Annotated in this window: 115 protein-coding genes (2 of these 115 cut by a window edge); 60 read left to right on the top strand and 55 right to left on the bottom strand. The window is 41.0% G+C overall.

Annotation, left to right across the window (positions count from 1 at the left end; genetic code table 11):
• Both AC6JA8_RS06845 and AC6JA8_RS06840 read right to left on the bottom strand, forming a co-directional pair.
• Positions 1–1250 carry the 5' portion of a HAMP domain-containing methyl-accepting chemotaxis protein gene (locus AC6JA8_RS06845; RefSeq protein ID WP_497976392.1) on the bottom strand. The gene continues 334 nt to the left of window position 1, outside the view, so the window shows 1250 of its 1584 coding nt (coding positions 1–1250); the start codon lies at positions 1248–1250; its stop codon lies beyond the left edge, outside the window.
• A 167-nt stretch (positions 1251–1417) separates the two neighbouring features.
• Entirely contained in the window at positions 1418–1750 is a 333-nt protein-coding gene (locus tag AC6JA8_RS06840; protein ID WP_497976391.1) for a thioredoxin family protein, read from the bottom strand.
• Between the two features lie 211 nt (positions 1751–1961).
• Here AC6JA8_RS06840 and AC6JA8_RS06835 point away from each other — a divergent pair, with 211 nt between their 5' ends.
• A complete protein-coding gene (locus AC6JA8_RS06835) occupies positions 1962–2450 on the top strand; it encodes a hypothetical protein (RefSeq protein WP_497976390.1) in 489 nt (162 codons plus the stop codon).
• Between the two features lie 32 nt (positions 2451–2482).
• On the opposite strand, the gene AC6JA8_RS06830 is transcribed toward AC6JA8_RS06835, so the two are convergent.
• Entirely contained in the window at positions 2483–4045 is a 1563-nt protein-coding gene (locus tag AC6JA8_RS06830) for a HAMP domain-containing methyl-accepting chemotaxis protein (RefSeq protein WP_497976389.1), read from the bottom strand.
• A gap of 203 nt (positions 4046–4248) precedes the next feature.
• Between AC6JA8_RS06830 and AC6JA8_RS06825 the strand changes: the two genes are divergently transcribed.
• On the top strand, positions 4249–5556 hold the full coding sequence (locus AC6JA8_RS06825) for a S8 family peptidase (RefSeq protein WP_497976388.1): 1308 nt from the start codon (positions 4249–4251) through the stop codon (positions 5554–5556).
• A 4-nt stretch (positions 5557–5560) separates the two neighbouring features.
• Here AC6JA8_RS06825 and mtgA read toward each other — a convergent pair whose 3' ends face one another.
• Together mtgA and AC6JA8_RS06815 are read right to left on the bottom strand one after the other, a co-directional pair.
• Positions 5561–6454, bottom strand: coding sequence for a monofunctional biosynthetic peptidoglycan transglycosylase (gene mtgA, locus AC6JA8_RS06820; RefSeq protein WP_497976387.1), 894 nt, complete (start codon positions 6452–6454; stop codon positions 5561–5563).
• A 41-nt stretch (positions 6455–6495) separates the two neighbouring features.
• Positions 6496–7005 (bottom strand): MarR family winged helix-turn-helix transcriptional regulator, encoded by a 510-nt coding sequence (locus tag AC6JA8_RS06815; protein WP_497976386.1) that lies wholly within the window; start codon positions 7003–7005, stop codon positions 6496–6498.
• 71 nt (positions 7006–7076) lie between these two features.
• On the opposite strand from AC6JA8_RS06815, the gene AC6JA8_RS06810 reads away from it, so the two are divergent.
• From AC6JA8_RS06810 to AC6JA8_RS06785, 6 genes are all read left to right on the top strand, one after another.
• Entirely contained in the window at positions 7077–8393 is a 1317-nt protein-coding gene (locus AC6JA8_RS06810; RefSeq protein ID WP_497976385.1) for a TolC family protein, read from the top strand.
• A gap of 20 nt (positions 8394–8413) precedes the next feature.
• The gene (locus AC6JA8_RS06805) at positions 8414–9265 is read left to right on the top strand and encodes an HlyD family secretion protein (RefSeq protein ID WP_497976384.1); all 852 of its coding nucleotides are present in this window, start codon (positions 8414–8416) and stop codon (positions 9263–9265) included.
• A gap of 10 nt (positions 9266–9275) precedes the next feature.
• The gene (locus tag AC6JA8_RS06800; protein WP_497976383.1) at positions 9276–10844 is read left to right on the top strand and encodes a DHA2 family efflux MFS transporter permease subunit; all 1569 of its coding nucleotides are present in this window, start codon (positions 9276–9278) and stop codon (positions 10842–10844) included.
• A gap of 90 nt (positions 10845–10934) precedes the next feature.
• Positions 10935–12194: a TolC family protein gene (locus AC6JA8_RS06795; RefSeq protein ID WP_497976382.1), complete on the top strand. Its 1260-nt coding sequence runs from the start codon at positions 10935–10937 to the stop codon at positions 12192–12194.
• The gene (locus AC6JA8_RS06790; protein WP_497976381.1) at positions 12191–13159 is read left to right on the top strand and encodes an efflux RND transporter periplasmic adaptor subunit; all 969 of its coding nucleotides are present in this window, start codon (positions 12191–12193) and stop codon (positions 13157–13159) included. Before AC6JA8_RS06795 ends, AC6JA8_RS06790 begins: the two co-directional genes overlap by 4 nt.
• A gap of 1 nt (position 13160) precedes the next feature.
• Entirely contained in the window at positions 13161–15107 is a 1947-nt protein-coding gene (locus tag AC6JA8_RS06785) for an ABC transporter permease (RefSeq protein ID WP_497976380.1), read from the top strand.
• Between the two features lie 3 nt (positions 15108–15110).
• Here the strand turns inward: AC6JA8_RS06785 and AC6JA8_RS06780 are convergent, their stop codons facing one another.
• Positions 15111–16256 carry a hypothetical protein gene (locus AC6JA8_RS06780; RefSeq protein WP_497976379.1) on the bottom strand — a complete coding sequence of 382 codons (1146 nt, stop codon included), beginning with the start codon at positions 16254–16256 and terminating at the stop codon, positions 15111–15113.
• Positions 16257–16270: 14 nt separating this feature from the next.
• Positions 16271–16810, bottom strand: a complete 540-nt coding sequence (ybiA, locus tag AC6JA8_RS06775) for a riboflavin biosynthesis intermediates N-glycosidase (RefSeq protein WP_497976378.1) — start codon at positions 16808–16810, stop codon at positions 16271–16273.
• A 137-nt stretch (positions 16811–16947) separates the two neighbouring features.
• Between ybiA and AC6JA8_RS06770 the strand changes: the two genes are divergently transcribed.
• From AC6JA8_RS06770 to AC6JA8_RS06750, 5 genes are all read left to right on the top strand, one after another.
• A complete protein-coding gene (locus AC6JA8_RS06770) occupies positions 16948–17676 on the top strand; it encodes an SDR family NAD(P)-dependent oxidoreductase (RefSeq protein WP_497976377.1) in 729 nt (242 codons plus the stop codon).
• 8 nt (positions 17677–17684) lie between these two features.
• Positions 17685–19313 carry a CRTAC1 family protein gene (locus AC6JA8_RS06765; RefSeq protein ID WP_497976376.1) on the top strand — a complete coding sequence of 543 codons (1629 nt, stop codon included), beginning with the start codon at positions 17685–17687 and terminating at the stop codon, positions 19311–19313.
• 45 nt (positions 19314–19358) lie between these two features.
• Positions 19359–19706, top strand: a complete 348-nt coding sequence (locus AC6JA8_RS06760; RefSeq protein ID WP_497976375.1) for a nuclear transport factor 2 family protein — start codon at positions 19359–19361, stop codon at positions 19704–19706.
• A gap of 126 nt (positions 19707–19832) precedes the next feature.
• Positions 19833–21764: a phospholipase D-like domain-containing protein gene (locus AC6JA8_RS06755; protein ID WP_497976374.1), complete on the top strand. Its 1932-nt coding sequence runs from the start codon at positions 19833–19835 to the stop codon at positions 21762–21764.
• Between the two features lie 30 nt (positions 21765–21794).
• A complete protein-coding gene (locus AC6JA8_RS06750; RefSeq protein WP_497976373.1) occupies positions 21795–22373 on the top strand; it encodes a hypothetical protein in 579 nt (192 codons plus the stop codon).
• Here the strand turns inward: AC6JA8_RS06750 and AC6JA8_RS06745 are convergent.
• Complete coding sequence (locus tag AC6JA8_RS06745; RefSeq protein WP_497976372.1) at positions 22362–22904, bottom strand: DUF1415 domain-containing protein; 543 nt, start codon at positions 22902–22904, stop codon at positions 22362–22364. The two genes, AC6JA8_RS06750 and AC6JA8_RS06745, sit on opposite strands and share 12 nt — an antisense overlap.
• Before the next feature lie 84 nt (positions 22905–22988).
• On the opposite strand from AC6JA8_RS06745, the gene AC6JA8_RS06740 reads away from it, so the two are divergent.
• The 5 genes from AC6JA8_RS06740 to AC6JA8_RS06720 all read left to right on the top strand — a co-directional run bounded on the left by AC6JA8_RS06740 (position 22989) and on the right by AC6JA8_RS06720 (position 26629).
• The gene (locus AC6JA8_RS06740) at positions 22989–23249 is read left to right on the top strand and encodes a hypothetical protein (RefSeq protein WP_497976371.1); all 261 of its coding nucleotides are present in this window, start codon (positions 22989–22991) and stop codon (positions 23247–23249) included.
• Positions 23250–23415: 166 nt separating this feature from the next.
• On the top strand, positions 23416–23919 hold the full coding sequence (locus tag AC6JA8_RS06735; RefSeq protein WP_497976370.1) for a hypothetical protein: 504 nt from the start codon (positions 23416–23418) through the stop codon (positions 23917–23919).
• 29 nt (positions 23920–23948) lie between these two features.
• Positions 23949–25082 (top strand): Gfo/Idh/MocA family protein, encoded by a 1134-nt coding sequence (locus AC6JA8_RS06730; RefSeq protein WP_497976369.1) that lies wholly within the window; start codon positions 23949–23951, stop codon positions 25080–25082.
• An 18-nt stretch (positions 25083–25100) separates the two neighbouring features.
• A complete protein-coding gene (locus AC6JA8_RS06725) occupies positions 25101–25769 on the top strand; it encodes a YceI family protein (RefSeq protein ID WP_497976368.1) in 669 nt (222 codons plus the stop codon).
• A gap of 26 nt (positions 25770–25795) precedes the next feature.
• Positions 25796–26629 (top strand): glycosyltransferase family 2 protein, encoded by an 834-nt coding sequence (locus AC6JA8_RS06720; protein WP_497976367.1) that lies wholly within the window; start codon positions 25796–25798, stop codon positions 26627–26629.
• On the opposite strand, the gene AC6JA8_RS06715 is transcribed toward AC6JA8_RS06720, so the two are convergent.
• The 3 genes from AC6JA8_RS06715 to AC6JA8_RS06705 form a co-directional block, all read right to left on the bottom strand.
• The gene (locus AC6JA8_RS06715; protein WP_497976366.1) at positions 26613–27569 is read right to left on the bottom strand and encodes a hypothetical protein; all 957 of its coding nucleotides are present in this window, start codon (positions 27567–27569) and stop codon (positions 26613–26615) included. The genes AC6JA8_RS06720 and AC6JA8_RS06715 overlap by 17 nt on opposite strands.
• Positions 27570–27643: 74 nt before the next feature.
• On the bottom strand, positions 27644–28375 hold the full coding sequence (locus tag AC6JA8_RS06710) for a TerC family protein (RefSeq protein WP_497976365.1): 732 nt from the start codon (positions 28373–28375) through the stop codon (positions 27644–27646).
• Positions 28376–28392: 17 nt separating this feature from the next.
• Positions 28393–28728 (bottom strand): hypothetical protein, encoded by a 336-nt coding sequence (locus tag AC6JA8_RS06705; protein ID WP_497976364.1) that lies wholly within the window; start codon positions 28726–28728, stop codon positions 28393–28395.
• Positions 28729–28837: 109 nt separating this feature from the next.
• Here AC6JA8_RS06705 and AC6JA8_RS06700 point away from each other — a divergent pair, with 109 nt between their 5' ends.
• From AC6JA8_RS06700 to AC6JA8_RS06690, 3 genes are all read left to right on the top strand, one after another.
• Complete coding sequence (locus tag AC6JA8_RS06700; RefSeq protein ID WP_497976363.1) at positions 28838–30232, top strand: OmpA family protein; 1395 nt, start codon at positions 28838–28840, stop codon at positions 30230–30232.
• 88 nt (positions 30233–30320) lie between these two features.
• Positions 30321–30611 (top strand): hypothetical protein, encoded by a 291-nt coding sequence (locus AC6JA8_RS06695; protein ID WP_133566753.1) that lies wholly within the window; start codon positions 30321–30323, stop codon positions 30609–30611.
• A gap of 71 nt (positions 30612–30682) precedes the next feature.
• A complete protein-coding gene (locus AC6JA8_RS06690; protein ID WP_497976362.1) occupies positions 30683–31078 on the top strand; it encodes an MAPEG family protein in 396 nt (131 codons plus the stop codon).
• A gap of 14 nt (positions 31079–31092) precedes the next feature.
• On the opposite strand, the gene AC6JA8_RS06685 is transcribed toward AC6JA8_RS06690, so the two are convergent.
• Positions 31093–32673, bottom strand: coding sequence for a HAMP domain-containing methyl-accepting chemotaxis protein (locus tag AC6JA8_RS06685; RefSeq protein WP_497976361.1), 1581 nt, complete (start codon positions 32671–32673; stop codon positions 31093–31095).
• A 219-nt stretch (positions 32674–32892) separates the two neighbouring features.
• On the opposite strand from AC6JA8_RS06685, the gene AC6JA8_RS06680 reads away from it, so the two are divergent.
• The 3 genes from AC6JA8_RS06680 to AC6JA8_RS06670 all read left to right on the top strand — a co-directional run bounded on the left by AC6JA8_RS06680 (position 32893) and on the right by AC6JA8_RS06670 (position 36030).
• Entirely contained in the window at positions 32893–34149 is a 1257-nt protein-coding gene (locus AC6JA8_RS06680) for a putative DNA modification/repair radical SAM protein (protein ID WP_497976360.1), read from the top strand.
• Positions 34150–35529 carry a UdgX family uracil-DNA binding protein gene (locus AC6JA8_RS06675; RefSeq protein ID WP_497976359.1) on the top strand — a complete coding sequence of 460 codons (1380 nt, stop codon included), beginning with the start codon at positions 34150–34152 and terminating at the stop codon, positions 35527–35529.
• A 114-nt stretch (positions 35530–35643) separates the two neighbouring features.
• A complete protein-coding gene (locus AC6JA8_RS06670) occupies positions 35644–36030 on the top strand; it encodes a hypothetical protein (RefSeq protein ID WP_497976358.1) in 387 nt (128 codons plus the stop codon).
• A gap of 24 nt (positions 36031–36054) precedes the next feature.
• Here AC6JA8_RS06670 and AC6JA8_RS06665 read toward each other — a convergent pair whose 3' ends face one another.
• Together AC6JA8_RS06665 and AC6JA8_RS06660 are read right to left on the bottom strand one after the other, a co-directional pair.
• Positions 36055–36579 carry a hypothetical protein gene (locus AC6JA8_RS06665; RefSeq protein WP_497976357.1) on the bottom strand — a complete coding sequence of 175 codons (525 nt, stop codon included), beginning with the start codon at positions 36577–36579 and terminating at the stop codon, positions 36055–36057.
• 72 nt (positions 36580–36651) lie between these two features.
• Positions 36652–37407: a TIGR02147 family protein gene (locus AC6JA8_RS06660; protein WP_497976356.1), complete on the bottom strand. Its 756-nt coding sequence runs from the start codon at positions 37405–37407 to the stop codon at positions 36652–36654.
• Positions 37408–37577: 170 nt separating this feature from the next.
• On the opposite strand from AC6JA8_RS06660, the gene AC6JA8_RS06655 reads away from it, so the two are divergent.
• The 4 genes from AC6JA8_RS06655 to AC6JA8_RS06640 all read left to right on the top strand — a co-directional run bounded on the left by AC6JA8_RS06655 (position 37578) and on the right by AC6JA8_RS06640 (position 42168).
• Positions 37578–38510 carry a hypothetical protein gene (locus tag AC6JA8_RS06655; RefSeq protein ID WP_497976355.1) on the top strand — a complete coding sequence of 311 codons (933 nt, stop codon included), beginning with the start codon at positions 37578–37580 and terminating at the stop codon, positions 38508–38510.
• Positions 38511–38523: 13 nt separating this feature from the next.
• Positions 38524–39939, top strand: coding sequence for an IPT/TIG domain-containing protein (locus AC6JA8_RS06650; RefSeq protein WP_497976354.1), 1416 nt, complete (start codon positions 38524–38526; stop codon positions 39937–39939).
• 3 nt (positions 39940–39942) lie between these two features.
• Entirely contained in the window at positions 39943–40971 is a 1029-nt protein-coding gene (locus tag AC6JA8_RS06645) for an NHL repeat-containing protein (RefSeq protein WP_497976353.1), read from the top strand.
• Positions 40972–41034: 63 nt separating this feature from the next.
• Entirely contained in the window at positions 41035–42168 is a 1134-nt protein-coding gene (locus AC6JA8_RS06640) for an RCC1 domain-containing protein (RefSeq protein WP_497976352.1), read from the top strand.
• On the opposite strand, the gene AC6JA8_RS06635 is transcribed toward AC6JA8_RS06640, so the two are convergent.
• The 3 genes from AC6JA8_RS06635 to AC6JA8_RS06625 form a co-directional block, all read right to left on the bottom strand.
• Positions 42165–43613 carry a PulJ/GspJ family protein gene (locus AC6JA8_RS06635; protein ID WP_497976351.1) on the bottom strand — a complete coding sequence of 483 codons (1449 nt, stop codon included), beginning with the start codon at positions 43611–43613 and terminating at the stop codon, positions 42165–42167. The genes AC6JA8_RS06640 and AC6JA8_RS06635 overlap by 4 nt on opposite strands.
• A 61-nt stretch (positions 43614–43674) precedes the next feature.
• The gene (locus AC6JA8_RS06630; protein WP_497976350.1) at positions 43675–44451 is read right to left on the bottom strand and encodes a DUF4423 domain-containing protein; all 777 of its coding nucleotides are present in this window, start codon (positions 44449–44451) and stop codon (positions 43675–43677) included.
• 77 nt (positions 44452–44528) lie between these two features.
• Positions 44529–45689: a serine hydrolase domain-containing protein gene (locus AC6JA8_RS06625; RefSeq protein WP_497976349.1), complete on the bottom strand. Its 1161-nt coding sequence runs from the start codon at positions 45687–45689 to the stop codon at positions 44529–44531.
• A 148-nt stretch (positions 45690–45837) separates the two neighbouring features.
• On the opposite strand from AC6JA8_RS06625, the gene AC6JA8_RS06620 reads away from it, so the two are divergent.
• Positions 45838–46578 (top strand): sterol desaturase family protein, encoded by a 741-nt coding sequence (locus tag AC6JA8_RS06620; RefSeq protein ID WP_497976348.1) that lies wholly within the window; start codon positions 45838–45840, stop codon positions 46576–46578.
• Here the strand turns inward: AC6JA8_RS06620 and AC6JA8_RS06615 are convergent.
• A complete protein-coding gene (locus AC6JA8_RS06615; RefSeq protein ID WP_497976347.1) occupies positions 46575–47849 on the bottom strand; it encodes an MFS transporter in 1275 nt (424 codons plus the stop codon). The two genes, AC6JA8_RS06620 and AC6JA8_RS06615, sit on opposite strands and share 4 nt — an antisense overlap.
• A gap of 114 nt (positions 47850–47963) precedes the next feature.
• Between AC6JA8_RS06615 and AC6JA8_RS06610 the strand changes: the two genes are divergently transcribed.
• Positions 47964–48365 carry a cell envelope biogenesis protein OmpA gene (locus tag AC6JA8_RS06610; RefSeq protein WP_497976346.1) on the top strand — a complete coding sequence of 134 codons (402 nt, stop codon included), beginning with the start codon at positions 47964–47966 and terminating at the stop codon, positions 48363–48365.
• On the opposite strand, the gene AC6JA8_RS06605 is transcribed toward AC6JA8_RS06610, so the two are convergent.
• From AC6JA8_RS06605 to AC6JA8_RS06595, 3 genes are read right to left on the bottom strand one after another with little or no spacing between them, the layout of a single operon-like run.
• A complete protein-coding gene (locus tag AC6JA8_RS06605) occupies positions 48362–49246 on the bottom strand; it encodes a polysaccharide deacetylase family protein (protein ID WP_497976345.1) in 885 nt (294 codons plus the stop codon). The two genes, AC6JA8_RS06610 and AC6JA8_RS06605, sit on opposite strands and share 4 nt — an antisense overlap.
• A 50-nt stretch (positions 49247–49296) precedes the next feature.
• Positions 49297–50055 (bottom strand): hypothetical protein, encoded by a 759-nt coding sequence (locus AC6JA8_RS06600; RefSeq protein WP_497976344.1) that lies wholly within the window; start codon positions 50053–50055, stop codon positions 49297–49299.
• Between the two features lies 1 nt (position 50056).
• On the bottom strand, positions 50057–50746 hold the full coding sequence (locus tag AC6JA8_RS06595) for an ATP-binding cassette domain-containing protein (protein ID WP_497976343.1): 690 nt from the start codon (positions 50744–50746) through the stop codon (positions 50057–50059).
• Between the two features lie 283 nt (positions 50747–51029).
• On the opposite strand from AC6JA8_RS06595, the gene AC6JA8_RS06590 reads away from it, so the two are divergent.
• Entirely contained in the window at positions 51030–51218 is a 189-nt protein-coding gene (locus AC6JA8_RS06590) for a hypothetical protein (RefSeq protein WP_497976342.1), read from the top strand.
• Positions 51219–51288: 70 nt separating this feature from the next.
• On the opposite strand, the gene ahpF is transcribed toward AC6JA8_RS06590, so the two are convergent.
• The 4 genes from ahpF to AC6JA8_RS06570 form a co-directional block, all read right to left on the bottom strand.
• Positions 51289–52848: an alkyl hydroperoxide reductase subunit F gene (ahpF, locus tag AC6JA8_RS06585; protein WP_497976341.1), complete on the bottom strand. Its 1560-nt coding sequence runs from the start codon at positions 52846–52848 to the stop codon at positions 51289–51291.
• 89 nt (positions 52849–52937) lie between these two features.
• Positions 52938–53507: an alkyl hydroperoxide reductase subunit C gene (ahpC, locus tag AC6JA8_RS06580; RefSeq protein WP_497976340.1), complete on the bottom strand. Its 570-nt coding sequence runs from the start codon at positions 53505–53507 to the stop codon at positions 52938–52940.
• A gap of 201 nt (positions 53508–53708) precedes the next feature.
• Positions 53709–54338, bottom strand: a complete 630-nt coding sequence (locus AC6JA8_RS06575; protein WP_497976339.1) for a nucleotidyltransferase family protein — start codon at positions 54336–54338, stop codon at positions 53709–53711.
• Positions 54339–54434: 96 nt separating this feature from the next.
• Positions 54435–55373 carry a hypothetical protein gene (locus AC6JA8_RS06570; RefSeq protein WP_497976338.1) on the bottom strand — a complete coding sequence of 313 codons (939 nt, stop codon included), beginning with the start codon at positions 55371–55373 and terminating at the stop codon, positions 54435–54437.
• A gap of 81 nt (positions 55374–55454) precedes the next feature.
• On the opposite strand from AC6JA8_RS06570, the gene AC6JA8_RS06565 reads away from it, so the two are divergent.
• Both AC6JA8_RS06565 and AC6JA8_RS06560 read left to right on the top strand, forming a co-directional pair.
• Complete coding sequence (locus tag AC6JA8_RS06565) at positions 55455–55847, top strand: hypothetical protein (protein ID WP_497976337.1); 393 nt, start codon at positions 55455–55457, stop codon at positions 55845–55847.
• Between the two features lie 2 nt (positions 55848–55849).
• Positions 55850–57643, top strand: coding sequence for a C1 family peptidase (locus AC6JA8_RS06560; RefSeq protein WP_497976336.1), 1794 nt, complete (start codon positions 55850–55852; stop codon positions 57641–57643).
• Here the strand turns inward: AC6JA8_RS06560 and AC6JA8_RS06555 are convergent.
• Entirely contained in the window at positions 57624–58463 is an 840-nt protein-coding gene (locus tag AC6JA8_RS06555; protein ID WP_497976335.1) for an NAD(P)H-hydrate dehydratase, read from the bottom strand. The two genes, AC6JA8_RS06560 and AC6JA8_RS06555, sit on opposite strands and share 20 nt — an antisense overlap.
• 175 nt (positions 58464–58638) lie before the next feature.
• On the opposite strand from AC6JA8_RS06555, the gene AC6JA8_RS06550 reads away from it, so the two are divergent.
• The 9 genes from AC6JA8_RS06550 to AC6JA8_RS06510 all read left to right on the top strand — a co-directional run bounded on the left by AC6JA8_RS06550 (position 58639) and on the right by AC6JA8_RS06510 (position 67318).
• The gene (locus AC6JA8_RS06550) at positions 58639–59349 is read left to right on the top strand and encodes a Crp/Fnr family transcriptional regulator (protein WP_497976334.1); all 711 of its coding nucleotides are present in this window, start codon (positions 58639–58641) and stop codon (positions 59347–59349) included.
• 64 nt (positions 59350–59413) lie between these two features.
• Complete coding sequence (locus tag AC6JA8_RS06545) at positions 59414–59776, top strand: cyclic nucleotide-binding domain-containing protein (RefSeq protein WP_497976333.1); 363 nt, start codon at positions 59414–59416, stop codon at positions 59774–59776.
• A complete protein-coding gene (locus tag AC6JA8_RS06540; protein ID WP_497976332.1) occupies positions 59776–62133 on the top strand; it encodes a heavy metal translocating P-type ATPase in 2358 nt (785 codons plus the stop codon). Before AC6JA8_RS06545 ends, AC6JA8_RS06540 begins: the two co-directional genes overlap by 1 nt.
• Positions 62124–62303 carry a cbb3-type cytochrome oxidase assembly protein CcoS gene (gene ccoS / locus AC6JA8_RS06535; protein ID WP_491634594.1) on the top strand — a complete coding sequence of 60 codons (180 nt, stop codon included), beginning with the start codon at positions 62124–62126 and terminating at the stop codon, positions 62301–62303. The genes AC6JA8_RS06540 and ccoS overlap by 10 nt, the downstream gene beginning before the upstream one ends.
• Positions 62300–64450 (top strand): cytochrome-c oxidase, cbb3-type subunit I, encoded by a 2151-nt coding sequence (gene ccoN, locus AC6JA8_RS06530; RefSeq protein ID WP_497976331.1) that lies wholly within the window; start codon positions 62300–62302, stop codon positions 64448–64450. Before ccoS ends, ccoN begins: the two co-directional genes overlap by 4 nt.
• A complete protein-coding gene (locus AC6JA8_RS06525) occupies positions 64447–64632 on the top strand; it encodes a cbb3-type cytochrome oxidase subunit 3 (RefSeq protein ID WP_497976330.1) in 186 nt (61 codons plus the stop codon). The genes ccoN and AC6JA8_RS06525 overlap by 4 nt, the downstream gene beginning before the upstream one ends.
• Before the next feature lies 1 nt (position 64633).
• Complete coding sequence (locus AC6JA8_RS06520) at positions 64634–65221, top strand: cbb3-type cytochrome c oxidase N-terminal domain-containing protein (protein ID WP_497976329.1); 588 nt, start codon at positions 64634–64636, stop codon at positions 65219–65221.
• Positions 65218–66618 (top strand): cytochrome c oxidase accessory protein CcoG, encoded by a 1401-nt coding sequence (ccoG, locus tag AC6JA8_RS06515; RefSeq protein ID WP_497976328.1) that lies wholly within the window; start codon positions 65218–65220, stop codon positions 66616–66618. The genes AC6JA8_RS06520 and ccoG overlap by 4 nt, the downstream gene beginning before the upstream one ends.
• Positions 66599–67318 (top strand): sulfite exporter TauE/SafE family protein, encoded by a 720-nt coding sequence (locus AC6JA8_RS06510; protein ID WP_497976327.1) that lies wholly within the window; start codon positions 66599–66601, stop codon positions 67316–67318. The genes ccoG and AC6JA8_RS06510 overlap by 20 nt, the downstream gene beginning before the upstream one ends.
• Positions 67319–67324: 6 nt before the next feature.
• Here the strand turns inward: AC6JA8_RS06510 and AC6JA8_RS06505 are convergent, their stop codons facing one another.
• Entirely contained in the window at positions 67325–67732 is a 408-nt protein-coding gene (locus AC6JA8_RS06505) for a CBS domain-containing protein (RefSeq protein WP_497976326.1), read from the bottom strand.
• Between the two features lie 173 nt (positions 67733–67905).
• Here AC6JA8_RS06505 and AC6JA8_RS06500 point away from each other — a divergent pair, with 173 nt between their 5' ends.
• Entirely contained in the window at positions 67906–68346 is a 441-nt protein-coding gene (locus AC6JA8_RS06500; protein WP_497976325.1) for a universal stress protein, read from the top strand.
• Here AC6JA8_RS06500 and hemN read toward each other — a convergent pair whose 3' ends face one another.
• From hemN to AC6JA8_RS06470, 6 genes are all read right to left on the bottom strand, one after another.
• Positions 68347–69717: an oxygen-independent coproporphyrinogen III oxidase gene (gene hemN / locus AC6JA8_RS06495; protein ID WP_497976324.1), complete on the bottom strand. Its 1371-nt coding sequence runs from the start codon at positions 69715–69717 to the stop codon at positions 68347–68349.
• Positions 69671–70021: a high-potential iron-sulfur protein gene (locus tag AC6JA8_RS06490; protein WP_497976323.1), complete on the bottom strand. Its 351-nt coding sequence runs from the start codon at positions 70019–70021 to the stop codon at positions 69671–69673. Before AC6JA8_RS06490 ends, hemN begins: the two co-directional genes overlap by 47 nt.
• Positions 70022–70155: 134 nt before the next feature.
• A complete protein-coding gene (locus AC6JA8_RS06485) occupies positions 70156–71322 on the bottom strand; it encodes a mechanosensitive ion channel family protein (protein WP_497976322.1) in 1167 nt (388 codons plus the stop codon).
• A gap of 60 nt (positions 71323–71382) precedes the next feature.
• On the bottom strand, positions 71383–72324 hold the full coding sequence (locus AC6JA8_RS06480; protein ID WP_497976321.1) for a hypothetical protein: 942 nt from the start codon (positions 72322–72324) through the stop codon (positions 71383–71385).
• A 499-nt stretch (positions 72325–72823) separates the two neighbouring features.
• Complete coding sequence (locus AC6JA8_RS06475) at positions 72824–73582, bottom strand: VOC family protein (RefSeq protein ID WP_102243033.1); 759 nt, start codon at positions 73580–73582, stop codon at positions 72824–72826.
• A 142-nt stretch (positions 73583–73724) separates the two neighbouring features.
• Entirely contained in the window at positions 73725–74621 is an 897-nt protein-coding gene (locus tag AC6JA8_RS06470) for a hypothetical protein (RefSeq protein WP_497976320.1), read from the bottom strand.
• A 225-nt stretch (positions 74622–74846) separates the two neighbouring features.
• On the opposite strand from AC6JA8_RS06470, the gene AC6JA8_RS06465 reads away from it, so the two are divergent.
• Positions 74847–75281, top strand: coding sequence for a hypothetical protein (locus AC6JA8_RS06465; protein WP_497976319.1), 435 nt, complete (start codon positions 74847–74849; stop codon positions 75279–75281).
• Between the two features lie 56 nt (positions 75282–75337).
• On the opposite strand, the gene AC6JA8_RS06460 is transcribed toward AC6JA8_RS06465, so the two are convergent.
• Positions 75338–75826 carry a hypothetical protein gene (locus AC6JA8_RS06460; protein ID WP_497976318.1) on the bottom strand — a complete coding sequence of 163 codons (489 nt, stop codon included), beginning with the start codon at positions 75824–75826 and terminating at the stop codon, positions 75338–75340.
• Positions 75827–75924: 98 nt separating this feature from the next.
• Between AC6JA8_RS06460 and AC6JA8_RS06455 the strand changes: the two genes are divergently transcribed.
• Positions 75925–76320, top strand: coding sequence for a hypothetical protein (locus AC6JA8_RS06455; RefSeq protein WP_497976317.1), 396 nt, complete (start codon positions 75925–75927; stop codon positions 76318–76320).
• The gene (locus AC6JA8_RS06450; protein ID WP_497976316.1) at positions 76317–76718 is read left to right on the top strand and encodes a hypothetical protein; all 402 of its coding nucleotides are present in this window, start codon (positions 76317–76319) and stop codon (positions 76716–76718) included. The genes AC6JA8_RS06455 and AC6JA8_RS06450 overlap by 4 nt, the downstream gene beginning before the upstream one ends.
• Here the strand turns inward: AC6JA8_RS06450 and AC6JA8_RS06445 are convergent.
• From AC6JA8_RS06445 to AC6JA8_RS06425, 5 genes are all read right to left on the bottom strand, one after another.
• Positions 76696–77499, bottom strand: a complete 804-nt coding sequence (locus AC6JA8_RS06445; protein WP_497976315.1) for a substrate-binding periplasmic protein — start codon at positions 77497–77499, stop codon at positions 76696–76698. The two genes, AC6JA8_RS06450 and AC6JA8_RS06445, sit on opposite strands and share 23 nt — an antisense overlap.
• 1 nt (position 77500) lies before the next feature.
• On the bottom strand, positions 77501–78289 hold the full coding sequence (locus AC6JA8_RS06440; protein WP_497976314.1) for a substrate-binding periplasmic protein: 789 nt from the start codon (positions 78287–78289) through the stop codon (positions 77501–77503).
• Between the two features lie 126 nt (positions 78290–78415).
• Complete coding sequence (locus AC6JA8_RS06435; protein ID WP_497976313.1) at positions 78416–79222, bottom strand: response regulator; 807 nt, start codon at positions 79220–79222, stop codon at positions 78416–78418.
• Between the two features lie 81 nt (positions 79223–79303).
• Positions 79304–80125: an S-formylglutathione hydrolase gene (gene fghA / locus AC6JA8_RS06430; protein ID WP_497976312.1), complete on the bottom strand. Its 822-nt coding sequence runs from the start codon at positions 80123–80125 to the stop codon at positions 79304–79306.
• 9 nt (positions 80126–80134) lie between these two features.
• A complete protein-coding gene (locus tag AC6JA8_RS06425; RefSeq protein ID WP_497976311.1) occupies positions 80135–81244 on the bottom strand; it encodes an S-(hydroxymethyl)glutathione dehydrogenase/class III alcohol dehydrogenase in 1110 nt (369 codons plus the stop codon).
• A gap of 92 nt (positions 81245–81336) precedes the next feature.
• Here AC6JA8_RS06425 and AC6JA8_RS06420 point away from each other — a divergent pair, with 92 nt between their 5' ends.
• Positions 81337–82236, top strand: a complete 900-nt coding sequence (locus AC6JA8_RS06420; RefSeq protein WP_497976310.1) for a LysR family transcriptional regulator — start codon at positions 81337–81339, stop codon at positions 82234–82236.
• Here AC6JA8_RS06420 and AC6JA8_RS06415 read toward each other — a convergent pair.
• Both AC6JA8_RS06415 and AC6JA8_RS06410 read right to left on the bottom strand, forming a co-directional pair.
• Positions 82193–83203, bottom strand: a complete 1011-nt coding sequence (locus AC6JA8_RS06415; protein ID WP_497976309.1) for an SGNH/GDSL hydrolase family protein — start codon at positions 83201–83203, stop codon at positions 82193–82195. The genes AC6JA8_RS06420 and AC6JA8_RS06415 overlap by 44 nt on opposite strands.
• Before the next feature lie 65 nt (positions 83204–83268).
• The gene (locus AC6JA8_RS06410) at positions 83269–84312 is read right to left on the bottom strand and encodes an alkene reductase (protein WP_497976308.1); all 1044 of its coding nucleotides are present in this window, start codon (positions 84310–84312) and stop codon (positions 83269–83271) included.
• A gap of 194 nt (positions 84313–84506) precedes the next feature.
• Between AC6JA8_RS06410 and AC6JA8_RS06405 the strand changes: the two genes are divergently transcribed.
• A complete protein-coding gene (locus AC6JA8_RS06405) occupies positions 84507–85889 on the top strand; it encodes an HD domain-containing phosphohydrolase (protein WP_497976307.1) in 1383 nt (460 codons plus the stop codon).
• 1 nt (position 85890) lies between these two features.
• Here the strand turns inward: AC6JA8_RS06405 and AC6JA8_RS06400 are convergent, their stop codons facing one another.
• Together AC6JA8_RS06400 and AC6JA8_RS06395 are read right to left on the bottom strand one after the other, a co-directional pair.
• Entirely contained in the window at positions 85891–86325 is a 435-nt protein-coding gene (locus AC6JA8_RS06400; RefSeq protein ID WP_497976306.1) for a hypothetical protein, read from the bottom strand.
• A gap of 63 nt (positions 86326–86388) precedes the next feature.
• A complete protein-coding gene (locus tag AC6JA8_RS06395) occupies positions 86389–87072 on the bottom strand; it encodes a Dps family protein (RefSeq protein WP_497976305.1) in 684 nt (227 codons plus the stop codon).
• A 206-nt stretch (positions 87073–87278) separates the two neighbouring features.
• Here AC6JA8_RS06395 and AC6JA8_RS06390 point away from each other — a divergent pair, with 206 nt between their 5' ends.
• The 4 genes from AC6JA8_RS06390 (at position 87279) to AC6JA8_RS06375 (ending at position 92379) form a co-directional block, all read left to right on the top strand.
• Positions 87279–89198: a methionine--tRNA ligase gene (locus tag AC6JA8_RS06390; protein WP_497976304.1), complete on the top strand. Its 1920-nt coding sequence runs from the start codon at positions 87279–87281 to the stop codon at positions 89196–89198.
• A 174-nt stretch (positions 89199–89372) separates the two neighbouring features.
• Complete coding sequence (locus AC6JA8_RS06385) at positions 89373–90080, top strand: substrate-binding periplasmic protein (RefSeq protein WP_497976303.1); 708 nt, start codon at positions 89373–89375, stop codon at positions 90078–90080.
• Entirely contained in the window at positions 90077–91522 is a 1446-nt protein-coding gene (locus AC6JA8_RS06380) for a sensor histidine kinase (RefSeq protein WP_497976302.1), read from the top strand. Before AC6JA8_RS06385 ends, AC6JA8_RS06380 begins: the two co-directional genes overlap by 4 nt.
• Positions 91523–91530: 8 nt before the next feature.
• On the top strand, positions 91531–92379 hold the full coding sequence (locus AC6JA8_RS06375; RefSeq protein WP_497976301.1) for a class I SAM-dependent methyltransferase: 849 nt from the start codon (positions 91531–91533) through the stop codon (positions 92377–92379).
• A gap of 2 nt (positions 92380–92381) precedes the next feature.
• On the opposite strand, the gene AC6JA8_RS06370 is transcribed toward AC6JA8_RS06375, so the two are convergent.
• The gene (locus tag AC6JA8_RS06370) at positions 92382–93329 is read right to left on the bottom strand and encodes a prepilin-type N-terminal cleavage/methylation domain-containing protein (RefSeq protein ID WP_497976300.1); all 948 of its coding nucleotides are present in this window, start codon (positions 93327–93329) and stop codon (positions 92382–92384) included.
• Positions 93330–93598: 269 nt separating this feature from the next.
• Here AC6JA8_RS06370 and AC6JA8_RS06365 point away from each other — a divergent pair, with 269 nt between their 5' ends.
• On the top strand, positions 93599–95707 hold the full coding sequence (locus tag AC6JA8_RS06365; RefSeq protein ID WP_497976299.1) for a hypothetical protein: 2109 nt from the start codon (positions 93599–93601) through the stop codon (positions 95705–95707).
• Between the two features lie 15 nt (positions 95708–95722).
• Here AC6JA8_RS06365 and AC6JA8_RS06360 read toward each other — a convergent pair whose 3' ends face one another.
• The 9 genes from AC6JA8_RS06360 to AC6JA8_RS06320 form a co-directional block, all read right to left on the bottom strand.
• On the bottom strand, positions 95723–96322 hold the full coding sequence (locus tag AC6JA8_RS06360; RefSeq protein ID WP_497976298.1) for a class I SAM-dependent methyltransferase: 600 nt from the start codon (positions 96320–96322) through the stop codon (positions 95723–95725).
• Between the two features lie 87 nt (positions 96323–96409).
• Positions 96410–97237: a penicillin-insensitive murein endopeptidase gene (locus AC6JA8_RS06355; RefSeq protein ID WP_497976297.1), complete on the bottom strand. Its 828-nt coding sequence runs from the start codon at positions 97235–97237 to the stop codon at positions 96410–96412.
• A 41-nt stretch (positions 97238–97278) separates the two neighbouring features.
• Positions 97279–98676, bottom strand: coding sequence for an SDR family NAD(P)-dependent oxidoreductase (locus AC6JA8_RS06350; RefSeq protein WP_497976296.1), 1398 nt, complete (start codon positions 98674–98676; stop codon positions 97279–97281).
• Complete coding sequence (locus AC6JA8_RS06345; RefSeq protein ID WP_497976295.1) at positions 98673–99086, bottom strand: nuclear transport factor 2 family protein; 414 nt, start codon at positions 99084–99086, stop codon at positions 98673–98675. The genes AC6JA8_RS06350 and AC6JA8_RS06345 overlap by 4 nt, the downstream gene beginning before the upstream one ends.
• Positions 99083–99610, bottom strand: coding sequence for a DUF3833 domain-containing protein (locus AC6JA8_RS06340; RefSeq protein ID WP_497976294.1), 528 nt, complete (start codon positions 99608–99610; stop codon positions 99083–99085). Before AC6JA8_RS06340 ends, AC6JA8_RS06345 begins: the two co-directional genes overlap by 4 nt.
• Positions 99607–100104: a chalcone isomerase family protein gene (locus AC6JA8_RS06335; protein ID WP_497976293.1), complete on the bottom strand. Its 498-nt coding sequence runs from the start codon at positions 100102–100104 to the stop codon at positions 99607–99609. Before AC6JA8_RS06335 ends, AC6JA8_RS06340 begins: the two co-directional genes overlap by 4 nt.
• A 14-nt stretch (positions 100105–100118) precedes the next feature.
• Complete coding sequence (locus tag AC6JA8_RS06330) at positions 100119–101321, bottom strand: class I SAM-dependent methyltransferase (protein WP_497976292.1); 1203 nt, start codon at positions 101319–101321, stop codon at positions 100119–100121.
• Entirely contained in the window at positions 101314–102045 is a 732-nt protein-coding gene (locus AC6JA8_RS06325; RefSeq protein ID WP_497976291.1) for a DUF1365 domain-containing protein, read from the bottom strand. Before AC6JA8_RS06325 ends, AC6JA8_RS06330 begins: the two co-directional genes overlap by 8 nt.
• Complete coding sequence (locus AC6JA8_RS06320) at positions 102042–103328, bottom strand: NAD(P)/FAD-dependent oxidoreductase (RefSeq protein WP_497976290.1); 1287 nt, start codon at positions 103326–103328, stop codon at positions 102042–102044. The genes AC6JA8_RS06325 and AC6JA8_RS06320 overlap by 4 nt, the downstream gene beginning before the upstream one ends.
• Before the next feature lie 142 nt (positions 103329–103470).
• On the opposite strand from AC6JA8_RS06320, the gene AC6JA8_RS06315 reads away from it, so the two are divergent.
• The 7 genes from AC6JA8_RS06315 (at position 103471) to AC6JA8_RS06285 (ending at position 111644) form a co-directional block, all read left to right on the top strand.
• Entirely contained in the window at positions 103471–103989 is a 519-nt protein-coding gene (locus AC6JA8_RS06315; RefSeq protein WP_497976289.1) for a lipocalin family protein, read from the top strand.
• Between the two features lie 147 nt (positions 103990–104136).
• Positions 104137–106326, top strand: a complete 2190-nt coding sequence (locus tag AC6JA8_RS06310; RefSeq protein WP_497976288.1) for an OsmC domain/YcaO domain-containing protein — start codon at positions 104137–104139, stop codon at positions 106324–106326.
• Between the two features lie 100 nt (positions 106327–106426).
• Positions 106427–107197, top strand: a complete 771-nt coding sequence (locus AC6JA8_RS06305) for a DUF4423 domain-containing protein (RefSeq protein ID WP_497976287.1) — start codon at positions 106427–106429, stop codon at positions 107195–107197.
• The gene (locus AC6JA8_RS06300) at positions 107194–108099 is read left to right on the top strand and encodes a hypothetical protein (RefSeq protein ID WP_497976286.1); all 906 of its coding nucleotides are present in this window, start codon (positions 107194–107196) and stop codon (positions 108097–108099) included. Before AC6JA8_RS06305 ends, AC6JA8_RS06300 begins: the two co-directional genes overlap by 4 nt.
• 80 nt (positions 108100–108179) lie before the next feature.
• The gene (locus AC6JA8_RS06295; RefSeq protein WP_497976285.1) at positions 108180–110390 is read left to right on the top strand and encodes a fused MFS/spermidine synthase; all 2211 of its coding nucleotides are present in this window, start codon (positions 108180–108182) and stop codon (positions 110388–110390) included.
• Positions 110390–110812 (top strand): hypothetical protein, encoded by a 423-nt coding sequence (locus tag AC6JA8_RS06290; protein ID WP_497976284.1) that lies wholly within the window; start codon positions 110390–110392, stop codon positions 110810–110812. The genes AC6JA8_RS06295 and AC6JA8_RS06290 overlap by 1 nt, the downstream gene beginning before the upstream one ends.
• A complete protein-coding gene (locus tag AC6JA8_RS06285; RefSeq protein ID WP_497976283.1) occupies positions 110796–111644 on the top strand; it encodes an HTTM domain-containing protein in 849 nt (282 codons plus the stop codon). Before AC6JA8_RS06290 ends, AC6JA8_RS06285 begins: the two co-directional genes overlap by 17 nt.
• Here the strand turns inward: AC6JA8_RS06285 and AC6JA8_RS06280 are convergent.
• Positions 111589–113910: a spermidine synthase family protein gene (locus AC6JA8_RS06280; RefSeq protein WP_497976282.1), complete on the bottom strand. Its 2322-nt coding sequence runs from the start codon at positions 113908–113910 to the stop codon at positions 111589–111591. The two genes, AC6JA8_RS06285 and AC6JA8_RS06280, sit on opposite strands and share 56 nt — an antisense overlap.
• 1069 nt (positions 113911–114979) lie before the next feature.
• A protein-coding gene (locus AC6JA8_RS06275) for a tail fiber domain-containing protein (protein WP_497976281.1) crosses the window boundary here: on the bottom strand, positions 114980–115343 show its 3' portion. It continues 722 nt past the right edge of the window; 364 of the gene's 1086 nt are visible here — the last part of the coding sequence; the start codon falls outside the window, past its right edge — the gene reads right to left on this strand; its stop codon occupies positions 114980–114982.

The following is a 115343-nucleotide window of genomic DNA, read 5'->3' as shown; positions in this document are numbered from 1 at the left end:
GTTTTATTTTCAGCAACGATTGAATCTACCTTTCTGATACTCTCATCAACGATCGCTGAAATCTCACTCGCTGAGCGACCACTCATCTGCGCCAGATTCCCTACTTCTTCAGCTACAACCGCGAAACCTTTTCCGTTTTCACCAGCTCTTGCAGCTTCAACTGAAGCGTTGAAAGACAGAAGTTTTGTCTGGAATACGATATCGTTGATCACTTTTGTTTTAGCTGCAATTTCATTGATAACCGAAGTGATCTCTGCGATACGACGGTTCCCTTCTTCGATTGAGGCCATGATTTCTTCGTTACCACGGCTTACCTCATCTACTGACCTGATCATTTCTTCTACGGCCTGTTTCCCCTGGATAACAGTCTCATGGCTTTGTGAAGACACGTTGGCCGATGTCGAACAGTTTTCCGAACTCTTTCTTACCATGGCCGTTAGCTCTTCAACTGAAACCGAAGTTTCCTGAACGGCAGCGGCCTGTTGAGAAACCGCTGATGAAAGCGTCTCACTCGATCCGGCAACTTGAGAAGAAGTTGAAGCGATGTCTTTTGCACCATCGGCCAGCACTTCTGCAATTCTATTTAATGTAGATGAAATAGCGCGCGAGAATAGGAATCCTGTCGCGATTGAGAAAATGAAACCAAGCACTCCTAAAGTAAGGATCGTTCTTTCAGCAAAGGCACTTTTTTCTTGTGCGCTTGCTACCCATTTTTTTGATTCCGCTTTTTGAAAATCAAGCAACTCTCCTAGAACTTTATAATACTCAAAGCGTGTTCCTTTGACAGCTTCGCTCATATAAAATTCCTGGAACAAGTGCTTGTCCTCAGCTTTTTGCATCTGAGCAAACTCTCTTCCCTTTTTTAAATCGGCCTCAAGCTTTTGCCATGTTTTATCAACTTTTTCATAAAGCTCGTGCTCACCCGGAACGAACTCTACTTTTCTATATTCATTATCCAGTTCATGATAGGTCTTAAGTGTTTCATCAAAACGACCTGCAAGTCGCTTCATTTCTTTCTCATTGTTACCAACGAGCGCACTTTGAATCATCAAGCTCATGACTTTATCAGACGTCCCCTTCATCTCTTCTAATAAAATAGCATTAGGAAGGTTGATATTGGCGACGTGTTCATACTTTTCATTCACATGCTGAAGACCTTGGTAACTAAAATAACCAACAACAGCGAGCGATACAGCAGAGACTGTAAAAGCAGCACGCATCTTCCAGTTTAAACTTCTTTTTTCAAACATAAATAAAACTCCCCTACGACAGAGACTGTGGATTTTCTAAAGCACACAATCGTAGTAAGTAGAGAAATACTTAAGTAAAATCCTCTTGAGTTTCTCTTATAAATGTAAGCGGATTTTTATTTAAAAATTCTTCGTCGAATTATTTCAAATAAGAGCAATTTATAATTCTAATAGTCTAAGTGAACGGCAGTTGAAAGAAATCGTGAAAAATTGTTTGATTGATCATAGCCTTTTATTTTGCTAACCATTTTTTTCCCGCGGAAATATATGAAGGTAGGCAAACTTTCGATGTCGTAAAAAGCAGAGATCTCTTCTTTGAGGTTGGGATTGTCTGAAAGGTTCAACTCATAAAAAGGCAAATCGTAATTTAATGAGCGAAGCTCGAGGATAGCGCGCTCACACTCAAGACTTTCGTCTTCAGTAATGATCAAAAGAGCATGCTCGATGATTTCTGCTCGTTTTAAAAAATCGCTAAATGTCTTCAGCTTTTGTGCTCTCATTTCATTTGGCAGAGTATTATAAAACCCCACCGCATACTAGGGCCCAAAGCAGAACTATGGATAACTCCATAATTTCTAGAGAAATAGTTGAGTAAATCTTTTGGTTATCTAAAGCTTTCAGGGCATAGTTAATATCTAATTTTGAGATTTCACAACGCGCAATAAAGGACGTACTTAGATCGAACCAAAATAATTTTTATCGGAGCTAAATATGAAATCAATATCTTTAATCGCGACTCTTTTGTTGGCGTTTGTGACAAATACTGCAAGTGCTGAACTTGTCACATGTTCTTCAGATCACGGGACTCAATGGGGTGACAAACTACCAGCTTTGGCCCTGGTGACTTTTGAGTTTGAAAAAAAAGGAAATCAAAGCTCAATGAAAAACGTCAATGGATTCGTTTTCGTCAAAAATCAGTGGGAAGACGCTGATGATACAAGCTTTAACGAAGAAAACAGCTACCGTGGCTACTTCGAGTTTGATGAAGTCAAAGCTAATCCAAACTACCGTCCACTAAAATATAAAGGACACGCTCAATTTAAAAACTTTGATGCCCGCTACACAGACGGACAAGAAAGTGGAATGTGGGGATCGTTTGTCGTTGAGCTAAAAGACGCCAAAGAGTTTAAAGCTCACTTCATCTTCCAGGCGGGAGATCACATTGGCGGAACAATTAGATTTACTTGTACAGAAGAATAAAAAAGGCCGGTTTATCCGGCCTTTTTTTATTTTTATGAGTGAGCTGTTTTACTGGTCATCATCCCTGAAAGCGATTTAATAACACTCTCGAGCTTCTGAACCTGATCCTGCAACTCTTTTGAAGATTCTAAATTCTCTTTGGAGATAACTGAGTTTTGCGAACTCGATTGATCCAAAAGCCCCATGGCCTTTGAAACTTCTGAAATTCCTTTTGACTGCTCTTTAACCGCTGTGGTGATTTCACTGATGAGCGTATTAATGTTTGAGGCCTGAAAAACGATTTCTTCCAATGCGCTTCCACACTTATTTGCAATTTGAATCCCTTGTTCAACTTTGTTTTTCCCGTCATAGGCCAGTGACTCTACTTTTGTCCTGTTTTCATTGACGATAACTTCAACTGTGTTCACGCTGTTTGAGAGCATGTCTGAGATTTCCTTGGCCGCATTTCCGCTCATTTCTGCCAGGTTCCCGACCTCCTCAGCTACCACGGCAAACCCTTTTCCTTGCTCGCCTGCTCTTGCCGCTTCAACGGAAGCATTGAAAGACAGAAGCTTGGTCTGAAAGACGATGTCGTTGATCACTTTCGTCTTCTCTTCAATGTCACCGATAACGCGAATAATGTCTCCGATGCGTTTATTTCCATCTTCAATCTGCCTCATCATCGCCGTATTGCTGTTGTTAATATCTCCCATTGCCGCCAGCATTTTTTCAATGGTCTCTTTTCCATTGCTCGCCGACTCAAAACTTACGCGGGCATTGCTGTCGAGCTGTCTTGAATTGGATTCTGTTGTACTAACGGTGGCCGTAATTTCTTCTAAAGCGGCCGCTGACTCCTGGAAAGCGCTTGATTGTTGCTCTGTAGAGGCCGACAGATTCTGAGCGGCCTGGGTGAGGTTGTCGGCCGTGTTACTGATGCGGTTAGATTCCTTAATAAGATTATCAATAATATCTTTTAACTGTTTTTGCTGATCTCTTACAACAACGGCAAAAAAGATTAAAAGGATAACGCCAATCACGAGAGAAACAATGTTGAGATACAACGACTGAGATTTAATAGCGGTAGCACTGACTGCAGATTCGGCCGAATCCGCTCGCACCAAATCTCCCAATGTCCCCAACTCTTTTTCCAACGCTTCAAATTTTTCATTAAAGGCCCCAAGACCTGCGCGGGCCTTCTCTTCATCTCCACTAAGAGCGATGTCGACGATTTCGCCGGCAGATTTCACATACTCAGCAATACGAGGAAGGGCCGGAGCGATGGCCGCTCTGGTCTCAGGATGAAGATTAAGCTTTTCAAGATTGTTGATATAATTTGTAATATTCTCGCCAAACTCTTTTGCTTCTTCTCTCGTTTCTTTTTTATCTTCTTCACTTCCTGTTTTAGAAACAAGGATCGCTCGGTAAACGTTTGCCCTAATCCCATCATGCATCATGTCGGCAAGAATCATATTACTGACACCTGGAAGTTGAACATCGACCAGATCGTTTACCTGAGTAACAAACCGGTTAGACGACCAAAACGCAATAGCGGCCGTCGTAATAAGAGTGATTACTAAAAAAACCATTAAGAGTCTTAATTTCGCACCAATTGTCATTGCCTACTCCATGAATATATACGCCTTTCTCGGCATAAATAATTAAGAATTAACTTAAGATTTACTGGAAATAAAAACTCCGCGAGAATTTGGGAATGATTAGTATATCTTACTTTGTCAAACAGTTGCCTTAATCGCTTGCGTATTGGGAAAGAGGAACACTACACTTTAAGACTAATCTTAAATTTCAAGGATGATGGAAAATGAAATTTTTATTGCTCTCAACTCTGGTTCTCTCTCTTTCATCACTTCAAGCTGCAGTCACGCCGACTGAGCTGGTGGTAAAAGTTAAAGCTGGAAAAACTCTTCCCGATTTTGGTTCACAATCAAAAGTTCAAAACCTTTTTGGAAATGTTTACGTTATCAGAAACAACGATGTTTCTGTTTTAGAGAAACAACTTAAGAATCACCCAAGTGTAGAATACACGGAAAGAAACTACCGCGCAGAGAAGTCTCCACTTCCAACTCCGGTACCGGCACCAAGACCGCCAGAAGAAAACAAATCAATGAATGCTCCTCAGTTCAACGACCCACAGGTTGGAAAAGTTTGGTCATTTGCTGATGCTGCTCAAAATGGTGTTTCAGTTAATGCTGCTTATAAAATCCACGGGACTTCAGCGACTGAGACAATCACTGTTGCGGTAGTAGACACAGGGATTGATACAACTCACGAAGACCTTAAAGATGTTCTTTGGAAAAACGAAGGTGAAATCCCAGGAAACGGAATTGATGACGACGGCAACGGATACGTTGATGACGTTTACGGTATCAACACTCTTGTTCGCGACTCTCAAGGGCGCGCAACTGGAAACAACAAAGACACTCACTCTCACGGAACTCACGTTTCCGGGACTATCGGTGCAAAACAAAATAATGGCATCGGTATCGCAGGTATCGCTTCAAACGTAAGAATCATGGGGATCAGAACTGTTCCAAACAACAGCGATGAAACTGATGTCGATGTAGCTGAGTCATTTATCTACGCTGCTAAAAATGGTGCAAAGATCATCAACTGTTCATTTGGTAAGAGATCAAATGAAGGTGGAAACTTAATTCCAGAAACTCTTAAGTACATCCAGGACAACTACGGTGTTCTAGTTATCGCTGCTGCCGGAAACGACTCTAGCGATATCGACAGAACTCCAACTTATCCAGCAAGCCACAAGAGTGACAACCTGTTGATCGTTGCCAGTACATCTAGCAGCGGAGCTATGAGCTACTTTTCAAACTACGGGAAAATTGGTGTAGACGTTGCTGCTCCAGGATCAAGCATCTACTCGACAACTCCAGGCAATAGATATGAATCTATGTCAGGAACATCGATGGCCAGCCCGACAACGGCAGGAGTTGCAGCTGAAGTTCTTTCTCACTACCCTAACCTGACTCCCGTTCAACTTAAACAAGTGCTCATGGACTCAGTAACAAAAGTAGACCGTTTTAAAGACAAAATGGTTGCAGGCGGACGCATCGACCTTCTCAAGGCGCTTGAGTTAGCTAGAACAATTAAGTAATTTTTTAATCGTTATTGTTATCTTCTGAGTGATTAGAAGATTCAGTCTGGGGAGCTTCGGCTCCCTTTTCTTTTTCCCCTTCCTCTTCACTGTCAAACTTCAAAGAAAAAAACTCTTTCGATTTTTCCTCTGGTGTCTCCAGTTGTTTGATCTCAGCTTTCGGTTCTGGAGTTGCTGCCACTAATGGCGGAGCTCTTCTTCCCATAATCTTGCGCTGGCGATTAGAAATATAACGGCTAGGTTTATCGATTCTAAACCTGATCGGGTTTGGTAAAACAGCGGCCATAAGAGCGGCCTGAGAAGAGTTAAGTTTACTGGCCGGTTTCTTAAAAAACTTCTGAGCAGCAGCTTCCACTCCGTAAACACCTTTACCTAATTCAATGACATTCAAATACACTTCCAAGATACGCTCTTTGGGCCAGAAGAATTCAATCAGGACTGTGAAGTAAGCTTCCATTCCTTTTCTAAGCCATGAGCGCGAAGGCCATAGGAAAACGTTTTTAGCTGTCTGTTGCGAGATCGTACTCGCCCCTTTTTTCTTCTTATGAGTCTTGTTGTACTGCATGGCCTTTTCAATGGCCTCAAAGTCAAAACCATTGTGCTGATAGAATTTATAGTCTTCGGCCTTGATCACTGACTGCTGCATGGATTTAGAGATCTGAGTGATGGGCACCCACTTTTTTTCAATCCCCACAAACTTATCTTCAGTAAAGATTGATGCGGTTGAGCGCCAGAACATTAGTGGAGTGTAGGCCACTGGAACAAAACGGTAGAATAAAACGACAAAGATGCTCAAAGCAAAGCACAGAAGGCCCAGGCGAATAGACCAGATAAATAGTCGTCTTATTGGCCCCTTCTTTTTGGGGCGCGGTGGTGTTTCAGGGATCGTGTCACTCATAGTAATTATGAGGATACCATTAAACTAAAAAAGCGCAGGAATTATTTTAAGTTGGCCACGACTTCAAGAAGCATTGGCACAAGCCTTCTTAGTTCTTTTTCATCTTCTTTAGGAAAATGTGAAAGGACTTCATCTTCAAGCTCTGTCCTCACCTTTCTCACCTTATCCAAGATGCTCCTTCCTTTTGGGGTCAAGGAAACAAACTTAGACCTGCGGTCATTGGGGTCTACTTCGCGCTTCACAAAAGTCAACTTTTCTAGTTTATCGATGATTTTAACAATCGTCGCCTTATCAATGCCCAGGTCCTGGCCTAGTGTAAGTTGATTGGTTACTACGCCGGTACTTAGGACATAAAGAACGGCACATTCAGGTGTCCCTAAATTGTAAAAAAGGTGGTTTCTCTTTTCCATCAAGGCCTTATAAAGCACAGCAGACTTATAGAGGCTGTAACCAAAGAAGGTCTTGAGCCCTGGATGAACAGTGGTTTCAAAACTTTGAGCGGTAAAGAGTTTGTTCTCAACTTTTTTTGTTTTTGTTACTTTTTTTCCCATGAATAGATTCTACCACAAATAGTTTGCTTCGCAAACGATTTAGGAGTAAAACCATCTTAGACGAGGTTTTTATGCAAAAAAATATAAGATTACATGCCCTTACTTACGGCGCAGCGATGCTTCTTACAGGCACTGCCCACGCTCTAACATTACAAGAAGCTATTAACGAAGCCCTTAACACTTCTCCTTCTGTGGAAAAAGCAAAAAGTGCAACTCTAGAAGCAAAATGGAAAAAAGTTGAAAACTACTCTGGGTTTCTTCCTACGGTTTCGGCAAATGCCAACTACCTTTTTGATAAAAAGTACGCACTGACAAACGTGAGATTAGGTAATGCGACAACGGATACAATCGTTCCGCAAATCGTTCCTAATTCACAACTGACTTTAACTGGGACTTATCCCCTGTTTGAAGGCTTCTCGAGTGTAAACCGCTACCAGGCCGCAAGCGAAAGCTACAATGCTGCAGCCAATGAAGAAAAATGGAATAACTTTAAAACAGAAATGGATGTCACGCTTTCTTATTATAGAGCGCTAGCAAACAAAATTCTTAAAGATGTGGCCGCTCAAAACTTAAAAGCTCTTCAGGATCACTTAAAAGATGTGAAGCTCTTTAAACAAAGTGGTATGGCCACAAACTATGATGTTCTTCGTGTAGAAGTTCAGGTTTCAAATGCTGAGTCTGATCTTTTAAATGCTGATGACAACATCGCTATCAGTGAACACAACCTGCTTGAGATCTTAGGGAAAGATTCAGGGACAGTTGATGTTTCTGGAGAGCTTCCGGTTCTGGATGAAAACCTGATGAAAAATATCACGGCAGCTGACATCCACAACAGAAACGATATTCAAGCACTAAAAGAAAGAGTCAACGCTCTTTCTTATGCTGATAAAGCACAAGACAGCTTCTGGGTTCCACGTATCGCGGCTTTCGGGCAGTACCAATACTACAACAACCTGAATGACTCTCTGACTGATACAGATAAATACCGTTCTGCTTACCAGGTTGGGTTACAACTTTCTTGGAACCTGTTTGATGCCGGTGTTTCATTTGCCCGTTCTAAACAAACGACAGAACAATTTGTTCAGGCCGAAAAAACTTACCGTATCACAGAGCTAAAAGCACAAAAAGACCTGGAAGTGTGGAAGAGAAAGTACAACTACTACGCTTCTTTATATAAGGCGAGAACCAATGATATCGCGAAATCAAAAGAAAGTGTGCGCCTTGCCCGTGAAGGACAAAGAGTTGGTGCAAGAACCAACACAGATCTTCTTGATGCAGAAGCGGATTTATACAAATCACAAGCTGGTGCTGTTAATGCCCAGTTGGGATACATTGAAGCACTAATCAATTTACAAACAGCAATCGGACAAAAAATTCATACATTTTAATTAAAAGAAGGACGTGACCAATGGACGCAAAAAAGAAAAAAATATTATCGATCGTAGGAGCTGTCGTATTAATTGTTGTCAGCTACCTGACTTATGAACACTTCGCTTACGTAACAACTGACAACGCTCAGATCTTCGGCCACAGTGTAATGCTGGCGCCAAAAGTTTCTGGTTACATTACATCGGTAAACGTCGTTGAAGGACAAAAAGTAGCTAAAGGCGATGTCCTTATCAACATCGACCCTCGCGATTACGAAAACAACCTTAAACAAGCTAAAGGTGAACTCTCTTCAGTTGAGGCCAGAAGAAGAGACGCTGAAAGAAACTACCGCCGCTTAGTAGACCTGCTTTCTAAAGGTGCTGTTTCTCAACAACAATTCGATACAGCTTCTGCTCAATATAATGATGTTAAAGCTAAGTACGATGCTATCGCGTCTCAAGTTTCTCAAGCTGAACTAAATCTTTCAAACACTAAAATCGTCGCTCCAACAGATGGATTCATCGCTAAAAAATCAGTCGAAGTTGGACAGCTGGCAGCTCCAGGTGTTCCTCTTTTAGGATTTGTTGATTCAGGAGAAAGATGGATCATCGCTAACTTCAAAGAAACTGAAGTTGAAGGGATTCGTTTAGACGCAAAAGTTGAAATCGATGTCGACGCAATCTCAGGAAAAACATTTGAAGGAAAAGTTGAAAGTATTTCAAGTGCAACAGGGGCCACATTCACTCTTCTTCCACCAGACAATGCTACTGGTAACTTCACAAAAGTTGTTCAGAGAATTCCGGTAAAAATTAAGATTGAAAAAGTAACACCAGAAGATATTGAGAAGTTAAGAACAGGACTTTCAGCATTTATTAAAGTACACAAACACTAGGTAGATATATATGGAGACGACAGAAAATTCTAAAGCTCCGCTTATCATATTTGTTGCCGTCCTTGCATCTCTTCTGGAGATCATTGATACCTCAATTGTAAACGTCGCTTTACCTACGATGATGGGTAACCTGGGTGCCACGCTGGAAGATATCAGTATGGTTATTACTGGTTATGCTATCGCTAACGCCGTCGTTCTTCCTCTTTCAGCATGGCTGGGAGAAAGATTCGGGCGAAGAAACTATTACCTGGGCTGTATTGCCCTATTCACCATCACGTCAGTAGCGTGTGGACTTGCACCTAACCTTGAGTTCCTGATTATCTTTAGAATCCTTCAAGGTCTTGCCGGAGGAGCACTTCTTCCGACTTCGCAGACGCTTATCTATGAACAGTTCCCAAAAGAAAAGGCCGGTATCGCCGGTGCTATTTTCGGGATGAGCGTAATGGTTGGTCCTGCACTAGGTCCGGTGCTTGGTGGATACTTAACAGATACACTTGGATGGAGATCAATCTTCAACATCAACCTGCCACTAGGACTTTTAGCATTGATGGTAGGTGCCGCTTGTATTTATGATGTGAAACATGAAGAAGGACATAAAAAAGAATCAGGCTTCGATGCTCTGGGGTTAATTCTGCTAGTAGCTGGTATCGGATGTCTTCAATACGCTCTTGAGCGCGGTGAAGCTGATGACTGGTTTTCTTCTAAACTCATTACAACATGTGTGATCACTTCTCTTATCTCTCTTCCTACTTTCGTATGGTGGGAATTAAGAGTTAAAAATCCGATCATCAACGTGCGCTTATTAAAAGAGCAAATTGTTGTCAACGGAACAATGCTAATGGGGCTTCTGGGGTTTTATCTCTATGGAGTTCTTTTCGTTCTTCCCGTTTTTGTCAGCAACGTCTTTAGATACACGGCCACTCAAACCGGTGAGCTCTTTATTCCAGGCTCGCTGGTGACCATGGCCCTCATGCCGCTCATTGGGCGCATGATGGTTGGTGGAGTGAGTGTTAAAAAACTTATTTTCGTAGGTCTTACAGGACTTGTTGTCTGTATGCTGCTTCTGACTCACCTATCTCCTCTTTCATCGAAAGAAGATATTCTACACGCTCTTTATGTGCGTGGGTTTGCTCTTGCTTTCCTGTTTGTTCCAATCAACTCTGGTATCTTAAGTCAGTTTAAGGGACATGCGATGGGACAAGTTTCAGGGCTGCTGAATCTTTCAAGACAGATCGGAGGAAGTATCGGGATCGCCATGGTAGGGACACTTCTAACGATGAGAAGCCACCAGAACTACGTCGACCTAGCTTCAAAAGTTTCACTTTTAAATCCGACAACTCAACAGGTCTATTATCAAGGCACATCGAGCATGACGAAAAAAATGTCGAGTGGTGTTGGAATGATTAAAGAAGACAAAGCGGCGCTCTCGTCAATAAAACACCGTCTTGACGGACAGGTCTTTATGATGAGTTTTAATCAGTTGATGTGGATCATCTTAATTGTCTTCTCGTTGTCGTACATTCCTTGGTACTTCTTAAAGTTAAGAGTTAAGCCAACTGGTGTTGTCGACTCGCACTAGACCTAAAGTTCATTTGCAATTTTTCTACAATTCGCTATACTACTTAGTTGTAGTATAGCGACCAATTATGGAAACATTGTGGAAAAGCTTATGGTTAGAAAATCTCATCTCTTAGTTCTCACTCTCTCCTTTTCTTCTGCTCTTTTTGCTGAACAAAAATTAACTTTTGAAGACTCAATTGCTCTTGCAGTTAAGAGCAACCTGGAAGTACAAGCATCTTATGAGGCCCTAAAGGCTTCACAAGCTGATAAAAAAAGCACACGCTCTGCTTTTTTCCCGAAAGTTTCAGCAAGTCTTTCTTACGAGAAGGCCAACAGTGAAACCAAATCTGGTGCTTCGAGCACTACAGATGCATACAGCGGCTCGTTGAATTTGACTCAAAATCTTTTTAATGGATTCCAGGATTCTGCCAGTCTAAAAATTGCCGACAGTAAAATCCAAACAGAAGAGGCCAATCTTCAGGAAACAAAATCACAAATCAGCTACGATTTAAAAAATGCTGTGGCCAATTACTTTTATGCTAAAGATTCATTGAATCTTTCACGCGATATTAAAAAGCGCCGGGAAGATAACTTAAGAATGGTTGAGTTGCGTTTTGAAAACGGCAGAGAAAATAAAGGATCGGTGCTTTTATCCAAGGCCTATCTTGAGCAGGCAAAGCTCGATCTCTTTAAAGCTGAAAATGCCATGGCGACCAGCTTAATCTATTTACGAAGAGTTTTAAATCTCCCGGAAAATGAACCTGTCGAAATCACCACCACTCCGGCGATTGATGACCCTGGAGTTCCTGATTACGATGCACTGATTGAATCAACTCCTACTGCTAAAAAATTCAAGGCCACTCTCGCTTCGGCAAGTGCCACTCTTGATTCCAGCAAAGCGGGTTTTTATCCTGACTTAAACGTCAGCGCTTCAGTCGGCAAAACAGGTGATAGTTTTTTTCCAGATGACAATAGAAGATGGGCCGCGGGTGCGACTCTGTCGTGGTCGCTTTTTGATGGTGGAAAAGATTTCTACTCTACTTATAGTGCCAGCTATCAGGTCAAGGCCGCTGAAAAAAGACTTGAAAACCAAAATATGGAATTAAGAAGAGTGCTCTCTCAAAGTTATACTTCTTTTAAAGAGGCCAACCAAACAGTAAAAGTCAGCTCCGCTTTTTTAGAAGCAGCAAAAGTCAGAGCAGATATTTCCCGCAGTAAATACAACAATGGTCTCTCTAACTTCGACGACTGGGATCTTATCGAAAATGATCTCATCACAAAACAAAAAGACTACACACTACAAATTAGAAACCGCCTGCAAGCATCCGCAGCTTGGGAACAAGCTCAAGGCACTGGAGTGATTCCGTGAAAAAATCTCTTATTATTGGCGCAGTCATTATCGTTTTAGGCGGGATTGGTTTTTACTCATATAAGAAAAATCAAAAGCCGGCGATCACTTATAGCGAATACAGTGTGCAAAAAGGTGATATCGCTATTACGATTTTGGCGACTGGAACTGTTCAACCTAAAAACCGTCTGGAAATTAAAGCTCCAGTGGCCGGAAGAATTGATGAAGTTCTTATTAAAGAAGGATCGAAAGTCAGAAAAGGGCAAATCATCGCCTGGATGAGTTCGACTGAAAGAGCGGCCATGCTGGATGCTGCCCGTTCAAAAGGTGAAGAAGAATTTAAAAAGTGGTCGGAACTCTACCTCCCGACTCCGGTTCTTGCCCCTATTGCCGGAACAATCATTTTAAAAAGTGTTGAACCGGGACAGACTTTCACTAATACGGATGCGATCTTTACAATGTCTGATCACCTGACAGTGAAGGCGAACGTGGATGAAACAGATATCGCGCAAATTAAATTAAACAGCAATGCAGTGATCGTTTTAGATGCTTATCCAAAGTCTCCGATTAAGGCCCGTGTTGACCAGCTGGCCTTTGATGCCACAACAACGAACAACGTAACAACTTATACCATTGATGTTCGCCCTGAAGAGACACCGGACTTTATGCGAAGTGGGATGACAGCAAACGTGACATTTTCAGTAAAAGAAAAAAAAGGCTCTCTTCTTATTCCAAGTGAGGCAATGAAAGTTGTAGACGGAAAAACATTGGTCATGAAGAAAAATGAAAAAGCTCCGCCGACAGAGACTGTCATCTCTACGGGACTGACAGATGGGAAGAGAACTGAAGTCTTAGAAGGTCTTGCTGAAAATGATGTGATCCTGATTCAGGACTACTCTATTGGCGACGGCGCTCAAAGTTCAAGCAACCCATTTAGTCCTAAATTCCCAAAAGGTGGAAAACGCAGCAGCGGTGGACCAAGATAGTATGATTGAAATAAAAAATATTACCAAATCCTTTCAAATGGGCGACACCAAAGTTGATGTCTTAAAGGGCATTGACTTAAAAATTGAACGCGGCGATTTCGTAGCGATCATGGGGCCTTCAGGTTCTGGTAAGTCGACACTGATGAATATCCTGGGTCTTCTGGATATTCCTTCGAGCGGCTCTTATCTTCTAGGAGATAAGGAAGTTGCGACGTTGAGTGAAGATGAGCTCGCGGTTATTAGACGCGGTGAAATTGGTTTTATTTTTCAGCAATTTAATCTCTTGCCAAGGCTTGAGGCCTGGCAAAATGTGGCCCTTCCTCTTATTTACTCTGAAGGAAAATTTGATTTCAATAAATCCCAAAACCTTTTAGGTAAAGTCGGTCTTGCCGATCGCCTTCACCATAAAACGAATGAAGTCTCAGGTGGGCAGCAACAAAGAATTGCCATCGCCCGTTCACTGATCAATGAGCCTCGAATTATTTTTGCTGACGAACCTACAGGGAACCTAGACTCAAAAAGCGAAAAAGAAATTCTGGCGATTTTGCGAGAACTCAATAACCAAGGGATCACCGTCATTATCGTGACCCACGAAGATGAAATCGGACGAGAGGCCAACAGGCTTATCCGCATGCGTGATGGTGTGATTCAGTCTGATGAACGCTTTAGACCTTATCAACCACCAAAAGATCAATTACCTGCTAAAACTTACGGCAACCAATTCTCATGGAAAGAAATCCTTGAGCACTTTCACCAGGGCTACAGAACTCTTACCGCCAACAAAGTCCGCTCTATTCTTTCAATGCTTGGTATTTTAATCGGAGTTGCCGCGGTTGTGGCGATGCTCGCTTTAGGATCTGGAGCACAGAAATCTATTGAAGACCAACTTTCTTCTATGGGTTCAAACCTCTTGGTTCTTCGCGCCGGAAACATTCGTGTCGGTGGAGTTATGCAGGAGTCTGGAACCAGAATCCGCATCACCATGGATGATGCTTTCGCTTTAAAAAATGAAATCCCGGCCATTGCCGATGTTTCTCCCAACGTTTCAGGACGCGGACAAGTCACCTACTTAAATAAGAACTGGAACACATCAGTTGCCGGAGTCTCACCAAGTTATGCCAAAATGAGAACTTCTACTCCAGACTACGGAAGATTTTTCTCTAACGACGAAGGACAACAAAGAGCACTTGTGGCCGTTATTGGTCGCACGGTGGCCCGAGAACTCTTTGGTGATAAAAATCCCATCGGGTCCATGATTAAAATTAACCGCATTAACTTTTCGGTTATCGGTCTTCTTCCTGAAAAAGGAGCTTCAGGCCCTCAGGACCAGGACGATAGAATCTTAATCCCAGTGCAAACGGGAATGTACCGTTTGTTTGGAAAAAACTATGTCGACTCCATCGACATTCAAGTGCGAAACAAAAACGATATTGATGATGTGGAAGAAAGTGTTAAGGCCGCTATGATTAAGCGCTACCGCGTTCCTCTGTCGTCTTCAGATGATGCTTTTCAGATTTTTAATATGGCCGAACTACAAAATGCCATCAGCCAAAGTAGCAAAACGATCTCTACACTTCTAGCAACAATTGCTGCCATTTCTTTAGTGGTTGGAGGTATCGGGATCATGAACATCATGCTCGTCTCAGTCACAGAAAGAACAAAAGAAATCGGGCTAAGAAAAGCTGTCGGGGCCATGCGCTCAGACATCCTTATGCAGTTTTTAACTGAGTCTGTTCTGGTGAGTTTCCTCGGCGGATTTATGGGGATTGTCTTGGGATGGACTATCACATTTACCTTCTCGGCCATTATTGGCTGGAATGCTTCAGTGTCGTGGGATTCAATCCTACTTGCTTTTGGCTTCTCGGTAATGATTGGGATTGTTTTTGGGATTTATCCAGCTCACAAAGCTTCTAAATTGCATCCAATTGAAGCTTTGAGATACGAGTAGGAATTATTGAATTTCGACTGTTGAAAAAATTAGTTGCAAGCCTTCATTTGCAAGATAAAAATTTGTAAATTCCATGAAGTCCTGAGCCGTCTTTGAGGGAGGAACTACATAATCTGAAAGTTTTTGTTTTGGAAAGCCGGTACCTTTGTCGGTATATTGAAGTGTGTAAGCAACTTCTAAATCATTAAATTCGTACATTCGAGGATAAGCTTCAACAGTCATTAATGAGGGGTCTTTTTTTCCAAAAAAGATCTCGTTTCTAGCAAGAGTACAATCAATTTTAATTTTAAAGCTTATCGCGAGTGTGTCATCTGGAAGATAGCTAAAATTATAATTTTCGAAGCTGGGAAACTCAACTTTTTTTAAGTTCCATACTTGAACATAATCAAAAGGAAAATCCTTATTTTTATTAGCCAAAAACTGATAATTGAGCCGTTTTGTAATACTTTCCTTATAATCATTTTGTGCTTTTTCAGATTTAAAATATTTGGAGTAAAAAGAATCTACTAATTCTTTTTTTCGATTCAAACTTGTCTTCTCATTTTCAAAATTGTCTATATATGATTTTATCTCGTCTGATTCTAAGAAAGATTCTAAATTTGAATATATTTTCAAATTCGGCAGATTGTTCAATTTCTCTCTAAGCTTATTATCACTAGTGACGCACACTGCCTCATTTTTGTTTTTTAGAAAATGATAAATAAAAGCATCTGGTATATCATCTCTTTTCTTTTTCTCTGAAAAACTCCCTTGCCCTAAGAAATATTCATTAAAAACAGATTCAACATGTTCTTTAAAATTATTTTCTTTAACAAAAATTTTATTATCAAAGAACTCTTTTATTTTTTTATCGAAATTAGAAGTAATATTAGATTTAATTCCAGACAATTCTTGAAAGAGAGATTCCTTTCCGAGTCCATTTTTATATAGAAATTGTTCAAAATCATTTACTGTTTTAACATGAACGTTTCTTTGATCTTCTAAGTGACTTCTTACTTCTGATTCAACAACAAGTGGCAAAACTATTTCCACCTTATCAATTGAATTCAAATTCAATAACCAAGTTCCGTTTGGATTTTCTAAGTACCTATTCTGAAAATAAATATTCGAATCTAAAAAAACTCTAATTGGTTGTTTTTTGCTATCCATAGATTAAATTTAAATTAAATCTCTTCTCGAAGCTTCATAAGAAGAAGCCCAAGCTTATTTTTTCCTGTGCGGTCGCCACAGTCACCCCAGTAACAATCATTTTTTGTATGTTCATACATGAATGTTGTGCCTGTCGACTTTAAAAGAGTTCTTAAACTTTCGTACTGATAAAGTTTTGCTCTCACCGCTACTTCCATAGCGATATCTTTATAAGTGTCCCAGTCTTCTCTCTTTGGGATTTTTGGATCGCGGCCCATTAGAGCGGCTTCCATCGGCGTTTTTGCTCTCCTGACTTTTTCCATTAATTCAGGATCAGTGTATTTGTGGGCCTGGTAATAGTGCTCGCTTGTCGGCCAGTCCACACCATCAACAACAATGGGAAATAAAGCGAAGTTTGAGAACTCTCCGTAAGCATCTTTGACCGAATAAAAATCCAGAATCTCTTCGGTGTATGGAGTGGCCGGAGTTGGTGGATAACTATCGTAATGAGGTGCCCCTGCAAAAGTAGTGGAGCAACCAATAAATAAAGCGCACAAAATAATTAAAAATTTCATGGCGAAATTATTCCAACAAACTTCCCCATGGGCAAGCGCTAAAAAATCTCCAACACTTTGTGTCTACACACGATTTCAATCTTTTGGTTGTGCTCATTCCTTGTTACACTAAAAAAGTTTAAAATAAGGAAGAAAATATGCAGTTATTTATCATTACCGGAACAACCCGTGGCCTGGGTTTTTCACTGGCCGAAGAGGCCCTAAAAGCAGGACATTTTGTGATTTCTCTTTCTCGTGAAAGTGTTTTTAAGGCCCCAAGCTTTATCAACATCAAACACGATCTCACAAAAATAAAAGACCTCGATAAAAAATTTCTCACAGCTCTAAAAAAAATCGATATGAAAAAAGTGAAGGCCATTCATTTAATCAACAACGCTGCAATTATCGGCCCGATTGAAAGTGCAGAGCATTTTTCTTTGGAACAAATTGATACCCATATGCAAATTAATGTTGTGGCCCCGATGTATTTAACGTCGCTAGTGCTTAAGACTTTTAAAAAGAAAAAATGTTTTCAGACTTATACTAATATCAGCTCCGGAGCTGCCGTGAGAACAATTCCGGCCTGGTCCCTTTATTGTTCGGGAAAAGCAGGGCTTCGCATGTTCACTGATTGCCTGGCCGACGATTATAAAAAAACAAACAATTTGCGTTTTTTAGACTTTAGTCCCGGGGTTATGGACACCAATATGCAGGCAACTATAAGAAAACAGAAGTCTAAAGCCTTCAGCCGACTGGATGATTTTAAGCAATTAAAAGAAAAGAATTTGCTCCTTTCTACCGATAAGGTAGCGATGGCGCTTCTGGAAGTCCTCAAAGACCCAAAGGCCATTGATAAAACCCATTATGACATCAAAGATTTACTATAAGGTTTTTTATGAAAAAATACTTAATTCTTATGTTAGTTCTTGCCGCTTGTTCACCAAAACAACATGTAAAAACAAAGCGCGAGATTTCTTCAGACAATAAGCGCGGACTTTATTTTGAAGACGTCACCGATGAGTCAGGTATCCCAAGTGATATGGCCTCCTCTTCTATCATTGCCGGAGACTACGACAATGACGGACGTGTCGATATTATCGCCAAAGACCATCTCTTTAGAAATATTTCTGGAAGAGATATTGCTTTTGAAGATGTGACCGTCAAGTCCGGTCTGGATAAACTCTCAGGCTATCCAGTTTTCATTGATATCAACAATGATGGCCAGCTCGACATCATCACGACAAAAGGAATGGTTTTCATTCAGAAAAATAAAGTCTTCGTGAATATGAGTCAGCAATATGGACTGAGACTTCCGGAGAAGGCCTACACTCTTTCTTTTGCCGACGTTAACGGCGACGGCTTTGCCGATCTTCTGGTTGGTCAGTCGGAAAATCACGAAAATAACACCTTCTCTTTTCTTCCTGCTAAATTCTATTTAAACATCGCAGGTAAAACATTTAAAGAAGACCCTTCTCGTTTTAACCTGGATAAGTACCCGGCCTACGTGCGCGGGATGCAATGGGCGGATTTCGACAACGACTCAGTCAATGAAGTGTATTTTTCTAATTACCGCTTAAAACAAAACTTCCTGTTTAAGAAATCAGGAAACACGTATGTTGAATCTGCTCCCAAGTATAAAGTTCAGGGTGATTTTGATTCAAAAACTTTTTACGATGCTCATCTTAAAAAATCTTTTGGACCGCAATACGGCCACACGATTGGTTCAGTCTGGGCCGATTTCAACAATGATGGGAACTTTGATTTATGGGCAGCAAACCTGGTTCATAAATTTGTAGGAACGACCAACAGCGGAGGATACGATTACCGCGGTTATATTTGCGATGATTCCAAAATCTATAAGAACTCAGGGGCCCCTGACTACAAGTTCACTGATGTAAGAAAACAATCTGGCATTCCGATGAAGCCAATTGGTGATTACAGTGTTTATAAAGGCGATGAACTGTGGTCGCAAATTACTGCCGCCGATTTTGATAATGATGGACTCATTGATACTTATGTATCTCAAGTCTATAAGTTAAATTACTCTTACTCCCTCCTCTTTAAAAACCTGGGGAACTTTAAGTTCAAAGATGTTGGAGACAAAGAGCCTATCCGTGTTTACGACAGCTATGGTGGAATCTGGGCGGATTTTAACAATGACGGACGTATGGATTTAATTATTTCAGGAAGAGAAACTCCAGAGAGCGATCAAAAACTTCAAATCTTCCAGAATATTTATACCAATCCTAAAAACCACTATGTGAAAATCAGACTAGTGGGGAATGCTTCAGGAAAAAACCCAGTGGGAACTCAAGTGAGAATCACAACTGATAAAGGCGTTTTCCTAAGACAGTTTGAAGGTGTCACAGGAACGCTAAGCCAGCAAAACGACCCTACACTGCACTTTGGTCTGGGAAATTCTAAGGTTATCAAATCAGTTCAGGTGAGATGGAACTCTAAAAAAGTACTGAATGTCACCGGTGTGACGATGGATAAGACCTGGGTCGTGACTGAGCAGAAATAAAAAAAATTTTATTTTAAACAACTAGAACATTTTTAAGAGATAAGCATGAGCATCACTAAAGAAAGAATGATCGAACTTGCCCAGGGGCAACTAGACGCCTACAACCAGCGCGACATTGAGAAATTTGTCACTTTCTACCACCCTAAAGTTCAGGTTTTTAGGCTCGCTCAAAACGAAAAAACCTGTGACAACATCGAGACTTTTAAAGAGATGTACAGAAAGAGATTTGAAGAAAATCCAGCGCTTCACTGTGAATTAAGAAGCCGCGTAGTCTTAAATGACTCCGTCCTTGATGAAGAATGGGTAACCGGTGCAGGGCCTAATCCCTCACATGTTGTGGCCATCTATGGCTTCACAGACAATCTCATTAGCCACGTTTGGTTTGCCCGCTAATAAATCAAGAAGACCGTTTTAGTCGGTCATGGTCTTGTTGAGACTGGCCCATCCTGCCCGCTACATCTGCCTTTAAGAATCCGTTAAAATTTTGTTTAGATATGGTTAGTATCAAACGGAGTTCTGATGGAAAAAATGCTAAGACCTAAAACCTCTCTTCTTCTGGCGATGCTGATTTTTCTTTCCGCGTGTGCAAATGCACCGCTAAGAAAAACAGCTTCAACGCTCGATGCACCTCCCCTCGTGCAGGTTCTTCCCAAATTAACAAGTGATGATGGAGAACTTCTCAGCGAAATAAAAAAAGCGCTTAAAAACCGCACAAAAGGAAAGTCTGATGAGGAGTTAACTGCGGCTGCAACTAAGCTGCGTGACTATCTTCTTTTCTTAGGATTAACAACTAGAGATTTAAAAAAGGCCGAAGCCGAAGTGGTTGAAGGAGATGAGACGCCATCAACGAATAAAAAGATCGCGGACAAAGACAAAGCAAAAGATAAACTTTTTGATTTGCCTCAAACACAACAGCAAGGCTCTGATGACAACGACACAGGTGGTGAAGAGGAAGATAAAACTCCTTCTAACCTACGAGCGGTGCTAAGACTTTTCATCGCCTCGACTCAGTTTCTTGATTGCCCAAGTATGATTGATTGGGAATGCTTGGAAAAAACTCCAACTTTTAAACCGACTGCTGATTTCCGTATCGAGAAAACAGACTTAAGCTCCCCTGTTCACGCCGGTGAGTCCCTGGATATGGATGTTTATTTCACTGAGGCCTGGGACAAAAGCCCACGCGCCGGAGTGGCCGATCGTTTCGCTGAAAAAATCAAGGCCGATGCTGATAAAAGTTTATCTCTGGCGATGTATGGAATCGATGACATCGAAGGCAGTATGAGTGGTGTGTACCAATCAATCCTTGATCGCGCGAAGTCTGAAACAAAGGTTCGTGCCGTTGTCGATGTTATGGGTGTCGAAAGAAGCCAAGTCCCGTGGGTCTTTAGCTATGTCAATCGCCCGGAATACGCTGACAAATACATTTTTGGACAATCAAAAAATCCAGAGACTCCGGATAACATGCGTGTGACTTTCCAATACGACGGCACTCCTCACTTCTTGCGCGAAATGAATGCGGGAATCACTAGCGAAGAAGAGGCCCGCGCCCGTGTGGAGTGGTCATTTCCAAAAATCATGCACAACAAGTTTGCAGTCCTGGAAAATAGCGACGGTGATAAATCAGTCTGGACAGGAACGGCCAATATTTCTAAAAACTGCATGGGCCTTGAGGCCAATGCCAATATGTCTGTTTACATTAGAAATAACTCAATCGCTGAAGCTTTCTTAGATCAATTCAACTTAATGTTTGAATTCGACAAAGGTCTGGCAGTTAAAAGTAAACTTGTGACTAACCCTGGTGAAAATGAACCTTCACTCGCCGGAAGATTCCACCGTTCAAAATACCCGGTGAGTAAACGCCTCTTCACTTTCAATGACGGAACAAAAGTACGCGTTCACTTTGCTCCAACAGACGACGCTGAACACAGAGTGATCCTGCCAATGCTTCTTTCGGCCAAAGAAGGAGATGAAATCAGAATCTCAATGTTTGGTGGAACTGGTTATGAAATCGTAAGAGCTATGCAATACGCTGCTGCCAAAGGGGCCAACGTACGAATCGCTTTTGACAGACGCTTAGGTCACGGTCTTACGTCTTGGATTAGAGACGCGATCTTAAACGTGAATATGCCCAACCCTTATATTGGAAAAGTCGGAAGTGATGTAACGCCAGGGAAAATCAGCTACCGCGTAAGCACATGGACTGGAAAAAACCACTATAAAGCAGGAACGCTTACAAGAAAGCGCGCTGATGGAAGTATGCACGCAGAGCAAATCATCGTGGGATCACAAAACTGGAGCTCCGGTGGAAATGATTACAATGATGAAAACCTGATCTCTATCCAGAACCTGGAAACAGATGTGAAGGCCGCTGAAATGTTCAATCACGAATTCGACACTCGTCTTTGGGTCAAATCAAAAGACGAAAAACCTCTTCCTCCAAAACGCCTTTAATATTTTGAAATGTCCATGTAATATACTTACATGGACATTTTTAAAAAATCATTTAATCCACCACAAACATTAACCTCTGAGCGCTTCTGCCTCTTTCCAACGAATCAGTTTTTTAGTGCCTCAGACTTTGAAGCTGTCATGGCCAACAAGGAACTCCTGCGCAACTGGAGTCAGTCGAGCTGGCCGGAAGATGATTTCACTTTAAAACAAAACCACGAAGACTTAAGTCAACACGTTCAGGACAATATCGATCACACGGCTTACGGGTATATGCTCTACTCTCTGGATAAAGAAGTTTGTTATGGAAGCGTGTATGTAAACCCCCTTTCAAAAACTCCCGAGTACTATCACACCACAGAGGCCGAGCGCTCAGTGCTCTTAGCTCATCACGCCCGCATTGACTGCTGGATTATTGAAGATTCATCGGATCTTGAAAAAACGATTCTGATTGAACTGAGAAAGTGGTTTAAAGAGACCTGGAAGATCAATCCCCTTTTTAGCGCCAGAGTTCAACTGGAAAAAAGAATTCAGCTTTACGAAGAATTGGGAATGAAAAAGCAGCTGGATTTAAAAAGCCAGACAAGCGAGATGACTCTTCTACTTTTTTAAGAAATAAAAAAGCTCGTCTAATTTCGCCTTATCCATTTCATGAAGCTTTCGATCATTGTTAAAAGAAATGATCTCACCATCTTTAGGATTTTTAAGCGCGCGGGCGATGTCTTCATTTCTTAAAATATGCAGGACTGGAACAGGCGCGCGATTGACGTAATTGCCGACGTGATCAAAGTCTGTTTCTTCAAAAACAAACTCTGGATGAAAAGCGACTAATTGAAAGACATCACTAAGCTCTGCTTCTTCCAGCATGTATTCAAGATCGCCCACAAAATCATTAAAAACTCTAAAGTCACTTGAGGCATTTGGGTAAGCAATAAGTGTTGTGGAGACTTCAGAGCTCTCGGTTTGGTTTAAATACTCAAGCTCTTCTAAGAAAAACCCCATCTGTTCCTCTTCCGTCGAGTCCTGGCATTCCACCACTCTGATTTGTCCGCGCTCGTAGGGAATGCGGGCAAAGGGGCATAAATCAAGGCCAATAACGATGGTGCGAAGCCAATAGTTTGTGAGAGTTAGGGTATTTTCCATGGAAATAATACTATCATGGCCCAGAGGGGTCGACAAAGTGCATATTCCTATGGCAAAGTGCCCAAAAATCAGAAGGAAAAGACTATGACAGAAGCAATCGTACCTCCACAACCAGCAAAATCTCACCGTGTAACACTAAGTTTAGCGTACCGTGAATCGCGTATGGATAACGTTCTTCTTCAAGCTCTTCGCGACCAAGATGAGAACATGTCTTTAAAAAATATCTCTCGTGGAGCGCTTAAAGATCTTTTCAACAACGGCAAGATTCAAATCAAAGGTCAGCGTGCAAGAACATCTTCAGCGCTAGCAAAAGGTGTGACTTACGTTGATATTTTAGGCTTCTAAAATACTCACCTAAAACAGGCAAAATTCCCTAACTCCATTATTTTTACGCACGTCTTTGAACGTGATTCCTGCACGTTAATTCTGGCATTTCACTTGCTTTCATAACCATAGTTATTCCAATCTTTGAATCTTCGAAAGAATTGGAACACTAACAATGGAGTCTCTTATGAAAAAGGCATTCACGATGTTTGCCCTTTTGTTATTTTCCATCAATGCATTCGCAATCACCGGTAAAGACGACTGGAAAACAATTCGAAAAGAGCGTGACGTTCTCATCGTGCAACCTGCATTTGCCGAGCGCTTTGGGAAAAACGGATTGTTTAATGCTTGTGTCTCGGGCAACGAAATCAGAAGTATTAACCCTGTAAAAAATTGCGTCGCTTACACTCAAGTAGAAAATGACAATCAAAACCAAAACCTCAGTGGATACAAAAACTATAATTGTACTCAGTATAAAGAAGAGTATGTGAGCCTAAATAGACAGCATACAGAAGAGCGCTGTATTCGGTTTGCACCGATTAACGAATATACATCCGGTGAATGTATCGCCTATGGGTCATCGACCGCAGTTTACCCCACAACTTATTCTCTTGCGGTCATTGAGGCCGAAGGCGAAGAGTACGGAACTCATCTCTTCTCAAAAACCTATGCTTTACCTGAATGTGATTAATATAAAACTTTAAAACTGAAGGAGTTTTCATGGAAAAGAAAACGAAGAAGATCCGCTATGGAGTTGTAGGTCTGGGAAACATCGCCCAGTCGGCCGTGCTTCCCGCCTTTAAAAATGCTTCCAGTAACTCTGTGCTCACCACTCTCATTTCAGAGGACAAACAAAAATTAAAAGTCCTCGCTAAAAAGTACAAAGTCCACAGCACTTACCTCTTTGAAGACCTTGAAGAGTGTTTTATGAAAGGAGAGATTGATGCCATCTACATCGCCACTCCTAACGATCACCACCGCCAGATTGTCGAACTTGCGGCCCAATACAAAATCAATGTGCTGTGTGAGAAACCCATGGCCGTCACACTCAATGACTGTCTTTATATGGATCAAGTGGCAAAAAAGCATAATATCAAAATGATGGTTGCTTACCGTCTGCATTTTGAAGCAGCGAACCTGGAAGCAGTCAAGATGTGTAGACAAGGAGCGCTTGGAGACCTGAAGTTTTTTAATTCCTCTTTTAGTTATCAGGTAAAAGATAAAAAAAATATCCGTCTCAATCCAACTTCGGTTGGTGGTGGTGCTCTCTATGATATCGGGATTTATTGTATCAATGCTTCCCGCTATCTATTTCAGGCTGAACCCATAGAAGTCGTAGGTTTTTCAGCAACTAGCGATGACCCGCGTTTTATCAACACCGAAGAGACGACTTCGGCCATCCTTCGTTTTCCCAATGATAAACTGGCCGCTTTCACCGTAAGTTTTGGTGCCTATGATTCTTCTGACTATGAAATCATCGGAGAAAAAGGTCGTATCCGTTTGGAAAATGCCTATGACTACGCCATGCCGATGGAGCTCAGAACTTTTTTACAAACCCGCGGTGGCGAAATGAAAAAGCAGACAAAAAAATATAAAAAGCGCGACCAGTTCTCGGCCGAGCTTCTCTATTTTTCTGACTGTATTATAAAAAACAAAATACCAGAGCCTGGCCCGGTTGAAGGCACGGCCGATGTCAAAATTATCCAGGCGATTTTAGAGTCCATTCATCGCAATCAACCAGTCTCTCTGGACCCGGTTCACAAACAAGTTTACCCAAATCAAAAGCAAAAATTCGTGAGACCTGGAGTGAGAAAAAGAAAACTATTCCACGCGAGCAGTCCAAGTAAAGACTAACATTACACAGGAGATAAAATGTACAGGATCAATAAAACCAGCACGGCCTTTAAAATTTTCGCTGCCCTTTTGGCAGTGATCATTCTTTTTTTTAGTCACCGGGCCTTTGCTATTGAGTATAGAGTTGACCAGGAACACTCGCGCGTGGGCTTCACAATAAAACATATGATGCTGACAAATATCCATGGCCAGTTTAACAATTTTGAAGGGTCTTTTGATTTTGATCCCACTAAAAATCTTATGACGAATGCAAAATTCATAGTGCGTACGGCGAGTCTTAATACTGCCGTAGATAAAAGAGATGAGCATTTAAAAAGTGCTGATTTTTTTGATGTGGAAAAATACCCGACAATGACCTTAGAAAATATCATCATCAAACGTGTGGGAAAAGCGACAGACCCACATAAGTATAAACTGACGGGAGATCTCACTCTTCACGGCAAAACAAAACGAGAAGTGTTTGACTTGGTTTATACCGGAACAAAAAAGGCCAAAACTGGCGAAACCAGAGCGGGCTTTGCGATGACCGGAAAAATCAATCGCATGGATTATGGAATGAACTGGGGCCCTCAGGTTGAGGGTGATGTCATGATTAATAAAGAAGTTTTTATTGAAATTGACGTCTCGGCCATTGAATCAGACACCCGAGTTCCAGGCGGAAACCAAAAACTTTATGAGGCGAAATAACCTCACTTCATGTTATGATGGCGTCTATGCAAATAGACGTCATTATCCCTACTTTTAACCGCGCTCCGGTTTTAATGAGGGCCATTCAAAGTGTCCTCAATCAAACCTACAAGGACTACACACTTCATATTGTCGATGATGGCTCTACCGATGAGACAAGAGACGTGCTGGTTCAACTCCAGTCACACCCAAAGGTTGTTATTCACCGCCAGGAAAACCGCGGCGTCAGTGCCGCTCGAAACTTCGGAGTGAAAAACAGTTCCGCCCCTTACATTTCTTTTTTAGATTCTGACGATGAGTGGGTGCCTGAGAAACTTCAAGTACAGGTCGACTTTTTAAAAAACTCTCCTCACCTCTCTTTCCTTCATAGCGAAGAGGTTTGGGTGAGAAATGGAGTGAGAGTCAACCCTAAACTCAAGCACCAAAAGAGCAACGAAAACCTCTTTACGCGCTCATTAGACTTCTGTTTAATCTCACCTTCTACTGTGATCTTAAGCCGCGACCTCTTTTTGAAGCACAATGGTTTTGATGAGAGTTTTACCGTGTGTGAGGATTACGATCTTTGGCTAAAGATTTTAGCGAATGAAGAAATGGGGTTTATTGAAAAGCCTCTGACGATCAAATACGGCGGGCATGATGACCAGCTCTCAACGAAGTTTGTGGCCATGGATTACTGGAGAATAAAATCTCTTTGCCGATTGATTAAAGAAACTCCTCTTTCTCTAGAGCAGAAAGAACAAGTTAAAAATGTTTTGGAAAAAAAAGCGGCGATCCTTCTAAAAGGCTATGTGAAACATCAAAATCAAAGCGCGCATGATGAAATCAGCGCGCTTTTAAAAGACACTATTTCTTATTTTTAAATTCACCAGTGTACTTAACTTTGCCAATGCCATCTGTGTTAATCATCCACTTGGCCATCTGACGGTACTTAACAACCATATCATCAAGACGGCGTTGGTCTACCGGACAAGTTGTTCCCATCTTCTCTAAACGCGCTTTAAATTTGTCTGCCGTTTTTTGAGTTGGAAACTTTGAGCAGTTAATGGCCTCATCCATCGAATCATCAACATAATTTCTGAAATCGATTTCTTTTACCTGGGCCCATTGATCGTTTTGGCAAGCAATGTACGGCCCGATGTTATGGTCAGCACCCAGGACATCATCACGAAACTGAAGCATATGATTCCACATCCTCATCCCGTTAAAGTTGGCCCCCAGGTCACCATAACTAAATACACCATTGCCGATCTTGTTTCCCCCCAAGAAAAACTTCTCGCCAATGATTCCTTTTTTAACTGCTTTGATTTCGCCTTTTTGGTCCAGATAATTTTTTGTGAAGTAATTAAAACCCTGTCCAAACATGTGCTCTAATTTATCTGTTCCAATAGTCTGATCACCGATTCTCATTACGCCAGACATCGTGATGCCTTTTTTAGCAAAGATGGTAAATCCCATTCCAATCCCATCCCAAATTGTCCAGTCCTGATAAACTGAATCATCAAGCCCGATGATACGTTTTTCAACGTTCGGGTCTTTGAGAATATCAATGATCAACTCGCCAGAGAGATGATTGGCAAAATGACCGCGAAGCGCTTTATAAAGAACTTCTTCTCTACAGCCTTGCCCTTTTGCATTGGCTTCCTGAATTGATTTTACAATAGACGCATTGGCCTTAGCATTGACGATTTCAGCACTGTCTTTAAGTGGTTCATCCCTTCTGCTGTATTGGTCAACTTCTGCACTAAAAACCGATTGTGAAAGTACTGCTAGCCCTATAATGAAGACTTTGGAAAGTCCCATAACACTACCCCTTATATCGCACACCCAAGATTATGAGCGGCAATATAAGGGAAAAGTGTCATTTTAGCACTAGGTTATGAGTTTTTTACAGGGTGTTTGCTTCTGTAGCGAATATTAAGGGATTCAACCAGTAAAGAGAAGGCCATCGCAAAGTAGATGTAACCTTTCGAAACATGTTGTCCCATTGATTCGGCCACTAACATAACCCCAATAAGAATCAGGAAAGACAGAGCAAGGATCTTCACTGTCGGGTGCTTTTCTACGAAAGCACTGATCTTCCCCGCAGAAAGAAGCATGACCACCATCGAGATCACCATGGCCACAACCATGACTCCGACCTGGCTAACCATTCCCACGGCAGTGATAACAGAATCTAAAGAGAAGACAATATCCAGCACCAGAATCTGGGCCAGCATAGCGCCTGCACTCACCTTCTTTTTCGATTTAGCATCTTCAGGAAGAGCGTGCTCAGGGTCTCCTTCAACTTTGTGGTGAATTTCAAAAGTAGACTTGGCAATTAAGAAGAGACCCCCGCCTAATAAAATGAGGTCGCGTCCTGAAAAGTTTTGTCCAAAAATCGCAAAAAGCGGCTCTTTTAAAGTCATGATCCAGCTGATTGAGAATAAAAGTAAAATGCGGATAACGAGCGCAAGGCCAATACCCAGGTTTCTGATCTTGGGTTGCTGCTCAACCGGAAGACGTCCTACAAGAATAGCGATAAAAATGATGTTATCGATTCCCAGAACGATTTCCATGGCCGTTAAAGTGACAAGAGCGATTAACACTTCATTGGTCAGTTCGAACATTGATTTCTCCTAAAAAATTATTGAGCAAGAACACATCTAGTTTCTAAAAGATAATCTCTCGTCCATAGAGTCCATGAAAGAGTGTCTTCTGCTGTTCTTAAATACCCTTCAGCATATGATCTCGATGGCCCTTCAAGGTTGAAGATTTCCAGTTCAAATTTCCCCGCACCTTTATTGTTGATATAGAAAGAAAAATCATCGGCAATCACGTAAGCTGTTTTTGTTTTTGGCTCTACCTTAAATTGCACTTCTGCCACTGTGTCCATATTTACGCTGACAGTACAAAAAAGTTCTTCTGCAAAAACCACATTCGATGTTAACGCCATAACAAGCGCGATAACGAATTTTTTCATAACGAATCCCTCCATGAAATACTAAAGTGTTTTAGACTTTTATTCTATGCGCCGGCATTACCTTTGCAAAGTTGTTTGTTGTGACTTTAACCTTAACAGGAACAAATGCATGACATCACTTTCTAACTTACCAAAAACTCTGCTTTTAGCGACGGTTCTTACCGCAGCAGCAGCATGTAGCTCAAAACCCGTTGTCCAAGATTTCCCCGCAACGGCCAACCCAACTGAGGAAATAACGAACCTGGAAAATGAAGTTAAGACTGCTGAGTCAAATCAGGTCAATGTTCTTTCACCTCGCAACTTTAAGGAAGCCCATGAGGCCCTAGAAGATGCAAAAAAAATGAATATGAAAGGAAAAGATGCTGAGGACACACTTCATCAAGTGGCCCTGGGGAAAGCTTACCTTAATAACGCCAATGCCGTGGCAGAAGTGGCACGCAATAACATTGAAGATGTCATCGCGGCCCGCGAAGCTGCTGTCGTTGCAGGGGCCCCAAGCTACTTTGGAAAAGATTTTAAAAATGCCGACGAAGATTTCACTGACCTTACTAAGGATATCGAAAAAAATAAATTAAGCGACATCCCTAAAGAGCGCTCTGAACTGCAAAAACAATACTTAGATTTAGAGCTAAAAGCGATTAAAGAAAAACACCTTAAAGGAAGCCGTGAAGGAATTAAAACAGCTAAAAAAGAAAAAGCTGAGAAGTATGCTCCTCGAACGCTTGCCATTGCTGAAAAAAGCTATGCCGACACTGAAGCCTACATTACAGCAAACCGCCATAATACATCAGGCATCGAGGCCCGTGCCAAAGAAACCAGTGTCGCTGTTGAGCACGCTGTAAACATTAACCGTATTTCTCAAAATCAAAAAAACCTTCCACCAGAAGAGCTGGCCCTGATGATTGAACAAGAGAAAATGCGAGTTGCAGCAAAAGAAAGTCAACTTGAAACAGTTAATGATGAACTACAAACAACTCAAAGTGCTCTTGATAGACAAAAAGATGCAACAGCTGCTGCTGCTGCTTCTCTTGGGATGACAAAAGAAGCTTATGAAGCACAAAAAAGACTTAACGAAAAATACGAAACAGCTAGAAAAGAATTCGATTCTAGTGAAGCTGAAGTTTACAAACAAGGTGATGCTCTTTTAATCCGCCTAAAAGGAATGGAGTTCCCTAGTTCAAAAGCGACTATCACTGAAAGAAACAAACCATTACTGAACAAAGTTCAAAAAGTCATGGAAGAGTTCGGTTCAAGTTCAGTCACGATTGAAGGACACACCGACTCTGTTGGTGGAAAAAAAGTAAACGACCGCCTTTCTCAAAACCGTGCTCAAGCTGTTAAGGATTACCTGCAGTCTAGTGGTGGAGGAATTGAGAATTCTGCTAAAATTGAAGCTGTGGGTTATGGATACCAAAAACCACTAGCGACTAACAAAACTGCCGATGGTAGAGCACAAAACCGTCGTGTAGATATCGTTATCAAACCTCAAAGCACTGAGCTTTAAGAATAATAACCACGAAAGCCCCGTCCCCACGGGGCTTTTTGGCTAAAAAACCATATCTTCTGCTCTATAAATGCAGTATCATTTATGAATGTCGAAGAAAGCTAAACACAAAAAAAACCTGGACCCATTCACCAACGCCAATGACATTCAGGACATTCAAAAAGGGCTTGTCGACAAGAAAAAAGGCAAACGCACTCCTCAGGAAAAAAACCGCAGAGACCGCCATCAGCAAAAAGAGATTGTCCGTCAATTAACAGATGAACTGGTTCGTCTGTCAGAAAAAGACATTCTTGAAGAGCTTTCAAAAGAAGAAACCAAAGGCCAGGTCAACGAAGTAATCTACACGATCAGACCTGTTAAGAGCAAAGACGACCTATAAGCAGGCCTTTGATTTGCATCTCCTTAATTTAAAATTCTTCAAAAGAAGAATTCCTAAAAAAAGAGAATCCTATGGTTTTATCATCCGAAATGAAAATGTTATTTTACTCGTGTATCCTTGGAATAATCCAACTCTTACTGGCCGCTGCCATGAGCACTAAAGAGCGCGGTCTCCAATGGAATCTCTCTTCCCGAGACAAACCGACTCCCCCCCTTTCGGGAATGGCCGGAAGGCTTGATCGCGCGTTTAAAAATTTTATGGAAACATTTCCTTTTTTTATCGCCTCTACTTTAATTGTTCAAATCACAGGAATGGCAAATGCCACGACGACTCTCGGGGCCCAACTCTACTTCTGGGCAAGACTCATTTATGTACCATTTTATGCTTTTGGCATCATTGGGGCGAGAACTCTGATTTGGGTCGTTTCGTTGGTCGGGTTGCTGATGATTTTCTCAGCACTGCTTTAAAAGGAGAAAAGCGCCTAAGCGCTTTTCTTTCCTTCGATAAATGTATTAAGCCTGATAACCAATCCACGGAAATCATCAACCTGATCACCTAAGTGATTGGCCGATTCGCGGGCCAGCTGTGAAGCCGAACTATTTTGGTGAGAAGCACTATCGATCTCACTCATCGCTTTTGTAATCTCTCTGATACTCTGAGACTGCTCGATGCTGGCCGATGAAATTTCATTCACCATGATATTGACATTATTTACGTGAGAGATAATTTCATCAAGGGCCTCACTGCACTTTTGTGCCGTCTCTGTTCCTGTGATGACTCTATCCTTACTGGCCTCCATCAAAGTGCTAATGCGCTTTTTTGAATGCTCAACTGTCGCTTCAACCTGACGGATACTGTTTTCCAAAAGATCAGTAATCTCTTTAGCTGAGTTCCCACTCATGGCGGCCAGGTTTCCAACTTCCTCAGCAACAACTGCGAATCCTTTTCCATGCTCTCCAGCTCTCGCAGCTTCAACAGAAGCGTTGAAAGAAAGAAGTTTTGTCTGGAAAACAATTTCATTAATAACTTTAGTTTTAGCTCCAATCTCATTAATGATTGTTACGATTCCACTGATTTCTTTATTGCTGTTTTCAATTTCATCTTTAATTTCAATAATACTTGCTGAGATATCATCAATGGCCTTCATCACATTTTCAACGGCCACTTTCCCAACGTGAACACTCTCTTTGCTGTGCTCAGAAACTTCAGCTGATTTTTTAGCGTTGTCTGCGTTGCTGACAACACTCGCGCTCGTTTCTTCAACCGCAGCCGTTGTCTGTTGCAACGCCGCTGCCTGCTGAGTGATACTCGCAGATAAACTTGTGCTTGCCGTGTTAATTTCATTTGTAAAAGAAGCAATTTTATCAGAGCCCTCATTTAAGCTGTCAGAAATCTCATGCAGTAATTTTGAAATCGATTGAGCGAAGAAATAACCCACAATAAAACCACAGAGAATACCACCAATCATAATTGTATTTTGTAGATGCTTAATCAAGCTGGCCTCTTCCATTCCTTTAGCAATCCACTTATTGGCATTATTTTCATGAAAAGTAACAAGAGCAAGAATACTCTTGTTATAGGCTGCCGCCGCTTCCGGACAGTCCTTTAAAAAGATGGCCAGGATTTTAGCCTTATCTTCAGCCGTCCCTGATTTTTGAAGTGCCAATACTCTAGTCCCGATACTTTTAAAATCCGTCCAGTCTTTTTCAACCTGTGCATAGATCTCTTTTTCACCAGGAGAAAAAGGTGTTTCCCTGTAGTGTTTATTCTCTTTTTCATACATCCCAATGAGATCCAACACTGTTTGCACCGATGCATCTTCCTCTGCTTTTGAAATACCTGGAAGTCCCAATGTCCTCAGCGCAATTCTGATCTTGCTGTAATACAGATACATATTATCTGCTGACTTAATATTGGGGATGCTCACGGTTGAAAGTTTATCAAGACTTTCATCCATTTTGTTAATGCCCCAGTAGCTCACGGCCCCTACGACAACAGTAAAAAAGAGCAGCGTTCCGCATAGAAAAAGCAGCTTAGTTCTCAATCCCAAAGTATTCCACATGACCAAACTCCTGTTTAAAAATTAGCCAAAATAGTTCGTAATACTTTTCGATAGTTTTTAAGGTTCTCTTTAGGTTATTCGTCTAAGAATCTCTAAACAGGATTAGGCGAAGGTTAGACAAGATTGTTTTGCATGCCTAACTTGTCAATTTTATAGACAAAATACAACTTACGCAAAATTTACGCTTTTCTTTTTTGGAAATCTGATTAGCATCAAGACATGGAACTAAAAGACAAAATTTCAATTCTCGCCGACGCCGCCAAATACGATGCTTCATGTGCTTCAAGTGGTGCTTACAGAAAAGCGGCACGCGGTGGAATCGGAAACTTAGAAGGCTCAGGAATCTGCCATAGCTTCACCCCTGATGGAAGATGCGTGTCTCTTTTAAAAATTCTTTTAACTAACTTTTGTATCTACGACTGCAGCTACTGCGTGAATCGCATCTCGAGCCAAATTAAGCGCGCGAAGTTTTCTGTGGATGAAATTGTAAACCTCACAATGGATTTCTACAGAAGAAATTATGTCGAAGGCCTTTTCTTAAGTTCGGGCGTTGCCAGAAGTTCAGATGAGACGATGGAGGAAATGATTGAAGTGGCCCGCCGCCTTCGCGTCGATCACAAGTTCGGCGGCTACATTCACTTAAAGGCCGTTGCTGGTTGTTCACAAGAACTTTTAAATAAAGCAGGTCTCTATGCAGACCGCTTAAGTGCCAATATTGAGCTTCCAACCCCAAAAGACTTGACCAATCTTGCTCCAGCTAAAACACACACTGAGATTGAAAAATCAATGGAGCAGATTCAAGGTCGCATTGTGGAGAATATCGAGGAGAAAAAACTTTTTAAGAAAGCTCCTCAATATTCTCCTGGAGGACAAAGCACACAGATGATTGTTGGAGCGACAAAAAGCACTGACAGAGACATCATGACTAAAGCTTCAGACCTGTATGGGAACTATCAATTAAAGCGCGTTTACTACAGCGCCTTTAGTCCGATTCCAGACAGTGACCCAAATCTTCCGTTAGTAAAACCACCAATGATCCGCGAGCACCGTTTGTATCAAACAGACTGGCTACTGCGCTTCTATGGTTTTAAAGTGGATGAAGTCCTGCCGACTGATCATCCAGAGCTTGATTTAGAGCGCGACCCGAAACTTTCGTGGGCCATTAGAAACCGCGGAACATTTCCAGTCGATTTAAATTCAGCGCCAAAACATATTCTCCTGCGTATCCCGGGCCTGGGTGTTCGCAATGTAGATAAAATCCTAGCGACCAGAACCTTCCAGAAAATTCGTCTAACTGATCTGGCGAAGATGCGCGTGCATTTAGACAAAATCAGGCCATATGTAGTCACAGCTGATTACACCCCTCCACTATCTCAGCTAGACTCACTACATTTTGGCAAGCACCAGGGCCCGGAGACTCACGTACAACTCGACTTATTTTCGAGTTTCAAAGAAAGCGTGACAGGAGAATTTTAATTGAAAGTAGCCACAATCGAACCGACATTTGATTCGTGGAGAACATACGCAAGGAGTCTTTTGAGTGAGAAAGTTCATTACGACGACATTGTTTGGAAAACTTCTGGTACTGGATCTTTGTTTGATCTTATGTCAGCTGATCATCGACCATCATCTGCTCAGCTAAGTATCCCGCAAAGTTTTATGCAGGATGCGGCCTTTGTCTCGGCCTTTAGAGATGATACAACGTGGGCCTTGTTATACAGGCTCGCCTTTCGCTTAATTTATGAAAACAAACACCTCATGAGTGTTGCTCTCGATACAGACGTGCTCGATTTTCATAGACGTATGAGACTCGTCAGCCGTGATTTGCACAAAGTAAAAGCTTTTGTCAGATTTAAGGAGATTAAACAAAATGACGAATCAATTTACATGGCTTGGCACCGTCCTGATCATCGTGTGCTTAAATTTTCTGCTCCATTTTTTACAGATCGCTTTAACGGCATGAACTGGGTCATCTTCACGGAAGATGAATCTATGAGCTGGATAGACAACCAACTTACTTTCGGGCCTGGAATCACACAACAGGAAGCCCTGGCATTCGATCACACGGAGGAACTATGGAAAACGTATTATGGCTCCATCTTCAATCCCGCACGAATCAAAGTAAAGGCGATGAAAAAAGAATTACCGGTCCGCCACTGGGCGACTCTCCCGGAGGCCTCAATTATTGATGACCTTCTAAGAGAGGCACCAAAACGCTTGGAAGAATTTTACGAATCACAAAGAGCATCGGCAGTGAGCCTAATCAACGAAAGTGTTAGCTCTCTTTCAGAATTGAAAGCCGCTATCAAGAGCTGTGCTGCCTGCTCTATTTGTCACAAAGCAACTGCTCCGGTCTTTGGCGAGGGGCCAGAGAACGCGGAGATTGTTTTTGTTGGTGAGCAACCTGGAAATGAAGAGGACATGGCCGGATCACCTTTTATTGGTCCCGCCGGAAAACTTTTTATGGACGCGCTTGATAAGGCGGACATCAAGCGTAGCAATGTCTACCTCACCAATGCTGTTAAAGGTTTCAAATGGAAGGAACACGATGGGATGAGAAAACACGTCAGTCCTTCTTCTTTTGAAATTTCGGCCTGCAGGGCCTGGGTAAAATCAGAATTAGAGCTGATAAAACCACGCGTTCTTGTTTGCCTGGGGGCAAGTGCCGCCCAATCGGTTTTTGGAAAGTTAATGAAAGTGCACGACTCTCATGGAAAAGTTTTTAAAACGGCTTTTTGTGATCAGACAATTATTCTCCCCCATCCTTCGGCCATTTTGCGCACGCAAGACTCAGAAGAAAAAATGCGCCTGCAAACTCAATTCATCGGGGACATCATGGCCTTGAGAAATATTTGAGAAAAATTTCATAAAATGACTAACGAATGTTTAGCTTTCGTTGAGTGGTAAATTCCCTAGGAAAACGATAAAATAAGAGGGTCCGACTAAGGGACGTGTAACAAGGATGTTCCAATGATGAAATCGTTTGTCGCTCTCTTATTTTCCACTTTGCTCGTAAGCTCATGCTCTTCAACACCATCCAGACCAGAGCTCTATCCCAATCAAACGGCCAAAGACCGCGGTCCAGAAAATTCAAAACAAGACATTGATGAATGCTTAAAAGAAGCAGAAGCTTACCTAAAAACACCTGAAGGCAAAAAACTTAAAGATACCATTGATCCAGGAAGCGTCAGCACCTCTATTGGTTTTGGATTTGGAACCGGAGGCTCAGGGATCGGTTTAGGTGTAGGAACAGGCGGTGGCAGGTCGCGCTTATCCGGAGAGGAACAAGTCAGAAGAAACTTTACCAATCAATGCCTAGTGAACAAAGGCTATCAAGTGGTCGGTTGGAAAAATTAATTTCCCAACCGAATACTCTTAAATTTAGAATGGAAAAAATGAAGTTTCGGCAAAGACACTGAGCTTTTCCAGAGCATCGCTCGGTCCATTATAAACCTTAAGCTCTCTTGGTGTTGCATCGTAAATATCATAATCAATCAAAGTCAGCGTCCCGCTCTTATTTTCAAACACAATATTTAATCTAAATGTACTTGAATCTGGAGTATCTATTCTTTGAGTGATGAAACCGTAAACGTTCTTAAAAGAGCTCGATCCTTTTTCTGTGACAAAGATACGCGAAAGAATCACATCATCTCCAGACGCTTCCAATAAAGCGGCCAGAGTTTTATCGCTGACTTTTTTTGATGCTTCCAGTTTGTAAGGAAGAGTGTTGCTTCCTTCTGAATCAATCACCTGGATATGGGCCAGGTTAATGATCCTCATGGATTTATCGTTAAGATACCTTGAACTTGCCACCTCACGATTGGGCGTTTCGGCCAATTTTGGAGTCGGGGCCATTTGTGAACAACTCACAAGCCCCAGAAGAAATAAAAGAGTAAACATTTTCATAAAATCCCCCTGATAATGCCTTATCGACATTACTTCTGCCTTTGGTAGTGTGTCTTTTTATTTGACCACACTTTATTTGGTCATGGGGAAGATGGAGAAATCAATCTCGTAAATGCTGTCCTTCTTTTTGCTCTTTTTTTCCATGCGAGTGCCCAGCTCATAGACAAAATCTTGCATCTCTTTATTGATTTCCGGAATAAGTTCAGAATCGATGGCCGTCACCATTACATGATAAGCGCGGGATTTTGACGGTAATTTATCTACTGTTTCATAGTAGCGCTCAAAAACATTACGCCAGCGTTTTTTCGAAGCTGCGATATAGGCCTTTGGGTCTTCAGAAACGACTCTGAATCCATTGCCGACCTCGTGGGAAGCTCGTATTGAATCATCTCCCCCTCTGACAAGAATCCCGAGATTCAAAAGAATCTCAAGCATCTCTTTAGTCTCCTGCAGAGTAATGCCCAATTTTTTGGCCATCCATTTAGGATCTGACTTATAGCCGTCGAGTTTAGGAAGCTCAGTCATCACAAAAGCATACCAATCAGAACACACTCTCAATTCATTATTCGTGATATTCTTTATACCATAGCCTTCTTCACGCTCCAGCTCCTTTGCAAACTGGCGGTATTCAGCATCAGTCACTCCTGTCAAAACAGAGAGACGATTTAACATTTTAAGCGTCAGTGGAATTTTACGGCGCAGGATTTTTGAAAGCAAAGAAGGTTCAATACCTAAGTCTCTGGCATAGGCCCTCAATGAATAACGGTCATTAATCTTCTTTCGTCGACCGAATTCTTCGTCTAGCTTTTCGATGAAACTTTTTTTCATCCAGACTTCATATTAAAGAGCAGTACTTTTTACAACCCCCTATGCTTTTTTTACAGGGACGCAGAAACCGTGTCATTTCCATTTTACACACGCTCCTCTTCATTAAGAACAAGACTTCAAAACCGATAATCAATATATGACAGATTATGACCAGTTAGGAATGGAAGACAATGAAAACGAATAAGATACTTTTTCTCATTAGCTTTGTTCCACTTGCCGGGAGTGCGGCGGGAGTCGCCTATCAGGTCAAGGAAGGCGAGAGCCTTTCAGAAATTCTCTACAAACATAATCTTAAACCTCTTTATGGTAAGAACAATTACATTCAGCAGACTCTCAAACTAAACCAGGAAAAAATTCAAGACCGGGGAAATCTCATCTTTAAAGGACATTACATCCTTCTGCCAGTCAATCCAAATGATGCCTCTGTTGAATCTCCTTCCATCCCCCAGGAAGTAGTAGAGAATAAAATAGGCAAAGAGGACAAGAATCCTGTTGGATACCATATCATAATGGGTGTTGGAACCTATATTTCTCATCTCGACGGCATGACAAACAATTCATCTAGTAAAGGAAAACTGACTTCATCTCTTAATTATCAAGTCTCTCTTCAAGGTGAGGTGAAAAAAACCGATCATTCCATTTTTTTGCGCACCCAATATGACCAATTAAAATTTCAAAACTCTCTTTGGTCATCCCGTAAAAAAAACCTTAATACTTTTGAGATTGCTCTAGGGGCCAAAAGAGATTTTTCTTATTACACACTCTCAGGTGAAGTGAGTTACTCACAAATGCCCGGATTCAAGGCCATCACCAAACATGAAATTTCAATTAAAACCTTGTGGATGCCCGCCTTAAAAATGCAAATCGCACACAAGTTCATGGATCTTGACGACCTTTCACTTGGTGCTAATTTTTTCTCTGGTATGACATTTCCTAAGAAGACGACTTCGCTGTCTCCTCTCTATGGTGGAGGCATTTATCTTGAATCAGAAAATATCAGTAGTAATTTTTTTCTTCAGAAAAGAATAATCAAAGACAATGCCAGTAAAGTGGAACAACAAAATGCAGGGCTCGGTATTCAATATCGCTTAACCTTCCCTTGAAAGGAATATATATATGCGCTCCTGGATTTTCTATATCTTTTCTTTAATGCTTGTATCATGTATACAGCCTAAAATTTCTATAGACTCTGAAGCGACCGCAATCCCAGATCAATCGCCATCTCCTGCACAGGAGCAACCTTCCGATCCTGTTGTAGCTAATACACTTTATCCAAAATCCATTTTCATTGGTGGAGGCGCCCGGCTAGTGATTCGTTCACAGGATTTAAGTTCAGTCACTCAAGTAAAAGTTGATAGCGCAACTTGTGGCCCACTTACACATGTTAATAAAACCACTCTTCACTGTAGTGCCCCATCTGCCAACGTGGAAAAGACGGTTGATGTTGAAGTTTTTGCAGGCAGCACACTTCTGCTAAAATTTCCGGGGGAATTGACATACACTTCTCATGATTTTACCCAAATTAGTCTCTTTAGTGGAACGCTCTCAAATTCTGGTTACAAAAATGGCATAGGCACTAATGCCGCTTTCAATCTTCCATCAACCCTTATTATTCATGATGGTTTTATGTATATCAGCGACACTGGAAATCATGTCATCCGAAAAATGAATATGTCGACCAAAGAAGTTGTCGATTTTGTTGGAATGAAAAACTCTCCCGGATACGTCGATGATACAGGTCTAAATGCAAAGTTTTATCACCCAATGGGAATGGTCATCGTTGGCAACGATCTCTATCTTGCCGACAATGGCAATTGCAAAGTCAGAAAGATTGACTTGCAAACAAAAAATGTCACGACGATTGCCGGAAAAAATAAAGCATGCGAAGAAGAGACCTCTGAGGATGCAGTCGATGGGAATGAAGCAAGACTCCTAAACATTACCGGGTTAGTTACAGATGGTTCATATCTTTACCCAAGTGGAGAAACGTCTATTTTTCGCAGAATTGCTTTAACTGGCCTTCACAGTGTAGAAACCATGACTGTCACAACGTCTGGGACAGGAAGTTACGCCAATGCCCTCAGTATGGTTTACGACAGTGATATTTTTTATCTCGTTAACTTAGGAATCTATTATGACATCGGAAAGATTGATCGGAGCTCAGGTGCATACCAATGGGATCGCCTTGCTGGAGGTGTCGCTACCGGCTCAAGTGATGGCATCGGTACAGCGGCCTCTTTCAATCAGGCCAGTGGAATCGCCAAGCTAGGTGACGATCTCTATATTAGCGACAGCCGAAACAATACCATCAGAAAACTCTCTCTCTCAACCAGGCAAGTAACGACGGTAGCAGGCTCTAGTTCTGCTATGGGAAATAGTGATGGAATAGGCTCTGGTGCTCTACTAAATCGTCCGGCCGGAATCATTGCTTATAATGGGCTTTTGTATTTTGCTTCTGTTGGAAGCCACAATATCAAAGAACTTAATCCGGTTACTTTAGAGGTTAAAACGATTGCAGGAAAAAAGGAGTAAGATGTGAATGGAAAAACCCCTTATCTTTTAGTTCTTGTACTACTTATAACTTACGGATGTGAATTCTCCAGCATGATCACAGAAAAATTATTTCTTCTCGATAGTTCACAGACCTCTTCTCTCGCTTCAGACAACCAGCAATATCTTTATCGCTCAATTAGATATTCCTATGTAATCACTTCCACCAATAATCGCAACATTGAAAGAATTGACCTGGCAACAGGTGAAGCGACAACCATTGCCGGCAATAATTTAACAACTCAAACAGATGGGATCGGTCTGGCCGCAAGTTTCTCCAACATTACTGACATAGTCTACATCGAAGGGTCTCCCGGAATGCTCTATATTGCAGAACCATGCAAAATCCGAAGATTGAATACACAGACACTACAAGTTTCAACGGTCGTCGGAAACAACACCTGTAGTAACACCAATGGCACTGGCACATCAGCAAGACTAAACGGAGTAAAAGCACTCGCAGCTTCAGGGAATACTCTCTACGTGGCCTCTGCCAATTACATTAAGCAAGTGTCATTAAACAATTTTGCTGTCACTAATTTCGTTGGAAACAATACTGGAAGTGGGTATGTTGATGCTATCGGCGACAATGCCTATTTAAACGATATTGTTTCCCTGACAGCAATGAATGGAAAACTTTATATCGCAGAAATCGGCAACCAACTTATCCGAACTGCTGACATCTCAACTAAAGAAGTAACAACTCTTATTGGAAACGCCAATACGATTGGACAACAAGATGGAACAACGCTGGCAACTTTTAACTTCACTCCATCGACTAGACTCACAAACGATGGTGAGAAAACTCTCTTTTTAACAGAACTCAATAAAGTGAGAAAAGTTCTCAATGAGCAAATTCCTGAAGTCATCACTATAAACCAGCAAGGGGCCGAAGCTCAGGACATTGACGGGGATTTAAGCTCTGAGGCAAAAGTTTATTATCCTTCAGGTATAGTCTATACGGCTTTTGGACTTTTTCTCTCAAACCGTTACGGAGTCAGAGTTATGCGATAAAAAATTCGTGTTTTTGATTTTTTACACATTTTAGAAATGGCCTGCAATTGACGAAAAAAAAGCATGAAAAATATATTTCAAATTCTTCTCATCTGCTTATGTATGATCTCCTGTACTAAAACGGGGCTAAAATTCAAGAAAAAAAACAAATCAACATCATTTGTCATTACTACACCATTGAGTGCAGGATCCCGCTACACATGCGCACTCAACAGTCTTGGTACCTTGAAGTGTTGGGGAAGGAACAATCAAAAACAACTTGGTCTACCGGACACCAATACGGATTACATTTCTCCCACAGAAGTCATGAAAGGAGCACGCTTTAGTTCTATCAGCGCAGGATACTACCTTACCTGCGGAATCGTTTATCCACAAAAACTCTATTGCTGGGGTTCGGGAGATATTGGCAATGGCACCGATGAAAGTAACTCTCCCCCCGTTGCAGTTAATCCAGAGGAAAGCTATATAGATGTTTCAGTCGGCTTTTACATGGCCTGCGCTATTACTCATAAAAATCAATTAAAGTGCTGGGGAACAAACAATGACAATCAACTGGGTAATGGAAGTGCTAATCACGAAAATAGGCCAGTCCATATAGATGTCAATGAAAAATATGTGAAGGTCTCTAGTGGTAAATACTTTGCCTGCGCGCTGACGACCTCAAACAAGATAAAATGTTGGGGCAAAGTTTTAGGAGACGTTTCTTATAACACAACTCCTCAACTCATCAGCAATGAATCTTTTAAAACTCTCTCTAGTGGTGTTGACCATGCATGTGCGGTCACTATTGATGATGAATTAAAATGCTGGGGAGAAAATACTTACTATCAATTAGGTGCTGGCTCCAATGAATACGTTATCTATATGTCACCAACTTTAATTGACTCTCACAATAAGTATAAAACAGTGACGTCGGCCAAGCAGCACACGTGCGCCATTACGACCAACAATGAACTCAAGTGCTGGGGGTGGAATAGTCAGGGAATTCTTGGAGATGGCACTGAAGTAGAGCGCTATGAACCAACAACTATTGACTCAGGAGTTAGTTACATTTATGCCTCCGCCTTAGACAATCATACATGCGCACTCACCACTCAGTATCAATTAAAATGCTGGGGAGTAAATAGCTCTGGAGAATTAGGCTATACACCTGAAGATTATATGGAGATGAGATCCCCACACCTGGTTGAGTTTTAATTGGCACAACAGAGATGGGCAACTTGTCTGGCCTGGGCATTAAAATAAGAATACCCTCCACCACATCCGTAATCTAGAATCTCACTTCCTGACCAGTCCTTATCTTTGGTATCAGACTTTCCACCATAATAAGGATAATTTCCGCCACAGCTTCTACACATTCGGCATCCGCCCCCACCACTGGCCGCTTTCCATGAGCCCCCATAACAGGACATTAATTTTCCCTGCGTACTCAAAGCAATATTACCATCGTTTGCATTGCAAGCTGCACCCTCTGCGTATGTTGGCGCTATAAAGCCTTTTGCTTTTTCACATGTCACGCTTCCATCATTTTTTACGGCCACGACAACTTCACCAGTAGCACAGTTAGTCCCGGCCCCTTTGTTTACACAACTAGGAGTTCCGGCATTGATAGATTGAATCACCTGCCCTGAGGGACAAACTGAATTTGCGTTATTAGGAAGAATGGAACAAGTTACCGTCCCGTCGGAGTTGACCTGTGAGACGTATTCATTTGTAGGGCACGTGTTTGTTGGATAAGGTCGACATATAGGATTGTTGCTTGAATCAAGCCCTGCAAAATAATGATTACCAGAACACTGCAAACTTTTACAATTTGGGGATCCATCTGCTTTAACTCCAATTTGCGTCTGCCCATTACTGCAACTTATGTTGGCCAGAGCGAGGTTTTCTATTTTTTGGCAATGTCCTGAAGTGCAAAAGCGTGCGGCACTTACATCTCCACTAAATTGCCCGGTCGCGCCTGAGATATTACCGGTTACATTTCCATTTAAATTTCCAGTGACATTACCAGTAAAACTCCCTTTGAATTCAGGTGCATTTAATACACCGGTCATCGTATCTCCACTCTTTAAAACGTATTGAGGATACTGACAATTGCTTCCTGTCCATGTTCCTCCTGAACTTAAACACGACTGTTGTATAATGGAGTCGACATCAGCAAAACACTCACTGATAAGTCCTGATGCTGAAGGTGATTTCACTCTCAAAGGAATATTGGCGCTCAAAATTGTAGAGTTATTTAAAATTTGCTTCATACGCTGGAATGAAACATTGAGATGAATCATTCTGGTGTTGTCACTAAAAGGCTGGGCCAGGTCAAGAGTTTTAAAACTTGTGATCTTTAAAGCATTGTTGCCGTAAACTTTATTAACCTCATATAAGACATTATTCGATGAGCTTTTAATTTGAGTGAGAGCTTGTCCGACATTCTTTCCCGAAAAAGTGTTTTTGCAGGCCTCTCTGTCAGTCAAAATCAAGGCAATAACTCGCCTTAATTCAATTTCTTCCATTTTTGTCTCTGAAGCGGCCTGCCCTTTTTGGATCATACCGTTTACCTTCATGACACTTAAACTTAAGATTCCCAATATCCCCATGGAGATCATAATCTCGGCCAGGGAAAAACCATAATTATTATTCTTCATAAATAAATTATGGCTGCCTATTTATTTTCATCAACTGTGTTTTAAACTAAAAACACGATTACTAATCTTTTGTCAGCGGGAAAAAAACAGCTGCGAGCTCATAAATGTGATCTTTCTTCTTACTCTTTCTTTCCATTTCATCAACAAGCTGACGAGTAAAAGTGCGCAACCTCTCTCTGGCCTCTTCTACTAGTGATGAATCAATGGCGACAGAAAGATTTCGTTGAACTCTTTTGGAAGAAGGTAAATCCTCAATCGCTTCTAATGATTTGTGCACGATTTGTTCCCATCTTCTCTGCAAAAGAAGGCGGTAAGTTTCAGGTTCGTCTGAAATGATCTTTAATCCACTTCCGCAATAATGTGTTGATATTAACTGACCTTTTGGTGTGCGTGTAAGTAACTCCACGGCCAGCAAGCGCTCTATGGCCTTTTGCGCTTCATCCTCTGTGATACCAAGTTTTTTAGCGATCCATTTAGGGTCTGATTGAAAATCCGCTAATGATGTAAGCTCCACGATCGTGAAGTGATACCATTCTTCAATAAGCTTGAATTCTTCATTGCAGAGTTTTTTTATCGGCACATCACTCAAGCGCTGATCAGCACTTTGCCCTTTGATTTGCTCATAAAAATCCTGATAAGTATTTTCATCAAGCCCCAAAGTCTGGGCAAGTCGCTCGAACATTTTTAAGGTTAAAGGGACTTTTCTTCTAATGAGCTTAGATAAAAGAGAAGCTTCAATATTGAGATCGCGGGCAAAGGCCCTAAGCGAATAATAGGAGTTGGCCAGTTGTCTTCTGGATAGTTCAGATTCCAGATAGGAGATAAAGTGTTTTTCCATAAGAAAACTACTATAGATAAATCTAGTTAGTTTTCTCCAGTGTGTTCTTAGCAAAAAACACACTTCGATTTACTCTCTTAGTCATCGTCAGCGTAAACTGCCTTTTTTATGTCGGCCGGAAGCTTCCCGCTCATCCCTTCGACAGCGGTGTTAGTTAAAATAAGCACTGTCAGCTTATTCGTTGGATCAACCCACCATGTGTGCCCCCAAGCACCACCCCACTCATAGCTTCCTTTCCCCATTGGAGACTTGGCCTCGTCGGCATCAGTGAGTACTTTGAATCCTAATGACCATCCCCATCCCGGGCCATCGACATTAAGAGTTCCTACTTGATTCGTTGTCAGTGCTTCATGTGAATTTTTATTCAAAAGAGTTGAACCTATGCGCAGGTCTTCGAAGAATTTTAAAAGATCTGCAGGTGTTCCCACCATTCCCGCCCCACCTGATGGATACGCTTTTTTATCCAACGCTCTTCCTGGCGAGTAGACAATTTCACTGGCCGCAAATTTAAATCTCTCTGTTTCGGCCATACGTTTTGGTTCTGGTTTCGCATCCACATAGGCCGCTGTGAGTTTCCCAGCGTCCTTAGCAAAAAACCCTGAGTCGTTCATTTGCAGAGGTTTTAAAACCTGCTCTTCAATAATCGCCCCTAGATCTTTTTTCTCTACGCGAGTTAAGATTTCTCCTAAGACATCTGTTGCAAGTGAATAACTCCATTGAGTCCCTGGTTTAAAAAGAAGAGGTGCCAGGGCAATGCGCTTGATGTTTTCTTCCAGCGTGATGTCTGCTTTATCCAGACCATCGGAAACGCGGAGTGTGTGATAGGGCCCGTCTTGCACTTCAAAGAATGTATAATTGAGTCCCGCCGTGTGAGTTAACAGATGGCGGATAGTGATTTCTTTATTGAGTTCAGGAATCCACTTTGAAGCAGAGTCATCAATCCTGATTTTTCCCTGATCAATTAGTTTTAAAACAGCGACAGTCACGATGGGCTTGGTAATTGAAGCTAATCTAAAAAGTGAATCCGTCGTCATCGCAGTCTTTGCTTCGCGGTCAGAATAGCCATGCGCCTTATTGTAAACCAGTTTGCCATCGCGGCTAACCAGGACAACGGCGCCTACAATTCGTTTTTCATCCAAACCTAAAGTAATGGCCTTATCAAGCCTTGACTCCAAGGTATCGGCAAAAGTGTTTTGAAATGAGATGATGATAAGGGCAAAAAAGCTCAGTAGTTTCACGAAAAAAGTTCCTCCAAAAAGCTATATAGTCCTCTTGAAATCCCCTAGCAAAACATTTCGAAATAAGTTTTTTTTATGACTTAGGCACATGGAAGTTATTAAGGGCGCTCAGTTGTATCGGGTTTGGTTCTCTGCTAGACTTTAAGCTATGAATTCAGAGCATTCGCTGATCTTGAACATGGTTTTTATCACTCTAGGTGGCCTCTTTCACCTGGCCGAATACCTATGGCCTGATAGGGACCTTACTCGTAAGCAGGAATTTGCTAAAGACATTATTGCCTTTATGCTTTTGTCTCTTTGTGGAGTCCTGATCTCTACGCCGTTAATTAATTACTACCGAACTCTAGACTTAAGCATCCTCGCCCCTCTTCATGAGCTGGGGTCATTCACTAAGATTGCCTTGGCGACTTTGATCACGGATTTTTTGAATTACTGGATCCACTATTACATGCACAAGTACAGCTGGTACTGGAAGGCCCACGTTCATCACCACCGCGTAGAAAACCTTTACTGGTTTTCCGGACTCAGAGCAAGTTTCGGTCACTACGTCTCTTTTATCCTCTCACGTGTAACTGTGGGAATCGTGCTTTTTAATCTTTCAAGTGGTGAGCTTCTCTTTTATTTATCCTTTGGCCTCATCACCAACTTCTACCAACACACTAACGCCAGAATCGGTCACCGCTGGGTAGAATGGGTTCTGGTCACACCAAGAGTTCATCGCCTTCACCACGCTTCAAACGGCAGGCGCTTAAAAAACCTGGCAACGATTTTCTCTTTTTGGGATCGAATGTTTGGAACTTATATAGACCCTGAAACACACCCAGCTGATTATGAGCTGGGTGTGAAAGGTAATAAAAAATCGGAATGGAAAGAATTGATTGGTTTCTAGTTAGCTAGTTCTGGTTCTAATTCTGGAGACGTTTCAGTTTCTTTTTCTCCATCTTCAAGGAAATCCAGGTCGCGTCCGAAAGTCTCTTTCATTAAAAAGAGTGCAAGGAAAGCGAGTCCAAAAACAACCCCACCAATTAAAAGTACACTTTGAACGATAGTAAAATGCGGCTTAATAATTAAGAAAGACGTTGCAATAATCATCCCCGACCCACGGACAAAGTTTGGAACTGTTGTCGCTACCGTTGAACGAATATCTGTTCCGAATTGCTCTGCTGCCGTCGTTACAAGAACTGCCCAGTAACCAGCACATGTTCCAAGAAGGAAACATAGAAGGTAAATGAACGTGTCACTTGCACCGTGAGCATTCATGTAGATGATCATTAACGTAAGCGCTGTGGCCAGGAAGAATCCAATCGCCTTCTTTCTTGATCTCATCCATTGTGAAAGAAGACCACTTGCTAAGTCCCCTACTGCTAGACCGATTGATCCATAAATAAGAGCGTCAGCTGCAGTTACCGGAGTTTTTAAGCTTAACTCGCTTGTGACTTCAGGAGCTAACGTCATAAGAATCGCAGTAATGAAATAAATAGGAACCCCTACTAGAACTGCACTTAAATAAAGCACCGCTCTTTTTGGAGCAAAAAGAAGTTTTAGGTTTCCACGTTTAACGTTTGAATGCTTAAGTTTCTTAAACATTTCAGAGTCAAAGCTCTTAAAGCGCGCAACTAAAAGAAGAAGTCCTAGAATCCCACCAATTAAGTAAGCGTGGTTCCAAGCAAAGTATTTTCCAACCAGGGCCGCACATAAACTTCCCGTCATCCCTAGAGTGGCGATAAGAGTTGTCGCAAGACCTCTGTCTTCTTTGTTAAGTGATTCAGCAACAAGTGTAACCGCTGCACCTAACTCTCCAGCAAGACCAACACCTGCTAAAAAGCGCAGGGCCTCGTATTGCCAAACTTCAGTGACAAACGCATTAAAGATGTTTGCTAATGAATACATAAGAATTGAAGCGTATAAAACCGTGTGACGCCCTTTCTTGTCTCCAAGAACTCCCCAGAAAATACCTCCAAGAAGCATTCCCCCCATCTGCCAGTTGTAGAGCTTCACACCCACTTGAATCATTTCTTCAATAGAAGTGATTCCCAGGGCCTGCATCGAACCGACGCGGACAACACCGAAAAGAGTAATGTCGAACATGTCGACGAAATAACCTAGGGCCGAAATAATAACCGTAGGAGTCAAAATACGGGCAAAACGCGATTGCTTCATAGTAGTCTCTTGAATATTTGCAGGTAAATATTAAGCCGGCAGTCTCCTATGGGAGAGCAAAAATGACAAGTATAAATTGTTTAAGTGCGCCCTAATTTCTCTTATAATAAGAGTATGAAAACATCAAAAATCACCCTGTTACTCGCTGTCCTTTTCCTATTCACATCTTGTGCATCAAGACCAAAGCTTTATCCCAACGATACTTTAAAAACAAAAGGGAAAGTGGCTTCGGAAGCTGACATCGATCAATGTATAAAAGACGCTGAAACTTACCTGGGTTCTTCTGAAGGAAAAAAGATCGCAAAGAGCGCTGGATTTGGAGCGATGGTTGGTGGAGCAATGGGCGCAGTGGCCGGAGCTTTTACTGGTGATATTGGTGGAGGGCTTGCTCAAGGAGCTGCGATTGGTGGCGCCGGTGGAGCAGTTTCAGGCTCACTCTCACCGGATGAAATCAAACGCCGTTACGTCAATCAGTGTTTAGCGGATAAAGGCTATCATGTGATTGGTTGGGATTAAATCAGCCTGCACTCTTTCCCTTTATATGAAAACTCTTCGACTTCCTGAATCGGCAGAACTTCTACACCTGTCTGTTTAAATTTCTCCAACAACTTTGGAACAGAATCCACAGAGCGCGCGTGCACATCGTGCATAAGCACCACTCCTCCGCCCAAAGGTTTTGAAATATTAATTTTTACTTTGTAGTAAGTCCCATTTGAATTCTTTTTAAAATCGTAACCTGTTCCACCAAAAATGTTGGCCATGACATTTTGAGCGATATCATCAGGGGTCATATCAGCTAACCAATCAACGGTGTCGATGTCCCAAAAAGCGAAGTTGATACAGTTGTCGTTAAAGAGTTCTTTAGAAACATCTTTCATGACATTCATGTGGTGATAAGCGCGCGTCTTTGAACCATAAGCGCCATAAGGAAAGCGGTAATAGATTTCTCTATTGAGCGCATTTTCTTCTTCGATTAAAGTTGCCGTTGTCAGGATTGATTTTTTTAACTCTGCTCTATAGACAGCTTCCGTCTTAGTATCAGAGCTGATGTGATTGTGGTGGTGGCTGGCAACATTATGGCCTTCAGCGATCATGCGTTTTACCACAGGCAAAGTTTTTTCATTAATGTTTCCAGTTAGGATAAAGAAAGTCGCTTTGACGTCGTATTTTTTAAGCGTGTCTAAAAGCCTTGGCGTTGTCGTCGCATCGGGACCGTCGTCAAAAGTCAGGACGACTTTTTTAGTGCCTCTTAATGATTTGGTTAGATACTTCGAGAAACCAATGTCTTTGCCTGGGACATAGATCTGATCAGGGTTTGGGAATTGTTTTTCGTCGAGAGAAACTTGAGAATACGAATTAAAACTTAACAAAAGCAAAAGTGGTAATATTTTTTTCATTTTATAAGAATGAAGGAAAATATGAATGAATGGAATTAAAAATTTCTTACTTAGTCATTCACATTAACTGGATTCTTATACTCAACTACAGTCTTAACTTTCTCATTTGTAAAATGATGTCGAGTGAAAATAAAAGCCATAAAAAAGACTAATAAAATTAATGGGACATCAAACACAGGAAAAAATAGCTGTCGTTTATAATTTAAATGCTCGTTGAAAATATCGTCTTTCATTACAATTAAGCTATAATAAGAAATAATTAATAATCCCATTATTGCGATAGCTAGATAATAATAAAAAATCCCGTTTGCTTTAGAAAAGTCACTAACAAAAACAATTAGTATAATACTTAAAAATCCAACGATATAAATCCTGCCAAGCTTAATGAGAAATCTTTTTCTAAATTTTTTCAATGGACGGGTAAATAAATTTGAAGCAAGTAATAATATGATCAGCGGATAAAATGCTATCCCTTTGAGATTAACCTCTCCTTCGACAGTATCCAATATTAAGAACATCAAGAAAACGAGAGCACCAGTACAAGAGGCATGAAAGAGACTAAAAAAACTTAATTCTAATCTAGATAAAGGTAGCAGCAACACTTCCTCTCTAAGTAATAATGTCTTCTTATTTCGAAGATAATAAATCAATGTAAATAAATAAAAAGCAAAAAGACCAACAGTGTAAAAATGAGACAATTGCAAATATACAATAAGCCCTAAGGCCATATAACAAATTAAAATTGAGATATAAGAGTACTTATTGGTAGTGAGCTCTTTTCCTAAGTGCTTAAAAACAACATTTCTCATACTAGGCTATCCTTCTCTTAAAAAGACTTAAAACATCTTCCGTCTTCTCTTCAGAAATATTGCTATTTTTTATATACCAAACTCGATTTACATTATTTATTAGGTCTTCAACTATATTTGTGGCGATAATAACCGTTCTTCCATTCGCGCAACATTCTTTTAGAGCGTCATAAACATCATCTCGATTTCCAGGATCTAGAACGGCAGTTATCTCATCAAGCGCAATCAAAGAGCATTGTGTAGCTAAAGCAAAAATTAAATACGCCTTAACTTTATTGCCAGTCGACAAACTTGAAATTGCATCATTTTCATTAAGTTGAAACTTCTGAAGAAGTTGCTGTTCTATTTCCTGAGAATATTCTTCATATAGAGGTGAATAAAGTTCGTAATATTCTTTTAATTTTAAATTCGAACTTAAATTTTTTTCATGGTTAACATAAGCAATTTTACTTAAATAGAGATGCCGACTGCCAAGATCCTGAGAATTAATTCCATCAAGATAAATCATTCCTTCCGAAGGTGTTTGTAACTGTACTAACAACTTCATTAATGTAGATTTTCCCGAACCGCTCTTTCCCACAACCCCAATTATTTCCCCAGGGAAAACAGCTTGAGAAAATGAATTCAAAACATTCTTTTTTTCACCTGGATAAGCGTAAGCAAGACCTTTAATTTCAATAATAGGCTTCATGTAAATTCACCCTTGAGTTAGAACTTTCTTAGTGTAATACCTATCGGCATCCCCATAGCAAAAAAGTCTCAAGATTCGATCAATATCCTGAATTTAGGTTAGAAATAAGACTCTCTTCCTGCCCCCAATTTAAGCCAGAAGCGTTCTTAAATTGATACGCAAAGTTCCTAATTTGAAACAGTTTCAAGACCAATCCTTACTAAAGTTGTTGAAATGACAGCTAAAAAACATGGCATACCTATTGTAATACGCCCTAGCAGTAAAACTTAAAAAGGAGCACACGATGTACGGATCATCATTTCAACTAGAGCAGTCACTTCAATCAAAAACTCTGACTCATTCGAGCCATAAGGCGATCACTTCAGCAGAAAAAACGATGCTAGCGATTTTTCTGACTATCCTTTTAGCTGCTATTACAACTACTGCTTTTGCCTCTCCCAAGCCACCTCCAGGTGTCATGCGAGAAAGATAAAAAAGAAAGGCCCTCGCAAACGAGGGCCTTTTTATTGAAAAGCTCAAATGAGCTAATAGACGCGAGAGGATTACGCTAACATTTGATCTTCAAACGCGGCAAGTGCAGCTTTCGCTCCCTCGCCCATGGCAATAATGATCTGCTTATAAGGAACAGTAGTAACGTCTCCAGCGGCATAGATACCCTGAACATTTGTTCTACCTTTATTATCTACTACAATTTCACCAAACTTAGTTGTCTCTACGACATCTTTTACAAATCCTGAGTTTGGCAGAAGTCCGATCTGAACGAAAATTCCATCCAGGTCGACTTTCATCATTTCTTTTGTCTTTCTGTTTTCATATTCAAGAGCAACAACTTTTCCACCATCTCCTAGAACTTGAGATGTGCGGGCCTCAGTTACAATTGAAACGTTTGGCAGCGACTTCAGTTTATTAACTAAAACCTGGTCGGCCTTTAACGTGTCGTTAAACTCAAACAGGACAACTTCTTTTACAATACCGGCAAGATCAATAGCGGCCTCAACACCAGAGTTTCCTCCACCAACAACGGCAATCTTTTTACCTTTGTAGTAAGGTCCATCACAGTGTGGACAGAAAGCAACACCACGGCCGATATACTCTTTTTCACCTGGGATATTAAGCTCTCTCCACTTAGCACCAGTTGCAACAATCAGTGCTTTCGTTTTAATCACTTCTCCACCTTCTAAGTGAACAATTTTAAATTTTCCTTCCGAGACTACGTTTTGAACACGTCTGTGCTCTAAAACTTTAACCGGGTACTCAGCGATGTGCTGGTTAAGTTGAGCGGCAAGTTGAGGACCTTCAGTGTATTTTACACCGATTAGGTTTTCGATTCCTTTTGTATCCTGAACCTGACCTCCGATTCGCTCAGCAAGCATCGCTGTCTTTAAACCTTTACGAACAGAGTAGATCGCGGCAGATGCACCAGCAGGTCCACCACCAACAACCACCACATCATACTCGCCAAGGTCTTGGCTAATCACTTCGCCAGCTGCTTCCTGAACACCGAAAGCTTTTTCCAGTGCTGATAGCAGGTCGATTGTATTTAAGCGGCCAGAATAAATCATTTTATCGTTGACCACTACACTTGGGACCCCTTGGATACCCAGTGTTTTAATTTCTTCTTGAGTGTATTGCCCATCGATCATGGTGTGCTTAAAGTTTCCGTGAATCACGGCCATTTGATTTAAGAATTGCACGACATCCGGACAGTTTTCACATGTAAGTGAAACATAAGTTCTGACTTCAACCGGCCCTTTTAATTTTTTCATACGGTTTGAAATCGCATCATCAGGGAATTTCCCTTTATTGTCTGAGTTTAAGATCGCTAAGATCAGCGATGTGAACTCGTGTCCGCTCGGGATACCTTTAAACGTGATACCGTTTGCTTTCCCGGCGTATTCTAAATGAAACTGAGGAAAAGGTGCTTTATGATCACCTACTGCAGGCTTGGCCGTGATGTTAGTTGAAGTTCCTGCAACTTGCTCCAGCATGTTGACCAGGTCTTTTTGATCGGCGTGGTCACTTTCGCTGTAAACTAAGTCTACATTTTTTTCTAATTTGGCGAAAACTGATTTTAATTGCTCGATAATATTGTTGTCTAACATAACGTCCTCTTTAAAATTCCTTTTTATAGTTCGAGAGAAAAGAAGCGGGAGAGCATTCTCCCGCCTCTATTAAGGTAAAATCTCAATTCTTAGATTTTTCCTACTAGGTCTAGTCCTGGTTTTAATGTAGCTGCACCTGGAGTCCACTTAGCTGGACATACTTGGTTAGGGTTAGCAGCAACGTATTGAGCAGCCTGAACTTTTCTCATTAGTTCGTCAGCGTTTCTTCCGATTCCGTTGTCGTTGATTTCAGCAAGCTTGATGATCCCTTCTGGGTTCACAAGGAATGTTCCTCTGTAAGCAAGACCTTCTTCTTCAATATGAACACCGAAGAATCTTGAAAGGTGACCTGTTGGGTCTGCAAGCATTGGGTACTTGATTTTCTTGATTGTTTCAGAAGTGTCATGCCAAGCTTTGTGTGTGAATTGAGTGTCTGTAGATACAGAGTAAACTTCAACACCTAGTTTTTGGAATTCAGCGTATTTATCTGCCATGTCCCCTAGCTCAGTTGGACATACGAAAGTGAAGTCAGCTGGGTAGAAAAAGAAAATTGACCATTTTCCTTTAAGGTCGTCTTGAGTCACAGTTTTGAAGTCACCATTTACGAAAGCTTGTGCTTTGAAGTCAGTAACTTTAGTGTTGATTAATGTTGCAGCCATTTTTTTCTCCTTTTTGAATACAATGGTTATTGAACAAGAAACTAAATTCTCTTGATCATTTTACGGTGTTTTTTGAAATAGAGATAATTGATTTTAATTCTTTAGCGATAGGTCAAATCTATGGCTCTTCATTGGTAAACAGCTAAAAGCACATTCCATTTTTAGCTATTTTCGGGCATTTCAACCTTATCACTATTTCCATCAATTGTCGAGTTGCTTACTGATATGAAACTTCACTTGATCAAAGATTTGAGGAGTTTCTACTTTTATAAAAGACAACTCATCTTCCATTTCAATGCCCATGGACTCGTGTGAATGACGAGCAAATAAGTAAGCGCATCCTTCATCGTTGTCGTGATGACCTAATATTTCCATAACGAGGGACATGGATATTAAGATGGGATATCCCCTCTTGCCATTAAAAGAAGGATAGATGAGTTTAGTTCCAGGGGCCGCACTCTGAGCTGCATCGATGAGCTTGTTGTAATGCTTATATGTAAGCATGGGCTGATCTGCGTGGCAGACGGCAAAATAATCAGTCTCAGGGCTTAAATGTAAAATCCCTTCTCTAATAGATGAATGAATACCACTTTCATAATTTTCGTTATGAATAACCTTTAGAGACAATCCTCTTAATTCTTTTTCAATCATCAAATGGTCATGCCCAGTGACTGCAAGAATCTCATAAAACCTGGTGCATTCGATTTCTTCGGCGACTCTTCTTAAAAGAGTCTGATCACCAATTTTGAGTAGAAGTTTATGAGCAGGATAAGTGCGTGTGCTTTTTCCTGCACACAAAAGCAAACATGAGACTTTTACTTTATTAGACATTTGGGCCTCTCTCTTTCATCCTTAAAAATTGAAATCCAAAACATCAATTAAGGTATAGGAGGAATTAAACAAAAACCACTTATTCTTGTTTTTTTCTTAAACAAAACTGCGGATTTTTGCCAGTGCAGTTTGGCATCCCAAGCTGAATGAATGGAATCTTCCATTTTCTAAACGCATCAGCCAACGATCAATGGTGAGTGTGCGCGAGACATAAAAGAAAATAAAACCAATAGCGACTGGTCGAAGTAAGTACCAGCCCATTTGTGCGTGATCACTTTGTGAAAAATAAAGAAAAGCTGCTGTCATTGCCAATGAAATTAAAAATAATGGTCGAAACAGATCTTTAAATGCGAGCCACGCTGCATTTTTTGGCGCGACACCTTCCTGAGCAACTCGCACGCCTTTTTCACGCGCCATACGAATTAATTCTTCATCGTAATTTTTTCCATAAATCGCCTTGCCGCGTATGCGCCACGCAAGAATAGCAAGAGCACTGGCCACAAGCATTTTCGTGACGACCAGTGCGAGAAAAATATAAAGCAGACTTTCAGGTTTTAAATTATGATAAGGAAGAGTTTTTTCAAATAGGTATTCGGCCGCACTGAAGAGCTTGTCGCCAAAAAAGAGATAATAAGTCACCAGTGGTTGAATGAAAGACCATAGTGAAAGCAAGGCCATTCCAAAACAAAGTCCAATGGGGTTAACCCCCAAAGAAGCAACACCAATATTAAAAAGCAGACCTTGCATACTTAAACTAAGCATGGGCCCTAGTTTTTTTCCTGCAGGTGAAAGCGATTTTAAAACTGCTGAGACGTTAGAAATATTGTAGGCCACCCAGTTATTGTCCGGGAGCTCTTTAGATAAAATGGTGGCGCGGCAAAGAATGAATCCTTGATTAAGAGAGAGAAATACTCCGGAAAATGGAACGTGGAAAGCGTGCAACAGAGAACCCAATCCAACTTCGATGATGGAAAGTGATGCCCCATAGTCTCCAATGATTTCAACTTTCTTATTGTTGTAAATTCTCTCAGCCATATCTTAAGTTTCTCTTAATGGAATTTCTGACCTTAGCAGGTAAGTTTTCTCAATTCCTTTATAATAAATCCAGAGGTTTTTATGAAAATTATACTATTTCTCTCAATTTTTTCTCTGCAGCTGCATGCCAGTGAGCTAACCAAACAAATCTGGAGCCAGAGCGATGAACACTACCTGATGACTTATCAACCATCGAGCAAAATATTAATTTCTGAGAATTGCTTTAACGACGATGTCTCTCTTGATAAATCAAAATGTGAAGCCGCTCAAATCTTAAAAAAGAAAAAAAGTTTTGCAGCCCCCTTGCGTTCTTCAGCGGGCGGAAAAAATCCAGGAGCAGTAGTTTGCAAGGATGTTTTGAAAAAGACGATTGTGATGCTTAAAGATCAAAAAAATAATGAAAACTCTTTTTGCCGCTTTGATGATGGCTCAATGATCGCGGCCATTACACTTGGCTCATTGTTGAAGGATTAATTATGAGAACTGCACTTTTATTTTTAACCGTCTCACTCAACGTCTATGCACTTGATTGCGGTGGAATCCCTGAAGGCCAGGTTGTCCGTCTGGATCAGGGAGATGGACCTCTGGCGAAAGCCGCGGTTCAGGATCAAGACGGTGTTGGAAGTTGTTACGCCAATCAATCCTCGCTCCTTCTGCAGTCAGTGATACCTGATCACCCGAATCTCTCATACTTGAATCTCGGGCTTTACTACACTAACGACAAAACACTTGAAGAGCAACGTAACAAAGGCAACTACCTCTACACTCTTGATAAACAAACGAGCGATGGAAAGACATTGTATGAAAGCAAGTCCGCCATCAATGGAGGATTTGCCTGCAAGACAATCCAAGCAGCACTCGATAGACAAAGAGTATCAGGATTTGGGTCTTTATGTAAGGCCGAAGATGTTGCTTTAGAACATACATTTTTTAATGATAAAGGAAATTTTGAAGACTCAAGACACAAGCAGGAAATTGCGCTTACAGGCGCTTCTCGCTATATGAATAGTTATCAGAAGCATTTTGGATTCGCTTTTCAAGAAGGCTTGACAAGCATGCAGGGAAAAAGAGAAGAAGCCGACCACTTTTCCAATGCTCTTAGAAATTTCGTCAAAAATTCCAGCGATTCTTTTTTTGCTGAAAAATGTTCAAAAAAAGATGAAGATAAATTTGAGCGTTTGATCACTAACAGTATCACCCGTGCTCTTAACGCTCACCCGGAATGTATATCAAAAAACCGCATTAATTCCAGCGCAGGTCCGGCCTGCCAGGGCTTTGATAGACTGGGGTACATTTCTGTCAGTACAACCAACAATAGCAGTAAAATCAATTTTATCTTCCTGAACGAACACCGCCAGAAGATGTTTAAAGCAATGGATGGTTTTTTTGCCAACAAAGATGGTTATGAGAAATTTGAAAGTAATCTCACCACGTTTATGAAACAACTGGATAAATCCAAAACGGCTGCAACACAGAAAGACAAGTTTGCTAAAGAGATTCTTTCATCAATGAGTCCTGAAGATAAAAATGCAATGCAAATTGAATATAACCGCATTGCTCTAGGTAAATTTGATGATTGTAAATCACAAAATGTCCTCGCCTACTTTAAAGACAGAAAAGAGTTTCAAGACAAGGCCAAGGCCGATGCTGTTCTTTGTAATTACTCAGAGCTGATTGAAAGAGCTTCAGACCTCGCCGGAGTCCTTCCTGAAAAGACGTTCAGCGACATGAGTGCATTTGTCGACTTTATTACCTCTAAGGCCGGATTAAAATACGACGACGCCCTTCTTTCATTAATTGCCAAGGACTGCGCTCCTGAAAAACGTGTCACGATCCCGGAAAATTTAAAATGTGAATCAAGCCGTGTTCTTTTCGATTCTGATGATTTCACTCCAGAGGGGCCAAAAGAAAAATTTATCACGACAGTAACTCAAAATCGTCAAAAGATGTTTGCTAGTATTAAAGATAAAAAAGCTGTAGGACTGGATATCTGTACTAAGTTCTGGAATCAGCCTGAGTATGATTTCCATAAGGAGAATTCGAGCACCAAGTTCAACACATGTTCAAATACTGGTATCCATGGCTTCCATGCTATCACTATGATTGGTTATCGTTGTCAAAACAACAAACTTCAGTACCTGGCCCAAAACTCTTGGGGCCCGACGTGGAATATTCCGGGTGACCCCTACGAAATTGAAGACGGGAAAATCTGGATGGATGAAGAAAAACTTTTTAAGAACCTGGATAATATCAATTACCTTTCGCAGTAGATCTTAAACGCTTAATCGTCTGGGGAATTTGATCAATGAGATCCGTTGGCCTTAACCCCAGATGGTCATTGCCTTTTTTCTCCCAGTCTTTTGCTGCCGTCCCATGAATGAGCACTCCTAATGCCGCTGCTTCGTAGGCTTCCAATCCCTGAGCGCGAAAGGCCGCAATCATTCCCAACAACACGTCTCCGGTTCCCGCTTTTGCCAGGGCGACTGAGCCAAACGAGGCATAAGTTATTTTTCCCTTAGAGGCCAGGAGGGTTTCATAACCCTTGAGCACAATCACACATCCAAATTTCAGATGGGCCTTTTGCAAATAATGCTCTCGGTTCGTTTTGACGTCTTTAACCGGAACATGGAGCAAGCGCGCAAGTTCTCCCTCATGAGGAGTCAAAATCCATGAGGAAGGAAGTGTTTTGACTTTCATTTGAGATAAAATACTCAGAGCATCTGCATCGAGAATCACTTTCTCAGCGCCGATTTCTAAAAGGGCACGCAATAAACGGGCCTTACTCTTTTCAGTCCCAAGCCCTGGCCCCATCGCAATAACATTTCCCGAGTGTTTCTTTAAGGTCGCAAGCGAAAATTTATGAACAATGAAATCCGGGAATTTTACCCAAGGGTAATGAACTAAATCAGTCATTAAGTGGGTATAGCCGACACCACTACGCGTGCATGCCAGAGCGCTTAATAGCCCCGCCCCCATGAACTTGGCCCCCCCTGCTACAATAAGTGCCACCCCGCCGTCTGACTTGTTAGAGAGGGTTTTACGCTTTGGTATAAATTTTAGTAGGGCTTTTTGTGCTATTTTCTCTGCCATTTCTACTACTCCTACAAGAAATATACCCAATCTTTCAAGATTAGTAAGTATGTGCTTTTCCCAAATCCCTACTCAGAGAGTATAATAATATAAAAAACAAAACATGATGTATCTCATGTTTTTTTACTCATTAAATGTTAAGTTAATAGCTGATAGAACCAAGGAAAATAAAGCAATGAAAAAGGACGCTCACTCTAGCTGTGAACACTGCCCCTCAAAGAATGATGGAATCTTCTGCAATATGAATCTTGCCGAACTGGAAGATATCAGCCAGCACAAGATTACTAACAAGTACAAAAAGGGACAAACTCTTTTCGTTCAAGGTACTCACCCGTTTGGTCTCTACTGCATCAGCACAGGGAACATTAAGTTAACTCGCACAGGAATTGACGGTAAAGAATCAATCGTGCGCATAGTTCACGCCGGAGATATCCTGGGGCACCGCTCTCTTTTCACAGATGAAGACTTTGGAAAAACTGCAACTGCGATGGAAGACACAGAAGTTTGTTTTATCGACAAAAAATACATCCTCTCACTGATTGAAAAAAATCCTTCAGTGGCACTGAATATCATCAACAAACTTTCACGCGACATGGGGAATGCGGAAAATAAATTAACTTCGCTTCACCAAAAAAATGTCCGCGAGCGTTTAGCTGAACTTCTTCTCTCTCTAAAGACTACCCACGGGACTAAAGAGGGAAATAGATGGAGAATTGATTTAAAACTTACCCGCGAAGAGATGGCGACAATGATTGGAACGGCCAATGAAACACTTATTCGTTTCATGACTGAGTTCAAAGATGCCGGCATCATTGAGCAGGAAGGAAAAGTTATCTACGTTATCAATGAAGATGAATTATTAAATTGGGCCAATATTCATTATTAATATTTTTTTTCGAAAGCTGATTTAGATTATATTTTCTCTCTCTCTGCGAATGTATGATGGGCTTATGAAATTCTTAAAGCACATCGAACTAAGTAGAGATTTGATCGAAAAAATTACGGCCTATTTCCCTACTAAAGTTTACAAATCTCACTCTCATCTTTTTTATGAGGGGCAGATCCCGATCTCGGGCTATCTTGTGTTAGATGGCTCGATCCAGATTAGCAAAAAAAAGAAATTCAAAAAAATGCTTCAGAGTGGTTCATTAATTGGCGTAGCTGAGCTGATGAACAAAATCCCAAGTCCGATTAGCGCTGAAGTATTTCCCAACACTCAGGTATGTTTTTTAGATAAGTCAACTTTAATTGAGATTTACCAAAAAGCAGATTCTGATATAGTTAATTTATTAAAACAAATTGTTGAGACATAATGATGAGCGCTTGCATTCACTGCGACCAGGAAGTTATTACTGCTTACTATCACAAAGGTCACGACCAAGACGCCGGCCCATTTTGTTGTCAGGGTTGCTTAACGGTTTACAACATCATCAACTTCAAAGGTCTCTCTGAGTACTACGACATTAAAAAGAATGTCGCTCTCTTAAAAAAACGCGCTCCTGTTGAATTAAAGAATAATCACTACTCTTACCTGAACGACATTGAGTTCTTAAATGAGTACGCTTATAGAAATTTGAACAATGAACTGACAATGGAATTCTACCTTGAAGGAATCCATTGCCTGGCCTGTCTTTGGATCATTGAAAAACTTCCGGCATTTGTTCCAGGTGTTCTTTCAGCGAAACTTAACATGGGTCGCTCTGTAGCAACGATTTCAATCGACAGTACTGGAGACTTTTCTCTAGTGGCCAAAGAACTTGATGGAATCGGTTACCGCCCTCACCCGCTAAAAATAAACCAATCAACAGCTGATTTAAAAATCAAAGAAGAACGTTCAATGATTTTAAAAATCGGTATCGCTGCTGCCGCTGCCGGAAACATTATGCTTTATGCTGTGTCTCTTTATGCGGGCGCTGGACCTGAATACGAACAAGTCTTCAATGCACTGACAGTACTCTTTGCCATTCCGGTTTTAACTTACTGCGCGTTTCCGTTTTATAAAAATTCGTACATCGCTCTTAAGAACAAAACCCTTTCCATCGATGTCCCCATTTCACTCTCGCTTATTATGGGTGGAATCATGGGGATTTATAACCTGATCAACCACGTGCCGGAAAATTATTTCGATTCACTGACGGCCCTGGTCTTTCTCCTTCTTCTTTCACGTTACTTCCTGAAGTTAATTCAGGAAAAAGGTCTAAGCACAAGTGACCTGCATTTTTTCTATCAAGGTGAAAGTGTTTTAAAGGTGAATGAAAATAATCATAGTGAAGTGGTCGAAATCCACCCTAAATTCATTAAACCAAACGATCTCTTAAAAATTCTTCCAAACCAGGTTATCCCGGCCGATGGAAAAGTTATCTCAGGTGAATCTTACCTGAATAACTCTCTTCTGACTGGTGAATCAGGTCTGCAAAAAATCAAAGCACAAGATCAGGTATTCTCTGGGACAATGAATGTGAGCGGTGAGCTTATCATTGAGGTTGAGAAGGCCAATCACGAAAGTCGTCTTGGAAAAATATTAAAGAATGTAGAAACTGGTTGGGGGCAAAAGGCCCAGATCATCGATATCACAAATCAGATTTCAAAGTACTTTGCCGGTGCGGTTCTGACTCTTTCAGTTATCCTCTACTTCGTGACAGCACGCCACGGCAGTCAGAAAGAAGCGTTGGAACTTGCTCTGACTCTTCTTATCGTCACTTGCCCGTGCGCTTTAGCAATTGCAACTCCTTTAACTTTTATCCGCACTCTTTCTAAGGCGGCCCAAAAGGGAATCATCATAAAAGACGATGCCGTGATTGAAAAACTTTCACGTGCCCAAAAAATCTTTATAGATAAAACAGGAACAATCACTCAAAACCAACTTCAGGTTATGCAGATGGATATTATCAATCAAACAGCTCTTCCGGTGTTTGATATTATCCATAATCTGGAGAGAACTTCACTCCACCCTGTCGCAATATGCTTAAAAGAGTTTGTAAAATCTTCTCTTCCACGCGTGTATGATGTTTCTGATTTAAAAGAAATGCCGGGTGTAGGAGTAAGCGGACATATCAACGGACACTTTTACGAAATTAAAAATTATGGGATTTACGAGGATCATGTTCTAGTAGCGGCATTTAAGATTCAGGATGCCCTAAGACCAGATGCTCTGGCTTCATTAAATGCTCTAAGAAATGAAGGATTAAAACTACAAATTCTTTCTGGAGATAAAACAGAGCACGTAAAAGAGATCGCTTTAAAACTCGGTCTAGCTAAAGATGAATACCAGGCCGAACTTTCTCCCGAGAAAAAAAGCCAGATCATCAAGTCGACTCCCAATTCAATTATGGTTGGTGACGGTGCCAACGATGCGATCGCTCTGGCCAGTGCCGGAACAGGGATCGCGGTTTTTGGAGCGATGGACATCTCTCTTCGCGCCGCTGATGTGTACATGAATTATCCGGGGCTTTCTTCAGTTGCTGAACTTATGGTGATCTCAAAAGAAACGATGAAGGTCATCTACAGAAACCTGGTGCTTTCTATTTCTTATAATAGTGTCTCAGTCTTCCTGGCCTATACCGGACATATCTCACCGCTGGCAGCAGCGATTATTATGCCGCTTAGTTCACTGACTGTACTGATCTCAACTTTAACTGGAACTAAAACTTTAAGGAAGTTATGGAAATAATCACCTTTTTAATTCCTCTCGCTCTTTTACTTGGGGCCTTCTTCGTTGGTTCATTTATTTGGATGACGATGAAAGGTCAATACGATGACCTTGAAACACCAGGACACAGAATGCTTTTAGATGAACATAATAAAGTGTCTAATAACAACACCCACAAGGGAGAACTATGAACGCGCACGCATCCACTCGAACTGGGAAGCTCGAGTACTTTTCCTACGATGATCAGATAGTACGTCTATTTGTCATCGCGACTGTTATCTGGGGGGCAGTAGCTCTGCTTCTTGGTGTAACTATCGCCTTTCAGCTTGCTGATTGGCACGTTAACCTTGGTCTTCAATGGACCACTTTCGGACGACTTCGTCCACTCCACACAAACGCTGCGATCTTCGCGTTTTGTGGTAACGCCATCTTTGCCGGGATCTACTACTCTCATCAAAGATTATTAAAGGCGAGACTGTTTAACGACACACTTTCCAGAATCCACTTCTGGGGATGGCAGCTCATCATCATTTCAGCTGCACTCACTCTTCCATTCGGGATCACAACTGGAAAAGAATACGCCGAACTTGAGTGGCCAATTGATATTGCCATCACGGTTATCTGGGTTGTCTTTGCGGTTAACTTTTTTGGAACAATCATCAGAAGAAGAGAGCGCCACATTTATGTAGCAATCTGGTTTTATATCGCAACGATTATCACTGTTGCTGTTCTTCACATCATCAACTCGCTTGAAATCCCGGTTTCAATTGGTAAATCTTATTCACTGTATGCCGGTGTTCAGGATGCTCTTGTTCAATGGTGGTACGGACACAACGCGGTTGCCTTTTTCTTAACAACTCCGTTCTTGGGTTTAATGTATTACTATGTTCCTAAAGCGGCCAACCGTCCGGTGTACTCTTACCGACTGTCTATTATCCACTTTTGGTCTCTGGTTTTCATCTACATTTGGGCGGGACCTCACCACCTTCTTTATACAACACTTCCGGAATGGGCACAGACTCTGGGGATGGTATTCTCAGTTGCACTTTGGGCACCAAGCTGGGGTGGTATGATCAACGGTCTTTTAACTCTTAGAGGAGTTTGGGACAAAGTTCGTACAGACCCGGTTCTAAAATTCATGGCGCTTGCCCTTACTTTCTACGGGATGTCGACTTTTGAAGGACCACTACTTTCAATTAAATCTGTAAACTCTATCGCCCACTTCACTGACTGGATTCCTGGACACGTTCACGCCGGAACAATTGGATGGAACTATCTCTTAACTGCAGGTGTCCTATACTTCCTTGTTCCAAGATTATGGAATGCTGAAATTTACTCAAAACGCTTAGCAACGATCCAATTCTGGACAGCTACTATCGGTATTATCCTCTACATCGTCTCAATGTGGATTGCCGGTATCAGCCAGTCACTAATGTGGAGAGCAATCGATGCTTCTGGAAAACTCGTTTATCCAAACTTCATTGAATCTGTTGTAAAAATTGTTCCAATGTATTGGGTTAGAGCAATTGGTGGAACATTCGTACTCGTCTCGTTTGTTCTCATGATCTATAACTTATACAAAACAGCAAAATCGGGATCAGTTGGCAAAGAAGAAGTTTACGAGGCGTACGCTCTTGATGACTCTTCTATCGAACACACTGCTACTCCTCACAGAAAACTGGAAGGATGGCCGATGATTTTCGCGGTTCTTTCTCTGGTTGCGATCCTTGTTGGGACAGCGATTGAAATTGTTCCAGCGGTTTTATCTAAACAATACATCACAAAACTTGATGTAGTTAAACCATACACTCCGCTTGAACTTCTTGGACGTGATATTTATATCCGTGAAGGTTGTTACCTATGTCACTCGCAAACTGTTCGTCCGATGGCCCACGAAGTTCTTCGTTATGGTAAAGCTTCTGAAGCTGCTGAATTCGTCTACGATCACCCATTCCAATGGGGTTCTAAGAGAACTGGACCGGATCTTGCTCGCGTTGGTGGAAAATACCCAAATATGTGGCACTACCGTCACATGTGGGATCCTCGTGAAGTAACGGCCGGATCAATCATGCCTCGTTACACTTGGCTGTTTGACCAGAAAACTGATTACGGATCACTTCCAAAGAAAATGCAAGTTATGCAGACTCTGGGTGTTCCATACTCTCAGGCAGAAATCGACGCTTCTGTGGCCAATGCCCAAACTCAGGCCCAGTCAATCCGCGACAACTTAGTTGAAGCTGGTGTGCCTGAAAAAGTTCTGGATAAAGAAATCATCCCACTGATTGCTTACCTACAACGCATTGGTGTGGATTACGGTAAATCGGAGGTTCAACAATGAAACAGGACGCTCTAAGTAGTTTTGATATGCCATGGTTGCCAATCACAGGACTTATTATCTTCGTGGTTTGTTTTGCGGCCTACACATACTGGACTTATAAAAAAGACAATAAAGGAATGTACGACCAGGCTTCAATGATCCCTCTGGAAGACGGAGTCACTGAAATGAGAAGAGGACACTAATATGAAACAAGAAACTAAACTTCATGTCGAAGAAAATGAAAAACATCTTCTCTTAGACCACGACTATGATGGAATTCAGGAATTAAACCACCCGCTTCCATCGTGGTGGTCCGCTACTTTCTGGGGCGGTATTGTGTTTGCCATCTGTTACTTTACATACTATCAATTAATGGGAGGACCTTCCCTGAGAGATGAATTCAAAAAAGATTACGCGGTTATCGCTGCGGCACAAGAAGAATTCAAAAGACAGGAATCGACTTTCAACCCGGAAGTGTATGCGAAATTCAACACTCCAGATGGAATTAAAAAAGGCGAAGAAGTCTTCACTAATAACTGTGTGGCCTGTCACCTTGAAAAAGGTAAAGGAGACATTGGTCCGAACTTAACTGATGAGTATTGGCTATGGGCCAAAGGGACTCCTGAGACAATCTATCCCGTGGTTTTCCACGGAGTTGTTGAAAACGGTATGCCTAACTGGTCAGAGGTTTTAAGCCGCGACGAAATTTATCAGGTCGTCGCTTACGTTCAGACTCTGCACCACACTCATCAAGCTGGTGGTAAAGCACCACAAGGAAATAAGGTCGAATGAGCAAGAACCGCTTTGAACTGGACAGTGAGCGCTTAGGCACTGTTGATGAACACGGAAACCGGGTGTACCTACACCCGGAGGACGTTAAAGGAATCTGGAAGGACAGAAGAGATATTGTCTATTGGATTTTAATTGGACTCTATCTCGTCTTGCCCTGGATATACATCAACAAGAAGCCTGCGCTCTTGATTGACATTATCAACCGTGAATTTACATTTATGGGGTCAACTTTTTTCGGAGTTGACCCCATTTTGTTTTTTCTTATCATCATTTCTTCCATCTTTTTTATCGCTTTCATGACCAGTTTATTCGGTCGCGTCTGGTGCGGCTGGGGATGCCCGCAGACGGTTTTTATTTCCAGCTTATTTTTAAAGGTTGAATCCTTCATCGAAGGCTCGGCCAGAGAAAGAAGAGCGCTGGATGAAGCACCGATGTCGGCAGAGAAGTTTTTTAAAAAAGCGCTGAAATGGATTATCTTTGCAGTTATCTCTCTTCACATTGCCCATACATTCATCGGCTACTTTATTGGCCCGCGCGAATTGTTTCATATGACAATGGGCTCCCCGCTTGAGCATTTCGGGATCTTTTCTGCGACAATGATCATTACAACAATTTTCCTTTTAGACTTTGGATGGTTTAGAGAACAATTCTGTATCATCGCTTGCCCTTACGGAAGAATGCAATCAGTAATCATGGATGAAAACTCCCTGGTTATTGCCTATGATAAAAAGCGTGGTGAGCCAAGAAGAGGAACTCCCGGCATTCTTCGTGAAAACGAAGGTGACTGTATCAACTGCTACAACTGTGTAAAAGTATGCCCGACTGGTATTGATATCAGACGTGGGACTCAGCTGGAGTGTATCGCTTGCACAAACTGTATTGATGCCTGCGATGAAATCATGATCAAGATGAAGAGACCAACCGGTCTGATTCGTTATGGCTCTGAAAATGAACTTAATGGAGTGCCAAGAAAAACTATCACTCCAAGGTCTATGATTTATGCGGCCATCTCTCTTCTTTTTGTCGGGATTTTTATCCTCTTTATCAATAAGAGCACTGATCTGCAGATTCTTTTCCTTCGAGGCAGTGAAACATTCACTTATATTGATCAGACAGTCACTAACCGCTTTACCGTTAAATTCAACCATCAAGGTGGTGCAGATTATAAAGTGGTTTTAAAAGTGCATGATCCGGCCATGCAGGATAAAATTAAGATTATTACTCCAGTCTCTCCTATTGACCTGGTAAGCTTTGAAAAGAAAGTTATTGTCTTCTTCAAGTTTCCACCAACTCTACTAGAGAGCGGGACTAAGAAAATTAATATTGATATTGTTGATCATAGTTCAGGAAACATCATTGCGACTAAGGAGGTTGTACTTGTCGGCCCTGTCCATTGATATTCAACATTTTTTTCCCTGGGTATCATTCCTTGCAGGTCTTGGCGGAAGCCTTCACTGCGTAGGCATGTGCGGAGGCCTTGTCACTGCAAGCTGTGACAAGGAAAAAGACATCTATCGCTACCAGACAGGCAGACTTTTAGGTTATATGGCCATTGGTCTTTTTGCCGGCTTCTTAGGAAGCTTCGTTAAATTTGAAGGCAACTCTCCTCTATTATCTCTTCTCCCAGGATTATTCCTGGGAGTCCTTTTCCTCTTTTGGGGAATTCAATCTTTCAGGGGGAAAAAAGCAGAGTTACCAATGCCAAAATTCATGGGGACCTTCTATGGAATCCTATGGAGAAAACTTGTCTTTAAAAATAAAGGATTCTCTAAGGCGTTCTTCACTGGAATGATTTCTATTTTCCTTCCCTGTGGCCTGCTTTATGGAATCGCTTTAGGAACAATGGCCCTTGGCCACCCACTTCTTTCTTTAGTCTCAATGATTTTCTTTTGGATAGGAACTCTCCCGGCAATGGTCGTTGCCCCTGGCCTATTTCAAAAAATCCTGAGCCCTTTTAAGAGTAAACTCCCAAAGACTTATGCCGTGACTTTGATCCTGATTGGAATTATGACTGTCGGTGTGCGAGTCGTGAAATTTAATGAAGCGACTGCGGCCGATCAGCAGGGAAAGGCCGCAAGTCAAATGATGTGCCATTAAGAATGATTATTTAAGACGAGTTTGCATTAGATCCGCCATGGCATTAAGCGCATCCACCCAAGTAAAAATCCCAACAAGTTTTTTATTATCTTGAACGAGGACACTTCCAATTTTTTGCGAGGCCATCACATCACACACTTCGGCCAGCTCAGTTTCTGCTGAAACAATATAAGGCTCAACAGTCATGGCATCTTTTACTTTTTGAGTCGCCAGGTCTGTGCCTCTGATCCCTTGAATAAAATCGATATCACGGGCCGAAATCACGCCTAAAATACTTCCATCATTTACGACTGGAAGATGTCTGATGTTAAGTTCGCTCATAATACTTTTAGCTGACTGTAAAGACTCCTGGCTTCCGATTGTGACGGGAGTTGTTGTCATGTAGCGCTGAATCTGTGGAATTTTTTTTGTCATATGTTCCTCCTTCTAGTTGTTTTTATTCTACAACTTATAAACAGAGACAAACCTGACAAAAAGCTTTCAAAAAGATGATCTTCGTCACATGAAAAAGAAAACAAAAGATGAACAATAAAACAAATGTCATTTTCTTTTATCTATACCAGAATAAAAGAATACAGGAGGATTCTATGAAAAATTATGTTCTCTGTGCCTCACTCGAAGAAGATAGTATTAAAACACTGGGAAAACTTAAACGCGACCTGGACCTCTCAGATGCCAAGGTTCACTTCGTGACAGTGATTGAAATTCAAGTTTACAACTCTGAACTAAGCGCTTTTGTTTACCCTGTTGAATCACAGTATGCTGAAATTGAATCAAGTGCTGTGGCCATTCAGAAAAACCTGGCAAAAACTCTCGGAGTTCCAGAAGCTCAGGCAACTTTTAAATGCTTTTTTGATCATAGTCCGGAAGCAAGAGTGAAGGACTATTTGGACAAAGTGAATGCAGATTTAGTTGTAACAGCAACACGAGGAAGACACGGTATTGCCGGATTCTTCTCCAGTTCTTTTACTGACTTTCTTTGTAAGTATTCACCATGTGATATTTTAGTTCTAAGACCATCTAAGTAATTAGATGGTCTGGCTGAATTTATCTTTTGGCATTTTCTCTCTGAAATAAAAATCGAAAGTCATGGCCACATTGCGGATGAACTTTTTTCCTTCAGGGAGAACTTGGATTTTATTGTCTTTGATAATGAGAAGGCCATCGCGCTGAAACTCTTCCAACTCTTTTAAGATTTCATTTAAATGTGGAGTGTTTTCTTTAATCTCTCCCTCATCTTTACACATTAAAGTTAAAATGATTTCCTGGGCACAAAGATCTGCGTTTTCATGCACGTGTCCGTTCATCATCGCAAGTTTCCCTGCCTGAATTTTCATTTCATATTCATTAAAGCCTTTTTCATTCTGCATGAAACTAAGTGATGAATCTGAAATTGATGAAGGGCCAAGTCCTAAAAGAATTTTTGATTTCTTATCCACATAACCCATAAAGTTTCTATGGAGCCTGTTTTCTACTTTTGCCTGATAAAGGAAATTATTAGGAAGAGCAAAATGATCCATTCCCACATCTTCATAACCATCAAAGGCCAGAAGCTCCTTGCCTTTTTCATATAAAGCATGCTTCATTTGGGCATCAGGAAGCTCTTCTGTTTTAATCAAACGTTGGTTTTTTAATTTTTCCGGCAAATGAGCATAGCTGTAGTAAGCAATTAGATCTGGTTTTAATTTTCTAATCAGCTCAAACGTTCCAGTAATGGTTTCTACTGTTTGTCTTGGAAGGCCATAAATGACATCGAAATTGATAGAATCAATTCCACGTGCCCTTAATTCATTAACCAGGTTTTCGACCAGCTCAAAAGACTGCTTGCGGTTGATTGCTGCTTGTACATTGCTGTCGAAATCCTGAATGCCTAATGAAACACGGCCAATGCCATTTTTCTTAAAACAGTTCAGATGTTCTAAGTTAGTTGTTCTTGGGTCGATCTCAATTGACCCTATAAAAGAAGGACTTCTTCTTTCAGTCAGTCCCTGGATAAGTCTTTCTAAATTTTCTGCCGATAAAAATGTCGGCGTTCCTCCACCAAAGTGCAGAGAGTTGATCACTGGAGTAAAGCCCAGTCGTGTTTTATACATGTCCCATTCTTTGAGAATAAGATCCACATACTTTTCTTCATTATTGTGATTTTTGGTAATGATACGGTTGCAGCCGCAGTAGTAACAAAGCTTTTCACAAAAGGGGACGTGCACATAAAGGTCCATCCCCTCTTTATCGCTGTAGATGGTTTTTAAATGACCAATCCACATTGCTTCATCGGGCGCCCCTTTCCAGAATGGTACCGGCGGATAACTAGTGTATCTGGGACCGGGGCGATTGTATTTTTGTAAGAGTTCGTTATGCTTTTTTTGCATAAGATTTACACCATCCACAAGTAGAAACATATTTCATTCCCATCATTGTACAAGGAGCATATCCTCCCTCAGCTTTAGCGGCATTGAAGAACTTACAGTTTCCACAATCCATTCCCGCTTTATACTTGGCGTTTTTTGAAGTTTTAGCGTCTGCAACGTACTCTAAACCTTTCCCCATTCCCTCTGTCCCAGAAGCGATTGACTTGCCTGCAGGTGGACCCTTAGGACAGCTGTCAGCAGCTAGCGACTTAGTTGCCTTCAGTGCAAATGGGACGATTGTCGCTGCGGCGACTGCCATTTGAAAGAAGGATCTTCTCGTCAATTTGTCTTCCATAAATTTCTCCAAAATGTTTCTATGTAAGCCCATAATAGAGCTTTTGCGCTCAAGAACCATGATTCATATCAGTTTATGAAGAATAATTTAAGTGCAGCAAATTGAGGCAGAGATGCCCTTTGTAAGAACCGACGCTAAAGCACAGGTGTTGTGTCTTTAGGCTGGTTTCTAAGCACTGTAAAGCCTGGAGACATAATCTCGACTTTATTCTCTGAAAAGACCTGCTGAAGGTTTTGGTGAAGCTCAGAATAAGCGCCGGGAATCTTATCCTCATGCCCGGTAAAGGCATTGAGCTGATAAGATATATGGTAATCATTTAGGGCCGTCTGAAGAACAAAAGGCTTTCTATCCTTGGAAATAAGCGGAGATCTTTCCGCCGCTTCAATCATCATCTGATGAACTTTAGGCCATGGAGTATCATAGCCAATAGTTATCGTCGTATAAAGAATCAGGTCTTTCGACTGCGCTTGAGTTGTATAGTTTGTTACTTGAGAACTTAAAATTTGAGTATTGGGAATAGTGATCTCTTCATTTTTATAGGTCATCACCTTAGTCACAATCAAACCTTTTTCTATCACTCTCCCCATCGAATCACCAATCTTTACATAGTCGCCAATTTTAAAGGCACGCATGTAACTAATCATTACTCCCGCAATGATATTGGCAATAGCAGATGATGAGCCCAGGGAAATCATTAGACCGACAAAAACAGAGACCCCTTCAAGTGCCTTGGTGCCGGCCCCCGGCAAATAAGGGTAGATAATCACCAGAGCAAACATACAAATAAAAAAGCGCAGGAGTTGAAAAGTCGTATTTCCCCATTCTGCATAGAAGCCATCAATAACCAGTTCGCCTCTTTCAATTTTCAAGAAAATGAACTTGAGAAACTTTACAATTGCTCTTGTGATAAAAATGACAAATGCGATGAAGAAAACGTTTGGTATAAAATTAAGAAGACTATCTCCCACTTGCCACAGATTTTTTTGCACAGAACTCATCAAAGTAACTGCGTAATCGTGAGTTGTTGGCAACTCCTGAAGGATGTATGGAATAGAAATATAGAGCGCAGATAAAATTAAAACCCATTGAAGGACTCTAACCGTATTGGCCAAAGTTTTGGCCATCATATCGACTGAAATGATTTCATTATTTTTAAAATGTACAGGTTTTAACCAGGCCAGCTGCTTTTTTGTCAGCAGACGAAGAATAAACTGACAGCAATAGAAAATGGCAAAGATGATCGCAACTGAGATCCCTAAATTGACTAAGGCCTTGATGTGGAAAGTATAGTTATTGAACATACGATTAAAGTTTAGAAGAGATGATTTATCTCAGTCAACTTTAATTGCATGTTTAATTTCTTACTGATTCAAAGTTCCCATCTTAACGACCTCAAAAGCACTTCCCGGCACCTGCTTAATAGTATGCAGCTCCTGATCGTTCCAATTGTCGCTAGGCTCGCCACTGATCATCCAGCTTGCACCGTTGTCAGCGAGAATCATCCCATACTTTTTCAAAGCGCGCAGGATGACTTGTACACTCTCCGGGTAAGAAGAAATGTCATAATTAGCTTTGAGTCTCACACGCATCCCCATCGGAGGCAGAGATGGATCATTGGAGCTTCCGGCCGCGTGTCTTGCAGGATACACATAAGCATGGCGGGTTCTATTGGCCGTAAAACGAATCGCGTGGTTGATTTCTCCTTTAACCATCACTTCATCATAACGAACCAGTCCTGGGTAAATGGGAAGTCCTGCTGCATCGGCAGAAGTGTGTCCCGCTGGCCTCATTTTGTTAGATGATAAATCAAAGACAGCTCCCGACACTGCAGTCCATCCACCTTTGCCATCAGGGAAAGCACGGTAGAGTTCATACAGAAGATTGTTGTCTTTATCGACGACAATCACGTGTCTATCGCCGGAACCATTCGGTCCGCCTTGAATAGGAGCATCCGCAGGGATCGGATAAGGTCCAGGATCACTTTCTCTAGCATATTCAAAAGTCACAGGGACTTTTTTCTGATTACCAGTAACAACAATAAATGGTTGCCCATTAGGAGCACCATCCCACCACGTTCCGAAGTCCGGGTGCATAGTCGCAGTTCTTCCTAACGAATTGATATAAACATCTGAGTTAGGATCGACAGGTTCTTTTGAGATATCCTGATTCCATGGATTGTCCGATGGAAAAGGCCTCTCGGTATAAGTTGATAAAATGGTTGTCTCACCGCCTGTGCTTCCACTATCACCTACACACGACGCTAAGATTCCCGAAAAAATGAATAGTATGATTGTTTTTTTCATATCGAGAGATTAGGTTATCAAACAACGATGGGCAATGAGCACCAAATCAATCCAATTTAAGTTGGTCATAAAAATAAAAAAGCCACCCGTTAAAGGATGGCTTCTTATTGATTGTTAAGATCAAGTTCTTCAAGCTAAAACTAATCGATCGGAGCATATTAATGAACCATCTTTTACGTATTCATCAGAGTGTGGATCTTATCAATCGTAACTCTTCAAACATACTTTTTAGCTCTTAAATGACTTGAGCGTTAGCTATTCAATACACTTTCACTAACACCAACCAGACTGTTCATCTGGCCATCTTGTCTTTTAATATTGCACTCACGATGCCAACTGATAAATGAGCTTAACTCGATGATATCGCATACACACTGTTTTTTGTTGTGAGGAAATGCGACCGATTTACTGGTCTCTCTATACCAAATATCCCTTGAGCAAAACACTTTGGTCCGAGCAAGCAGTAAAAAAAGCCCCTCGCAAAGAGGGGCCTTTTTTATTATGAATTTTTCTTTTTAGTGAAATCGATCATCATGTCTTCACAACGCTGGATATGATCAGGTGTGATTTCCCAAATTTTTAGACCTTTAATTTCGTTTTCAATTTTTTCAAATAGAGCGAAATCAAGGAATGGAGTCACGTTACCACTTTGGTACTCGCGCTCTTTTTCTCCGTAAAGGCCAAGGAATGTTTTATCTCTAAACCATAACTCGCGGTTTGCTTCCTGGATTGCCAGAAGGCTATCAGCACTTGGTCTTCTTTGAACGAATTCAAAGAACATCCCACTCGATCTGATTCCCGGGTAGAACCACTCTCCACTGAAAACCTGAATCAGGTCATCGTGATCGTCTTTTAGGATTGGAGTGATGAATTGAACTCCGCGCTCAAGTGCGAATTTATGGAAAGCTAAAAGATCATTTGTTCTTAAAGCGATGTGCTGCCAAAGAGCTGCAGAGTTGTGAGAGTCAAGCATCTCTCTTACGTGAGATGGCTGAGTTAAAGGCTCTGAAGGCTGAACAACTGCGAAGATTGTTTTGTTTTTTGCTTTATCATCTGGAGCTGCCTGGCCAACTTGAACAGCAAACGTTAGTGACTGCTCACCTTGTCCTGGTACCCATTCTCTTCTTTTTTCATAAAGAAGGTTTTCTGGAGTCACTCCAAAAATAACATTGAAAGCTACGTACGCGACGTTATACAGGCGCGGTTGAAGCAGAAGTGTCATGTGGTCAACTTGAAAGTTCTGGAATGAATGTTTCATGAATATTCCTCTAGTGTAGGTCAAAATAAATTTAAAAAAGATTAGCTAAAGAATGATGACTTTTGAATGTTTTTTTAGAATTTTAGGCGTAAATGCTGCTCTTAGTAGCAACATTTTACGCCTTTTTATGAGGAAACTCAGATTATTTGCAGGTGACAAATTCGATTTCAGAAACCGCGGTCTTATTATTTAGGGTTTCTTCTGCATCCCAGATTCTTGGCTCTGACCAATCAGAGTCCACCATAACAAAATACAAGCGGTCTTTATGAGTAAATGAAGCTGCTGCCACGATCGTGTGCCCACCGCTGTTTCTCTCTCCCACTTTTCTTGGAATCCATAGGCGACCATCAATTTCTGGTTTCGTGTGTCCATACATTTCAAGTTTAAAAGGAGACTGTACCATCTTAGGCCCAATATTAAATGAAACGATGACTGGCGATCCTTGATCAAGTTGTTTCATCACATGAGCTTTCGCTGATTCGTATGTGTCTGTTTGAAATTTTTTACATTTAAAACCAAACTTCTTTCCGTACTTATCAAGGATTCCTCTAATTGAATAACGGTGAGCTGGAGTCAGGTAGTATTCATTAATAGCGTCTGCTAATAAATGAGTGCGCGTGTCTTCAGAAGAAAGAGTTTTCGCAAGCTCCCCTGTTCCTTCAAAACCAGAAAGATGAGTTTGTTGTAAGAAGCCATAGATCGCGTACGCTGTACACGTCCCACCTGCTTGCTCATAAGGATCAATGACTGTCTGAAGCTTTGAATTCTTGCGGGCAAAATCACTGGCGTCGATGTAGTAAACTTTCTTGCCTTTTTTATCCAGGTACATTTGGTAAGATTCACTGCCGTCAGAATGAATGACTTTTCCTAAAAAGGTTGCTGCCCCATTGAGTTTTTCATCATCGCTTTTTAAGGTAACTGCCGATCCAACACCAACGCTAAAAGCGCCCACTTCTTTTTTCTCATTAACTGATACGGAAATCCCAGCAGCAAAGGCCGTGGTCTGCAAAACCAAGAACAAGCATAACATCTTAACCATGGCGAACTCCTTCTAAATTAAAAAACACGATAATATATGTGCAGCCCCAACCTCTCTTCCAGAAGATAATCCTTACAAGATCTAAACTACTAAAAACAGGTCTCTTTTTAGGCTAAAAAGTGTCTAAAACTTTGACAGGGAAGCATTTTTTACATCAACGCCCCATGGGAGGGCCGAAACTTGTTACGATGGGGCATTAGGATTAATCGCACACGAGAGGGATTTATGATTGAAGGAATTGCAATGTTAACTGTTTTAGCGGGTATGGGAATTTACTTTGTTAAATCGACAGACTTGCCAAAAGATATGAAAGCAAGAAGCGAGCAAATGAGACAAGACTCTCTAAGAAATCCAGTTGCAGCTCAAAAGAAGTTCAACTTCCCGACAGCAACAACGGCCAATGCAAATGCTCTGGCAAAGACCACAAAACTTGAAGACAACACAGCTCTAAAAAAAGCTGAAGAAGCGACAAAACTTCTAGCTCAAAAGAGACTGGAAAAAATCGCTTTAATCGATAAAGAAATCGATACGCTAACATTGACGATTACTGCTCTTGAGCAAGAACTAAGAGCGAACAATGCTAGAAACGCTGAGATCCAGGCCGAAATCGATCGCCACCTTGAAACTCTGGCAAGACTTGAAGCAAGCAAAATTTCTTAAAGACCCTACACACACAACAAATAAAAAGGCCTCCCTAGTGGAGGCCTTTTTATTTTTTAATAGTAATTAACGTCTGGTCTGGGAAATTGCCTCACCTCTTTTTTTGGATAGAGGTCTTTTTCATCACCTGAATCACTCATTGGATCAATGCGCGGGTAAACAATCTTCTCCACTGACATCTTACGGGTGTTTAATGTGATAAGGAATGGCCTTTGTTCATCGATGCCGTAATGGGCCTGCTCAATAAAGCGGGCCATGTCCTTACAAATCACATTACTTTCAATAACAAAGTTCCCCGCCTTTTCATTGTAGAAATTGCGGTACTCGATCATTGCCTGAGGGTTGTTGTCATAGACGCGGTTCTTGGCACAAACAAGCATCATCTCTCTGCCATTGTGATTGGTGAGCGAATAGGCTTCAAAGCTATCAGGGATGGCCCTGACAATTTTAAGGACGATTTTTTCTTTATAGACTGGCTTAATCACTTCCAGAGCATGTGCCTTTTCGGCAAATAAACCCAACGCTAAAAATACAAGCAGTCTCATCTTCGTCCTCCTGATGTTTCTTCTGGTATAGAACGGCCGATGATTAGAAACCATAAACTTCTTGTGACAAATTCTTACTCCAGTATTATTCTCTAGGGATGATTCAAGCTATTAATCCTAAGACCACGAAAATATTTGTGACCAAATTCCTGGCCTTCTATTTGTCGTGTCTACTTTGTTACACACTCCAGACGAGTTTTGGTTTCTCACCAGTTCTGTCATCTGCTATCATTGGATTTGTGGGAAGTTTTTATTGGTTTTCTAAAGACATTGAAAAGTCCGGCATCCATGCTGTGATATATGCCGGCTCTTTTGCCGGCATGGCCCACACTGAGTACTTAAGTGGTCCAGGGCATATCTTTCTTATTTCTCTGATTGGGACAAGTCTCTATCTTTGGAGCAGACCACATCTAAGTGGTTTCGGCGGCAAGCTGGGAACAGTGGCCTTTGTGACGACGATCATTGTGATTATTATCTTGAGGAATTTATCATGAAACTCATCCTCACTTTAATTGTTTCACAAGTAGCGGCCCAACTGACCCACTCTCTGGCCCTTACTAAACATTTTGGTAGCGTGCGCGCCTCTTCATTTCTTACTTTGATGTTTATTGGACTCACTTCTTTTTTTACTGACCCGCTCATCCCGGTTCTTCAGGCCGTGTTTTTAGGTTCTTCATTCATTGGAATGACTGACCCTAAAAGACTCAACCGTTTGCAGATCGCTCTTTCAAGTATCATCTTCAGCTTTATCTTTCATTTCCTGATTCTTTATATGAAAGGTCCTGGAGGCGTTTTAGGCCTTTCGGCCTTCATTTCGTGCTTGGTTGTACACTTTATCTGGAAGACTGGTTTAAACCAGCGCCTGCGCTTTAGAAGACCTGCGCGCTACTAGTGTAGCTCGGTGGCAGTGACTCTCTGTAAACTTTCTTGCTGTAAAAATCTTTAACAATCTGATTATAACGCCCAGACTTTTTAAGAGTTTCAATCCCCAGGTTAAATTTCTTAATAAGCGCAGCGCTCTTTTGGGATTTTTTTGGCATGATCAGGCAGTACTTCGCCAGGTGAATGACTTTTTCATTGTGAGTGATTCGGTCAAAATCTTTTTGATTAAAGTTCTGGCGAACCAGGACGTATCCAACTTCTAGATCGCTAGGAACCGCCTGCACTCTACCCAAAAAAAGCATATTGAAGGTTTGCTCAACAGTCGTCACGCGATCAACTGTGATGACTTTCTTTTCTTCTGCGGCCAGAAAATCAGGCCCCATTCCTCCAAAACCTCGGGGAGCGGCAATCCTGATGTCTTTAAGATCCTTGTAATCCTTCCATTGAAGTTTGGTGGATTTTAAATGAAAGAGGACATACTTGCCCTGGTAAATAGGTTCGCTAAAAAGATAAGTCTCATCCCTTTCCGGAGTATGCACATACGCAAAGGCCCCATCGACTTCTGCATTTTTGGAAACCTGAAGAACTCTTTGCCAAGGATAAAATTCAATCTTTGCTTCAATCCCCTGAGTGGCAAAAGCCTCAGTCGTAAGATGAGAAATAATTCCGTAATGATCCAGTTTTTCTGAAATGTAAGGTGGCCATTCCCCTGCTGCCAATCTGACCACTTCTTTCCCTTGAAGAGAAAAGCAAAAAAAGACCACCAGTAGAAGAGTCATTGTTTTTTTCATCTTAATCGTATGTAAGAAGCTTTGAAGGAATAGCTTCTTTGTAAACTTTCTTCTGGTAAAAATCTTTAATGATCTGATCGTATCGCCCGCTCTTTCTTAACTGGGCAAGCCCTAGATTAAACTTCTTGATAAGCCCTTCATTCTTTTTCAAGCTCTTTGCTAAAACCAAGTGGTACTTAGCAGTTTGGATAATGTGATCATTGTGGGTCACATAACTAATTTCTTTTGCCGGAAAATTCTTTTTCAAAAGGACATAACCAACTTCCATATCAGAAGCTACGGCCTGCACTCTTCCTAAGAAGAGCATATGAAAACTTTGAATATCAGAGGCCAATCGCTCAACATGAATGACTTTCTTTTCTTCGGCCGCGATAAATTCTTTGCCCATTCCACCAAAACCACGAGTAGCTGCAATGCGGATATCTTTTAAGTCTTCATATTTATCCCATTTAAAGGGGTGGGCCTTCAAATGAAATAAAACATACTTTCCGGTATAGACAGGTTCGCTATAATAATAAAATTTTTCTCTTTCGACTGTGCGGGCATAGGCCAGAGTGCCGTCATATTCGCCTGTCTTGGAAAGTTGATACACTCGCTGCCATGGAAAAAAGGAAAGTTTCACTTCAACATCTTGAAGAGCAAAAGCTTCACTGGCAATTTGAGCGATTAATCCTTTATTTTCTAATTCTTCTGAAATGTAGGGCGACCACTCACCTGTTGTCAGGCGTACAACCTCGCGACCAAAAATTTGCGTGGTAAAAAGAAAGAGCTGTAAGATTCCTGCGAGCATAATAAATTTAGATAGTCGGCCGTACCCATTCATCGTCCTATTTTAGCCTGATTTTTGACGGAATGAATCTTAAGCTTTCCTCAATGTCCTAAGCATTATTTTAGTTATGAAGTTTCAAGTCTTTGGTTAGTTTAAATAAACTAAAACTTCGCCAAAGGTCCCATGCAACTTAAAAAAAGCTGATTTATGCCCAGGTTGACGTATGATTTGCTGACTCAGGATTTTTGAGAAACTCACCCTCCCCGTGCCTTCCAGAGCTCCCTCTAAAAGCTCTTTCCAGACCTGTAGGATTTCCGGTTCGATGTCTTTGTATTGCGTGCCCTGAACAAGGCCCGCGACTTTTAAAAAGGTTTTTCCCTTCATTAAAAGAGAAACATTGAGATGCTCATTATTGGCCATGATCGTAAAATGTGCACCAATAGATTCAAAATTCCAGAGTTCAAATTGGTTAATATTAGTAATGCTTACTTTTTCTTTAACCACCTCGCCTAACTTATCAGTAAAGGCCGCAAGCCATTTTTCATTCAAGGCCCAGCTCTCAGACTCCTCTTCTGATTTTTTCACTCCCAGGGCCTTATCAACCAGCTCTAAAAGCGACTTGCTATCAAAAGGCTTACTCAGAAAGTAGATTTTACTTTCTCTGGTCATTTCTGTGACAACCAGTTTATTGATAAATCCAGAACAAAGAATAATAGGTGTGTGAGAATTGAGTTTCGATCCTCTGACGATAGAGATGAATTCATCTCCAGTTATCACGGGCATCTTAAGATCGGTGATGATCAGGTCATACTTTTCTTTTTCGATGGCCCTCCATCCCTTCTGTGGGTGATCACAGTAATTAACTGTCGCCCCCATCTTGCTTAAGAAGTTGATATAAACGTCGCCTAATGAGACTTCGTCGTCAATGACCAGGATGGATAGTTTATTGCTCATGGAATTTATTATCCATGAAAATGCCTCTGAGACAGAAGGCCAGGAAAGTTTTGCCCTTCCTGACCTTCTTAAGATGAGAGATTAATTCAAATACTTCGCATGGTGGGCCACATGGGCCTCCATAAATGTCGAGATAAAGTAATAGCTATGATCATACCCTTCGCACAGGTTGATCTCACACTCTTGCCCAGCTTTTTGAGCAGCTTCTCTTAAATGCTCAGTTAAAAGCTCCTTGGCAAAAAACTCATCCTGTAGTCCTTGGTGAACCAGGATTTTTGCCGGGTGCTTTTTCCCGCTCATTAGAAGTTCAGTGGCATCGTATGCTGACCATGCACTCTTATCGCTTCCTAAATAGCCGTTAAACGCTTTCATTCCCCATGGTGAAACACTAGGATGAACGATAGGAGAAAACGCCGATACCGCTTTAAATTTGTCTGGATTGCGAAGTCCAAGAACTAAAGCACCATGGCCTCCCATTGAGTGGCCAAAGATCGAAACGTTTTTGACTTTAAACTCGTTGGTGATCACGTTGTAGAGATCATTTACGATATAATCATCCATTTTGTAGTGATCAGCATAACCTGGAGTTGTCGCGTTTAAATAAAAGCCAGCTCCCGAACCAAAATCGTAAGAGTCATGCTCGCCAGGAAGATTTAGTCCTCTTGGAGAAGTATCCGGTGCAATCACCATCAGCTTTTTTTCAGCTAAAAACTTTTGAGCTCCAGCTTTCGTGATGAAGTTCTCTTCCGTGCACGTTAAACCTGAAAGCCAGATCAGACAGCCCTTCACTTCACCATTAGGGATGAAAGTCGAAAACTTCATTTCCGTTTTTGTCGCTGCCGATTCGTGAGACCAGAACTCTGTTTTTCCTTCGAATGTTTTATGAGACTTTAATTGCTTCATAAGTTCTCCTTAGAAAGTCACTACACTTCTAATGCTCTTTCCTTCATGCATATAATCGAATGCTTTGTTGATGTCTTCGATTGGCATTGTGAAAGTCACCAGGTCATCAATATTGATTTCCCCTTTCATATATTTTTGAACGTAACCAGGAAGTTCAGTTCTTCCTTTGACTCCACCGAAAGCTGAACCTTTCCACACTCTTCCAGTTACCAGTTGGAATGGACGAGTTGAGATCTCTTGTCCAGCGGCCGCAACTCCGATGATTGTCGATTGTCCCCAGCCTTTATGACAACACTCAAGTGCTTGTCTCATTAGAGTCGTGTTACCAACACACTCAAAAGAGTGCTCAACACCACCGTCAGTCATCTTTACGATTTGATCAACAATTGTTCCATCGATTTCTTTTGGGTTAACAAAGTCCGTTGCTCCAAATTTTCTCGCCATTTCTTCTTTTGAATTATTGATATCAACCGCGATAATTTTTTTGGCCCCAACCATTTTTGCTCCCTGGATAACTGAAAGACCAATGCCTCCAATTCCAAAAACAGCAACGTTGTCATTTTTTTCTACCTTCGCTGTGTTTAAAACAGCTCCGATACCAGTCGTTACACCACAACCTAGTAGACAAACTTTATCTAATGGCGCTTCTTTATCAATTTTTGCCAAAGAGATTTCAGCACAAACTGTGTACTCAGCAAACGTTGATGTTCCCATATAGTGGTAGATTGGCTTGCCATCTTTTGAGAAGCGAGATGTTCCATCCGGCATCAATCCTTTTCCTTGAGTTTCGCGAATGCGCTGACAAAGATTTGTTTTTCCCGATGTACAGAATTTACAAGTTCCGCACTCTGGAGTGTAAAGAGGGATAACGTGGTCACCTTTTTTAAGTGATGTGACACCTTCTCCAACTTCTTCAACGATCCCCGCTCCTTCGTGTCCAAGGATAACCGGGAAGATCCCTTCCGGGTCTACACCTGAAAGCGTATAAGCATCCGTGTGGCAAACACCACTGGCCACGATACGAACCAGGACTTCTCCTTTTTTTGGTCCTTCTAAATCAACTGTCTCTATTTTAAGTGGCTGACCTGGGCCCCACGCTACTGCTGCTTTAACTTTCATTGTTTCCTCCCGTATAAAAAAACTTGAAAAAAGATCATACTTCCCCCATCGGGACTTGACTATCCTCTCTCTAAGAACAACACTGTTTCCCCATGGAAACAATTAAATGGATTCAGTGCATTTTAACCTTTGTAAGAGTCAGCGAGCTAGGAAGCTTCTCGAAGGCGGCAAGCTCCCTTGGAATCTCAAAATCTCATGTGAGTAAGACCATTAAGGCCTTGGAAGATGAAGTGGGAATCGCCCTTTTTTTTCGCTCAACGAGAAAAGTCCAGCTGACCAGTACCGGAGAAGAGTTCTTAAAGAACTGTCAGTCCTCGCTTCAGAACCTGGAAGCGGCCCGCGCTGAATTAATCACTCCTTCAGATAAGCCTCGTGGGCTTCTGCGTGTGACACTGGCCGGCGTTTTTGGTGAAAACTACATCGCTCCTGTTTTAATCGCCATGGCAAAAAAATATCCGGAACTCACAATTGAACTCAATTTCGACACTCGCATCGTTGACCTCATTGCTGAACGCTACGATGTCGGGATCAGAATTGGCGAGCTTTCAAACTCTTCTCTCTTCGCGCAGAAGATCGCTTCTCGTCGCGAATACGTTTGCGCGTCTCCTGAATATTTAAAAAAGCACAAGAAACCGCAAACGCTTGAGGCACTCAAAGACTACAACTGTCTCGGTGGACAAAACCAGTGGGCCTTTAAGCAAAATGGAAAAAGTAAATCCGTGACGGTTAGTGGAAATTTAAAAACAAATAATCCACGAGTGGTTTTACAAGCAGCACTTGATGGTTTGGGGATTGTGAGACTTCCAGGGTCTTATGTTTTTTCTCATATCAAAGATGGAACACTCATTGGTCTTCTTGAGGATTACAGTGAGGGGAAAAAAGATATTTGGGCCGTGACGCCAGCGAGGAATAAGCAGAATTTGAACGTCAGCACGTTTATTAATGAGCTTAAGGTGTTTTTGTCGGAGGGTTATTCGGATGTCTTATTTTAGGGCCGAATTCCTTAAAGAGAAAATCAAAATAAACCTGATGGGCCTTCTCGTTCGGATGCTGATCATTAAGCGTGATCCAGAAATCCTCTGATTTTTTCCCTTTAAAATCCTCTAAGAAATCATGAAAGTCCACTCCTTCGCTTCTTAAGATGCTATCGACTTTTTCATGAACAGAAGTGAAGTTATAGTTTTCAAGATTAAAAAAAATAGGATGAACGATAACAAACAATTCACTTTTTTGAGCTGCCGAAAAGACCTTTAGCTCTTTTACAAAAGCTTCAAAAGCGGCCAAGCGTTCAGGGGTTAATGAACTCAGGATTGTTTTAATATTTTCTTCTGAAGACTCTCTGCGCTCCATCGTATAACAGAAAAAATCAATGAGCTTACTCACTTTGCGAATTTCCCAATCATAATTGCGGGAGATCTTTTCGATAATCAGTGAAGAGTTAAAAGTCATGATGTCGTTAAGGTTAATTCCTACGATTAAAATATCAGGAGAGAGACCTCTCACTTTGTCATTGAGAATTCTTCTATACTCTGGCAAAGCTGCGGCCGGTTCAGCGGCGTTGATCACTTCAACTTTTAGTCCTTCTAGCTTCCACATCTCTTCTAACTTTGATTCAAACGTATCTTCTTCCAAAACACCAAAACCATAAGTAAACGAATCGCCGACGACGACTATACGTTTTAAGTCAGAAGCCTTTGCTCCAATTGAATAATTGTTTCTAAAACCATGATTGTTGATTGAATAAAAAACGCAGCCCGGGTTATTATTTCCAGCTCCACTGAAATAAGGCCTGCTGACTTCTGGGTTCATACACTCTAAGCGTCCGTTAGGAAGTGTAGAATAACTTTTTCCGGCGTATGTTGGAGGCAATGGTGCCCATCCATAAATGCGGATTCCAATCTCACACGCGAGAAAGACAACAAAAAGCGCAGCGGGAATTAAAAGGAGTTTTTTTAGCAAAAATGACCTCAACGTTGTGAGATCATTTTTGCATGAAAATAAATTTTGTACAAGACACTAAGTGCTTAGAGGTAATCAGTATACCCAGTTGCACCTTTAGCGTAGATCGTTTCAAAGTTCACGGGAGTCAAAGGTTGATTCTCTTTAAATTTTAAAACAAGTTTTGGGTTGGAAATGTAATTCATACCAAAAGATGCTGCTGTCGCGTGACCACTTTTGATAATTTTTTCTGCTGTTTCTTTATCAAGTTTTTCGTTGATGATGTAGGCCCCGCCAAAAGCTTTTGCCAGTTTTTCTCCTAGGTATCCAGCTCCTTGGTGCTCACGTGAAAAGACAAAGGCCAGTCTTCTTTTGGCCAGCTCTTTCATTAAATAAGTGAAAGTTGCCTCTGGGTTAGAGTCACCCATATCCTGCGAATCTCCTCTTGGAGAAATATGATAACCAACACTACCAGCATCCCATACTGTTAAAACAGCATCGACAACTTCCAGAGCTAAACGTGCTCTGTTTTCAATACTTCCACCATACTTATCAGTGCGGATATTGGTTTTATCCTGTAAAAATTGGTCTAACAGGTAGCCGTTGGCACCGTGAATTTCTACCCCATCAAAACCTGCAAGCTTCGCATTCTCTGCGCCCTTTCTATAGGCCTCTACGATTTCCGGGATCTCTGAAAGCTCCAGCGCTCTTGGAACGACATACTCTTTTTGTGGACGCACTAAACTCACATGACCTGCGGGTTTAATTGCACTCGGAGCAACCGGTTGCTTTCCATCCAAAAAGATTGGATCAGAAATCCTTCCGACGTGCCACAATTGCAAAACAATGCTTCCACCTTTTAAGTGAACAGCTTCAGTGACTTTTTTCCATCCCTCAACCTGCTCTTTCGACCAGATTCCTGGAGTGTCTGCATAGCCAACGCCCATTGGTGTAACAGAAGTGGCCTCTGAAATAATAAGTCCAGCACTCGCTCTTTGAGCGTAATACTCGGCCATCAGCTCGTTAGGAATTCTCTCCACACCGGCGCGCGCACGAGTTAAAGGGGCCATAACAATTCTATTGGCCAGCTTTAAATTTCCTAATTCGATCGGGTCAAACAGCACAGACATAAATCTTTCCTCCAGATGGTAATTGACTGCTTCAAAGAGCTATCATGAACTCAATCCATTTAAATGTAAAAACAATTAATTATCTTACGAGCACACGTCTAAGACACAAACTGGTAACTGATGCATAAAACAAGCACTTAAAAAAACCTGACTTTACTCATTTTCTCTTCTGCTATTTCCGCTATCCTGATTAAATGAAAGCACCAGAATGGCGACAGAATGTCCTCCTCGTTTCCGACGATCCAGAAATTAAAACAACCATAGCACCGGCCTTTGGTGAAGAGACGACTTTTATTGTCGTCAATAACACTGAAGAGGCCATGGAAGAACTTCACAAAGAACCAATTCATGTAATGATTCTTGATGCGAAGACCACTAATCCGTCAAAAAATTACTATGAAAAATACTATGACGACAAAGAGGAAATTCCTTTCATTGAACTTTCTCAATACGGGACACAGGTCAATAATGGGATGACTATTATTCTTCTCGTGAATAAACTTTTGGCGCGTGAAGGAGACTTTGCTCGTAAATGTGGTGCAGTTCTAATCATGGACCGCAAGGCCATTCTTATTAATCGCATGGTGTATTTAATTGGAGTTCTTCGCAAAAGAACATTTAGAACGATTGTTCTTCGCGACCTTCCTCTCAATGCTGTTTTCCCAGTAGACCTCTACCATCATCTTTCATTGAGTAACCGCTATCTGCCTTTTCTTCCAGCAGGAGTCCCTTTCTCGGAAGATAAACGGGAAAAAGTTCTTTCGGCCAATATCCGCCACCTCTATGTTGAAGAGGCCCATCTTTCATCCTTTCTTTCTTCTCTTCGAAAAAATGGTGAGGCCCTTTATTACTCAGAAAGTTTAGCTTCTATTCGCAACCAATTCCGCCAGTGGCTGATTCAGGTCTTTGACCTTTCAAGTGACGGCATGGTGGTTTTTGGGATTGAACTCTACAATAAAGGTCTCGACATCGTTTATCAGCTGGAAAAACTTATCTGCAGTTTTCCTAGTTCTTCGGCCTGTTTAGCAGAACTTCCTTATCCTCGTTGGAGCACTCTCGCCCACAGTATGAATTGCGGGGTTTACTCGCTCATTTTCTCTATTCATTGCCAGCTTGAACCACGCCATGAAATCGCTCTTGCGGCGATGATTCATAATATTGGTTTTTCTGAAATCTCACAGGAAATTATTAAGAAAAAAGAAACTGAACTCACTCCCGAAGAATTGAATGAATACAAAAAACATGTCACTTATTCACTGGAACTCTTGAGGAAAAAACTGATTCCATTCACACCTGTAATGGAAAAAATCATTATGCACCATCATGAAAATTATGATGGGACAGGTTTTCCTTCTGGGCTTGCAGGAAGAACTCTTCCCCTTCCAGTTGCACTTGTCTCGATCTTGAGCAGTTTTGATTATTTCAATACAGTGAAGCCTGGAGAAAAACCTATCTCGGTATTTGAGGCCTGGCAAAGACTTCGTGAGCATCACGGGGAATCCACTCACTTAAATATGAAGTTTCATCCCCAATTGCTTGTTATGCTCGATGATTTTTTTATGAATAATAAATTTTAAATTATCTGTTGCGGACGTCGATGTATGTTTCAGTTGAGCCGTCTTGATTGTGAAGAACTGTTAAAAGATCGGTGTCTTCATTAAAAGAGACTTCCGCCCATTTCTTTTCTTCTTCAACTTCCCCACCTCTATAAGTCACCACATCTCTTTCGTGATAAATCCACTTATCAGCTTTCATCTCGCTTTTTAAATAGATCTGAACATGGGCCAGTACTGCGCCTTCAACTTCAATGTCGTATTCATGAAGGAGTCTTTCGACGCCATCAAAAATCATTTCATTGGCACCTGTTTCATCAACAACGTACATACTGTCGCAGCCATTTTGTTCAATTGAATAATAAGTATTTTCTTCTGTGCGGTAGTCGCCGGAAAAATCCGTGCAAGCAAAAGCAGATGAGGTAAATAACGCAAGACCAAGGATAACGAGACTCTTCATGAAACTCTCCCTAAAAGTTGTGACCATTAGATGATAACAACTTTTAGGGAGGTGTAAATAAGTTTAGTGTTTAGATTTTCCCTCTGTCTCTGAATGAACGGGCTCACCGTATCCAAAAGACTTGTCATAGGTCGCCAGGTTCGCTTCTACCGGAGAAAGTGCGACTAAATGCTCAGAGACAAACCAGGTTTGCAGCTCATTTGTCCTAATGACATTACTAACCAGAAGGTCATTGGTTCCCTCATCACCACTGTCTGCCGCTTGGCGAGCAGCCTTTCTGACAAATTTTAGAATCGCTTCATGGGCATCAACTAATCGTGAAATTTGAGCAGGAACTTCCTCTCTACCTGATGGTGGCGTTTCAATTTGGGCCATCTCTGCAACGTCCTTTGCCATAGCGACACTAATTCCTCCGAGCAACTGGATTCGCTCTGCCATGAGATCGACCAGCTCGGCTTGTTCATTGTAGTGCTTATCAAATAACAGGTGAAGTTGATAAAACGTCACACCTGAAGTCTGCCAGTGACACTTTTTATATAAATCGCGCAACGTAATGGTGTCGGCCAGAATACGATTTAAATTGGTAATACTCTGCTCGCAAACCTTATCATCCAGCCCCAATGGAACGCGAAAGCGCGTACCGAATTTTTGGATTTCTCCGGCCGTTTGATTCATAACAGGTTGAGCGAGAATCGCTTCATCTGTCGTTCTTGTTTTGTTTTGAATTGAGGTTACTTGTTCTTTCATTTTACGCTCCGAGGTAAAAGTGGACGTAAGCATCCAAGAATTAAAAATGCAAAGCTCTCGCCAGCGAAGGAAGTACTATTTTCGACGTTTTAGTTTTGATTGTTTCGCTATTTCTGAGTCATTATGTCCCATTTAGGGACATAGATTTCAAAATTCCTCAGACTATTTCTTGTGGGGATCGCTTGGAAGCGTTATAGTAGACTATTATGAATAAACCACAATACACTCCCCCAACAGACGTTAAATCAGTTCTCAATCTTCTCAAGCGACCGAAGACAGCGATCGTGACAGGCGGTATGCCTTACGCGAACGGACCTCTTCACCTCGGTCACATGGCCGGCGCTATTATTCCACCTGATATCATGGCCCGCTATATGCGCATGCTGATTGGCAAACAGAATGTTCTTTTTGTCAGCGGTAACGACGATCACGGCTCAACTTCAGAAGCGTCAGCTTTTAAAGCGGGAATTCCCGTAAGAGAATTCATTGATCAAATTCACGATAAACAAGTGCAGACTGTCACTCGTTATTCAATCTCATACGATATTTTCTCTGGAACATCTCAACCAGATTGTTACCCGACTCACAAAGAAGTCTGTCAGGACTTTATGCAAAGACTTTGGGACAACAAGATGCTGGAGAAAAAAATCACGAAGCAATGGTATGACCCAAAAATCAGCCGTTTCTTACAAGATAGAAACGTAACAGGAAAATGCCCGAATCCAAATTGTGCCAATACATCGGCCTATAGTGATTCGTGCGAAGTCTGCGGGACTCAATACGATCCTTCAGAACTTATCAATCCAAAGTCATCACTTTCAGACGCCACTCCAGAATTGAGAGACACAGCTCACCTGTGGCTTGATATGTGGAAAGTTTCTGACCAGTTAACTGATTGGATCAAGACGAAACAAAATAAATGGCGCAAAGGTGTTTTCAACGAAGTGTTTGAGACAGTTCAACCTGCGTTCCAGTTTGATAATACTCATGAGCCAGCATTTAAAGAAATGCGCACGACTCTTCCAAAGCATAAATCTCGTTATGCTCCTGGAAAAAAAGTTGTGGTTCAATTTGAAAATTTAAATGACTACGCTGCTGGGAAAAAAGCTTTAGAAGACAAAGGTATTGCCTGTGAAGCTCTCGATGGATGGGCCCACCGCTCAATCAGCCGCGATGTTGCTTGGGGAATTCCTGTTCCAGAAGGTATTGATCCAGAGATGAAAGGTAAAACTCTTTACGTGTGGCCCGATTCCCTGATTGCTCCAATCTCTTTTACGAGAGTAGCGCTGGCAAAACAAGGAAGAGACCCGAAAGAATGGGAGCGTTTCTGGAAAGACCCGGAAGCGAGAATCTTCCAGTTTTTAGGACAAGACAACGTTTACTTTTACGTTCTAATGCAAGGAGCGATGTGGATTGGCGTGCGTGGAGCAGACACGCCAGACTACACGATGACTGACGTCTACTCTGTTTTCCATTTAATGGTTAACGGTGAAAAAATGAGTAAGTCCACTGGTAACTACTACACAGGAGACCAGTTAACGGAAGAGATGGGCTATCATCCAGATCAACTTCGTTATTTCCTTTCTACTCTGAGTTTAGCTGAGAAACAATCAAACTTTGATTTTGAAACTTTTAAAGAAAGAAATAAATTTTTAGCTGGACCATTAAACGCAGCGATTGAAAAACCAATTGCCGCTGTTCATTCCAAATTTGGTGGAGTTGTTCCCAACGGAAAACTACTGGAGAAAGCTGAAAAAGAAACGATGAAGATCGTGCAGATGTATGTGAAGAATATGGAAAAAGCAGATCACATCACGCTTCTTGGCCAGATTGAGAACTACGCTCGTTTGATCAATAGCTTCTTTGTGCAGTATAAACCGCATGATGACCGCCATGATGAAACCGAACGCGCTGACGGGCTTTATTCATGTTTCTACATTCTGAAGAACTTAATGATTATGCTCCACCCATTTGTTCCTGAAACAATGGATAAGGTGCGTGTGTCGCTTAATCTTCCGGAGAGCATTTTCTCGATTGATGAATTGGGGCAACCGATTCCAGCAGGACATGCTATTGGACAAAAAGGCCAGTACTTCCCTGCAGTGGAAGGAAGCTCAGAAGAATAATTTTTTATACCGAACCGGACTCTTTCACATACATAAGTGTAACAGTCCGGTGTTTAAATAAATTCATCCTAAACATTTTCTTTCAAGCATGCATTCTCTTCCTCTCTAAAGCCCAATTTACTTATACATTGAACCACCACATAATTAAGCCATGACAGACAAGGGAAAAACCACATGATGCTTTCAAAAATGGCGATAGCTTTCTGCTGCCTCTTCCTTCTAGGAATAGCCCAGGCAGAAGTGGTTAAAGTCGGTGGCTATAACTTCCCTCCTTTTGTCGACAGAGACGGAAAGTCAGGTATGGTTTATGACCTGATTAGTAAACTTAACCAATCTCAGAATAAATATAAATTCGTCTTTAGCCTAACCAGCGCTAACCGCCGCTACCGCGATTTAAAGAGCGGTAAAATTGATGTTATTTTCTTTGAAGATGAGGCCTGGAGCTGGAATCAAGACAAAATCCCTCACCAGAAAACTGGAGTGATTTTGACAGGTGGAGAAATGTACGTTTCTCTACTCAAGCCTGGACGAGATCAAAAGTTCTTTGATTCATTTGAAGGCAAAAAGATCAGAGGGATTTTTGGCTATCACTATAACTTTGCCAATATGAAGACAGACCCGGAAATCTTGAGAAAAAAGGGCATCAGCCTGGGGCAAAATATTGAAGAAAACTTAAAAGACTTGATGAATAATAAAGTGGATATCATTGTCATTAATTCTTTTATGCTGGATAGCTTATTAAAAAAAGATAAAACATTATCAGGCAAACTTTTGATCAGTACAAAAAAAGACCAAAATTATCAATTGAGAATTTTACTAAATGAACGCTCACCTATTTCTTCTGCAGAAATAGAAAAATTAGTGGTTCCCTATTTAAAATGAGACTAAGTCACAAACTCTTAAGAGATGCTGCTATCTTTTTGATTTTAATTTCAATGCCGGTTTACTACCTGGCATTCACCTATTCTCTTAAAGAGTCTTCGAAGAGCCGTGAGCTTATTATTACACGTCAGCTTACAAGCTTTCAGAACACCTTAAAAGAGGCACTCTGGAACGGAGACTCCCCTTACACCAGGCAAATCGTCAACACTCTAGGAAATATTGAAGGTGTCTCGTCAGTTGTTCTCTATGACGATAAGATGGAAAAAATTCAGGAGAGCAACTCTCCGTCTAAGATGATCCCTTTTTCTCATGACATGTACAAAGAACTTGAGAGCAATCAGATCAAAAAAATCAAGACAAGGCCCAAAGGGACTTTTTTAGTTTCTCTAATCACCAAAAACACCGACCAAGGGCTAGAAAAGCTCGGGATTATTAAAATTGATATCCACTACAACGATTTAATTAAAAGTGCACATGCTCGCTCAAGAACAATGCTCGCGGTTCTCCTTGGAATTTTTATCCTGATTTTCTTTATTCAATTCCTCTATCTAAGAGAATTTCTCATCAAGCCTCTTTCAGATTTCGAGAAGGCCATCTCTGAAATGAATGTTTATGCCGACATCAAACTCAAGGAAGACTCGAATCATGTTTTTGAGATTGCGAATCTTGCCAAAACCTTCAACCAGATGGGTGAAGAACTCAAAAATAGTGCCGGCATTATCAATCAACAACAAATGCAAATGATCAATGTCAGCAAGATGTCAGCTCTGGGGGAAATGGCCTCAGGAGTGGCCCATGAAATTAACAATCCACTTATGATCACAACTGGTTTTTTAGAGCGCATTCAGAAAGCCGTTCAGAGTGATCCTGAGAAGTATTCAGAGATTGCGATGCACACGGAAAAAGCACTTAAGGGAACCCAGCGTGTAGCAAAAATTGTCAAAGGCCTTCGAAGCTTCGCCCGCAATGGAAGTAAAGATCCGATGCAGGAAGTTGAAACGGAAAAAATCATCTCAGAAACACTGGAATTATGCTTTGAACGATTCAAGTACGGTGAAATTCAACTAGAGATTACGAAAACAGTGAGCGGAAAAATCATCTGTCGCGAGTCTCAAATCTCTCAAGTTCTTTTAAATCTTCTTAACAATGCTTATGATGCTGTAACTGAAATGCCTTCAAAAGATAAATGGGTAAAGGTTGAAGTTGCGGATTCGGCCGATCAAAATAAAATTCTTATATATATTACTGACTGTGGTCCCGGAATCCCAAAAGACATTGCTTCTAAAATTCTTGAACCATTTTTTACAACGAAAGAAACAGGCAAAGGAACGGGCCTTGGGCTCTCTATCTCTGTTGGTATTGTAGAAGAGCATGGCGGGAAGTTATACCTCGATCACGGTCATGAGCATACACGATTTGTCCTTGAATTGCCTAAAGCTTAGGAGCCCCTATGAAAATCGAAGCCGACAGCACCGCCATTCGAACTGCCCTTTGGAGGGCCATGCACAAACTTGTCGACTCACCTCCTCTCATTATCGATGACGAAATTGGTTTAAAGTTAATAGCACCTCCCTCTGATTGGAGGGAGCGCCCAGATATGCACCCAATCGGCACAAGAGGCTATCGCGCTTCAATTGTGGCCCGCGCCCGCTTAATTGAAGATCTCGTCGAAGAAAAATATAACAAAGAAGGTGTTGATCAATATGTCATGTTGGGTGCTGGCCTCGATACCTTTGTTCAAAGAAGGCCTGAGCTTGCCAGCAAACTTAACGTTTTTGAAATTGATAAGCCAAGTGCCTCTGGATGGAAAAAAGAGCGCTTACTTGCCTCTGAGTATGGCATTCCCGCTTATCTACATTTAGTACCAGTTGATTTTGAATCCAATGAATCATGGATGAAACAATTACAAAATAATGGTTTTGATAAGCAGAAGCCAGCAGTGATTACCTCTACCGGAGTGACTTTGTATCTTACAAGAGAGGCCATTATGGACATGCTTAAGCAAGTCGCCTCTTTTGCTCCTGGCTCTACCTTTGCCATGACCTTCATGCTTCCTGCTGAGATGGTTCCCGATGATGAGCGCCCGGCCTATCTCATGGTTCAGGAGCGGGCCCGCGCTTCCGGCACACCTTTTTTAAGTTTTTTTCATCCTGATGAAATGATAGCGATGGCGCGCGAAGCGGGCCTTAAAAAGATTCAACATATTTCTACTGAAGAGATGAAGACGAGATTCTTTAACAACCGCGCAGACGGATTAATGACCGCGACCGGTGAAGAATTTCTCATCGTGACGACCTAAGATTATTTTTTCATACAGACGGCATAAGCTGTACTCGTCGCACACTCCATGCTCACAGACCAGGAAGTCGTAGATGAAGGATAATTTTGAGTCGCAAAACGATGCTCTTCAGGACAGCCACAAGAAGCATTAAAGGTATAACCACCACCGACGACAGTATGCCCAGCAGGGCAATAGGCCGTAGAAACTCCACGGCATGATGAAACAGAACCATTCACAATCGTAACATCACCAGCTCCTCCGCCAGAATTTTTCCAGACGGAGCCATCACAGTACGCAGGCTGGCCATTAGAGCTATTGTATCCTTGGGCACCAATGACAGCGCAACCACTTCCCACAGTCACGGCACCAGGACGGATAGTACCGGCCACTTCTAATTTAGCATTCGTAGGACTCGTGGTCCCCACTCCAACATTTCCGTTGTTGTAGTAAATGTTGTTAATATTGGCACCTGTTCCTCGAAGCCAGATATCACTTGTCCCGGTTGAGGTTGCCCGACAAGAAGTCACGGCCCCTGGAGCTCCGGTATAAGTGATATTAATTTTTTTAATGACCTCTGCTGCGCCTGCAGTCCCTTTTAAGATGGCCTTGTTATTAAAACGAATATCAAGCACTCCATCTGGAGCAGCTCCCGAAAATGCGTATGAATTAATTTTAATATTGGCATTACCATATCCATTTGCCGGAGCATTGGAGTCGGTTTTTATATAGTACTTACTGTTGATATTTGTAGGAGTCGTTGTGGAAATTAAAGTCGCAAGACATACAGCAGGATCTGACAGAAGCCCATTAATCTCATTGGTGATCATGCTCACTTCATTGTCAAAAGAGTTCTTAGCGACGCTTTTAGTTTGGGTCTTGGTTAGTTGCAAACCGACATAGGCCAATCCGGCCAAAGCGGCAGCCGCAATCATAATCTCAACGAGAGAAAATCCTTTATTTTGTTTCATCCATGCGCCTATTGGTAATTATGCAATCTTTTAATTATTTCTTGAATCGCCAATTAGGTCAACCCTCGGACATGTTCAATTTCTCTAAAGGTGTTAGGCCGGTTGAATTCGTTGCCAGTCAAAAACACCTGGGACGGCCACCCTTTCTTTCGGGTCACTTTTAAGTGTCCAATTTTATGGTAAAGCCCTAAATACCTGCAACATGAACATGCATTAAATAAAATCTTAGTTACAATTTATAAGTACAAACCCACTGATATGGAGTTCTCTTGAAAAAAACTACCCTACACTCATGTTCGATTGTGTTCTTCTCGTTTTTATTCTCCTTTCATTTATCTGCTGCAGATAATGGGGATCTCATTGAAAAAGATGAGAAGTACCAAAAAGCAAACAAGGAATTCGAACTTATTCTCAAGGCGGCCCAAGACGTAGGAGCAGCTGAATGTAAAACAGATAAAGGAGAACTTCCAAGATCTGCCTACCTTTGGTTTAACGAAGGAAAAAGACTCTTAGGAAATGAAGAGAGAAATTATAATCTTTTTAATTCTGAAATCGCCCGCATCCAGAAAAAAATGCAGACAACCGGAGGCAGTGAGCTTCAGGCAGAGTCTCTCCTAATTCTTTCTCAAATCCATACTCTTGAAATCAGTTTTTTAAACGGTAGAAATGGACGAATTCAGGCAAGAAAAGATTTTATGACTGAATTTAAAAACGCCAAAATATCTGCTCAAAGTGAAGAGAAAAAGTGGCTTAAGACTTTTGATACAACAGTAATGGAAGAAGGACTTCAAAGCGCATTATCAGTGGCCCAAAAGGCCTGCGATGATAAAATCAAAGGATGTGAAGAGGCCAGAACTCAAATCCAACTGAGCATTGCCATGGCCGCAACTTATAAGGGACTGTACCTAAGAAAAAATATTCCAAGTAAAACGGCCAATGAGGATCTTAAAAATAAAGAACTACTTCTACTGACTTCCGTTTCCATGATTCCTGCACCTACAGATTCAAATTATGACTGGAAATCTCCTGCAATGAAAGTCGTGACACCTATGATGGAAGAAAGACAGCGCCTCGGAGTGCACTGCCCGGAAAGTGCTGATAGTAAATCCCAAAAGAAAGCTGTTCAGATTGCTAAAATTTACGAAGATAAAACAAAGTCTGATGAAGTCAAGGCCGAGGAGATGAAAAAAGTTGATGTCTCTCTGGCCAATGCGCTTATCGGTGGTGGTCTTAGTGTCGCTGATTTAAAACGCATCCCTGAGGAATGGACTCGTCAAAATCTCCTGATTGCCCAAGGTCATGACAGAGAGCCCTTTTTTGCCGAGATTGAAACGAAGGTTAATGCACTCATTGCCGCAGACCAGGAAAAACTCGCTTTTATTCAAGAGAAAAAAGGAAAAATCCTAAAAATGATTATGGCATTAGGTGACCTGACAAAATATAAAATTGATATCGAAGCTGAGTGTGGTGCCAATCCTAATCCTGGAGTTTCAATTTGCCCATCAAATGGAAATCCACTTTGTGACCCGGACAGCCCTCAAAGCGTAAGATCGAGAGAGTATGGATCATGCAGTTACCTGGCCACACAATACAACGATCAACTTACACAATTGAGTAAGGCCAGCGAAGAATTAAAAAATAACCCTAACGTCGTCGCAGTTGAGGCCCATTACATTGGTACAGTCGGGCCAATCTGGAGAGCGAAAATAAAAAATGCCGACGGGACATACAGCTATAAAAATATTATCGAAGCGGCCAGCCAGTACGGTACAGATGCTTTTGGTAATTACGCGGGCTTTGGAGGAGTTCAAAACGATCCACAATACGCTAAGCCGAAAAATCAAGAAGTATCACCGAGCACTCCTTCTCCGTCTTCTGGTTCTAGTTCTGGTTCTGGCACCTCTTCAACTCCTGCGGCAAAGACAAATAAGACAGCTGATTCAAAAACAAAAGCGAAGAAACGCAAAACCATTGAAGTTGCCGGAGTCACAGAAGAGCTTTCTGTAGAAGATGATAAGACCTATAACAAGTACTATGATCAAATTTCAAAAGAAGAAGAAAAAAACCGCGCTAAAATTCCAACTTACTGCGGAAGTTCTCCTTGCAAAAATGCAGTTAATGGACTTGCTCCTAAAAATAAGGAGTGTGAAATTGCAGATGCTGATGCTCCAAAATTAAAGGAATATAATCTATGTGTGATGGCCGTCAACGAACACAATTTTAAGTTAGATGCCGCTATCAACTTAAGCTCATACATTAGAACGCATCCTGATTTTATTGAAGTGGCCAGATCTCCTGAGACAAATCTATGGATGGCCAAAATGAAAAACACAATTAAGGGTGTTTACTATCTTCCGCTAAATTACACTGAAAATTAAGATAAGAGGCTCCGCTTAATCGCGGAGCCCTATATACTGAACGACGGAACTTAACCCGGAATGATACTTCCCTTCAATCACTTCACGTTCAAGCTGCTCTAGTTTAATCACTTTTAAATCCGGCAGTTCTTCTTTAAGGATGTCAGTCGATAAAAGCAGATCCAAGTTTTTTGGTCCACCTGTTTCATACTTTAACTGCTCATGTGAATAAGCTTCCATGATAAAGAGTCCACCCTTTTTAAGGCCTTTGGTAATTTTTTGATGAACTTTACGTCTTAGTTCAGAAGGCAAATGCCCAAAAATTGAAACAATGGCATCCCACTTATTCTCACCAAAATCATAATCTGTCAGATCAGCAGCATAAGCTTCGATAAGAAGGTTTTGTACTTTTGCTTTTTCTTTTATTTGATTGATTCCTATGTCTGATTGGTCTACCGCCGTTACATTAAAGCCTTGTTTGCTTAAATAAAGGGCATTACGTCCCTGACCTTCAGCAATACATAAAATGTTGGCCCCAGCTCTTAAAAGCTTTATCTGCTCTTTTAAAAAGGCATTAACGTCTTCACCATAGACATCTTTTTCTAAAAAGCGCTCATTCCAAAAATCTTTATTCATAAAAACCTCTTGCCTCATCCTAACATAATAAATGAAGCTCATTCTTGCTTTCTTAAACTCTTAATTGATACCCTTTTGCTATCAATCCTAAAAAGTCTCATTATAAAAAGAGCATTCTTTTGGAAGCTTTTTAACTTTTTCCAGATAAGCAGACTTTAAGCTCTCCCAATTATAATCCTTGCTCCCTTCGCTGGCCTCTTTGGTAAACCACCAATTCAACTCTTCACCGCATCCATCTCCGGCAGGTATGGGGTTCTGGGAAATACATAACGGGCTATCAAGAGGACATTTTAAACGGACATGAATGTGATCATCATGGCCCCACCAGGCCCTTAGTTTATGTTGTTCATCTGCTGTGAGCTTTTGCTCCTGGCATAGTTTCTTTTTAAAAGCAGGATTAATAAATATGCGCTCTACGGATTGGTCCTGAGCAAAATACTTAATCATCTTTATCTGATCAGCACCCAGCTCTTCCATAGGCTTCATATCTTCAGTTTCAAGCTCACGGAAGGATATAGTTGTATTGGCCGAAAGAACCTTAAACCAAACGTCAACATCCAGTCCCGTCTGATGTGAATTGTGTCCAGTCAAAGTAGGTCCCCCACGAGATTGAGAGAGATCTCCAATCATGAGAATTTTCTTTTCTTTGGCAAACTCATCCGAAGCCTTTGTCAAAAGACTAATAAGATCTGGGTGTCCCCAATATCTTCCTCTCTTTACTTGAGAGATAAGAAGTCCTTTTTCTTTTCCTGTGAATGTTTGAGCGCCCTTTAAACAACCTAGTGCGTACTCTCCAATCGCCTCACTCTTATCCTCTGTCGGAAGCCTGGTTGAAAGGCGTGAAGTAAAGTCAGGTAAATGAGAGCAACTGGCGAGAAAACATAAACTCAACCCAAGAATCATAGATTTTTGCATAGACTATCCTATAAATGGTATGAGTTTATTTTGACACAACTCTAGAGCGGCATCAATGCTCGAATTCTTTGCAGCAGTTCTTTGCGTTGAGCGGGTGACGGTACATACTTTTGTGAAATGTAGGGAGAAACCTCTTTTCTGTCGAAGTAAAATTTTCCAGATTGAGGTGCCTTTTCACTCAATAAGCACCAAACGATGGTGTCGGCCCCTTCATATGCATTTCTGAGCCTATTTTTCATAAAGCGATAAAAGCCCGGAAGGGCCTCTTTAAGACCATCAGTTCCAACCCATCCAGGATGCATGCTCACAATAAAAAAATCGCCCCATTCTGGATTCTTTGCCAGCTCCTCTACTAACGTGACCTGTGCTCTCTTGACGTTGGCGTAGGTGTCAACCTTATTATAGTTTAAATTGTGAAACAACGAATCCAGGCTGAGCTCCTTTAGATACATCCCACCTGAACTCACCCAAACGACTCTGGCCCCCGCTTTAAGCTTATGGAATTGTCTTAACCAATACAGGAGATAATAATGCCCTAGAAGTTGAGACGCACACTGAAGCTCAATGCCCTTTTCATTAGTTGTCATCTTCTCAGGCATCCCTCCCGCATTAAAGACGACGCCTTCTAAAATTTCTGATTTTCTGGCGAATTCATAGACTTCTTGCCAGTCTGACATATCCAAAGAGATAAAATTGAGATTCTTGTTTTTCCTTTCTAGTTCGGACCCCTTTTGCTGGTTGCGACCTGTGACAAAAACATGATGCCCTAATTCTGCCAGAGTTATCCCCGTCTGCTCACCAATTCCTCCCGTTCCGCCTGTGACTAAAATATTTTTAGGATTTTTTGGTGGAAAAAAAGATTCATTAAAATTTTCTTGATGACGCTGAAACCCTGTTTTATCAAAAGAAAAGAAGATTGTTTTATCTAAAAAAGAATTCCAATAATCTTTTTTGAAATACATTCTTATACTCAAAGGGAAAAAAACTGCCCAGAAGAGAAACTGAAACAAAAGGTATGTGTTTTCTTTTTCAGGTGCAACGGCAATCGCCCCTAGTTTTGCAGCAGACCAATAAGACATAGCACCCCCAACTCCCCCGACGACCGAGACTAACCATGTAGGCAAAGTTTGAAACTTTTTAAAGATGACTTCATAGTAAAGTGGGAAAATGATCCACAAAGGTAAACTTTCATAGTGGTATGAGCCCAAAACAGGAATATGAAAATAAAGAAGAAGGACATCATTAATCAAACCAGCCGTCACAAAAAGCACGAGCAGAAATAAAAAACGCCCGGCACTTACTTTCGGGCGAAACAAAATGTAATCACCGGCAAAAAGCGCAAGAGCTATCAGGATAAAAACAGTTAAAGGGATTGATTTTGAAAATAAAACCACTGCAAACCAGAACAGCTGCAATAGAATGATTTTTCCAATAATCATGTTGAGCTGACTTTCCTGCGGAAAGCTCCGTACATTTTTCCAATGAATGGAATTTTTAATAAGAGTTCCTCTCCCACATCCCAATAATCTCTGTGATAAACCACCTTTTGATTATTAAATTTAAAATGTGAGCTCCCATGGATGACTTGTTTTTTGCCTTTAAAAGAAAATATAAAATTCCAGGTCACGAAGGCCTGGTTATCTTTTTCAATAATGTCAGAAAACTCAAAGCGCGGATTTTGCATATTTTCAAACATGTCATTAAAGATCAGCGCGATTTTGTCACTGCCTCTAACTTCATTAAATGGGTCTTTAAAAAAGGCCTGAGGATCGTAATACTCATTAATTTTCCCCAGACTACCCTCATCTAAATTTCCATACCATTTAAGGAGTCCTTCTAGTGCGCTCATTTCCCCTCCTTTTTGGTCATAATCAATGTGACTTCTCCGACATTAAAGCCCCACTTCGTCATATAAGACCTGGCCAGGAGTGTATTTTTATCCAACAGGAACATCCAGTCTTTAAATAGAATGTGAAATGTTTTATCCCCAACCGGAACATCAAGTGTGTACTTAAAATAGAAAGCATTGCCTGAAACTTCTCCATCTGCAACACCGATCACATCTCCGGCCACACCTTCATATTTCCCGGGAGCCGTCTCAGTCAAACGCCAGACTCGCGTACTTTTACTTTGATCAGAGTATTCAAATTTTTCATCTAATGTACAAACATTGCCTTCCCATGAAGCGATGATATCGACATTAAATCTCTTAATCACTTTACCAGAACGGTCTTGAACTATACCTTGGGCATAAAGTTTACCGTCAAAAAAAGAGCGAAGATTCAGCTCTGGCCTTTCCTCTTTATAATCCTGTAATGAATGATTAGAGCAGGAAAAAGTTAACAAGAGCATTACCCCCAATAAGAGTTTCATATATTTTTCCCCAGTAATTTATTTCTAAGATCAGGTGCACTGGTTTTTTCACCAAGCCATATTTCAAGAAATTTTTTTGAAAAGTTGAGATCGGCCAATTTTCCCAATTCTTTGTCCTTATTAAGAAAAAAAACAATGCCTTCTTTAGGATTAAAACTTGCTTTGATCGTGTCACCTTCTTGAACATCGGGAAAAATTTCCAGAAGTTTCGGTGTCCACTGTTTTAGCAGGTCATCTGAAACACCAGCATTTTTTAACTCTTTCACACTTTGAGTGACGATGTCTTTACCTTTAAAAGACCTGCTGTATTTAAGCTCTAAAGCAAGCGGCTTCTCAAATACATCATCACCCGGGTGTGCCCAAAGTCTCGCTTCATAAATATGAAGAAAAAGCCACTTATAGTCTCCTCTGCCACGCAAAGGAAGGTCGTCCTGGGCATTGACAGAAAATAATAAGATTCCAAAAAAATAAAAAAACAGGGCAATCTTTTTCACAACCCTCTCCTCAATTATTTAGTCAGATAAAATTGATAAACTCCAATCTTGCCGGCCTCAAAGCCACCGCGGCAGTAATTGAGATAAAATTTCCAAGTGCGGATAAATTTCTCGTCAAAGCCATTCTTTTTTACATCTTCAAGAGAAGACAAAAACTTTTCTTCCCACTGCTTTAAAGTTTCCGCATAATCCAGACCAAACTCGATACTGCCGGCAATCTTAAAGCCTTTTTGTTCAGATACTTTCCTGAAGATCTCAGGAGACGGAAGCATCCCTCCGGGAAAAATGTACTGTTGGATAAAATCAGTGCCTTTGCGGTATGAAGAATAATCCTGGTCATTAATTGTGATTGTCTGGATGATCAGTTTCCCGCCATCTTTTAAGGCAGACTGAAGCCTGCTGAAGTAACCACTCCAATACTCTTCACCAATGGCCTCAAACATCTCAATAGAGACGATATGATCATACTTTCCCTGGATATCACGGTAATCTATAAGTTTCACAGTGGCATAGTCTGCATATTTCTCTAAGCGCTCTTTGGCAAAATCATGCTGCTCTTTTGAAATGGTGATCCCTGTCACCTTAACACCTTTTTGGGCAGCATACTCCATGAAGCCTCCCCAACCACAGCCAACTTCCAGGATATGATCTCCCGCTTTTAAGTTTAATTGATCAAGGATGTTTTGATACTTATTATTTTGGGCCTCTAAAAGACTTATATTTTTTTGTTTGAAAAGAGCACTTGAATAAGTCATGCTCGAATCCAGCCACAATTTATAAAAATCATTACCCAAGTCATAGTGAGCATGGATATTCTTCTGGCTTCCTTTTTTTGAATTGCGGTTAAACAGGTGCTTTAATCGGTAAAATAAGATTTTAAGAACTGAACCTTTGATCACTCTTTCCAGTGAGGCCTTATTTTCAATACCAAATTTGATGAGGGTATGGATATTATCGCACTCCCAAAGGCCAGCGATATACGTTTCGCCCAGACCAATATCACCTTTTAAAAAAAGCTCCTCACAAAACTTCCAGTTTAAAATGTGGATCGTAACGTGTTCACCTTTATGTTTTCCCAGGTAATTTAAGTATTCACCAGCTGGAGTTAAGATTGTCACTGATCCATATTCAATCTTCGACATCATTTCTAAAAAGAGCACAACCCAATTTGAAGCGGGAGTCTCTTTTCTTAAAATTGCACTTTCCATATTACTCATAGGTCACCTCATCTTTACCTTTAACTGGCTTAGTATAAAATTTTATTTTTTTCAGATAAAGAAACATTGCTTGGACATGAATAAGCACCACAACGGCCATGGTGTAAAAAGGATACCTAACAAACAATTTTAAAAGGTTTTGATCATTGAAAGCGACTTCATGGCCTGAAATGGAAGTCATAAGCTGCAGCTTATCATCAAAAAAGTAATTGATCTTGACTCTATCCCTAGCTCTCAAATCAAATTCATAGCGTCCTTTCACATCATAGAAAGGTGAAACATGAAAATATTTATTTAAATAATTGACCTCTTGGGCCGGATTATTTTTTAATACATAGTTATGGGACTCACCAAACGTATTGTTTACTTCGCAAATGACCGCGAGCAATTTTTCTTGCTCATAGCAAAACCAAAAGCTGACAGGATTAAACACGTACCCCATGACGCGAGGAAAAGTTTGAAGAACGATCTTTCCTTGAAAGTTCTTAATACCTGACTTTTCTAAAATCTCTTTGGCCCATTGTGAAAGTGACGAGCCATCGCGATGGCCATGGTCCTTTTCATAAAAAGAAAAAAGATTAAATCGATTGACGCCAAAAAGTTTGGATTTAAGAGATTCCATCTCATCCAAAGAAAACTTCAGATAAAAACCGGTATAGAGAAACTCATTTACCTTGGGTAAAAATCTTTTATGATAAATTTTTGCCCGGTATAATGCTTTCATAGAATTTCTAATTGTTCGCTTTTTTTATTCTCATTTCTCAAAAAAGCATTGATCGCTTCTTTGGTGCTTAGAATACCGTCTTCATGAAATCCATAGCGCATCCAGGCCCCTGAAAAATACACATTGTTTCTTCCTTGCATTTTTTTCATTTGCTCCTGACCTTCAACTGCTTCAGCAGAAAATAACGGGTGTTCATACTGGATAACTTCAACCGTCTTCTCTTTTTTTATAGGAACAGATGGATTCAAAGTCACTATAACAGCTTTCTTAGTGACCAGTTCCTGCAGTTTGTTTATAAGATAACTTACCGACACTGCTTCAGAAGAATCTTCTCGTTTAGCTGACAAATAATTCCATGCAGACCACACGGATTTCTTTTTAGGAAGAATGCTCTCATCCATATGTAAGACGGCCGTATTGGGCTGATAAAGAAATTTCTGCAGGCATGCCTCCAAATCTTTTTCCGAGTCTTTCAAGATCTCCAATGTCTGCGGAGGATGAGTGCAAAAGAAACAATAATCAAAGGCCTCTTCTCGTTTGGCCGTTTTAACAATTAAATGGCTGCCTTCTTTGTGCACAGATAAGACGGCTTCATTTAAAAATTTTCTTTCAATGCCAGAGAGGGCCTTTTTCACATAGGTCTGGCATCCGTTGACGACAGTTTTCCACTGAGGTCGATCAAAGATCTGCAGTAGTCCATGATTCTGGCAGAAAGTTAAAAATGTATAGGCCGGAAAATCCAGCATTTTAGTCGTTGGTGAGGACCAGATACACCCTCCCATTGGAAGCAGATACCAGTCTTGAAAATCCTGCGAGTAGCCCTTTTCAACTAATAGCTCTCCAAGGCTCATGCGTCCTCTTTGTTTTGATTCCTCTAAATAGGCCTGCGCATTTTTATTAAAGCGTAGAACTTCTTTAAGGAAAAAATAAAAGCGCGGGCGAAAGATGTTTTTAGTTTGTGCAAAAAAAGTCATCAGGTTAGAGCCTGCCCAGGTAAGATTGTCACTTAAGCGCATGACACTAAAACTCATTTCGCTAGGGTGTGTCTCGATTTCTAATTCATCAAAAAAATTTATGAGGTTCGGATAGGTACGGTTATTGTGGACTAAAAAACCTGTATCCACATGATGAAGAGTTCCATCAATATTAACGTCTCTTGTATTAGTGTGGCCGCCGAAGTAAGACCCCGCTTCAAAAAGAGAGACCTCATACCCTAACTTGTTGAGGTAATATGCCGCCGAAACACCTGAAATTCCTGAACCTATAATTGCAACTTTTTTCATATAAAGAGGATATGCCATCACCATGTTCTAAGCAATTAGAACGGGGGTAGACAATTGTTCGACTACCCGAAAAGACACTTAACAAGTCCATTTCCAATAGTTATTTTAGTCTTGTTGAAAACTATTTCTTTATGGAGGCTTCATGAAATCTTTAATTGCTATTTTAATGTTATTTTCGTTCTCAACATGGGCCCACGATGCTCTACCGACAGCTTCATATGTTGACGTAAAAGAGTACGTTGGGAAATGGTACGCAGTGACTGCACTACCACAAGTATTCACAAGAAACTGTGTCGCACAAACTGCTGATTACGCCATTAAAGATGAGAAAACTATTTCTGTTCTCAACACTTGTATTAAGAAGAACGGAGCAACAAAAACAATTAAGGGACAGGCCGTTGTTATTAACCCGACTACAAACTCAGAGCTGATCGTTACGTTTGATAATTTCTGGACTAAACTTTTCAAAGTTAAAGGCGATTATAATATCATCAAGATCGATGAATCTTACTCAACAGTTCTTGTAGGGTCTAGAGATCGCAAGTCGCTTTGGATTCTTTCTCGCACTCCTTACGTTGATGAAGCAGTAAAGAAAGAATACTTAGATTACGCTAAAAAACTGAAGTTCGACACGTCGAAGGTCGTCGACTCTCACTTCTAAATAAGTAGGGGCCCGGCAGTCCTTCGCCGGGCCTTGTCATATCAACAAGTTACCATCTCTCTATCCTCTCCTATACCAATGTAATTCTTACCTTTCCCAGGCATATTCAATATTCACAATGCATTCGAAGTGATATTGACTGAGGCTATGCAAATCAACGTACGTTTTTTAGACAATCTCAAAGTAGAAGCAAAGTTCGACGACTATAGCCTGGTTGCTGACCAGCCTATTCGTTATAAAGGCGACGGGACAGCACCAAGTCCATTCGATTACTTCTTAGCTTCAAGTGCAATGTGTGCCGCTTACTTCGTGAAGGTGTACTGTGCCGCTCGCAGTATTCCAACTGATGATATTCGCATCACTCAAAACAACATCGTCGATCCGGAAAACAGATATAAGCAAACATGGACAATTGACGTAGAACTTCCAGAGTCTATTTCAGAACATGACCGCGAAGGGATTTTAAAATCCATCGATCGCTGTACGGTAAAAAAAGTTATCCAACAAACTCCAGAATTTATTATCAACACCCATAATGTTCTTGGAAAAGATAATGCTGGTCTGATGTACAATCACAATACAGCTTCAGATGCTAAAACGATGATCCTGGGGAAAGACTGCTCGCTCGAAGAGACTATCCAGAACATGTCGTCGATTATCGCTAGTCTTGGGATTAAAATTGAAATTGCTTCGTGGAGAAATCCTGTTCCCCATGTTTGGTCAGTTCACGTACGCGACGCTGATTCTCCAATGTGTTTTACAAATGGTAAAGGAGCTTCAAAAGATGCGGCCCTGGCCTCTGCTCTTGGAGAATACCTTGAGCGTATTAGCAATAACTACCTTTACAACGACTACTACCTTGGTGAGGAAATCGCTCAAGGTGATTTCGTTCACTACCCTTCTGAAAAATGGTTTAAGCCAGGAGCAAAAGATGCTCTTCCAAAGGGCCTGATGGATGATTACCTTTTAAGCATCTATAACCCGGAAGGCGAACTTAAGGCCTCTCACTTAATCGATACAAACTCTGGAAACACGAAGCGTGGAATTTGCGCCATTCCATACGAGAGACAATCTGACAAAGAAATTGTCTATATCCCGGTGAACCTGATTGGAAACCTTTTCGTCAGTAACGGAATGAGCGCCGGAAATACAAAATACGAAGCTCGCGTTCAGTGTCTTTCAGAAATTTTTGAAAGAGCTGTTAAAAACCAAATTATCCTGGAAGAAATCACACTTCCTGATGTGCCTGCTGACGTCCTTGCGAAATACCCAAAAATCGTTGAAGGAATCAAGAAACTTGAAGCAGAAGGATTCCCGATTGTAGTTAAAGACGCTTCACTTGGCGGGAAATTTCCGGTCATGTGTGTGACGTTAATGAATCCAAAGAATGGTGGAGTTTTCGCTTCGTTTGGAGCTCACCCGAAATTTGAAGTCGCACTTGAGAGGAGCTTAACAGAACTTCTTCAAGGAAGAAGCTTTGAAGGCTTCAACGTTCTTGCCGCTCCTACTTTTAACCAAAGTGCGGTGACTGAACACAACAATATTATCGACCATTTCATTGATTCAACTGGCGTTATTTCATGGAAATTCTTCAGTGAAAAATTTGATTATGATTTTTCTCACTGGGATTTTTCTGGTTCAACAGAAGATGAATACAACTATTTGATGGATATTTTAAACCAACTGGAAAAAGAAGTTTACATCGCTGACTTTGAAGAGCTTGGCGTAAAAGCTTGCCGTATCTTAGTTCCTGACTACTCTGAAATTTACCTTCCAGAAGACTTGATTTGGGACAACCACAACAAGGCCTTGAACTTTAGATCAGATATCCTTAACCTCCACTCGCTGGATGATAAGGCCTTGAGCAAACTTGTAAAAAAACTTGAAGAAAGTGAACTTGATAACTACACAAAAATTTCTGAATTAATCGGAATTGCCTTTGATGAAAATACAACCTGGGGCCAGCTGGATATTGGTGAATTGAAATGCCTTTCACTCCTGGCCCTTAAACGCTTTGAAGATGCCAAAGAATATGTCGAAATGTTCATGAGTTTTAATGATAACTCTGCTGCACGAAGAAGTTTCTACCAAGCGCTTAATGCTCTCTTAGACATTGAGCTAGATGAAGAATTTGAAATCGTCGACTATCTTCCAAATATGACGAGAATGTTTGGAGCGGAAGTGATGAAAAATGCCGTCGGAACTGTCACAGGTGAAGTAAGATTCTTTGGACTGCCAAAGACTAATTCTGACCTAGAAGGCCTCGATAAACATTTAAGACTTATTGAAAGTTATAAAAAGCTTCAAAAGGCCAAAAGACAATACGCTTCTAAATAAGAGAAAACTACATTAACAATCTGGGACATTGTCACACATATTGTGTAATTTTGTTCCGGATACTTCATAAATACGGGCCAATGTTGTACGTTTATCATTCATGAAAAACTCTAAATTTCAGCAATATATTGCCAATGAATTTGAGAGACGCAAAAAAATAAATCCGCGTTACTCGTTGCGTGCTTTTGCCCAACACCTCAACATTCAGGCTTCACTACTCTCTCGCATCTTGAGAGGAAAAATTCCTTTAACTGAAAAGGCACTCAATCGTTTTTGTGAGCCTTTAAATATTGGCCAGGCCGAATATAAGGCCTTCAGCCGAGAAATCCACGACGAAAAAGTTTCGCGTGGATTAAAAGACCCTAATGAAGTTGTCCGAGAAATTAACCTGGATGAATTTAAGTTTATTCAGGACTGGTATCATTTCGTTATCCTCGAATTAGTCACCCTGCCTGGCTTTCAGGCCAACCCTGAATGGATCTCCAAAAGAATCAATATCAGCAAACCTGAGGCCCAAATGGCGCTTAAGCGTTTGATGGATATCGGAGAATTAGAGAAGAATGCAAATGGGGAACTCGTCCCTACCCATAAGGCCAGTATCCTTATGGAGCAAGGGCTGACCAATGCTGCTTTCAAGCAGCGCCAAAAACAGGTTCTAAAAAAAGCAATTGAGGCCATGGATTTTATTCCGATTGAACAACGTGACCAAAGTGCAATGACTATTCCTGTTGATCAAAACCTGATGCCAGAAATTAAAGAACGAATCAAAAAATTCCGTCGTTCACTGGCAACTTATATCGAAAAAAACAACCAAGATGCAGACAGTGTTTACGAACTCTCAATTTCATTCTTTCCATGGACTCAAAAATGAGATTAATGACTCTTCTATTCTGTTTAACTCTTTTGTCTTCTCCTGCTTACGCATGGAGAGAGAGTCACGGTGGTGATTCAATTGTGGCCGATTTTATCGGCAGAACAAATGATCTCATTAAAACAAAAGCCCTTATTCAAGATGAAGAAATAAAGACCAACCTGGAAAACATGGCCAATCTTCGCAACAGCATCCTTGTTGTAACCATGGATCGTGTCTTTGATGAATATGGCAAAGAAGTGCCGGCCCTTACCACATGCTATTGGCAAGAGCATGATGGACGCATGGTTTGTAATATTGCAATCAACCGCTACAACTACCTATCACTAGAAAAAGACAGCGCTCAAATAAACATCTGGAACAAAGAAGAAGTCATCGTTGACGAGTTCTCAAAAATTCTTAACATACCGGAAAAATCAAAGCGTAAACTTCTCAATGAGTTAAAAAAATTTAACAGAGACGAAGAAAAAACGAACTCTAAAGAGACTTTTGAAGAACCTATTCAGGACGATACAGTCAAAGACTTTATCAAAACAACTCATACTCTCCTGGAAGACTTAAAAACTATTGAGAATCCTTCAATTAAAAAAATCTACAATAAGATACTATATGCTGTTTCCAAAACAGACTATGTAGCCTACAGAAGTGTGCATCTTGATAATATCGAAAAAGATGCTGTTAACACATGCCTGAGCGTGGTTAAAACTGAATCTTCTTGCACTATTATTATCAATGCTCCGAGATGGGCCCAGTATCATGCGGGCCTAACGAACCAGGCCGAAAGAAAAAAAGAGCAACTGGTTCTCCATGAGTTTCTTGCAGTCATTCAAGAGAATGACCGAGATTATTCTCTGTCCGAAAAAATCATAAAAATGCTGGAAAAAATCAGGGCAAAAAGATAATCAAAACAGACATCATTTCGTGACAAACAGATAATTTGTAACACCCTCTCTGTTAAGATATTAATAAAGGAATTTATTATATGTTAAACAGAGTTAATGCTGCTTTTGGATTAGGTTTATCACTCGTATTTTCGGCCATCAGTTGCCTGATTATTCAAAGCTACTGGCTTTCTAAAATTCAACTACTCACTTCCAATGCAGCAATGTCGTTTGCTCTGTCAACAACATGTTTTTTAAGTGCGCTGGCCATAGGCTCATTTCTCAGCGAAAAAATCATCCTTCTCATACGAAAGATCAAACTCAATCACTTTTCAACTGTTGAAATCTTAATTGCCGCTACAACAGTCCTGACTTACATTCTTTTTCATATTTTTCAAAATGATCTTCTCATTTTTCGAGATGTCATAAGAAGCTATTCTGCCTCTATTTTTTTAGCGACAGCGATGGATTTTCTCATCGCCTTCATTATTATTTTTCCATCTGCTTTTTTTATGGGATGCTCTCTCCCAGTCTTTTTTAGCACTTTTAAAAATAAACAGGCGTTTTTCTATAACAACGCTTATGCCTTAAATTGTTTAGGTGCTGCCATTGGTGCCTTACTCCCTTATATTGTACTTCTCTACTTCTTTCCCAATATCAACCTTATCGCTGTTGCTGTCGTCTTTAATGCTTTCTCAGCCTTTATGGCCCACAGAGCGTTTTTGCAAGGTGATATCAATTCTCCATTTGAAGAAGAGTTCACTAACTTAAAAGAAGATCCCTCTTCGCATTTATCTCTCCCGCTTCTTGCCACGATTAGTTTCGCCACGGGTTTCTTCTATCTTGCCTATGAACAAATCTGGTTTCGTTTTGCCAATATTGTCTTTAGCAGCCGAATATTCTCCCAATCTCTCACTCTGGCGATTGTCTTCTTATCACTTGCCCTTTCTTCAATTTTGGCAAAAAGAATTAAACCCGACTTTATGACATTGCTAAAATCGACTTTAGTGATTTTTGCTCTTTTATGCTTCTTTTTTCTCTTTTCCGGTTTTATTTATTACTACCTTTCTTTTGATATTATCCGCGCTGATAACCTGGCCAATAATTATGCAAAGAAAGTTATGCCTCTCTCTTTTCTTTTTATCTTTTTCTTTGTCTTTATTCCGGCCATACTGGCCAGTCTTCCCTTCGCTCAATTATTAAACATTCTCTCAAGATCAAGTCTCAAAAAGACCGGCCATCTTTTTGGATGGAACACTTTGGGTTGTGTTTTAGGAGGACTTCTTTGCACATACCTTCTTATTCCGGCCATTGGTAGTGTACCGACCTTGCTTCTTATAAGCATCCTTTCCCTGGCAGGGATTAGTTTAATTGGTCTTCCACTCTTGCCACGCAAGTGGAGTCTATTGGGACTGGCCGGGGTTATTGCCCTGGCGATGCAGCTGACTTATCCGTTTCAGTTTTTGCGTGTTGGAAAAACGCTAAGCCAGAAAGAGGATGTGTATGGATTAAATTCTCTAGTCGAAATTGACCAGGCGAAAGTCATTCTTTATAACCTTGCTGCATTAGTCGGACCACTGACAAAAAATAAGCGAGACGAAACTCTTGCTGTTCAAAAAAAATTGGCAACCGTGCCTCTGGCCTACACACAATCACCCCATCCTCAAATTCTGGTTATCGGCTTAGGCTATGGAATCACCACTAACCAATTTTTATCTCTAGCTTCTCAATCACAAGTCACCAATATTGAATTGCTGGATTTTATCGCCAAGACACAAGATGCCTTTTCTGATGTCAATTACTCTTCTCATTACAACTTAAGATCCAAAATAATTGTAAATGACGGTCGCATTTTTCTCCACAACCATCACGATCTATGGGACATCATTTCTGTCAATACCGAACCATATTCGACGAATGCTTCCAGACTTTACTCGGACACTTTTTACAAGCTAGTCACTCAAAGACTTAAGCCTGATGGTATTTTCAGCCAGCACTTATTCGGCACTCCTGAACTCTGGAAATATACAATCGCAACGATTAAGCAGTCGTTTAAATATGTCCTGCTCTTTAAAGGTTATGCTGATGACGGACCAATATTGATAGCCAGTAACCGCCCTTTTGCTCCCAACAAAGGAGTACTCCATGAGGCGGGAATCAATCCAAAAGAAGAAGATGCTTTTAAGCGCGCTCAGATTGATCAATTTGCCCAAACACATGAGGAATTCATCATGACAGATGAAAACCGTCGAAGTGAGATTATGAGAAAAAATTTTCTTGATATTTTTAACCGATACCCAGGGGATTATTAGTGAAGCAAAAAACTGAAAAAATTCTGGTGCTCAGTATATTTGCGATTTATATCCTTGGGTACATTTTCATAGGAAAATACCCATTCTATCGCTACACGATGTTTTCTCAAAAGCTAGACCACCTCTACTTCTACACAGTGTTTGATGAAAATAGAAAAGTCTACTCCTTTAACGCTATTGCGAGAGAATATTTCATCTCAAAACACCCTGAGCTCTTTTTAAATCCTGACTTTGATATTTATTACATCTTCAATACAAAGATGGATAAGGAAGGCCTGGGGCCGATTGCCGATTTTATCTTTAAGAAATACAAAAACAATACTCTCTACATTTCACGTGCTAAAAGTACAACCTCTCCAAAAGGAAGCTTGAGCTTCACGCCGGAAGAACAATGGGAATTTAAAAATGATCAGCAAAATTAATCACTATATTCAAAAAAATCCGGAGAACATCACCATTGCAACTCTCTTTGCGGTGGCCCTCTCTGAAATTATCCGTATCCATAAAGACTTTACTGGTTATTGGGAGCTAAACTCTCTAAAGGCCTATGATTCGTTGTTATACTTTTTCCCCAGTATTATTTCCGACAATTCCTGGACAATGTACACCCTTGCTCTGCTTTTTGTGCTCTCAATTATTGGCTTTTATACGACTTATAAAAAAAGGTTTTTTTTCATTTTAAACTTTTTAAGCTTTTTCTTATTTATTTCTTTTTATCTTCGCCATATATCCTTTACTGATCATCGCGCAGGTATTCCTACATTTTTTTACTTTATTTGCATGGTTCCGATTCTTTTAGAACAAAAAAAATGGTCCGATTTTATCTGGAAGTCACTTTTTGTAGGTGTTGTTATCTTCTATTTCTTAACCGGTCTTCACAAACTGCTCGTCAGCGGTCCTGGATGGGCCAATGGGACATCACTGCAGTTATGGTTTTTTTATGATTCTGTTTCATTGAAAGAATTTGTCTGGCCAATCATGAGAGATGTGAAGCTGGCAAAAAAGGTACAGGCAGTCATCTTTTTACTGGAAATCGCAACACCTTTTGCTCTGACTAAAACATTTAGACCATTTTGGTTCGTGGGTATCATTCTCTTTCATATTTGCCTGGAGCTGACATTTGGGTATCAGTACTTTTTTGTAGGAGTTCTGACAACTCTAACAACTTACATAATCATCAAAAAGGATCTTAGCTTTTTTACGGTGCCCAGCAAGTCTTCTTCCACTCCTTCGGGTAAATCCCTGCGAACTTAGAAGCTACTTTTCCTTCCTTTCTAAATCTCTCTTTAATCATATTCGCAAGCCCAATCCTCTCAAGGATTGGGTTATCCAGAGTTGAGACCTCTCTTAACTTAAAATCAATATCTGCATACATTGAAAAACAAGGCATGGTTCTAATCATCGGGTTGATCTTGACCTGATCCCTAAGCTCACTATGTTTAAATAGTTCAAGGGGGGCATCACTCGCAAAAACTATCGGGTATGGATGACGAATAATCGTCATGTGCTTAAAATACTTTTTTAAGTGACTTAAAAAAGATAAAAGCTCCTCTGTCGTCTGAACTGTATCAAAATCATAATAGGTCTGGTAAATACCATCTTTTGTCATGCATCTCTTCACTTTTTTAATCATTTCATCTGAATAAAGTTTACTGGCATTAAAATTCGCAATATAGGTTCCAGTATTAAAGAAAAGATCGATAGATTGAGCTTTACATTGGTCTACCTCATAAAAAGCGTCATTAAGTACAAGTTTTACGTGTGGTAGTTCTGCCACTCCTCGGTTATAGGCCTTGAGTTTATTTAAATTCTTCATGGCCACGTCTGAAATATCCACGGCCATTAAATTCTCTGAAATCCTTGAAAGTCCAAAAATAGACTGCCCAGACCCAATCCCAACCGAGAAAGATTGTTTGTATTTCTTGCCCTCTTCTTTAAATAATCCCCCCATCATGCCCACAACAATTTCGGTGTCATGATCCATGACATGGGAAAAATGGCCATCAACCGTATAATGAGTAAAATTCTCCAGGGATTTCCCATCGCTTATATACCTGTCGTTGAAGGTTGAATGAAAAAGAAAAACGTTGGAAAAAAATGACGTGTACATCTGAATATCTTTTAAGACAAAATACTCACCTTCTAAAAAAGGATAGCTTACCTTAAAGATCTTCTTATTTCGTTCTTCATCATTTACGTTCCCCGAAATAAAGAGAACTGCGAGGATTAAGGCCAGTATTTTATACGGCCTCCTTCCAGGGACGAGCAGAAGACTCAAGAGAAAACACAAAGCAAAGAAAACAAGAAGTTTAAAACTCCAGAAATAGTGAATGACAAAAAAAAGAATCACTCCGCCAACGATTTGAGAGAAAACTGAGAACAAACTAACATTCAAATAAGCATTTTCTGGAGCATACTCAATACTTAAATCGTCTACTACCAACATGAAAATCCATGAAGTAAATATCAGCGGGATGAGTAAATATGAGACGAAGCCAAATCCAAGAATAGAATAGCTCCAAAGGGTTAATCCCCATTGATGAAGCAGTGTGACCGGGTAGCTTAGCGTGCTATAGATAACAGCAATGGAAGTGAACAATGATAGAAACAGAATAAAAAAACTTAGCCTTCTTTTTATTTTTGAATAGAAACAACCTGCAATAAAATAAATAAAAAAGACTGCACTAAGATGAATCGAGAGATTAATCCTCCATCCTTCAGTAAAGACAATGAAATTCTTTAGTGACCAGTTAACATAGACAACATTAATCACAGAACAGACAAAAATAAAAACTAGTGATTTTCTGGGCCTTATCCAGGTAAATTCAAAAGATTCGAGACCCAACTCTTTTTGTCTGAAAAAATAGTAAAGCCCGAAACCAAATAAGATTTGAATAGAACCTATCAAGTAAAAGAGTTGATGAAGTTTTAAATAATAGAAGAAGAGAACTTCTATTAATAATATCCCGAGACAAGCACCGACATGAGTAAAGACATAAAGTTTTTCCATGCTTTTTAGCCATTTGTAATAAGCAGGTAAAAAAGCTCCAGTGATGACTGCAGGAACAACTAAAATAACAGGCGCTAAAAACCGCCATTGGGAATTTATACTAAGAGAACTCAAGCCCCCTACCATTAAGGCCCATAAACCAGACACAAGCTCTAAAACAAATAATTTATTGTAAACATATCTTGAAAGAATCCCTCCTATCACCATTCCTATAATAAAAATAAAATAGAGGTAGAGATAAGCGGTATAAAGATCTCCTAAATAATTTGAAGACCACTTCTGGTAAATAACTTGCGAAGAAAGATTCACAAATCCTGATATCATTAAAAAGCTAACAGGCATTAACATTTTTGTTGAGGGAGAAGCTCTTAGTCCCATGATGGAATGTAACAACTTCTCGTTGCCCCATTGGCATAACCACAACCCGCTCCACCACCAGATGCTTGCTGTGAAATAGAAAATACCTCTAGGTAGCTGCAACTTGTGTTTTTCCAGCCAGAAGTATAGCATTTACACTCTCCCCACGACCCCACACAGTCTCTTTTTGGCACGCATGAGTTAGATTGAGTGTAACCGTGAGGATACGGACACTGGGCCCCCTGTCCTTGAGCGTATTGAGAAATGTAATAGACGTTATACTGCATACCTGCTGAGTTACAGCCACTCCATCCACCGAAATAGCCAGAACAATCCACATTTCTATTTATGTTACAGTTTACGCTGACCCCGTTATTGATCCCGTGACAAGTCCAGCTCCATGTTCCCGAAACACCAGAAGATGTACCTGCGGCACAAACTCCGGCCCCAGCTCCCGTGTATGAATAAGAACCATTGGCAGCTCCACAAACGCCATCTATTCTTTTGGCGCAAGTATTGTACGTCGCATTTCCATCTAAATATCCATTAGTGCAAACTCTGTTTTGAGCAACGCTATTGCAGTCATAAGCAGTATCTTGTGAGTAGTAGAGACCACTTTGACCGGAGGTAAAATACCTCGAGTTCGGACCCGTACAACCATTCTGGCAATAGATATAGTTTCCAGGAGTCACATCAAAAAGACCTGAACGCGGTTGAGCTCCACCGCAAATAGAATTTTTTCGAACGCTACTACAGCTCGCAGCCGGCGGAAGAGGCCGGTTTGTTGAGTAAGTCGTTAAAGGCCATCCTTCCGGGATTTCTTTAGCGCCATCATCAGCACTGGTATACATACAGTTAGGAGGAATCCCTATATGCCATTTTGTATAGCTGATACTTGCAACCGGTGCGCCGACTCCCATCATTTTTACCGGTGAAACGCTTGTAATAAAACTTGTCGCCGATCCCGCAGACGAAAGAGCGATATCGGCCGTACTATTGACCGGCAATTTGTTAATAACAAAATTTGGGGAGCATGAAGACGTTAAAGAAAAAGGTTTTGGAAGTTTTTCAATCACTAAAGGTTGAGTTACAACCTGAGCATAACGAAACTTACAAGGGGCCGGCGTGCACCAATTCAGAGGAATCGTAACATCACACTCATCCTGAGAAAAAGCAGAAAAAGAGAGTAACAAAAAAATAAAGAGAAGGTTTTTAATGGCCATTACCTGATCTGAATCCTTTTTATCTCAGCTTCAAGCTCCTTAATCTTCGCCTGCTGCTCCTGCATCCCTTTTATTAAAACAGGGATAAACTCTGTGTATTTAACTGAAAGAAACCCATCATCCCCGGTCACTACCAATTCTGGGTAAATTTTTTGAACATCTTGGGCCACGACACCAAAATGTGTTTCATCCGCTTTTTTATATTTAAAAGAGTAAATATTGATGTCCTTAACTTTAGTAAGAACATCTTTCATTTCCTTTATATCTGTTTTTAAACGACGGTCTGACGGCGTCACAAAAGTTGAGGCCGACATTTGATTAAATCCTGAAGAGTTTCCTCCTGAAGACGTTAATGAAGTGGCA

It is taken from the genome of Bacteriovorax sp. HI3 (assembly GCF_059738875.1).
This window is presented reverse-complemented; position numbering and strand designations above follow the sequence as displayed.

Excerpts from the sequence above, each read along its gene's own strand:
- AC6JA8_RS06800 (WP_497976383.1), top strand. The coding sequence starts at position 9,276 with ATGGAGACGACAGAAAATTCTAAAGCTCCGCTTATCATATTTGTTGCC.
- ccoN (WP_497976331.1), top strand. The coding sequence starts at position 62,300 with ATGAACGCGCACGCATCCACTCGAACTGGGAAGCTCGAGTACTTTTCC.
- AC6JA8_RS06395 (WP_497976305.1), bottom strand. The coding sequence starts at position 87,072 with ATGAAAGAACAAGTAACCTCAATTCAAAACAAAACAAGAACGACAGAT.
- AC6JA8_RS06345 (WP_497976295.1), bottom strand. The coding sequence starts at position 99,086 with ATGAGCGCACTAGAAGGACTCCTTAAATGGTATGGAAATTTAGATGAG.
- AC6JA8_RS06765 (WP_497976376.1), top strand. The coding sequence starts at position 17,685 with ATGAAAAAATACTTAATTCTTATGTTAGTTCTTGCCGCTTGTTCACCA.
- AC6JA8_RS06665 (WP_497976357.1), bottom strand. The coding sequence starts at position 36,579 with ATGAAAATGTTTACTCTTTTATTTCTTCTGGGGCTTGTGAGTTGTTCA.
- AC6JA8_RS06840 (WP_497976391.1), bottom strand. The coding sequence starts at position 1,750 with ATGAGAGCACAAAAGCTGAAGACATTTAGCGATTTTTTAAAACGAGCA.
- AC6JA8_RS06375 (WP_497976301.1), top strand. The coding sequence starts at position 91,531 with ATGAAAATCGAAGCCGACAGCACCGCCATTCGAACTGCCCTTTGGAGG.
- AC6JA8_RS06465 (WP_497976319.1), top strand. The coding sequence starts at position 74,847 with ATGATTGAAGGAATTGCAATGTTAACTGTTTTAGCGGGTATGGGAATT.
- AC6JA8_RS06480 (WP_497976321.1), bottom strand. The coding sequence starts at position 72,324 with ATGAAAAAAACAATCATACTATTCATTTTTTCGGGAATCTTAGCGTCG.
- AC6JA8_RS06785 (WP_497976380.1), top strand. The coding sequence starts at position 13,161 with ATGATTGAAATAAAAAATATTACCAAATCCTTTCAAATGGGCGACACC.
- hemN (WP_497976324.1), bottom strand. The coding sequence starts at position 69,717 with ATGTTTCTACTTGTGGATGGTGTAAATCTTATGCAAAAAAAGCATAAC.
- AC6JA8_RS06690 (WP_497976362.1), top strand. The coding sequence starts at position 30,683 with ATGGTTTTATCATCCGAAATGAAAATGTTATTTTACTCGTGTATCCTT.
- AC6JA8_RS06655 (WP_497976355.1), top strand. The coding sequence starts at position 37,578 with ATGAAAACGAATAAGATACTTTTTCTCATTAGCTTTGTTCCACTTGCC.
- AC6JA8_RS06660 (WP_497976356.1), bottom strand. The coding sequence starts at position 37,407 with ATGAAAAAAAGTTTCATCGAAAAGCTAGACGAAGAATTCGGTCGACGA.
- ccoG (WP_497976328.1), top strand. The coding sequence starts at position 65,218 with ATGAGCAAGAACCGCTTTGAACTGGACAGTGAGCGCTTAGGCACTGTT.
- AC6JA8_RS06815 (WP_497976386.1), bottom strand. The coding sequence starts at position 7,005 with ATGGGAAAAAAAGTAACAAAAACAAAAAAAGTTGAGAACAAACTCTTT.
- AC6JA8_RS06830 (WP_497976389.1), bottom strand. The coding sequence starts at position 4,045 with ATGACAATTGGTGCGAAATTAAGACTCTTAATGGTTTTTTTAGTAATC.
- AC6JA8_RS06825 (WP_497976388.1), top strand. The coding sequence starts at position 4,249 with ATGAAATTTTTATTGCTCTCAACTCTGGTTCTCTCTCTTTCATCACTT.
- AC6JA8_RS06735 (WP_497976370.1), top strand. The coding sequence starts at position 23,416 with ATGAAAAAGGCATTCACGATGTTTGCCCTTTTGTTATTTTCCATCAAT.
- AC6JA8_RS06770 (WP_497976377.1), top strand. The coding sequence starts at position 16,948 with ATGCAGTTATTTATCATTACCGGAACAACCCGTGGCCTGGGTTTTTCA.
- AC6JA8_RS06475 (WP_102243033.1), bottom strand. The coding sequence starts at position 73,582 with ATGAAACATTCATTCCAGAACTTTCAAGTTGACCACATGACACTTCTG.
- AC6JA8_RS06730 (WP_497976369.1), top strand. The coding sequence starts at position 23,949 with ATGGAAAAGAAAACGAAGAAGATCCGCTATGGAGTTGTAGGTCTGGGA.
- AC6JA8_RS06555 (WP_497976335.1), bottom strand. The coding sequence starts at position 58,463 with ATGGCAGAGAAAATAGCACAAAAAGCCCTACTAAAATTTATACCAAAG.
- AC6JA8_RS06355 (WP_497976297.1), bottom strand. The coding sequence starts at position 97,237 with ATGCAAAAATCTATGATTCTTGGGTTGAGTTTATGTTTTCTCGCCAGT.
- AC6JA8_RS06310 (WP_497976288.1), top strand. The coding sequence starts at position 104,137 with ATGCAAATCAACGTACGTTTTTTAGACAATCTCAAAGTAGAAGCAAAG.
- AC6JA8_RS06795 (WP_497976382.1), top strand. The coding sequence starts at position 10,935 with ATGGTTAGAAAATCTCATCTCTTAGTTCTCACTCTCTCCTTTTCTTCT.
- AC6JA8_RS06280 (WP_497976282.1), bottom strand. The coding sequence starts at position 113,910 with ATGCTATACTTCTGGCTGGAAAAACACAAGTTGCAGCTACCTAGAGGT.
- AC6JA8_RS06605 (WP_497976345.1), bottom strand. The coding sequence starts at position 49,246 with ATGAAAAAAATATTACCACTTTTGCTTTTGTTAAGTTTTAATTCGTAT.
- ccoS (WP_491634594.1), top strand. The coding sequence starts at position 62,124 with ATGGAAATAATCACCTTTTTAATTCCTCTCGCTCTTTTACTTGGGGCC.
- AC6JA8_RS06805 (WP_497976384.1), top strand. The coding sequence starts at position 8,414 with ATGGACGCAAAAAAGAAAAAAATATTATCGATCGTAGGAGCTGTCGTA.
- AC6JA8_RS06435 (WP_497976313.1), bottom strand. The coding sequence starts at position 79,222 with ATGAGCAATAAACTATCCATCCTGGTCATTGACGACGAAGTCTCATTA.
- AC6JA8_RS06400 (WP_497976306.1), bottom strand. The coding sequence starts at position 86,325 with ATGAAGAGTCTCGTTATCCTTGGTCTTGCGTTATTTACCTCATCTGCT.
- AC6JA8_RS06590 (WP_497976342.1), top strand. The coding sequence starts at position 51,030 with ATGTACGGATCATCATTTCAACTAGAGCAGTCACTTCAATCAAAAACT.
- AC6JA8_RS06405 (WP_497976307.1), top strand. The coding sequence starts at position 84,507 with ATGAAAGCACCAGAATGGCGACAGAATGTCCTCCTCGTTTCCGACGAT.
- AC6JA8_RS06520 (WP_497976329.1), top strand. The coding sequence starts at position 64,634 with ATGAAACAAGAAACTAAACTTCATGTCGAAGAAAATGAAAAACATCTT.
- AC6JA8_RS06610 (WP_497976346.1), top strand. The coding sequence starts at position 47,964 with ATGAAAACATCAAAAATCACCCTGTTACTCGCTGTCCTTTTCCTATTC.
- AC6JA8_RS06540 (WP_497976332.1), top strand. The coding sequence starts at position 59,776 with ATGATGAGCGCTTGCATTCACTGCGACCAGGAAGTTATTACTGCTTAC.
- AC6JA8_RS06745 (WP_497976372.1), bottom strand. The coding sequence starts at position 22,904 with ATGGAAAATACCCTAACTCTCACAAACTATTGGCTTCGCACCATCGTT.
- AC6JA8_RS06330 (WP_497976292.1), bottom strand. The coding sequence starts at position 101,321 with ATGAGTAATATGGAAAGTGCAATTTTAAGAAAAGAGACTCCCGCTTCA.
- AC6JA8_RS06340 (WP_497976294.1), bottom strand. The coding sequence starts at position 99,610 with ATGAAACTCTTATTGGGGGTAATGCTCTTGTTAACTTTTTCCTGCTCT.
- AC6JA8_RS06455 (WP_497976317.1), top strand. The coding sequence starts at position 75,925 with ATGATTCAAGCTATTAATCCTAAGACCACGAAAATATTTGTGACCAAA.
- AC6JA8_RS06380 (WP_497976302.1), top strand. The coding sequence starts at position 90,077 with ATGAGACTAAGTCACAAACTCTTAAGAGATGCTGCTATCTTTTTGATT.
- AC6JA8_RS06295 (WP_497976285.1), top strand. The coding sequence starts at position 108,180 with ATGTTAAACAGAGTTAATGCTGCTTTTGGATTAGGTTTATCACTCGTA.
- AC6JA8_RS06565 (WP_497976337.1), top strand. The coding sequence starts at position 55,455 with ATGAAAATTATACTATTTCTCTCAATTTTTTCTCTGCAGCTGCATGCC.
- AC6JA8_RS06525 (WP_497976330.1), top strand. The coding sequence starts at position 64,447 with ATGAAACAGGACGCTCTAAGTAGTTTTGATATGCCATGGTTGCCAATC.
- ahpC (WP_497976340.1), bottom strand. The coding sequence starts at position 53,507 with ATGGCTGCAACATTAATCAACACTAAAGTTACTGACTTCAAAGCACAA.
- AC6JA8_RS06505 (WP_497976326.1), bottom strand. The coding sequence starts at position 67,732 with ATGACAAAAAAAATTCCACAGATTCAGCGCTACATGACAACAACTCCC.
- AC6JA8_RS06300 (WP_497976286.1), top strand. The coding sequence starts at position 107,194 with ATGAGATTAATGACTCTTCTATTCTGTTTAACTCTTTTGTCTTCTCCT.
- AC6JA8_RS06630 (WP_497976350.1), bottom strand. The coding sequence starts at position 44,451 with ATGGAAAAACACTTTATCTCCTATCTGGAATCTGAACTATCCAGAAGA.
- AC6JA8_RS06490 (WP_497976323.1), bottom strand. The coding sequence starts at position 70,021 with ATGGAAGACAAATTGACGAGAAGATCCTTCTTTCAAATGGCAGTCGCC.
- AC6JA8_RS06370 (WP_497976300.1), bottom strand. The coding sequence starts at position 93,329 with ATGAAACAAAATAAAGGATTTTCTCTCGTTGAGATTATGATTGCGGCT.
- AC6JA8_RS06385 (WP_497976303.1), top strand. The coding sequence starts at position 89,373 with ATGATGCTTTCAAAAATGGCGATAGCTTTCTGCTGCCTCTTCCTTCTA.
- AC6JA8_RS06710 (WP_497976365.1), bottom strand. The coding sequence starts at position 28,375 with ATGTTCGAACTGACCAATGAAGTGTTAATCGCTCTTGTCACTTTAACG.
- AC6JA8_RS06500 (WP_497976325.1), top strand. The coding sequence starts at position 67,906 with ATGAAAAATTATGTTCTCTGTGCCTCACTCGAAGAAGATAGTATTAAA.
- AC6JA8_RS06740 (WP_497976371.1), top strand. The coding sequence starts at position 22,989 with ATGACAGAAGCAATCGTACCTCCACAACCAGCAAAATCTCACCGTGTA.
- AC6JA8_RS06705 (WP_497976364.1), bottom strand. The coding sequence starts at position 28,728 with ATGAAAAAATTCGTTATCGCGCTTGTTATGGCGTTAACATCGAATGTG.
- AC6JA8_RS06570 (WP_497976338.1), bottom strand. The coding sequence starts at position 55,373 with ATGGCTGAGAGAATTTACAACAATAAGAAAGTTGAAATCATTGGAGAC.
- AC6JA8_RS06835 (WP_497976390.1), top strand. The coding sequence starts at position 1,962 with ATGAAATCAATATCTTTAATCGCGACTCTTTTGTTGGCGTTTGTGACA.
- AC6JA8_RS06460 (WP_497976318.1), bottom strand. The coding sequence starts at position 75,826 with ATGAGACTGCTTGTATTTTTAGCGTTGGGTTTATTTGCCGAAAAGGCA.
- AC6JA8_RS06550 (WP_497976334.1), top strand. The coding sequence starts at position 58,639 with ATGAAAAAGGACGCTCACTCTAGCTGTGAACACTGCCCCTCAAAGAAT.
- AC6JA8_RS06715 (WP_497976366.1), bottom strand. The coding sequence starts at position 27,569 with ATGGGACTTTCCAAAGTCTTCATTATAGGGCTAGCAGTACTTTCACAA.
- AC6JA8_RS06650 (WP_497976354.1), top strand. The coding sequence starts at position 38,524 with ATGCGCTCCTGGATTTTCTATATCTTTTCTTTAATGCTTGTATCATGT.
- AC6JA8_RS06440 (WP_497976314.1), bottom strand. The coding sequence starts at position 78,289 with ATGCTCGCAGGAATCTTACAGCTCTTTCTTTTTACCACGCAAATTTTT.
- AC6JA8_RS06560 (WP_497976336.1), top strand. The coding sequence starts at position 55,850 with ATGAGAACTGCACTTTTATTTTTAACCGTCTCACTCAACGTCTATGCA.
- AC6JA8_RS06450 (WP_497976316.1), top strand. The coding sequence starts at position 76,317 with ATGAAACTCATCCTCACTTTAATTGTTTCACAAGTAGCGGCCCAACTG.
- AC6JA8_RS06305 (WP_497976287.1), top strand. The coding sequence starts at position 106,427 with ATGAAAAACTCTAAATTTCAGCAATATATTGCCAATGAATTTGAGAGA.
- AC6JA8_RS06635 (WP_497976351.1), bottom strand. The coding sequence starts at position 43,613 with ATGAAGAATAATAATTATGGTTTTTCCCTGGCCGAGATTATGATCTCC.
- AC6JA8_RS06615 (WP_497976347.1), bottom strand. The coding sequence starts at position 47,849 with ATGAAGCAATCGCGTTTTGCCCGTATTTTGACTCCTACGGTTATTATT.
- AC6JA8_RS06485 (WP_497976322.1), bottom strand. The coding sequence starts at position 71,322 with ATGTTCAATAACTATACTTTCCACATCAAGGCCTTAGTCAATTTAGGG.
- AC6JA8_RS06620 (WP_497976348.1), top strand. The coding sequence starts at position 45,838 with ATGAATTCAGAGCATTCGCTGATCTTGAACATGGTTTTTATCACTCTA.
- AC6JA8_RS06720 (WP_497976367.1), top strand. The coding sequence starts at position 25,796 with ATGCAAATAGACGTCATTATCCCTACTTTTAACCGCGCTCCGGTTTTA.
- AC6JA8_RS06600 (WP_497976344.1), bottom strand. The coding sequence starts at position 50,055 with ATGAGAAATGTTGTTTTTAAGCACTTAGGAAAAGAGCTCACTACCAAT.
- AC6JA8_RS06425 (WP_497976311.1), bottom strand. The coding sequence starts at position 81,244 with ATGAAAGTTAAAGCAGCAGTAGCGTGGGGCCCAGGTCAGCCACTTAAA.
- AC6JA8_RS06755 (WP_497976374.1), top strand. The coding sequence starts at position 19,833 with ATGGAAAAAATGCTAAGACCTAAAACCTCTCTTCTTCTGGCGATGCTG.
- AC6JA8_RS06445 (WP_497976315.1), bottom strand. The coding sequence starts at position 77,499 with ATGAAAAAAACAATGACTCTTCTACTGGTGGTCTTTTTTTGCTTTTCT.
- AC6JA8_RS06680 (WP_497976360.1), top strand. The coding sequence starts at position 32,893 with ATGGAACTAAAAGACAAAATTTCAATTCTCGCCGACGCCGCCAAATAC.
- AC6JA8_RS06725 (WP_497976368.1), top strand. The coding sequence starts at position 25,101 with ATGTACAGGATCAATAAAACCAGCACGGCCTTTAAAATTTTCGCTGCC.
- AC6JA8_RS06360 (WP_497976298.1), bottom strand. The coding sequence starts at position 96,322 with ATGAATAAAGATTTTTGGAATGAGCGCTTTTTAGAAAAAGATGTCTAT.
- AC6JA8_RS06315 (WP_497976289.1), top strand. The coding sequence starts at position 103,471 with ATGAAATCTTTAATTGCTATTTTAATGTTATTTTCGTTCTCAACATGG.
- AC6JA8_RS06750 (WP_497976373.1), top strand. The coding sequence starts at position 21,795 with ATGGACATTTTTAAAAAATCATTTAATCCACCACAAACATTAACCTCT.
- AC6JA8_RS06470 (WP_497976320.1), bottom strand. The coding sequence starts at position 74,621 with ATGGTTAAGATGTTATGCTTGTTCTTGGTTTTGCAGACCACGGCCTTT.
- AC6JA8_RS06695 (WP_133566753.1), top strand. The coding sequence starts at position 30,321 with ATGTCGAAGAAAGCTAAACACAAAAAAAACCTGGACCCATTCACCAAC.
- AC6JA8_RS06325 (WP_497976291.1), bottom strand. The coding sequence starts at position 102,045 with ATGAAAGCATTATACCGGGCAAAAATTTATCATAAAAGATTTTTACCC.
- AC6JA8_RS06545 (WP_497976333.1), top strand. The coding sequence starts at position 59,414 with ATGAAATTCTTAAAGCACATCGAACTAAGTAGAGATTTGATCGAAAAA.
- AC6JA8_RS06780 (WP_497976379.1), bottom strand. The coding sequence starts at position 16,256 with ATGGATAGCAAAAAACAACCAATTAGAGTTTTTTTAGATTCGAATATT.
- AC6JA8_RS06685 (WP_497976361.1), bottom strand. The coding sequence starts at position 32,673 with ATGTGGAATACTTTGGGATTGAGAACTAAGCTGCTTTTTCTATGCGGA.
- AC6JA8_RS06350 (WP_497976296.1), bottom strand. The coding sequence starts at position 98,676 with ATGATTATTGGAAAAATCATTCTATTGCAGCTGTTCTGGTTTGCAGTG.
- AC6JA8_RS06420 (WP_497976310.1), top strand. The coding sequence starts at position 81,337 with ATGGAAACAATTAAATGGATTCAGTGCATTTTAACCTTTGTAAGAGTC.
- mtgA (WP_497976387.1), bottom strand. The coding sequence starts at position 6,454 with ATGAGTGACACGATCCCTGAAACACCACCGCGCCCCAAAAAGAAGGGG.
- AC6JA8_RS06575 (WP_497976339.1), bottom strand. The coding sequence starts at position 54,338 with ATGTCTAATAAAGTAAAAGTCTCATGTTTGCTTTTGTGTGCAGGAAAA.
- AC6JA8_RS06760 (WP_497976375.1), top strand. The coding sequence starts at position 19,359 with ATGAGCATCACTAAAGAAAGAATGATCGAACTTGCCCAGGGGCAACTA.
- AC6JA8_RS06670 (WP_497976358.1), top strand. The coding sequence starts at position 35,644 with ATGATGAAATCGTTTGTCGCTCTCTTATTTTCCACTTTGCTCGTAAGC.
- fghA (WP_497976312.1), bottom strand. The coding sequence starts at position 80,125 with ATGAAGCAATTAAAGTCTCATAAAACATTCGAAGGAAAAACAGAGTTC.
- AC6JA8_RS06320 (WP_497976290.1), bottom strand. The coding sequence starts at position 103,328 with ATGAAAAAAGTTGCAATTATAGGTTCAGGAATTTCAGGTGTTTCGGCG.
- ybiA (WP_497976378.1), bottom strand. The coding sequence starts at position 16,810 with ATGAAATTTTTAATTATTTTGTGCGCTTTATTTATTGGTTGCTCCACT.
- AC6JA8_RS06410 (WP_497976308.1), bottom strand. The coding sequence starts at position 84,312 with ATGTCTGTGCTGTTTGACCCGATCGAATTAGGAAATTTAAAGCTGGCC.
- ahpF (WP_497976341.1), bottom strand. The coding sequence starts at position 52,848 with ATGTTAGACAACAATATTATCGAGCAATTAAAATCAGTTTTCGCCAAA.
- AC6JA8_RS06285 (WP_497976283.1), top strand. The coding sequence starts at position 110,796 with ATGATCAGCAAAATTAATCACTATATTCAAAAAAATCCGGAGAACATC.
- AC6JA8_RS06810 (WP_497976385.1), top strand. The coding sequence starts at position 7,077 with ATGCAAAAAAATATAAGATTACATGCCCTTACTTACGGCGCAGCGATG.
- AC6JA8_RS06640 (WP_497976352.1), top strand. The coding sequence starts at position 41,035 with ATGAAAAATATATTTCAAATTCTTCTCATCTGCTTATGTATGATCTCC.
- AC6JA8_RS06595 (WP_497976343.1), bottom strand. The coding sequence starts at position 50,746 with ATGAAGCCTATTATTGAAATTAAAGGTCTTGCTTACGCTTATCCAGGT.
- AC6JA8_RS06390 (WP_497976304.1), top strand. The coding sequence starts at position 87,279 with ATGAATAAACCACAATACACTCCCCCAACAGACGTTAAATCAGTTCTC.
- AC6JA8_RS06700 (WP_497976363.1), top strand. The coding sequence starts at position 28,838 with ATGACATCACTTTCTAACTTACCAAAAACTCTGCTTTTAGCGACGGTT.